Genomic DNA, 102,882 nt, shown 5'->3' on the forward strand with positions numbered 1-102,882 from the left:
GGCTATGCCGCCTGGCGCGGCGTATTGCCTGAGCAGGCCCTCAGTGAGCGCAGCGATGCCCTGCTGAAGAACGTGTTCGCGTTCCAGGATGGTCCCCATCACCAGTTTCTGAGCTATCGCATCCCAGGAGAAGACGGCAGCGTCCGCGTAGGAGAAAGGCGGCAAAACTGGGTGTGGTATCGCAAGATCGCGAAGGGCAAGGCGCTCGATGCCCTGCTGCGAGATCGCAACGACCATGTGCATAGCCACTCCTTGCCGCCAGGGAGCATGCGTGACGCAGAGATCCAGTCACTGACAGCCGCTGCCCGGGAGCACTTGGCACCGACACTCGCGGATCTCGTGACTGCGACGCCGGATCCCTTTGTGCAGCTGATCCAGGACTTCGAGGCCCCCAACATGGTCTTTGGCCGCGTGGTGCTTACCGGGGACGCCGCCTTCGTGGCACGACCTCACACAGGCGCCGGCGCGGGAAAAGCTGCTGCCGACGCACTCAATTTGGCGCAGGCGCTGCAAGCCAGTCCTACCGATCTGCACCGTGGGCTCGCGCTTTGGGAGAACGCGCGGTTGCCGGAAAACCAACAGCTCGTGCGATACGGCGTGGCGTTGGGCCGACAGATCATGGGGAGCTAGACGTCTGCCGCAGCGGTTCACGGCCCTCCCCCGGCAGGGACGTGTAACCGCCGCGCATGGCGCCTCGGATTCGATTCGCGTCTTGCGCAGCGCAACGCTGTGTTGCGCGCCGATGGGATTCCAGCGGCGGATGTCCACGCCTACCCTCTCATTCATCGACCTTCACCCAGGAAGCTCCGCAATGCCAACGATTCTCTTTTCGCCCATCGCTGTCGGTCAGCTCGTGCTGCCCCATCGTGACTGTCCCATCTCAAAGTTAATGGGAAGCCCGACCTAGATAAATCAAGGAGTTGTTGAGCGCCGTCGCAAACTACCTGGGTCGAAATCTCACAGTTAGTGGGTAAAAGGGGCGGCCCGTCTCACAGTATGTGGGTACAAAGGGACGGCTAGCGGACGGCAGGCCGGAAGTCAGTTCCAGCCGTAGAAGTGGTCGGGGCTTATCGTCGAAGCCAAACGCCAGGTTCCGATTGGGCACGCTCCGAGGCGGGGCGGCGTGGTGAATAGAGGGGCTCTTCCCGGCCGAGGCTGTGTAAAAACAGCAAGTACGGTAAGAATGAAGATTGGCGTGATGCAGCAGGTGGAAAGTGTTGCCGCGTTAATTAAGCGAGGAATCGGACGGTGATTGCGCGCGGAGGCTTATTTGACCTGGTACATCAGCTCAGGCGCCGCACAGCTTCATGGCACGCATCATCTTTGCGAATCCCAGTATTTTGATGACTCGCTTCAGATTGTAGGCGAGCACCTGCAAGCTCATTTCGGTTGATACGTTATCCAGCCTGCGCGTCAGAAAGTGCGTCGAGCCCATCCAGTGCTTGAGCGTGCCGAATACATGTTCAACCGTTCGGCGCCTCAGTGTCATAGCATCCGGCATGCGATCCAGTCGACGCTGCATCGCTTCGAGTACCACTTCGTGTTCCCACCGGCGTATGCGTCGGTAATCCGCCGGCGTACATTGGTCCTTGATAGGACAGTGCGGGCAGGCGCTGCTCCAGTAGGTTCGCAGCGTCAACCCGCCGCGCTCAATCGAGCTGTATCGGTAGATTGCGCGCTGGCCGGCAGGACACTGGTACTCGTCATCTCTCGCAATATAGATGAAGTCGGCCCGATCAAAGCGGCCATCTGCCTTTGCGCTTGAAGTAGTCGATTTTGGAACGAACGCAGCGATGCCAGTGTCCTCGCATAACTTGATCTCGGGGGCATTAAAGTAACCGCGGTCCGCCATTGCCTTGATCTTCATTTTTCCCATGGCGTCGCGGGTAGCCTGGGCCATCTTGCTCAACTGAGTCCGGTCACTGCCGACGTTCGTTACCTCATGGGCGACGATCAGGTGATGTTTGGCGTCGACGGCAACCTGGACGTTGTATCCCACTACGCCCGTGCCCTTGGCCTGCGAGATCATCGAGCGTGCATCGGGGTCGGTCAGCGAGACTTGCTTGTCCGGCACGTGGTGTAGGGCTTCTGCAGTGCAATCCAGATTTCGCATCTGCTCACGCAATTTTTCAATCTTCTCTCGCAACCTCTCTGTCTTTGCTTCGACCTCGACAGGTTGCGTGCGGTCCGCCGTCTCCAGGGCATCCAGGTAGCGCTGGATGCTTTGCTCGATCTGCTGCTGGCGCTTCTCGATCTTGTTCGGCGTGAAGTTACGATCGCGGCTGTTGACCGCTTTGAACTTGCTGCTATCGATGGCCACAACCGCTTGGGTGAATAGTTTCAGCTCGCGGCACAGCGTCACGAAGCGTCGACATACGTTGCGAATGCCCGCACCGTTGACGTGCCTGAAATCTGCAATGGTCTTGAAGTCCGGGCCGAGCCGACCGGTCAACCACATCAACTCGACATTTCGCTGGCATTCGCGCTCCAGGCACCGACTCGACTGCACTCGATTGAGATAACCGTAGATGTAGATCTTCAGCAGTACAGCCGGATGGTAAGACGGCCTTCCGGTAGTTGCTGGAGTCGCACCATCGAAACCGAGGACGGCCAGATCGAGTTCCTCTACAAATGCATCGATCACGCGCACCGGGTTATCCTCAACGACAAAGTCATCGAGGCATTCCGGCAGCAATGTCACTTGCTTACGATCCTCGCCTTCGATATAGCGCTTCATCATTGCCCCCATCGCCAAACGATGCTCTAGTCTAGGCAATCAAAGCGTTTTCACACAGCCTCGGCCAGGATCGGTCGGTCAACCTCGCCGTCCAATTCGAATAGCCGAGGTCTCGTCCGCCCTCGCTCAACGACCGGTTTCAGGCGAGCAAATTTCCTGTGGCTCTGCCTCAACCCGGCCATCTACAGACTCTCATCCGAGGCTACACACGGAAATTCCAGCGTCAGCTCCTACCTAGATAGCGGCCCCTCGTGAACCGATCATTTCGAGCGTGTTGTCGGCCGCATCTGTATCGGGCTGCGTACCGCGCTTTCGTGTTGGTTCCCACATCAAGACAGGGGAAACGGTGGCCGCCAGTTTGCGCGGCCTTCGGGACGTCGCTCGCGTCGGTTCGCGAAGAATGGAACGAATGGGAGTTCCTGGATTGCGAAGCGGAGCGCGCCAATCAATGCCGCCAATGCACTATTTCTCCGTTGTCGCGGCGCGCGGCAACGCAAATCCGGGAGGTGCCTTAGCCCACGGGTAGCCCTTCAATGCCATCTTATAAGCGGCGTCGTAGAGTGCACGCATATATTCGGTATCGAACTCTTCTTTGTGGGCGTTAAAGCTTGCCGGGATGAAGGCAAGATTGAAGTCAACGGCGTCGCGATTGGCAGTCGCATAGATGCGGTAAAGATCGCCGATGCCTTGGCTTTGGATCATCGATGCGACCGCGCGAGAGGCTATGCTCATCGTAGAGCGTTCCACCTGCACCCAGTCCGCGTCGAGTCGAGCGTTGCGAATAATGTAAAGCTTGCGCTCGCGGCGGACGCCGACCGAAGCTGCCTCCTCTTGTACACGGAGTGTCGCCGGGTAGGCGAATACCTGTGCCACGACGCCACCATCAACGTGCATTTCCTGGTAGGAGGTACCATTGACTTCCACGTTAATCATCATCGGGGGAAAGGCGCCTGGAATCGAAGTGGAAGCGACCAGGACCTTTATAAACAGGTCCAGTGCTTTGGGACCGCCGTAGGTCGCGATCTTTCCCATGTCCCAAATGATTCCGCGGCGTGCATCAAGATCGGTCGTGGCAACTAATAGCATGCGCCCTTTGGCGTACTCGGCTGCGATCTCCTTGAGCAGGTCCTCAGTCACGAATTTTCGGGTCAGCGTCAGCAGCGGTCGGTTATCAGCCATCGCGTCACTTAGCACGCCGCCGAGAAAACTACGCTGTTCTAGGACGTCCTTCGGGGAAATAGTCGTATATACCTGCTTCAGCGTCGCGTCGTACTTCGCTCCGAGAAAAGCGAAAGGCGCGATAAGCGCACCAGTGCTTATGCCGGTGACCAGCTTGAACTCCGGCCTTGTTCCTGTCTTCGTCCATGCATTCAGCAAGCCCGCAGCAAATGCCCCGTTGTCACCCCCACCCGAAATCGCAAGATATACCGCCTGTGGCATCGGGCCAGTCTGCCCCTGCCTGGCGAGATAATCCCTTTCCCTCTTCAGCGCGTCAAAAGCCGCTTCAGTCAGGCCGGGGGCATCCGCACCTGCGGCGTAGCGTACTCCGGGCATGCCAGGAATTTCAGCAATACCCGTTACTTCGTGTGGGACTGCTGGCAACCGTCCAGGCGTAGTTGAGCACCCTTGCAGTGCAAGTATGAGAGCGATGGATAGGCCGAGAAAAAAGGAGTCGATGTTCAGCTTATTAGCGACAAAAACCTTGAACGACACTACGAAGCGTTTGCTCATGATCTTGCCCTCCTCGAGACGAATTCCGCTTTCGCTTGCTTGCCGGCCAGTTTAAATCGCTCTATGGAACGGCCTCGGATCCGAGCCCGGCCCGCGACCTTGGCGCCCTCACAAGCTAGTGAAACAATTCTGTGTAGGACAATATCCCGCGTCCAATTCCACCTGCGACGAGGACCCTGCCGTCTGCCAGCAACGTTGCCGTATGTTGCTCGCGCAATTGCTCAAGACTGCCGACTTGGGACCAGCTTCCAGTCACAGGGTCGTACAACTCGCTCACGAACAAGTCGCTGCCGTCGGTACCGCCAGCCACAAGAACCCGCCCACTGGCCAGGGGCGTGGCGGTATGGAAGTCACGTGCCTGTCGCAAGCTACCGGTGGTTGACCACGCACCTGTCGCCGGATCGTAAAGCTCGGCCGAGGCAAGTGCGTTCGTACCATCCGTTCCTCCCACAGCGAGTACCCTCCCATCGGCGAGTTGCGCGACGGCGTAGGCATTGCGGGCCTGGCCCATGCTGCCGGTTGAGGACCAAGTGCCCGTCGCAGGATCGTACAGTTCAGCCGAAGCCAGCGCAGCGCCACCGGGTGCCTCGCCGCCGGCTATTAGAACCCTGCCGTCAGGCAGCAGCGTCGCCGTGTGTTGCTCACGCGCCTGGGCGAGACTGCCGGTCTGCGTCCAAGTGCCTGTGGCCGGGTCATACAGTTCGGCGGAAACCAGCCCTCCCTGGCTGCTGCCCTGGCTTTCCCCGCCTGCTACCAGCACACGGCCGTCTGGGAGCAGTGTGGAGGTGTGGCTGTCACGCGCCTGGTTCAAGTTGCCTGTCGGCGACCAACTACCGGTGGCCGGCTCAAACAGTTCCGCCGAAGACAGCGCGTTACCGCCACCTGTGCTGAATCCCCCTGCCACCAGGACCCGTCCGTCTGGCAGAAGCGTGGCAGAGTGCGCTTGCCGGATCCGCCCAAGGCTGCCGGTTCGTGTCCAACCGTTCGTCGACGGGTCGAACAGTTCGGCGGAGGATGTCGCCTGCTTCCTGTTCCCCGCTGCGACCAGGACTCGCCCGTCGGGCAATAGCGTGGCCGTGTGGCGGAAGCGTCCTTGATTCATGGCATCCGCGGGCAGCCACTCACCGACTTGGGTTGCGGCCACCGTCATGGTGAACTGCGCAGTGACGCTGCCGGCACTGTTACTGGCGGTGACGAAGAACGTTGTCTGGGCCAGTTCAGCAGTGGGCGTGCCGCTGATGACCCCACTCTGCGTGTTGAGGCTCAAACCTGCCGGCAACGCAGGGGAGACCGAAAACTGGGTGGCTTCGCCGCCGGAGTAAGCGGGCTCGTTGTACGGGATCGGCACGCCGACAGTGTATTCGGGTAACCGATCCACATAGACGAGGCCGACCGGCGGCTTGGCCACCGTGGCCACTTCGATGGTCAGCGCGGCCTGGACGCTGTCCACGCTGTTGGCGCCAATCACCGTATAGACCACCGATGCCGTCACCGCCGTGGGGGTGCCAGTGATGGTGCCGGTCCGCGGGTCAATGGCAAGGCCGGACGGTAGTGCCGGTGACACGCTGTATTGTGTGATCTCTCCTCCTGTGCTGATCGGTGTGTTGGGCGTGATCGGCGCATTGATCGGGTAAATGACCGACCGATCCAAGTAGTCCAGGCCGTCTGGCGCAATGGGAGCGTCCTTGATCTCGATTTCGACGCGGGTGGTGGCGCTGCCCGCGGCGTTGCTCGCGGTGACCGTGTAGACCGTGGCATGGCGGGTGCCGGTAGGCGTGCCGCTGATCGTACAACTCTGCGGATCGAGGCTCAGACCTGGCGGGAGCGGCGGAGACACCGTGCATTGCGAGATGGCCCCCCCACTGTTGCTCACTGTGTCCGAGACGACTGGAGCGCCTACAGCATAGATCGGTGTCGCCCGGAAAGCGGTCATTCAACTCAAATGCTGACAAACGACCGAGAGGGGTCAACTACCGCCTGCCGCCGTCAACTCGGCGGGTCGCCAAGGCGATCGGGTGCTATCGGCCATGAGCGGCCATCGGTTGTTCACTACCGTTACGGCAGCTATAGCGCCGATCACCGTCGTCGCCGCAGCCCTTAGTCGCCGTGCCGGACCTATGGCTCGCGCCGCTGCCCACCCGCCTCCTGTCGCAACTCGGTCACTTCCTGCGAGTCGGACTGACATTTCAACTTAGCGGGCACTCCGACATCTCAGAACGCCAAGACTAGCTGCGGGGTTGTAGCAGCGCCAGCACGATTGTCGATGCAGCAAGGACAGCGGTAAGAGTTAAGGGCCCCATAGCGCCGTAGGTATCCACAACATAGCCGCCGACAACCGCGCCGATAGTGATGGCGACCTGGAATGACGTGATCATCAGACTGCCTGCTGCTTCCAGGGCGTCAGGCGCCGCACGGGACAGGTTGATTGGAAGTACCACTGGCGCCATGCCAAAGGCAAGGCCCCACAACGTAGTGAAGCCGAAGGCGACATCGACGCGCACGCCCCAAAGTACCAAAGCGAGTGCCGCAAACGCCATTAGCACGGCGGTGGTCGTGACGGCTGTGTGGATATTGACGTCCGCCATGCGGCCGCCTGCAACATTTCCGATTACAGCAGCAATACCAAAACTGAGCAGCGCCAGGGCAATCGGCCCGGTTGCAAGGTGCGTAACCTGTTCGAGGAAGGGGCGCAAATAGACCGATCCAGCAAAATGCCCCGTCATCAGCAAAAGGATAGCTAGCATTCCGAGTTGAATGCCGCGCCGATGGGTCAGTCGAAGGACATCGGCAAGACTGTTGCTTGTAGTTGCAGGCAACGCCGGCAGTGCGAGGCACTGCAGCAGCATCGCAAGCACGGCCAGCCCCGCTGTCATTGCCATGGCGCTGCGCCAGCCCAGCCAGTCGCTGACTAGTGCCCCCATCGAGGGGGCAGCAATGGTGGCGAGCGAGACGCCGAGGGTGACGATAGCCATTCCTCGACCTGTTGCCTTGGTACCAACCAGCCTTGCTACGACGGCAAATGAAAGCGCCCAGAAACCACTGAGGGCGATGCCCAGCCCGGCCCGACCTACCAAAATTAGCCAGAATTCGGTCGCCACCGCCGCAAGAATGTTGGAGCCGAACGCCAAGGCGCTGAGACCCATCAGCACCGTCTTGCGGTTCAATCTGCCGATCAGAACATTGCTCAATAGAGCCATTACGGCGCCGACAGAAGCCGTGGCAGTGACGACCTGTCCCGCCGTTCCCTCGCTGATGCCGAGATCGCTTGCCATTGGCGTCAACAGGCCCGCCGGCAAGAATTCGGCTGAGACTAGTGCAAAGCTGGTCGCCGCCATCGAAAGGACCGCGAACCAGGTAGCCGGGCTCCACCCCGCTGGCGCCGCGGCATTTAAGTCTATCGCTTCACCGTCTAGCTGCAATGTTTTTTCTGTCATTGAAGTATTTCCGAGTTTTCACGCCGTCGTGTTGCTCATTGACAATTGACACGTATGCTTCCGTCAATTGTCAGTCGTGGAGAAAGGAGTGATGCGTTATGGGGCAAACGTTGACCGACACCGCACTGGAGTTGTACAGAAGAGTCGATGAAGTTCTGTTCTACGTCTGGGATCCTATTGAAGTCGCGTACAGTCCCGCGGCACGCGACGAATACCAAGCGTATTTGCCTAAGGTGCTTGTCCTGCTACAGGAGGGGGCAGGCGCACCGTCCCTCTCGGCATACTTGGACGACGTTCGGACTGCCACGATGGGGCTAGAAGCAAGTCCGGAGCACTCCAAGCGAGTCGCCGAATTGCTGCTCGACTGGAAAGCGAAGATTTATCGGACTCGGTACCTGCACACTGACCGCACCTAAAAGCAGGCTCGCTGTCGCATCCAGGTGGTCGGTGGAGCCGGTAATTCGACGTGCAATGATTCCGTTTTGCATAGCGCCGTACAGAACCTTCGCGAAAGCCAACGTCGGTACGGGATATGCCTGCCCCCGCTCCGACTCTGCACGTCGCAGCAATCCGTTTATCCATTGCTCGTGCATGTCGAAATGCGTGTGAAGCTGCGACCGGACTGCGTCTGATAAGTCCAGGATATCGGCCGACAGCATGCCTGCCAGGCATACTTCATTTAGCGTGATGTTGTACTGCAACGAGTGGAAATACTGATTCGCTTGCTCCACCAACGGCAGTTCAATATCTATCGCCTGGAGTTGCAAACTGGACGTCTCGCTGTATTGCCGCATCACTTCGAACACCAGATCACCTTTTGCCGGAAAGTGATAGTGAATGCTCGAGGTCTTCACCCCAACCAGGTTCGCAAGATCGCGATAGCTAAACCCGTTGTATCCACGTCGGCGGATGAGGGCGGAGGCATGTTGAACAAGCCGTTCACGAACAGAATTGCCTTTCATGACAACCACTCCTGGCTGCTTGAGCCCAAGCCTGCTAATGCAGCAACACCGAAGATAGCGACGGTCAGAGTCTTCTTAGCGTTCATCACGCACTCCTTACTTTGACTGTCGAGATCTCAGTCCTGGAGAAGCTCTACCTGGATCTGCCGCGGATTACGTGCCTCTTTAGTCATCATCTATCTTCTCCTAGATAGAGGATTGTCCTAAAAAAGGAACACCAACCTGTACTGCTTGGTGTTCCGGCAGGCTTACTTGTGTAGTCCTTGCCCTAGTCCAGGGGTGCATCCGCCGTTTGCCCACTGCGGAGCGGCTTTTTTGCCGAAGGCCGCTTTTTTCCCGGCGTTGTCGTGGGAAGCCCGGTCAGTCGCATCTTCGCCTCCGCGAGGATTTGATCTGAGAGCTGAGGGTCATCGATGATCCGCGACATCGTGACGGCGCCAATCATGGCCGACAACGCGAAGATGGCATCGCCTTTCGCTTCCTCCGAGTCAAAGTACTCAGAAATCACATCGATAAGTCCGCGGAACCCGTCCGACGCAGCACGTCTTGTGTCGTCGTCTGCCCGAGCGAGCTCACTTCCAAGAGCAACCAACGGGCATCCGCCCAATCGCTCGGCGAGAGAGCCCCGGATGTGATTCAAGAAAGCCTCTGTTCCACCTTCGGCCGCAGCTTCCGTCGTCTGCACCAGCGACTCCATGCTCGCCGCGCAGGCCTCAGCGACCAGTTGGTCCTTCGACGCAAAGTGGCGATAGAAGCCGCCATGCGTGAGACCGGCCGCCGCCATGATCTCCGAGACGCCGGTCGCATGAATGCCGTTGCGTCGAAACTCCTGCACCGCGATTTCAACGATCCGCCGTCGAGTCTCGGCGGTTTCCGCCTTCGACTTCTTCATTTACCAGCTCCTTAAGGCCGCGCGCGGGGCGATCCCCCCCTTTGCGCCGGCGACGACTGAACTATCGTTCACAAAATTTATAGTGTCAAGTGAACATCTAATTCTTGACTTTTTAGATGATGAATTTTATCTTAAATTTAGATAGCGTCAATTGATCATCTAAAACTGGCTGAGGGCCAGACCAGCCGGAGAGGTGTAGGGAGATGTCGGCGCTTCGGAACAAACCGCTGCCGGCTTGTGGTTCAGCGGCACAACCCTCTCCAAGATCCAATGAGGAACGAAGATGAATGACGACATCGCCCGGCTGGACGCCGGAATCCACGCGAGCCAGGCTTCCGGTAAAAATCGAAAAGCTGTATGGGTGGGCTCAATCGCCGTGGCTGCAGTGGCTGTGGCAGGCAGCGGCTTGACGCTTTACGTGGGAGGTTCAAACAAGGTCCAGGCCGCTCCGACCAAGGCACCCATTGTGTCCGTCAGTGCCCCACTCCAGCGTGACATCGAGACACGCATCGCCTTTCTTGGCCAATTCTCGCCGGTCAAAAGCGTGGAGCTACGCGCACAAGTTGGCGGGACCTTGAAGCAAATCCACTTCAAGGACGGCGATATCGTCCGCGAGGGCGACCTTCTATTCGTCATCGATCCGGAGCCGTACGACATCGCACTTGGCAAAGCACAAGCCCAACTCGACAGTGCGACTGCTCGACTTGAACTAGCCGGCCGGGAACTGACGCGCGCTGAAACGCTGAAGAACACCGATGCGGGTACGCAACAAAACGTTGAGCAGCGTCTGGCCGAAAAACGTGCCGCCCAGGCGGCAGTGAACGACGCGAAGGCACAGATCCGGGACGCACGATTCGACCTCGAGCGCACGCGCGTCAAGGCACCGTTCACTGGCCGGATCGGTACACATCAGGTCTCGACAGGCAACATCATCGCCGGCAATCGCGCGGCCAATGGTCCGACTACCCTGCTCGCCACAATCGTGTCGATGGATCCGATCTACCTGAATTTCGACATGAGCGAGGCCGACTACATGAAGTTCCAGCAGCAGCGCACCAAGGAGAAGGGACCACTCGCCAACAAGATTGAGATCTCACTCAACGGCGAGTCGACGTACGACCGCCACGGCACACTGGATTTCATCGACAACACCCTCGATCGCTCCAGCGGCACGATCCACGCGCGTGCCACGATCCGCAATCCTGATCTGAATCTGACCCCGGGCGGCTTCGCACGTATTCGGATGGCTGTATCCGTCCCTGAACCGGCTCTTCTGGTGCCGGATGCTTCCGTCCTCGCGGATCAATCGGAACACATCGTCCTCACGGTGGGCAAGGACAACATCGTGACGCCGAAGAAGGTTGAGATAGGGGACATTCGCGGCGGGCTGCGCGTGGTGCGCTCAGGCCTGGCTGCCACCGACCAGGTCGTCCTCGACGGTGTACCGCTTGCGACGCCGGGTTCGAAGATCGCGCCCCAGCCGGGCTCTATCAAGCTCGCCGAACAGGACTGATGCCGTGAAGCTCGCTCACTTCTTTATTGACCACCCACGATTCGCCGCGGTGCTCAATATCTTCATTGTTCTGTTCGGGCTGGCAGCAATGACCACGCTGCCCGTGGCCCAGTATCCGGACATTGTTCCTCCGACCATTCAGATTACGACTGCCTATCCAGGCGCGTCTGGCGAGACCATCGCTCGCACAGTGGCCACGCCGCTCGAGCAGGCCATCAACGGCGTGGAAAACATGTCGTACATCAGTAGCCAGTCGACAGGGAACGGCTTACTCACCATTACTGTCATTTTCAAGCTCGGCACGGATCCGAATACCGCGCTGATGCTCACCCGCAACCGAGTGCAGGACACGTTGTCCCGGCTGCCACAAGAAGTTCAGCTTCAGGGCGTCCAGGTAAAGAAGACCATTCAAGCCCTGCTGCTTGGTGTGCTCGTCTATTCACCGGACGGCTCGCGCAGTGCAGAGTATCTTTCCAACTACATGCTCCGCGTGAGGGACGAAATCGCACGCGTCCCTGGTGTCGCTGACTTCTGGATACTCGGCGAGCGGCGCTATGCCATGCGTATCTGGATCGATCCGGATAAGGCAGCCGCATACAACATCAGCGCAAGCGAAATCATGGCAGCGCTTCGCGCCCAGAATGCTCAGGTGTCGGCCGGCGCGCTGAATGCACCGCCCGTCGCGAACAGCGCGGCATATCAAGTGAACGTCGAAGCGTTGGGACGTCTGACCAAACCCGAAGAGTTCGGAGACGTCATCATCAAGGCCGACAACAAGGGGCGTGTCACCCGCATCCGCGATGTCGGCCGCGTGGAACTGGGCTCGGTGGACTATGGCTCCAAGGCCTACACCGACCGCCATGTGTCGGCGCCCTGGTGGGTCATCGCCACGCCGGATGCAAACGTGGTTGAAGTGCAGCGTGCGGTCTGGGAAAAGATGACGGAGCTCAAGAAGGATTTCCCGCCGGGCGTCGATTACATGAGGACTTACGATCCCACCAACTTCGTAACGTACTCGATTGAGGAAGTCATTCTGACCATCTTCATCGCCATCGTTCTGGTGGTGGGCGTGGTCTACGTGTTCCTCCAGAGCTGGAGAGCCACGATTATCCCGGTGATTGCCATCCCGATTTCGCTGCTCGGCACCTTTACGGTCCTGGCTGCCTTCGGAATGTCGGTGAATAACCTGTCACTATTCGGCTTCGTCCTGGCAGTGGGGATCGTGGTGGACGATGCCATCGTGGTGGTCGAGAACGTCGAGCGCAACATGAGTCTTGGCATGACGCCACGCGAGGCTGCTCGCCGGACGATGACAGAAGTCTCGACGGCTTTGATTGCCATCGCGCTGACACTGTGCGCCGTGTTCGTCCCGACGGCCTTCATCTCGGGGATATCTGGGCTCTTCTTCAAGCAGTTCGCCATCACGATCGCTGCTTCGACGGCTATTTCCTGTTTGGTCTCGCTGACGCTGAGCCCGGCTCTGTGCGCAGTCATGCTTAAGCCGCACGAACACACGCACGCGAAGGCTCATGGCATTGGTGCTTTCATCCGTCAGTGCTTCCGCAAGTTCAACGCCGGTTTCGAATGGCTGTCGGATCGCTACGGCAGGATGACTGCTCGTCTGGCTCGTGCCGGCACGATTGTCGCGTTGGCGTACGTCAGTCTGATCGGCCTTACCGGCCTGCAGATGTCCCGCATGAGCACTGGCTTCATTCCTGACCAGGACATTGGCTATCTCGCAGTGATTGTCAATTTGCCACCAGGGTCAAGCCTCGAGCGTACCCACAAGGTCGTGCGCGAAGTCAATGAAATTGCCCTCAAGACGCCTGGTGTCTCGCACACGTCGGCAACGGCAGGCTTCGATGTCACCACGTCGACCGTGGCGCCAAATGTGGGGACGGTTTTCACTTCCCTGCCTTCGCTCTACGGTGAGCACATAAAGGGTGTCACGGCTGCGTCGATGGTTCAAAGACTGCAGGAGCAGCTGTCTGTCATCAAGGACGCCTATGTCATCGTCGTGCAACCGCCAGCAGTTCAAGGTCTCGGTGCCGCCGGCGGCTTCAAGTTGATGCTGCAGGACCGTGATGGGCTCGGGCCGCAGGCCCTGGCCAAGGCAGCAAATACGCTGGTCGCCGCAGCGAACAAGGACAAGACGTTTGGTGGTGTCTTTACGCTGTACAACGCCGGATCGCCGTCGATCTATGCCGATATCGACCGTCTGAAGGCCGAGAAGATTGGTCTGACGACTACCGATATCTCCTCGACTCTGCAGTTGTATCTTGGCTCGCAATACGTCAATGACTTCAACTATCTCGGCCGCACCTATCAAGTGCTTGCCCAGGGCGACGAAGCGTTCCGCAAGACGCCTGGGGATATTGCGCGGCTGAAGGTGCGCAATGCAGACGGGGAGATGGTCCCTATCGGTTCCGTGGCCATGTTCAGGGATATGACTTCGCCGTATCGCGTGCCGCGACACAACCTGTTCCCGGCAGCTGAAGTGATGGGAGTCGCAGCGCCGGGGGTGGCTTCCGGTACAGCGATAAAGCGCATGGAGGAGCTTGCCAGGGAAGTGTTGCCGCCAGGCATCGGCTTCGAATGGACCGATCTTGCATATCAGCAACAGCAGCACGGTATCCCGACGATTGCCATCTTCGTCGCAGCGGCCTTGTTCGTATTCCTCGTGCTCGCAGCGCAATACGAAAGCTGGAAAACGCCGTTAGCCATCGTTCTGATTGTTCCGATGTGCTTGCTTGCGTCGTCCTCCGGCCTGCACTTGCGCAATATGCCGATCGACATCCTCGCCGAAATTGGATTCGTGGTGCTCCTTGGGTTAGCCGCGAAGAACGCGATTCTCATCGTCGAATTCGCCAAGCAACGGCAGGATGAGGATGGTGCAAACGCAGAAGATGCGGCAGTGCAATCGGCTCGGACTCGCTTGCGCCCGATTCTGATGACATCGTTCGCCTTCATCGCCGGTGTGGCACCGCTGGTCGTAGCCACCGGCGCCGGTTCGGAGATGCGGCAATCTCTCGGTACCGCAGTGTTCTTCGGAATGCTCGGTGTGACGATCTTCGGTCTGCTGTTCACGCCTGCCTTCTACAGCATGATCCACCGCGTGCGTAAAAACGCTGCTGTGTCGGGCGTCATGAGCCGACTCGGTATTGGGAGGTCAGCATGACCCGCATTCCGTCGAAGCTGTCCAAGACAGCCGTAGGTACCCTGTTGTTGAACGCACTGCTGGCAGGCTGCGCCGTCGGCCCCGACTACACATCGCCGCCAACAAACGATATGACGCCGTTCCACAGCACGGCCGCCGCAGCGAATAGAGCAGCGCCGGCGCCATCGCTGGAGAACTGGTGGCACGGGTTTAACGACCCGATGCTTGTCAATATCGTCCAGCGTGCACTTGACCAGAATCTGGATCTGGCGGCATCGATAGCTCGTGTGCAGCAGGCTCGTGCAGTAGCGAGTAGCGCCGGCACGCAGTTTCTTCCGACTGTGGATTTCGATGCCGCTGCAGGCTATACCCATCAGAGCCTGCGTGGCCCCCTCGGCTCTGTCGCGTCGGGAAGCCCTGCTTTCAAGCGGAACACCCCTTTCTACACGGTTGGTCCGGCTGCAAGCTGGGAAATCGATCTGTTCGGTGGGCTGCGGCGCGGTGCCGCGGCGGCCGAATATGCGGCCATCGCAGCAGAAGCCGATCATGCCGGCACGCGTGTAATGGTCGCGGCCGACGCAGCTGACGCGTACTTCCAGATCCGTGGCTACCAGGCGCGACTGGCCATCGCCGGAAAGCAGATTCAGACAGATGAGCGTCTGCTACGGCTGGTACGTGACCGCTACGATGCTGGCGCAGCACAGGGACGGGAGGTTGCGCAGGCTGATGCCCTGCTGAAGCATGCGTTGGCCTCCGTGCCCCCGTTGCGTATCGGTTTGGAGCAGCAACTCAATCGACTCGATGTCCTGATGGGCGTTCAGCCTGGTACGTATGCGCAGGAGCTTGGCGCGGTAAGCGATATTCCGGCGGTCCCCGACGTGCCTGCCGATGCTGAACCCCAGGAAGTGTTGCGTCGTCGCCCCGACATCATTGCTGCGGAGCGTCGTCTGGCCGCATCGAGCGAGCGCATTGGCGTCGCAATCTCCGACTACTACCCCAAGATTTCGCTGTCTGGCGCTCTGGGATTCGACAGTCTGAACGCAGGGAAGCTCTTCACTTCCCCCGCCTTCACTGCGACCGGTGGTGGCGCATTGCGTTGGAGACTGTTCGATTTCGGCAAGGTGGATGCAGAGGTAGCTCAGGCGCGCGGCGCCAATGCCGAGGCGCTCGCACTCTATCGCAAGGCCGTACTTCGCGCTGCCGAGGACGTGGAAAACGCATTCACCACCCTGACTCAGACAGAGATTCACGTGGTCCAGCTTCGAGATGAAGTACAAGCGCTTGTAAAGTCCCGCGATCTGTCGGAGCAAGCCTATCGCGCCGGGTCCATCACGCTGACTGATGTTCTGGACGCCGACCGCCAAATACTGACCGCACGCGACGAGCTCGATGCAAATCGCGCCAATGCTGCGAGAGCTGCCGTCGGCGTGTTTCGTGCACTCGGGGGTGGATGGGAGCCCGCGCCGGCGAATGGAAACAAGTCTAGCTGATCACGGCGAAGAGAACAGGAGGCGGCATCCGCCTCCGCTTCTGCCTCGCAGTATTTGGTTTGGCGTCCGGGACGCCTTCAAACCGGAGTCGAATATGTCGAAGACTGTTGATACATTTCGAAAGCTTCACCGCAACCCGCTGCCTCTTATCCTTGCCAATGCATGGGACGCGGGGACAGCCAAGGTCATCGAGAACCTAGGTGCGGGCGCGGTCGGAACGACGAGCGCAGGGGTAGCATGGGCTCTCGGCTACAGCGACGGACGTGAACTGCCCATCGAAGAGGCTGTAGGCGCCGCTCGGCGCATGCTTCGCGTGCTAACAGTGCCGCTAACCTTCGACTTGGAGAACGGCTACTCTGACAAGCCGAAGATCGTTGCCGACAACGTGATGCGTCTGGTGGACCTGGGCATCGCAGGCATCAATATCGAAGACGGTACTGATGACCCATCACTCCTCGCTTCCAAAATTGATGCCATCTCGAGCGCCGTAGCCAACGCAAGCGCAGACTTGTTCGTCAATGTGCGATCCGACGTTTTCCTCGCCAGCCTTGCTCCAAAAGCAAAGCTCGTCGAAGAGGCGATCCGCCGTGGAACGATATATGAAGGAGCCGGTGCAGACGGCTTTTTCTTGCCAGGCATCCTGCAGGCCGGCCAGATCGGCGAGGTCGTTTATGGAGTTTCCTTGCCCCTGAACGTCATGGCGTGGCCCGGCCTACCTGATGCGGCGGGTCTCGCGAAGCTGGGAGTGCGTCGCCTTAGCGCCGGCTCTGGCATCTCCCAAGTCAGCTTCGGCGCCACTGAGGCAGTGAGTCGCGAATTCCTCGAGAGTGGTTGCTCTGATGCCCTATCGCCGAATTCGATGGCTTACGGGAAGCTGCAGAAGTTCCTCGGATATCCCATGTCCTCCTCAACTTGAACGGAGCTAGCGCCATGACCCACGCCATCAAGCTCTACCGCTATCCGCTGTCAGTGCATGCTCACCGCGTAGAGCTGTTGCTCGCGTTGCTTAAGTTGCCCACCGAGCTGATCTTTGTAGACCTAGCCAAGCGGGCCCACAAGCACCCCGAATTCCTGGCCCTCAATAGCTTCGGTCAGGTCCCGGTGATCGACGACGGAGGCACTATCGTCAGCGACTCGAACGCCATCCTCGTCTACTTGGCCAAAAGATATGGCAATGGTCAGTGGTTGCCGACAGATCCGCTAGGCGAGGCCCGCGTACAGCGTTGGCTGTCGGTGGCCGCCGGCCAAGTCGCCTTTGGCCCTGGGGCCGCGCGGCTCATCACCGTATTCGGCGCTCGCTTCAATGCCGATGACGTCATCGCGCGTGCCCATGCCTTGTTCCAGGTAATGGATGGTGAACTGACCAGAACGCCCTTCCTCACAGGTGAGTCCCCCAGCATTGCTGACGTCGCCAACTACACCTCTATCGCGCTCGCGCCGGAGGGCAATGTGTCGTTAGCGCACTACCCCGGCATTCGCGCTTGGCTGACCCGCATCGAGGCCCTGCCTGGCTTCGTGCCCATGCAGCGCTCCGTTGCCGGCCTGCAGGCCGGCTGAACCCACCACCCGCTGTCGGTAAGCCCGGCAGCTTCTCCAGCGAGGTCTTAGTGATGAACCTTTCAACCACTTCCCGCCGTTCTCCCTGGCATGCCGGCGAAAGGGCGATGCAAGAACGTGCCGGCGTTTCGGGGGACATGGAGTCCTACGGTCAGCGAGTGATCCGCAACTACATGCCGGACCAGCATCGTGACTTCTATCACCAATTGCCCTTTATGATCGTCGGCGCAGTGGATGTCCAAGGCCGGCCTTGGGCGACGCTACTCGAAGGGCCAGAAGGCTTCGTCACCTCACCCGATCCCCGGCGCCTGGTGCTAGCCACCGAGCTCGACCATCAAGACCCCGCTGTGAGCGGGTTTAACGCTGGCAGTGCTGTCGGCCTATTGGGTATTGAGCTGCACACGCGGCGGCGCAACCGCGTTAACGGCACTCTCCAACAAGCCGGCGCGGGCCGATTGGAAGTTGCTGTCGAGCACTCTTTCGGTAACTGTCCGCAGTACATCCAGCAGCGCTCCTACAAACGTGACATACATCGCAAGAGCCAGGGAAAACGTCAGGATTACACCTCACTGGCCGCCTCTACGATAGAGAGGATTTGCAACGCTGATACCTTCTTCGTTGCAAGCTATATCGAACACGACGACGGCCAACGCTCGGTGGATGTGTCTCATCGTGGCGGCCGCCCTGGCTTCATTAAGATTACTGGGAATCGCTTGATCATCCCGGATTACGCCGGAAATTTGCACTTCAACACCTTAGGCAACCTGCACCTAAACCCCATTGCCGGATTGCTTTTTGTCGATTTCCTCAATGGTGATGTGTTGCAACTGTGTGGAACGACGGAACTGATCTCCAACAGCCCAATGATCGGTGCGTTCAAGGGTGCCGAACGCCTCTGGGCTGTCGACGTAGTGCAAGCGGTACTTCGGCCACGCGCTTTATCAATGCAATGGGATTTCCAAGAATACGCTGTTACCAGCTTGATGACTGGAACCTGGGCCGAGATAGCTACGTCGTCCGCCTGATCCTGCTAGTGGCGGCACCCTGCACGGCCATGGTCTTTGTCTGGTCGCAACACTGCAAGGGCGATCCTACTTCACGCTGCCGCAGGTCGTGCTCAACGGCGCCGTCATGGGTTCCGTGGGATAGCTCATCACGTAGGTCGCGCTCTACATAGTCGCGCTGCTGCTGGGCCTGTCGTCGTCCGGCCGTAATGCAGGTGTGTGGCGGTTCGCAGTCGTTCAACGACGTAACACGCCGCACGTGCTGGGCCGCTGGATGCGCATGGTGACGATCCCGACCCAGTCATCGGTGGCCAAGGCGTACCACGAGTTCGACGCCAACGGCCGCATGAAGCCGTCGCCCTATTACGGCCGCGTGGTCGACGTCATGAAGGAGCTCTACAAGCTCACGCTCCTGGTGCGCGACCGCAGCGACTAGCTGACCGACCGCTACAGCGAGCGTAAAGAAGCGGCGCCTGCCAACGCGACAACGCTGGCTGCGGCCGCCATGAGCCACGAGAGCGACGCCCAGATCGGCGACACCGATAGCAGTAAAGTGGAATGATCGAAGCCGACGAATGTGGAACAGTCACGCCCATGCGAGCCTGCAATTGCCGGGCGTGCCACCCGGCTACTTCATGGCACTGACCTTGCGTAGGCCAGCGCCTGAAGGCATCGTTCAGTACAGCGATGCCTTCAACGCTGTCGACTGACCTGCTATCACCTTCTACCGTCTGGAAGGCAACCGATAACAGCCAGTCATGCGAGGCCTTTGGGCTGGCTGTTAGGGGTCGGGCTGCATCAGACCGCTCTTCAAACTCAGCGCTGGAAGACGGCCAGTGGGATTCAGGTGCCCGGAAGCGGCCAGACGGCAGTGCGTACTCCCGACCCAGTGGACATTTTCGATTACTGAGCGGCGTGTCAGCTACAGGCCGGTTTGCCGCCATTCCCCAATCGATATCGGGAGAAAAAGGGGGGAGCAATATCAGCCGCTGCCCACTCAAAGAGTAGAAAGGATAGAACCGCGGAGCTGTCCAACAAGCGGAGAAACGTGTATCCGACACCAGCGAGCCCCGTATACAGTCCCACGTTGAGGTGGTCCGTGCCACATCGCCAACCGAAACCGCCGGTTGAGCGACTACGGCGGACGACGACGTAAACCAATTTGAGGCTATGTTGATCAGCTCTCCGCGGAATTCGTGGAGTCCAACGCTATGCAAAAATTCGATTCGGCCCATGTTGCCACAACATGCGCTGTCGACGGGTACGAAATGCGCAGCATCGACAATCACGATGCTCGCCGCCATGACAATGATAGGGTTGAAGTTGCGTGCCCATGAGGGCGTACACTAGATTGCCCTGGTAGTCGGAGAGAAAGACGTCCACAGGCGCGAAGTCGGCACACAGCGGCGTTTCAAGCAGGTACACGACGCCTCCCACCTCCGCTTCGTCTTTCCTCGACCAGCGTGCCGATGCCAGTTGGGATGAGAATGCCACCAAGGCCGCAGCGCGAATACGCTCGATCAGCGTGCCCTGCGGCACCAGTTCAACCTCGATCTCTCCGGCAATCATCTTGCGCTGAGTCTCGGAGTTTAGTCCGATGTGGCTCACGATCCCGTGGCGAAGCGCGCCTGCGGTGACCAGCTTGATTCCCCTGCCTGGGATTGCGGTGTCTCGTTGGCAATCACCGTCAAATCCTACTTTGACTGCCGCACCAGTTCGTCCATCAGACGTTCCGGTGTGCCAATGCCCATGAATCCTCCGACCACCACCATAGCGCCATCCGGAATCATATCAACCGCATCTTCGATGGAAACGGTCTTCATGGCTGCCTCACCTCGATCGCCGCTCTGGTATGCCTGGCAATCATCAGATATAAATTCGTTGGAATCATTCACACCACAACTCGGCCCAGAGTGGTCGCTGTGCGGGGCGCCGGCAGCGCCCCGATGCTCTGCGGCAACTATCTGAAGTCCATCACGATGCGGCCTTCGATCTGACCGGCCTTCATGCGGTCGAAGATGCCGTTAATGTTGTCCAGTTTCTCGGTGGACACTGTCGCCTTCACTGCGCCGTTGGCGGCAAACTCGATTGCCTCCTGCAGGTCGCTGCGCGTGCCGACGATCGAGCCACGAATTGTGATGGCCTTCAGCACCACGTCGAAGATCGGCGTGGGGAAGTCGCCCGGCGGCAAGCCATTGAGCGAGATAGTGCCGCCCCGGCGTACCATGCCGATGGCCTGCGAGAAGGCCTGCGGCGAGACCGCCGTCACCAGCACGCCGTGCGCGCCGCCGATTTCCTTCTGCAGGAACGCGGCCGGGTCGGCGGATCTGGCGTTGATAGTCACCTCCGCGCCAAGCCTGCGGGCGAGCGCGAGTTTCTCGTCATCGATGTCGACGGCCGCCACACGCAAACCCATCGCACGAGCGTACTGCACAGCCACGTGCCCGAGGCCGCCGATGCCGGAGATCACCATCCATTGGCCGGGGCGCGTGTCGGTGACCTTGAGGCCCTTGTAGACCGTCACGCCCGCGCACAGGATGGGCGCGATCTCGACGAAGCCAACGCTGTTCGGCAGTAGTCCGACATAGTTCGGATCGGCCACCACGTATTCGCCGTAGCCGCCGTTGACGGAGTAGCCGGTATTCTTCTGTCGCTCGCAAAGGGTTTCCCAGCCTTGCAAGCAGTGCTCGCAGTACCCGCAGGCGCTGTAGAGCCATGGCACGCCCACGCGATCACCTTCCTTCACGCGCGTCACACCCGCGCCAACACCGGACACGAAACCCACGCCTTCATGGCCGGGGATGAACGGCAATGAGGGCTTGACCGGCCAATCGCCCTGGGCTGCGTGCAGATCGGTATGGCAAACTCCTGATGCTTCAATCTTGATCTGAATCTGGCCCGGGCCTGGCTGCGGCACCGGCACTTCGTCAATGGACAATGGTGCGCCGAACGCTCGCACCACTGCGGCTTTCATCATGACTGACATAGGGCCTCCTTACGACGACGGCTGCACGTCACAAATTGTGCGCGGCATCATGCAATCTTGGCGCCGCTGAATGCACGCAAGTGATGATAGAAACTTGGCCACCACGAGTCCAGAAAGTATCTGGATCGGACCCTGCCGTGCGTACGGCGATAGTCTGCTACCTCTCCAGCAGGCTAATGAATTTGGCCCCCGAGTAAACGGGGATTTGACGCCAGACGTTATGGATATCGTGTTTATAGACTCTGGCGGCGGATGCGATGCGTGGAATGGATGAGATGCAAGAGGCGTTGTTCACGATGGCTAAATTGGAAGACTTCGTCCCCGCCGATCATCCATTGCGGGCAATCCGGCGGCTGGTCAATGACGCGCTGAAGGACCTCAACGGGCTGTTTAGCACCATCTATGCCGATAGCGAACGCGCCTCGATTGCGCCGGAGAAATTGCTTCGTGCACTGCTGTTGCAAGTCTTCTACTCGGTGCGCAGCGAGCGCATGTTGATGGAGCAAATGCGCTACAACATGCTGGTTCGTTGGTTCGTTGGTTCGTTGGCCTGGCAATGGAAGACGACGTGTGGAGCCACTCGGTCTTTTCGAAGAACCGTGATCCGTTGCTTGAACACAAGATAATCGAGAGCTTTTTCACGAAGGTAGTGCGCGTGGCGGACCGCATAACCTTCTGTCCAAGGACCATTTCTCGGTCGACGGCACGCTGATTCAGGCATGGGCCAGCCACAAGAGCTGCCCCAAGGACGACACGGATGACAGCTTCCCGCCCCTGGGCGGTGGGCGCAATGCCGAGGCTGACTGGAACGGCAAGCGGCGCGGCAATGCAACCCACGAATCGAGCACCGACCCGGATGCGCGCCTGTAGCGTCGATAGCCGGCCGATCAGCCAACGTACTCCATGATGATATGCAGTCCCGCGCCAATGCTGCACGGGACCAACCGCCTTACTGACGCCTTACCAGCGATAACGGAAGCCGAACTTGGCGCCGATCGCATTGCTATCGCCAAAATTCTGCACACTGGTGCGCGCCAGCAGTTCGCCATAGACCGTGTAGCGGTCATCGTCCCAGTTCAGCGATGCACCGACACCCAGGCCGGCCCACAGCGCCTGCTCCTTGCTGACCACGCTGATGTCGGCCACGCGTGCCGACGTGCCGTGCAGGAAGTCGTAGTACAGGTTGGTGATGCCATAGACGTGCGAGCGCTGTGCCTTGCCATTGGCGGCGGTCCATTTGGTCTCGTGGTCCAGCGACACGCCCAGACGCGAGACCAGGCTGTTGCCGTTGTCACGCGACACATTGGCGCCGTACTGGTCGGTGAACGCGTCGAAACGCACCTGCGACCACGCGAGCTGCGCCTGCGGCGTGACAGACCAGTTGCCGCCCAGCGCGAGCTGGTGGCCGGCTTCCACGCTGGTGGCCACACCGCTGCCGCGATTGCCATTGGCGAGCTTGGTTGCCAGCGTCGACGAGCGGATGTCGGTGTCGTACCACGTCACCGTGGCGCGGGCATCGACATACGAACCATTGTTGCCGTACCACGTTGCCGTACCGCCGAAGCCATAACCGGTGGCATCGATCGCGCCGTTGCCGAACATCGACGACACGTTGGAGTTGGCGATGCCGTAGTGGAACGTCGGACCTACCACCAGCGTGCCGGACTGGTTCTCGATGACCGGTGCATCCACGCCGCCTTCGAACTTCCACATGCGCACGTTGTAGCTGGCGCCGGTCGTGCTGGTCGACGGATCGATATGGGTGTTCGAACCTTCCACGCGCGCCCAGGCACCGCGGCCGATGATCGGCTTGCCGGCATCCTGCTCGGCCTGCACTGAAGCGTTAGGCGACCACGAGCGATTGCCGACGCGCTGTTGCAGCGTGCCGAGTTCGTTGAAGCGCTGCAGGACGCTGGAATAGGCCTCGTATAGCGGCACGGTCGGGGCCAGCAGCGGCCCTGCGGCAGTGGCAGCCGCCGTACCGACCGAAGCCGGGTCCAGCAACGTCGAACGCAGGTACCAGCCGCCATCGGTCGGAGTGGACACGCCGTTCTTGTAGAGACGGTACGCATACGCGCCACCCATGACAGCTTGCTGGCCCTGGAACGTATAGTCGCCGGCCAGCGTGAAGGTGCCGTTCGACGCGCCTTGGACATCGATGACCTTGATGCCTTCCGAGGTGAGGGCGCCGGTGCCGCCAACGTTGACCACCCGGACCCGGCTGATGCCCGATGTGTCACCCATTGCCATGAGGCGTCCCGTGGCGGAGGTATCGCCGCCAAGCGCTGTGTTCACACGCACCGTACCGCCATTGCCAATGTAATTGCCGGCAATCGTCAGCACGCCCGAGCCGCCGCCCGGCGCGATCGTACCGGTGTTGGTGACATTGCCGAAGATCGTGCCGGTACCGGATAGCGTACCCGCAGCGTTCACTGTTACCGGGCTCGTGATTGAGCCGTTGATGGCCAGCGTCCCGAGGTTGACTGTGGTGGGGCCAGTGTAGGTCTGGGCGGTATTCAATACCGTGGTACCGGTACCGTTCTGCGCAACGCCGCCGGCACCCGAGATGAGGTTGCCGAAGGTGTAGGTATCGGAGCGATTAAACGCCAGTGTAGTGCCGCTGTTGACTACGACGTTGCTCGCCAGGCTACCACTGGTGCCGCCATTGCCGATCTGCAGCGTGCCTTGATCGACCGTCCACGGCGTGGTAACCGTGCCAGTGCCGATCAGCGACCAGGTGCTGGTGCCGGTTTTCGTGAAAATGTCGAAGAAGCGATACTGAGCCGCGTCGCCAATGGTCGATACATCAAACGTCGCGTTAGCCGTACCACCTAACTTGAGGACGTCCAGCGTACTGTTGGGATTTGCCAGCACATTCCCGACAATCTGCGAGCCCGCCTGCAGTTCGAGCGTATTGACGGCCGCCGCACCGTTGCCGAATTCGATGGCGTTGGCGTAGCCCGAGCCCGCCTTGATAACGCCAGAGTTGACGAGGGTTGTGTTTGCCGCCGCTCCCGTCAGCATGCCGATTGCGGCCGCGCCGTGACCACCTTCGAGCGTACCTGCGTTCGAAATGGATAGTGTAGTGCCGCCGCGCAGCCAGAGAGCCTGTCCTCCAGCAGCGTTACCAGTCAAATCTGAGCCGCCTCGGATGGTCCCGTTATTGACGATGCTGAACGTCGCCGCGATGCCTTGGAAAATGCCGGCACCGGCGCTACCCCCCATACTGTCGCCTCCCGCGATCGTGCCGTTGTTGACTATCTGATTACCAGTGCTGACTGTGGATATGCCTGCCGATTGCGCTGTAGCAGCCGTGCCTGCCACATTGATTGAGTGCCCCCCACGGATCGTACCGTTGTTGACCACAGTCATGTTGTTGATAGTGACGCCGACTCCGCCAGCTCCAGTCGCTAGCTGATCTCCACCGGTAATCGTGCCGTTGTTGATGATAGTCAGGCCGGCACCGTTGGCGGAAACACCTACGCCGCCGTTCACGCCGGTATTCGTTGAGGCCCCACCTGTGACCGAGCCATTGATAGTCGCCTGTGAGCCGGGGCCCAGCAACGTCAGACCAATGCCGCCCTGGCCGCCTGTCCCGCCCATGTAAGTCCCATTGAATGTCCTGGGCGACGTTGCTGAGAACGTAAACCCGGCGGAGGCGGCAATTCTAGTCAACGTAAAGCCCTGCGTATCAAGAGTGACCGGCTTGGTGGGCGACACAAAGGTTGAAGTGCTAGGAGGCTGGACAGTAATGTCGGCAGTGAGGCGGATTGTGGCCGTTGGGTCGCCGTCGGTACTGGCGGCCGCCAGTGCCGCACGCAGCTCGGCCTCGCTGCCTACCAGGTATTCGGCAGCCGATACGGCAACCGGAAACAGTAGTGCGACGGCGAGAGTGATGGAGGACGCTTGCGGAGCGCGAGCGACAGCCTGCCGCATTCCACGACAAAAGTTTGACTGCATTGAACTACCCCATTCCGTTTGTTTTAGTTTTGATACAAAGTGATGCGGGGCAGATGGTAGATCACTATGTGACGCGTTGCCTCATCAACAGATAACGTCATGTCGCAAGTCCGCGACGTCGTGGCGCGACAAATCGCTAACGTATTGTCAACGTCGTGAGCGCATATTAGACGCGACACTCTAAGCGTGAAAACTGCCGGGCAGAATGGGGCGTCTGACGCCCCCTGGCATGCCGGTTTGGACGGGCGGTTGAAGGATCGTTCGGCGTACGGAGGGTGACGCAGCGACGGACAGCATCGGCGCCAGCGACATCGTCAATGCAGGGGATAAGCTTGAGGTTCAAGGCGGTGACGGTGAGTTGTACCCTACTCCGCCTCAAAGTACCAGAGCCACTGACGTGGCTTCGGCGCCGTCGCGCAGCCCTTTGCATGACTGCAACCTGGGCACCGCCAGCGCGGGACTCACGACAAGACCCACGGCCCAGGCGCTAGCGGCTCACCTGTCGCCCGATCTCCCATGAGACGCCTAATTCGTCCACCCTTGCGGCGATTGCGCGTCCGAGGTGCGGCTCAATCACTCGCTTCCACGGCACTAGGCAGAATTCCCCGCCGTCGACCAGCATCGCGTAGCGCCCGCTTGATAACGTAACATCGTGCGCGTATACGCCAGAGACGCGCTGACCCATTTCAACGGTCCGATGCGCCAAGCCAGTTTGTGCCGCCGTCTCCTGCCCGACTTTCGCGAGCTCACGCTCGCACAGGGTACCCAACAGATTGCGGGCGAGCACGATACGATTCCCGTGTCGTGTCGCCAGACCCCGATCGACCAGAACATCGGCGCGCTTGCGCAGGGCGGATTGGGCCTCAGCCCCGAAACCGAAGTCGGCCAATCCCCGCCCTCCACCAATCAGTTGCTGATCCAGCCATGTTGCACCGATCGCCTCTATTTGCCGTTCAATCGGCAAGTGCGATCGCAGTGCCACGGCTGCAGCACGTTCCAGGCGCCATGTATCACGCTCGCGCCCTCGCTCCGCCAGATCCGCCAGATCCGGCGGCACCCGCCAGACGCCCTCCGCCAGGCGCTCCACAAGACCATCACGTCGCAAGGCTTCGAGCCTGCGGACATGGCCCGCCGCTACGCCTGTCGTTTCACGGTCAGATGGGTCGTGGGCCTGCGCAATGGCAATATGTTGATCCGTGCGGTAGACCCCATTCACGGCCAGCGCGACAATCTGGCAGTCGACTGCGCGCTGGCCGGCCGTGCTTTTGGCCTCCACCACCGCACCCATCGGGTACCGCTCCAGCATGCCGGCTGACGGCAGCGCCACATAGTGTGCCCTGCCGTCGATGCCATCCACAAGCAGATAGCCCTGGTCGTAAAGCTCATTAGCCAGCCCTTTGCCCACAACGCGGCCGACGATCTCATGCCCCTCCCTGCCCGCCGGGAATATCGCGTACTCGCGCGGCTGGCCAGACATGGCGCGCTGCATGGTGCGCACAATATCGCCGCGTTCGCCCATGGCCCGCAACGTCGGTTCAGCCCCGACAAGGAGAGCCCACACGCCGGGACGCTGCTCGGTTGCGAGGCCCATGCGCGTCAGATGCTCCAGACGACCGATCAGCAGTTGCCGCTGGTGCTGCAGCCGCGGGTCCGACAGATTGTTCAACTGCACTAGGCCGCCGGCGGCCAGACCCTGCAAGGTCCGATCCAACTGCGTCCAGCGCTCCTGATCGATTTCGCGTCGCATGGCGCGCTGGATTTCTAGCGCGGTCCGTGGCCCCAGCCATTCGGTGGCCAGCGCCGATGCACGGTGGCGCATTCCTCCGGCGATGTAGTCTCTGGCAATGATGAGGTCCTTGCCCGTATCGTCCTTGCCGCGCAGGACAATGTGTGTGTGCGGGTTATCCGTGTTCCAGTGATCTACCGCCACCCATTCCAGCCTGCTGCCGAGGTCGGCTTCCATTCTGCGCACAAAATGCCGGGCATAGGTACGAAGGTCGTCCAGTTGCTCCGCATCCTCTGGGGCGACGATCATGCGGAACTGGTGCCGATCACCCTCGCTGCGTGTTCGGAACGCGTCAAGATCGACCGCGTCTGTTTCCGGCCCGTAGGCCTGCCCTACGCCGCCCCGGCGATCGACGCCTTCCCGCTCGAGATAGCGCAAGTGCACTGCGGTCGAACGTGCCCCCACACATGTCAGTTTCACCAACCGGATCTTGATGGCGACACGCCGCGCATTGGGCGGCAGGGAACGCCCGGCAAAGCGCGCCGCAACATGTCCGCGCCCGAGCCGGGCACCCGGGCCTCGGTCGGGTTTTCCAGCGACCGTGCCCACCCTGCCGCCAGCTTTTCCGCTCTGGCGCAACACCTTGGTAAGGAATTTGTCGCCTTGCTGCTTTGGTGCGCTTGGCCGGATGCGAAACCGTTCGTCCTGCTCCGTATCATTACGATGTGTCATGGGTAGCCCCAAACCAAGGGTGGCGCATTCAGGAGTATTCAGGCGCGCGCAGCACACAGTTTCACCGCGACCGGTAAGGCATTGGGCCGCTTCGCGGCACGCCGCAGCTGCCAGGGCCGTGCCGCGCCCTCCCCCGTGCAGACTGGCGTGACGCCCCCCGGCGTGCCTCGACCTTTTATCTTGCTCACTGCTTTTTTCCTCTCATTTGCCCTGCGCAGTGAGACCGGACAAGGAGCGGCCTAGCGATACTGCGCGGCCAAACAGTAATCATCATGATGGCGTGTCCAGCCGGACGGGATGCGCGACGCCGAGCAAGTCGGAGACGCGCACCGGGCCGAAATAGCGACTATCAAACGATGCCGGGTCGGTCAGGCTTAACAGGAACAACTCCCCCGCTTCGAGACGGCGGCACAGCCGCCAGGAGGGCAGCGGTCGACCCAACCGGTCTGCAGGCATGACGGCAGCAGCCGGCACGCCATCGATGCGCACGATGCCGCCGACAATACACACCGCATGCGGCGCGACCGCGCCCACCCGCTTGAGCAGCGGCACGTGCATTGGCAAGTAGCCGCGGTGGGCAGCAAGTGCGGCGATCTCCGTCGGTAGCGGAACCAGCACAATGCTGTTCACGACCACGGGACGTGGCGGCCCGTTAATGCCGCGCTGAAGGGGATCGACCCGGTACCAGCCAACCGCCACGCTGGCGGTTGGGTTGTAGATCAAGCGCGGGGCCGGTGGCAGGAAACTGGCCCAGGCCAGTGCAGCGAGTCCGCCAGCCGACAGGGCTGCCAGCGCGATGCGCGTGGGCCAACGCTTGCGAGATTCCTGCCGCGTCCTGGCAGTGGACCTGGGCGTCACGATAGTGGCATGCCTGCCAACCAGGCGGCGTGCCGGGCCGCGGTATAGGCAGGCAGCGGCTGCCGGGCCGCCAACCGGCTACCAAGCGTGCACCAGTACATCGGCGAAACGGTGGCCGGTGCGATGCCTTGCGCCTCGACGACATCGACCTGCGCCAGCACAGCACGCACAGAGGGTTCGCCATGCACATGCAGCAGTAACTCAGCGCCAGGCTGCACGCCAGCGATACGTTGCCCCTCGACCCGCGAGATGCAAGCCTGCATCACCATCAACTCCCAGCGCACCTTGCCAGAGGCATTCGCCTGCCAGCGAATTCGGCAGAACACCGCGCCGGGCACGAACAGCGCAATACGCAGCCAGCGGTCAAGCGGCACGATGCGCGACGGCTCACCGAAGCGTAGATAGAGGCGAATACGCCGGTCGATGTGCGCAAGCGAAACGCGGGTCATCGACGCCATGTCGGTGTCGCCGGGCTGGCTGGCGACGGCCGAGAGGAATGGTCGGGGAGATGACGGAAGAAATGGCGGCGGCATTGCCACAGCCGTGGCGGGTTGCGGAATCATTGAGTGTTCTCCTGCGGCCAGGACAAACCGCGCCGTCTTGCGCTCGTCCACCGAAGCGGCGCGCACCTTTTACTAGTTAGAGTAAGAAAGTTAGTTAAGTTAACGGGCACCAAGACCCGCGCCCTGATTGGCTTTCCGGCCCGTTTGCGCTCCTGATAGCACGAGGCAAGCGCGCCTGATAGCACGAGTCCGAACGCGCCTGATAGCACGAGTCTGTCCACCGCTTTTCCCACACTTATCCCCATGCCGTGAAAGGCAAGGGCCGAAAGCTCAGGCGCTCCACGCGGGTCTCCGGCAGACGCTCGATGTCCAGCACGTAACCGGGCAACGGCTGCCGCGCGGCTACCGCGCGCAGGTCCAGCGCAAAGTCCCGGTACTTCGCGGCACTGCCCGACTTGCGGTGCAGATGTCGGAAGTCGAATTGCCAGCCTTCCCGCTGCCTGCCCGCATGCTTGCGTACCAAGCGATAAAGCCAGCGTTCGATGCCACCGGTAAGCCGGAAGTAGGCCGGATCGATGGTGAGCACCAGCGAGGCATCGAGCACGCCTGCGTAGAACCAGTCGGGCAGGATCATCTCGACGCCCCGTGGTATGCCACGGGCGTCCGCCAGTTCCTTCCACTCGTTGATCCACGAGAATCGATGCAATCGGCGACCTGACATTTCGCGGATGGACGTGGCCACCGTTGTGGACTGCAGTCGATCGAGCGCCGCCTTCAGGCGCTGATAGTCGCGGGAGGACACCCCGCGTCCAAGGAAACGCAGGATCTCGTAGGGCGTGGCGTGCATCAGGCGCGATGCACGCAGGCCAGCGTCGCGCGCTTCGATAATCTGGCTGGCCGCCCAGATCAGGATATCTGCGTCCCAGATCGTGGCGATGCCGTGCTGCTGCGTCCCTTCCACACGGATGGTGACCGCGCCGCCGCGATAGTCGATAGGTGCAGTACGCCTTGACTTCGCCAGCGAGAAAAAGGGGTTCGCCATCAGATCCTGAACGTCGCGCGGCGCCATGTCGCCCGGTAGTGCACGAAAAAGCTCGAGCTGCGTCCGTTCCTGCAATGACTCGGACATGAAGAAGGCTCTCGATGTGCCCCGGATCAGCGCGCACGACTTTCGGCCGCGTGATGCTCGGCATATTCCGGGTCGGAGGTGGCCTCGAAACTGCGCTGGTCTGCCCACGCGTCGAGATCGGCGACCGCGTACATGACCCGCCGGCCAAACTTGCGAAAGCGTGGCCCCCCACCGAGGACTCGCTGCTTCTCGAGCGTACGCGGTGACAACCGTAGGTGTTCAGCAGCCTCGTCGTTGGTCAGATAGCGTTGCGGCTGGGCCTTGTCGGCAGCCTGCAGCATGGGGGGCGCAGCATCGGGCCGCAAGAAATGGGATCGCATTGGGTAAATCTCCATCGGTTGGGAGGGTCCCACCGCAGCGTGCGGCCGGACAGAGACAGTCTCAGGAAAGCGACGCGAGCCGCAGAGGGTCGCCGTGTTGTGGCGAAAACTGGGCCGACCTTATGCCACCAAGCGACGATAGCCGCCACGCATCAGCTTTTTCCCTCGGCGCACGAGGCGACGCAAGCGCGAACGCAGGCCGCTGTCGGCATGCCAGCCGGCGGTGACCACATCGACGCCGAACAGCCCTTCGGCAACTTGGCGCATCGAGGCGCCCGCCAGGGTTGCATCGAGTGCCTGCAAGGTATACAGGTCCAGCAATGCGGTGGGCGTGGGCCGTGGACGGGCTGCCGCGAATGAAGCTGCTGCGCGAGCCACCGTCAATTTCCGGTGTTCGGCGGCGGCCACTCGGTAGCGCATGTCAGATATGGCAGAAGCACGAACGGCATGACAATACGCCATGCCGTCGTTCAGTTCCGGAGCGAGCGCCATCCTCACACAGTGGTAGGGCCAGCGAGCGACCAGCACCAGACGTTTGCCGTCGTGAACCAACTGCTTGTCACCGGGGATGCTCCAGATACTGAGGGTGTGCGCGTCAGGCGGCGGGTCGGTGTCTGCAAATAGCTGCATCACCACATCGGGGTCTGGAAACCAGATAGGGTGCGCATCGCGCGCGTCCAATGCCGGATCCTCCAGCAGGCGCAGGCCCCAGCGCCGCGCCGCTTCGGCACTATCGCGTGAGCGCAACCAGTCCTGCTGATAGTCGGGATGGCGGCGCAGGTACTCCCAGGCCAGTGCAGCGCTGTCCTGGTGCAACAGGTAGAGATATGCCGCAGTGGGATAACGGTGTGTGAAGCTTCGAATCGCCATGACACGTCCTTGTTAGACGAATTCGTTGCCACCTCGCGCCTAAAGGGCTGAACCCTAAAACTGACGCAAATTGCTCCACCCGCCCCTGCGAGTGAAGACTTGGCAACTGCATGGCACTTTGAGGTAACGCCCTAAACCGATCCTGTTGATTTGGGTCACAGTGGCACGGGATCAATGCAAGGATGTTGATCCAGACCGCCGACGTCTAGATTAAGACAAAAAAAGACACAGTGAGCTGCGGCGACCGTGATACAGCATGATGGCGCCGAGAAACCATGCGCCATTAATCGTTAGACCGCGCAATCGTGAGACGCACGCTTCCCAGTGGAATGTGCGAAGGAGTAACAAAGGAGAAAGGCTACCTTAGCGCCCCGGACTCGTTCGCAGGACGGTAAATCGCGCTCACTGCTGCTCATCTCCGGGCAAATACCTCGCCAGTTGGGCGGCGTCTGACTGTTGCTTGCGAAACGCGTCACGAATCGCTTTCTTGTAGCCGTCGGGGAGGGGAATCTCGTCCAGTTGGTGCACTCGGAAGAGCCCCAACTCCTTATGCTCATGGCTGATCTTCGGAGAGACAGCCGCGCTGATGTGGCAATCGTAAGTCAATATCACCACCTCGACAGAGTGAATTGGGTACACCCACGCATCCAGAAGACAGCCGACGCGGACAGGGATATTCAGCTCCTCATCTATTTCACGGGCAAGGCATTCCAGAATATCTTCGCCCGGCTCCAGTTTCCCGCCAGGCAGCTCCCATTCATCCCGCTCATTTTTCAGCAGGATGACCTGCGCTCCGACAAGAATCACACCTTTTACGGAAACCGGGAATCTTTGCGCATTGGCGTCACTTTGCGTGTTCATTGGATTTCAAATTTTACGATAGTGGCGTCGTCCCTGGCCTTCACGCGAGGCCACCGGGTCTCGTTACTATCCAGGGTTTCGGCGTCCCGGGTATGGCTGACTAACCGCTCCAGGCCAGACGCACTGAACGCTTCCACAAAGAACTCCTCCGTACTCATCAGGTGATAGGTATCAACGATTCGGTAGAGCCCATCCGTCACGAGAAGACCCCGCACCTCAGTGCTGAACCGGATCGCCATCTGCTGCAGTTCGGACAATCCGTGCCCTCTGGGCTCGAGGATCCAATAGCCGCCAGGGGTATTCATCCTCGCTCGATTCTCACGAATCAAAGGCACCAGCGCCTCCCTGACGGCGCCCCGGTCCGAGACCTTCTGCCTAAGCGCCAGATAGGTGGACAGCAACGCGGCGTCAAACTGCCGGACAGCAGAGTCCCCAAACGACGTGATCGTCCCCTTATCGGACTGCAGCAGAATCGTGCAGTCCCCTAGGTTCGCCACTTGAAGACACTGCCCCGTCAGTTGGACCGCCGCGAAGCTCGCCGACGGCACATCAAAGTCCTCCTCGAGGAAGCCCCGGATGTCTGTGTCCTGCCTGACCGATCGCAGCGAGCTATCGAGCGCTCGCGCAATGTCCTGCCCATTTCCAATGCCCCGATGGAACTCAGCCGACAGCGTGGCAACAAAGTGGGCGGCATCAGAAATGTGCTGCCCATTGCTAGCCGGCACGGTCCGGCGCGACAGGCTGGTGGCGCCGTCAAGGATCCATGCCGCATTGCTGACGCAGCCGCCGATATCCTCGTTGCAGCTTCCCGCTGCAGATGTGTAAGTTTCGCAAGTAAACAGCAACGCCTATCTCCTTATGGGTGGTTTTGTGCAGGTAGACAGCAAAAGCCTGTATGCCGACCGCGCACCAACGAAATGTGTACGGCCATGCAACCATCTCAAGTTGTCGATGAGGTAGCCCTGACCTGCACGCAGGCGCTTGATCGCGGACAGCTCTCTGATCACGGGCAGCATGACGTCTACAGCCTTGGCTGCATCCGGTGAAAGAAACATCATGTTGTCAAACCTGAACCTGATCCGAAGGCGTTCGCCCTCAGTGGAAAATACGCTTGATTCGAGATAGCCGGTTTCGGATTTGAAAATGGCAGCGTTCGGCCTGCACAGCGCCGCCAACTCATCGGGAAAGCGACAGGACATGACTTCGAATAGTGCAAATCCGTCTACAAATAGGGAAGCGCCAGAGATTGCAGCGGGACGCTCTATCCAGAAGGCAAGCATATTCGGCGGGTCATTCGCGCCACTCCTGTCTGTATGGGGAACCAGGCCGTCTTTCGTAAAGCCGAGTTTTCCAGCGCCTGCTGCGCTTTGCGCGTCATCTTCCGATGTGGCCACGTGCGTCAGGCCGTTCGCGAGCGAGTCCCTGTGGTGATAGACGGTACCCAAGGGGGATAATGTCTGCAGCAACGCCTCAGGCTTTTCAAATCCCTCCAGGAAAACCAGCCCCTTTGCGGAGAACTCGTTTCGCAGGATCTCCACGCTGTCGTTCACACTCCACGATTCGATTTCGGACAGATGTCTCACCGATGCTGTCATGTGTATTGCCTCTTGGGTTGATGGGATCGCAGGCAAGCGTAGCAACGTAGAGATCCATCGCAAGGTCGTACCGATGAACTGGTGATCTGACCCTCTCGATGTGCCGTGAGCGAGCAGATACGGTGGCACGAAGGCAACACAAGGGGTCGTTGATTCAGACCGTCGACGTCTCGATTGAGATCAAAAAACACACAGTGGCCGGCGTGGTCATCCTGTCGTTCAATCGGGAATCGATCCGTCGCGTTGCGCCAATCGTACGTATTCCGACAGGGGTCGCGTGGCGCGAAAGTACAGGTCACGCAGAACAGGGCGCTTCTTCGGTCCGACGATTGAAGCCAGATCGGACAGTTTGATCGTTCCCAGTTCGGGCATGCCGATGCCGAGGTCGATCAGACCCCAGGCCGTATCGCCATCACCCGGATCGAGTGCGGCCAGCAACCAAATCGCGTGTGCGTCTGGGGTGAATAGCCTTACTACGGGCTCCGCATCACCCTCATGACCGACTGCGTATGCCCGGGCGTTCGCGAGTAATTGCGCGCGCTGTTCCATTGTGATGAGTCGTTGAGTCATGGACTTTTCTCCTGAGTAGTTCAGTGCATCCAAAAGAGTGGATGAGGCACTTGATGCGCCTCAAATGCGCGAAATTTCCCGATCAGTCGGTAATGGCGACAACATCGACTGCAATCAGCGACGTGCAACGCGGTGAGAGTCCCGCTGCGGCTTGCGCTTTGCCTCCGCCCTTGCTTGCCAATCCGGAAGGAATATCCGCGAACAAATCATCAATCGTCATCTCCCCGGGAAGCAAAACCACTAGCCGCTGGAAGTACTTTGGCGCGGCATAGCCTCGCTTCACCCATCGCTGAACCTCCTGATAGGCAACGATGTCGTTCAGGGCCCGCGCCACCGCGACTGGCCCACAGTTCGCAGCAACCAACCGTTCAATAGCGCTCATTGCGATAGCTCCAGTTTGAGCTGTAGCGTACAACAAAAACGTGTGCAATACAACAAATTAGTGTGCTGCGACTTACAACATAAAGTTGTATTCTTTCAGCATGGAATCGATCGGGACAAGAATTCGTCGCTCATTGACACGCCTCAATAAATCGCCAAAGTGGTTGGCGGACGAGGCGGGCGTCAGCTATGAAACGGTCAGAAAGTGGCTTGCCGATGAAATCGCGCCGAAGCGCACGCGCGTGGCCTCAGTAGCTCAATTGCTTGAGCTATCCGAAGAAGCCCTGATGTTCGGTTCGGATCCTGCTTCAGCACCGTCAGCCAGAGCCCAGCGAAAGCCTGCATCACCGATAAAAGCCTCGTGGCCGTTCTCCGTTACCCGAGAAGAATTCGATAGACTTGGCCCCACAGACAAGGCCACACTAGACGCCGTTTTCATCAAGTTCGTTGCCGGATGCCTCGCTGAGCAGCCAGCCCCTGCCCGTAAAACCCGGTGATTAATTTCGCCGTTCCGGGGCGCACCGCGGACGGTACGAAGCTCGTGTCTCAAAGAACTCGCCCAAAGAGCTGCCGACCTCCACCGCCGGCTGGTTACCTGCCATAGGGCACCTCGGCATATTGACGAAAGCGCCCCGCCACTGGGACGGGACGCTACGCGGCGTTTAAGCCGCCGGCTTGCTGCGCGACCAGATCAGTTGGTGCTCGCCGTCGTCGCCCTCGACCAGCCGAGCGTAGACCGTCGCCGGGAACGTGGGATCGTCCAGTGTCACGGACAAGTAGGACCGCTCAGACAGACTGATCTTCTTCCATGCCGCGCCGATGTCGTAGCCGCCGGCCGCCTGAAGGCGGAAGTCAGGGGCGTTGTCATTCGCCTTGTCGTTGGGAAGGAACTTGACCTTGACGTTGAGCGTGAGAGTGCGGAGCATGCCGGTGAAGCCGTCGTTTTGAGCGGTGAAGGTGCCGATGTTGGCCATGATGCGTTCTCCTTTCGGGTTACCCAAGGTCGCGCCATTGCGTCCTTGTTGTGATCCGATCGGTGGGGGACGGGCGGGCTGCACCGCGATAGCGGCCGAGCTCCGCGAAGGACCGGGAGGCGAAAACAATTTGCTCCGCGAGGAATCCGCGCAGCGGTGGGGAAATTGTTTACGCCGGACGGTTGTGGCCCCTAAGCCCGAGGCGTCAGCCGCGCCGCCACCAGGATGCACAACTGCCAAAGGACGCATGGACCGGCCTCTCCCGAGAGGAGACATGGCCAATTCGGAATCCTCGCGAAATGACTTCGTCAGCCTGTGCCCTGGCGCGAGCGAGGCCAACTTCCCAACGATGACGGAAGAAGCTCCGGCCGCAGCAGGCGGCCATGCAGGATTGCGCCGCAAGGAAGAGGTCCTTCGCTGGGCCGCACTGCCAAAGGGTGATCCTTCCCTCGTGGCACTCAATTTGCGAGTCGTCGGTACCGAGGACGGCACGCATTCGAACCTGTTCGCAACAAGTCGAGGCGTCGGCTCGTGCGCCCCGTCCTCTGCCGCGGAATGCGATCAGACCTTGCCAGCCAAAGTGGGAACCGACGTCCGTGCCACGCGCAGGGCGCGGCCAAGTCGTCGCCAGGTTTAGGGCGGCGACTTGGCGAATTTTGATTTGGACGTTGAAACCGGGCGCTGCAGACCTGCAGCGCCCGGTTTGGCTTGGGTTACGACATTCATGACGGTCACTCCAAAATAATCGAATCGGGATCAAGACGATGGACCCACACGGAGGTGCGGGTCCGCGAGGTGTTGCTTAGCCTTTCAACTGGCGCATGCCATCGGCCAGCAACCAGAGCGCACGGTTCAGGCGGATGCCGTTGTCAATGCCTAGCACGGGGCGCGTGGTCTGGCGCCGACCGTTCGCGCTGCGGGCGCGCAACCCGCCCTGGATGAGGTTTTCCTGCGTGCGGTTAAACACGCTCCACAGATCGGCACGGTCGTCGTCCGCGCGGCGAGGTAGCAGAAGTTGCCGCGTCGTGATGGGTGCGGGCTTGTCCGCGTCGTACTTGAGGGCGAGTGCCGCGCGGGCAAAGACATCCGCCTCCCCTGCGTCCAGCACGGTGGCGCGCATGGCATCGCGGGCGTCCCGCACCCGATCAAAGCCACGCAGCACCGCATACGCGCCCTCGATGACCTGAGTGGTCACGTCGCCCTTGTGGGGTACCCGTACGTCGGCCACGGTGTCACCACAGACCAGCCCGTTCTGGCACACGAAGCGCAGCATGCCGGCCAGCATCTGGTAGCTGCTCGTGCCATCGTGGGAGTTCAGCAAAATGATCTCATTGGCTTCGCCACCATGGACCTGGCTCGCATGGCGCAGTCGGATCATGTGCTTGGTGAAGTCGCGCCGCTCTGCGTAACGCACGCGGGTCTGGCACACCATGAAGGGCGCGAAGCCGTTGTTTCGCAACGCAGCCAGCACCGTGCTCGTGGGGATGTAGCTGTAGCGCTCGGAGCGGCTTGCATGCGGCGCGGCCGCATAGATGGAGGGGGCTACGGCCCGGATCTGGTCGTCCGAGAGGGGATGGTCCGCGCGCAGCGCCGGGGATTGGGAGGCAAAACGGGATGCGAGTTGCATGATCTGGTTCCTGACAACGGGTTTCCTGAAGGGCTTGCTGTGAACACCACTCACCGGATTCCAAGATTCGGAGCCCGCCTTTCGGCTTTCCGGTGGGGTCGGCGCGACGACCCGGAACGGCCTTTTTGCCACCGTCTTTCCTGAGTTCATCGCCCGCGGCGCCCAGAAGCCCGCGGCCGCACGCCGTCAAGGGGACAAGCGCCGGGTTGGTGCGGCCCGCAGCGCAGCGAGGACACGGCCCGGCGCGCCTTGATGGCGGGCGGCGGTGGGCTACCGTCGCGGACATGGCGATGAGCGAGGGAGGACGGCCTAGACAGGCCATCGGCGGCAATCGGCGCAGATCCCACGCAAGCGCAGCGCGCAGGTCCGGATCTAGGAGCCGGGCCGTAGACTCGGGGATGGAAGTCCGCAGGGGGCGAGCGCGCAAAGCGCGGCACGAAAGCACGCGCGCCAGGCCGGCGTGGCAGCCGGTGCCGCCAGCACTCGTGGTTAGGCAGCCGCTGGTTGTGGGCGCGGAAACGCTCTAGGTGAACATGCCGCCCGTATCTCTAGAAGACAAGCATACGGAGCACCCGCTCGGCCCTTGCGGCGGGCTATCTTTCGGCCAGATCGATGGCTTTGTCGCGGTAGGTATTCCTCTTACCCGGCAGCCCCCGTACAGATCCCGGCGTGCGCAATTCGCGCGCCGGGCTCCTGCCTCAGGTGTTTGGCGGTGAACCGCACAACACCCAAGTGCAAGCTGGCCCAGTCGTTGCCGCATGTCCCGCTTGAACCGTTTGGCGTCATAACGCCTTGCCGAAACCGACAACAATGTCGTCCGCGTATCGCATTTCGGCCTCGTCCAATGCGCGCCACCAAGCAATCTTGCGAAACATTGGGGGTCATACGCGCGGCAAATATGCCCCGTGTTCCGCGCTGCAGAGCGGCTTGCACGCTGAAATCAGGGAATATACGGACGCTTCACGGCGCCATGCGGCCGCTCTATTTCGCGCAGCGGAATACTACGCCCGATCGCTTGACGCTCGATCAAACGCTATGCAAAGTCGCCGAAAAAGAACGACCGTGCGAGAACTCGTCACGGCGTCCGAGACAGCGCGGGTGCCTCACGGCACACCAACGCAAGGAGACAACGCATGGCACTGTTTTTCCAGCAGTTCCTCAATGGCCTGACCCTGGGTGGCGTCTACAGCCTGGTCGCATTGGGGTTGACCCTTGTATACGGCATCCTGCACGTGCCGAACTTCGCGCACGGCGCGTTGTACATGGCCGGCGCCTATGTGTCGTACTACGCCATGACCACGCTCGGCCTCAACTATTGGCTCGCCATGCTCGCCGCTGCCGCGGTGGTGGCCGTGCTGTCGATGCTGGCGGACCGACTGGTCTTTCATCCGCTGCGCAACGCACCCGAAATCCACGACATGATCGCCGCTATCGGCATCCTGCTGTTTCTTGAAGCCGGTGCCCAGGCGCTGTGGGGCGCGGACTTCCACCGCATGCCCACGCCATATGGCCAGATGGTCGACATCTTTGGCCTCACCGCGCCGATGCAGCGTGTGCTGATCATCGTCGCCGCGTTCGCCCTGATGGTGCTGCTGCATCTGTTCCTCACGCGCACCGTCACCGGCTCCACGATCATGGCGATGGCCCAGAACCGCGAAGGCGCGGCGCTCGTCGGCATCGATGCCACGCGCGTCACGCCGCTGGTGTTCGCCATCTCGGGCGCGCTGGCGGCGATTGCCGCCACGCTCTATGCGCCGATCAACCTGGTGTATCCGAGCATGGGCAACCTCGTGATCACCAAGGCCTTCGTGATCATCATTCTCGGCGGCATGGGCAGCATTCCCGGCGCCATTGTCGGTGGCCTGATCATCGGTATGGCCGAGAGCTTTGGTGGCTTCTACATCTCCACCGACTACAAGGACATCATCGCTTTCCTGCTGCTTGTGATCATCCTGTCGGTGCGACCGCAGGGCCTGTTCGCCGGCCGCGCCGCCTGAGGAGAACACCGACATGAAAGCACTGCAAGGCAAGACAGGTTGGGCGTTGCTGCTCGCCGCCGCCATCGCGTTCCCGCTGGTCGTACCCAACAGCTATTTCCTGACCGTGATGACGCTCGCGTTCATCACGGCCATCGCCACGCTCGGCCTGAATCTGCTGACCGGCTACACGGGCCAGCTCAACCTCGCACATGGCGGCTTCATGGCCATCGGCGCCTATACGCTCGGCATCCTGACCGTCGATCACCAGTTGCCGTTCTGGCTGGCCTTTGCGCTGTCCGGCGTGGTCTGCATGGTGCTGGGCTACGGCGTTGGCATCGTGTCGCTGCGGTTGAAGGGGCACTACTTCTCGATCTTCACGCTCTGCGTGGGCTACATCATCTATCTGGTGATCGAAAAGTGGGAGGGCCTCACGCATGGCGCGGTGGGCCTGATTGGCATCCCGGTGCCCGCATCGATCGGACCGATCGCTTTCGATAGCGTGCAGTCGCAGTATTACCTCGTGCTGGCCTTCCTGGCCGTGGGCACGTTCGTGATGCATCGCATTGTCGGCTCGCTGCTTGGCCGCAGCTTCATGGCCGTGCGCAACAGCGATGCGCTCGCCGAGGCATTGGGCATCAACCTGATGCGAACCAAGGTGCTGTCGTTCGTGCTGTCGGTGGCCTATGCCGGATTTGCCGGCGCGCTGTACGCGGGCCAGGTGCGTTTTCTTGGCCCCGACATCGCACGCACGGACTTCACGTTCGACATGGTGATGTCGATGCTGGTAGGCGGCACGGGCACGCTGCTCGGACCGCTGCTGGGCGCGGTGCTGGTGCCCTGGGTCACGCAGACCCTGCAGTTCCTGCAGGACTATCGCATGCTGGTGTTCGGTCCGGTGTTGATCCTGCTGATCATCTTTGTACCGGACGGCATCGTCGGATCGTTCCTCAAGCGCCAGGCGCGCCGCGCTGCGGCGGAGCGCCGTGGCCAACTGGCCGCCGCGCGTAACGCGCAACCGATCGCCACCACCCGCCCGGGAGCCGAGAATGCTTGAGATCCGCAACCTGACGAAGAAATTTGGCGGCCTGACTGCCGTGCACGATGTTTCCGTAACGTTCGAAGCCGGCCACATCAACGCCATCATCGGCCCCAATGGCGCGGGCAAGACCACGTTCTTCAATCTGATTGCCGGCACGCACGCGCCTTCCTCTGGCCAGATCCTGTTCAAGGGCCAGGATGTGGCCGGCCTGCGCGCGGACCAGATTGCGCGGCTGGGCGTGGCCCGTACGTTCCAGGCCACGTCGCTGTTCGACCGCGCGACGGTGCTGGACAACCTGATCGTCGGGCACCGCCTGCGCACGAAATCGGGCCTTGTCGATGTGCTGCTCAACACGCGACGCCTGCGCGAGGAAGAAAAGCTGTGCCGCGAAAAAGCCGAGGCCGCGCTGGACTTCGTCGGCCTGTCGCACCTGGCGCATGAGGTGGCCGCCGATATCACGCAGGAAGCCCGCAAGCGCGTGGCCTTTGCACTGGCGCTGACCACTGACCCCGAGCTGCTGCTGCTCGACGAGCCGGCCGGCGGCGTGAACCCCGAGGAGACCGTCGGCCTGGCCGAACTGATCCGCAAGATGGTGCGCCACGGCAAGACGGTCTGCCTGATCGAACACAAGATGGACATGATCATGCGGCTGGCCGACAAGATCATGGTGCTCAACTACGGCGAGAAAATCGCCGATGGCACGCCCGCGCAGGTCCAGCAGGACCCGCGCGTCATCGAAGCCTATCTGGGAGCCGACCATGTTGCAGCTTGAACGTGTCTCGCTGTCGTACGGCAGCTTCCGCGCCCTCGACAACATCACGCTGCACGCCAAGGCTGGCGAACTCGTGGTGCTGCTCGGCGCCAACGGTGCCGGCAAAAGCTCGATCTTCCTGGCGATGAGCGGCATCCATCGCACCAACGGCGGCAGCATGCGCTTTGATGGCCGCGAGTTGGGCGGCATGAAGCCGTCGCAGATCGTGCAGGCCGGACTGGTGCACTGCCCCGAGGGCCGCAAGCTGTTTCCGGCGATGAGCGTCGAGAAGAACCTGACGCTCGGCGCCTACGTGCATCGCCGCGATCGCGCGGGCATCAGGACGACGCTGGAAGAGGTCTACGAGATGTTCCCGATCCTGCGGCAGAAGAAGGATGATCCCGCCGGCTCGCTGTCCGGCGGACAGCAGCAGATGGTGGCGCTCGGCCGCGCACTGATGGGCCGGCCGCGCGCGCTGCTGCTCGACGAACCATCGCTGGGGCTGGCCCCGCTGGTGGTCAAGCAGATGTTCGAGGTTATCCAGCGGATCAACCGCGCCGGCACCACGGTGCTGCTGGCCGAACAGAACGCCTACGCGGCGCTGGGTATCGCTCATCGTGCGTATGTCATCGAAAGCGGCCGCATCGTGATGGAGGGCGATCGTGACACGTTGCTGAACGACGAGGGCATTCGCAAGGCGTACATCGGCGGGTGAGGTTCCGTCCGCCTTACCCGTGGTTTGTTCCCGTTCCCGCACAAGAGGGAGAGGGAAGAAAGCAATCGATACACACAAAAATCCAAAGGAGACAGCACATGCAGCAAAAGACATTGGGTCGCTTCTTCGCGCTGGCCACCTGCGCCGCGGCAGCCTTCATAGCCTCGTCGCCTGCGCTGGCGCAGGAAGTGGTCAAGATCGGCTATACGGGCCCGCTGTCTGGCGGTGCCGCGCTCTATGGCAAGAACGTGCTTTCCGGCATCCAGATGGCCGTCGACGAGATCAACGCCACTGGCCTGCAGGTAGGCGGCAAGAAGGTGAAACTCGAAGTCGTCGCGCTCGACGACAAGTACGCACCGGCGGAAGCCGCCATCAATGCACGCCGGCTGGTGCAGCAGCACAAGACGCCGGCGGTCTTCGTTCCGCATTCGGGCGGCATCTTCGCGCTGCAGGCATTCAACGAGCAGGAGAAATTCCTGGTCATGGCCTATTCGAGCGTGCCGCGCATCACCGACGCCGGCAACAAGCTCACGATCCGCATCCCGCCCGCCTACACCGGCTATATCGAACCGTTCGTCAAGGCGCAGATGAAGCGCTATGGCAAGAACGTGGCGCTGGTACCTGCCGACCACGACTATGCCAAGGCCTGGGTGCAGGCGTTCGTGCCGGCCTGGGAAGGCGCTGGCGGCAAGGTGGTGGGCAACAACCCGATGTCGTACACCAAGGCAACGGACTTCTATACCGGCGTGTCGCGCGCCATCGCCGACAAACCCGACGTGATGTTCGTGGGCGGCCCGTCCGAACCGACGGCGCTGGTCGTCAAACAGGCCCGCGAACTCGGCTTCAAGGGTGGCTTCATCATCATGGATCAGGCCAAGATGGACGAAATGTCCAAGGTCACCAATGGGCTGGCCATGCTGGAAGGATCGATCGGCGTGATGCCGCTGGTCAACGACGCGCGCCCCGCCGCGCAGGCATACAACGCGCGCTACAAGAAGCTACATGATGGCCGCGACGCCACCACGGAAATGTCGCTGAACTACACGATGACGTGGGCACTGGCCAATGCGATGAAGCTGGCCGGCACGACCACGGACGCCGCCGCGATTCGCGCCAAGATGCCCGACGCGGTGAAGGCGCTGCCCAAGGACGTGAACCCGAATGAAGTCGACGGCATCGACGCCAAGGGCGGCTCGCTGGCCGATACCGTGGTGGGTTGGGTGCAGAAGGGCAAGATCGAGCCGGTGCGCCTGTCGGAGCTTGCGAAGTAAAAACCAGACGGACGGCCGGATAGCCGGCCAGGAAGGGAGAGAGGCGGAGGGGCGTTACCCCGCTGGCGGGCAGCCAGCATCGAAGTGGCAGTTAGAAAAAAACGTAAGTGGAGAGAAACAAAGGGCGTCCGGTTTGACCGGACGCCCTTTGTCTTTGGACGCTGCCACAGCAGGCCAACCACCCGCGATGAGGCTAGCGGCGGTCCTCGTTACGCGCCTGTTGCGCGTGCCGCTCCTGCTGGGCCCGCTGTTGCTGTTGTTGCTGCTGCTGTTGCTGTTGCCGCTGCCGCTCCTGTTGCTGGCGTTGCTGCTCCTGGAACTGGCGTTGCTGCTCCTGAGCCTGCCGCTGCTGCTGTTGCTGCTGCTCCTGCATATGCCGCTGCTGTTCCTGCGCCTGGCGCTGTTGCTCCATCTGCTGGCGCTGCATGGCCTGCTGCCGCTGCTGCTCGAACTGCTGCCGTTGTTGTTCCTGGAACTGGCGCGCCTGCTCCAGTTGCTGGCGTTGTGCCGCCTGCTGACGCTGCTTCTCCATCTGCTGACGTTGCTGATCCTGGAGCTGTCGCTGCTGCTGGTCGCGCATCTGGGCTTGCCGCTGCATATCCGCCTGCTGCCGCTCCTGCGCCTGGCGCTGCTGGTCGAACTGCTGCTGCCGTTCCTGCGCCTGGCGCTGAACGTCCTGCTGCTGGCGCTCCTGTTGCTGGCGTTGCTGGTCGAACTGCTGCTGGCGCTGCTGCGCCTGGCGCTGCTGCGCCTGGCGCTGGATGTCCTGCTGCTGACGCTCCTGTTGCTGGCGTTGCTGATCGAACTGCTGGCGGTTCATCGCGTCACGGCGTTGTTCGTCGAGCTGGCGCTGCTGGTCCTGCGTCATACGCTGCTGGTCGAACTGCTGGCGGCGTTGCATGTCCTGCGACTGCCGTTGCTGATCCTGCAACTGACGTTGCTGATCATCGCGCTGACGTTGCAACGCCTGCTGTTGCTGGCGCTGGAAGTCCGCCCCCTGCCGCTGCTGATCCTGCAGCTGGCGTTGCTGATCGTCGCGCTGGCGCTGCAATGCCTGTTGCTGCTGGCGCTGGAAGTCAGCGCCCTGCCGTTGCTGGTCCTGCAACTGGCGTTGCTGCTCGAACTGCTGGCGCTGGGCGTCCGATATTCCGGCTCGCGGCTGGTCGGGCCGATTCCCCGGTCCGCGCGCCGACTGCGCTGCCTGGCTCATGCGCACATCGGGCTGCCACGGCATGGCTTGGGCCTGCGATCCACGCCGGCCGTCGTCCCTGCCCGGTTGGCCCGGACGGCGATTGTCCGCACCGGGTGCCGGTCCGCGCCACGGCGCCCCCGCGCCGGCCGTTCCGCCTTCGCGTGCAAAGCGGCGCGCCAGATCGTCACTGCCGATGCGCCCCGGCTGATGGGCCGCGATGGCCTGGCGCTCGAAACCCTGCCGCGCCATCGGCGGCAGCCCTTGCGGCCGTGCGCCGCCACCAATCAGGCTGGCCTTGACCGGCGCCATGATCGGTCCGCCACGACCTTCGCCCACTGGCAGTTGGCGCCATTCGTCACGATGGCTGCCACGCGGCACGGGACGCCCCTCCACGAAATTGCGTGAAGGCATGCCCGTGATCGCCCCCGGCACGTTGTGGTTCATCCAGCGATCCCGGTCGCCGCCGCGCATCCACGTGTTGTTGACCGTGATGTTGTTGATGCGTGTGACATACCGGGGGCTGGCCCGGTACACGGGCCGATAGACATCGCGCGGCCCCAGCGGATACCAGGCCACGCCCGGCCCGCTGCCGATGCGGATGCTGGCGCCGCCGATGAAGCCGACCACGGCCGGCGCATAGCACGGCCGCACTGCCACCGGACCCGGCACCCAGCCCCAGCGGCTGCCGAAGTATGCCCAGCGTCCATAGTGCGAAGGCGCAAACCCCCAAGGGGCGTCGTCGATCCAGGTCCAGCCCCACGGCGCCACCCATGCCCAGTGGCCCGCGCTGTAGGGTGCCCAGCCCGCCGCCACGGTGCGCGGAAACCAGACCGCGCCGTAGCCGGGGTCCTGCTGCCAGTCGCCATAGTCGTCCAGCGCCGTATAGCCGGTCATGTCGGGCGGTACATAGCGCGCGGACGGCGAGGCATCCTCGCGCGCATCGCGGGCGGCGGCCCATTGGTCGAAGCTGTCCGGCGGCGGGTAATTGCCCGGTCCGGCATCGGCCAGGTCGGTACCGGCAAAACGCATACGCTGACCGCGGCTCAGCTCGATCGAGCGCGTATCGCCATACAGCACGGCACTGCCATGACGCATCGTCACGAGCGTGGTGGTGCCATCAGGCGAAACGTCGATCCGGTAATCGCCCGGCTCGCGCGGCACGAACGCCAGATTGGGCGTGTCCACTTCCACCTGCTGGTCGGCGGGCAGCGCCCGCACGCGCAGCTGCAGCGTGCCCTGCGTGAGCTTTACCTGGGTAGCGCGGTCGTCGAGGTTCAGGATCGTGGCGGCTGTACCACCGCCCAGCCGCACCGCCGTCGTGCCGGCGTGCAGTTCGGCGCGGCCGCCCGGGTCCACCCAGAGCCGGTCGCCCGTGGTCATCGGCCGGTTCGGTCCCACGGCCGCCCATTCGTCGGAGCCGGCCGGCGCAAAGCTGAGCCCGCCCGCCATGTCGGTCACCGTGGCGATGCGCGACGGCGGGTCGGCCATTGCGGCGGATGGGTCACCAAGGACGTTGGCGCTGGCGTCGTCGGGCGCCTGCTGCATGTAGCCAGGCGGCACGCCGGGGTTGTAGTCCTGTGCACGGGCATGCCCTTGTGCAAGCAGCACAGCCAGCCCGATGGCGGTTGGCACGAGTACGAAGCGATAACGGGGTTGCATGATCTAATACCTGAGTCCAGCGGGCCGTGCCGGTAATTTGGCGGCACGCACCCGCTTGCCACCGTATATCGGATAACGGCGGAAAGACCGACCTGTGCACCGGACTTTGTAAGCACATATTTCCCGCCAGGCCTGCCAAGGCTTGCGGGATAAAGCCGGATACAAGTCTTGCAGATATGGGCCGAAAGCGCGCCGTTGGCGGGTGTTGCGCGATCTATGTCGCGGCGCAGCAATGCCTGCGCCGCGCCGTCCTGGCGCCGGTCAGCGCGGCTGGTTGCGCAGGAAGTCGGTCAGTCGGTCGGCCGGCATCGGCCTGCCGTAGAGGTAGCCCTGTGCCTCGATGCAGCCGTTCGCCAGCAGGAAGTCGCGCTGCTCGGCGGTCTCCACGCCCTCCGCCACCACACCGATCTTCAGGCTCTGGCCAACGTTGATCACGGAGCGGACGATGGCGGCGTCCACGTTGTCCTGGGTGACATTGCGGATAAAGGACTGGTCGATCTTGAGCCGGTCCACCGGAAACGTCTTCAGGAAACTCAGCGACGCATAGCCGGTGCCAAAATCGTCGCAGGTCAGCGTCACGCCATCGCGGCGCAGCGCCTGGAGCTGGTCAGAAACTTCATCGCCCTGCTGCAGGGCGATGGTTTCGGTGATTTCGATCTCAAGCCGGTCCGGCGGCAGTTCCAGGGCGCGCAGCACGTGGCGCACCTCGGTTAGCAGCCGGCTTTCCGCCAACTGGGCGGCAAACAGGTTGATGGCCACGCGCGGAGCCTCGGGAAAGGTCAGCGACCACGCCCGCGCCTGGGCACAAGCCGTATGCAGCAGCCACATGCCAACGTCGGCGGCCACGCTGCTGGCGGCCAGTGCATCGATGAACGCGGCCGGCGTCAGCAAACCAAGCGTGGGATGGCGCCAGCGCATCAGCGCCTCGGCACCCACCACGCGGCCGTCGCGCAGGTCCACCTGCGGCTGGTACAGCAACTCGAACTGGCGCTGGGCATAGGCTTCACGCAAAGCCTGGACGAGCGACAGGCGCGTCGTCACGTCGGCCCGCATCTGGGGCTTGAAGAACCGGATGGTACGGCCGCCGTCGTGCTTGGCCCGGGCCAGTGCCAAGCTGGCGGCCGCCAGCACGTCGGCCGTGCTATCGCCGCCGGCAGGCATCACGCACGCGCCCACGCTGGCCAGCACGTGATGGCGGTTGCCGTTCAATTCGTAGGGAGCCGACAGCATCGACAGGATGGCGGCGCTCACGTGGCGCACCAGAGTGGGGTCGGAAATCGAGGTCAGCAGCACGCCGAACTCGTCCCCGCCTACCCGGCCGACCACGGCATCGCGCGGCGATGCATCGCGCAGGCGACGGGCCACCTGTTGCAGGATCGTGTCGCCTTCCATGTGGCCGTGCATGTCATTGAATGCACGGAAATCGTCGATGCCGACCAATAACAGGGCGAAGCGGGGCGTCGTCTCGCCTAGCAGACGCGTTTCCACCCGTTTCAAGAATGCCTGGCGGACGACCACGCCGGTCAGCGGATCCAGGTCCGCCGGCGGCAAGGCGCCAGTCGCCTGTGCCTCCGACTTGGCCACCATCCCTGTCCTATCAGTTGTGATGAACATGTTTCCCGCTCAAGCTATTTGGCAAGTGTGACGAAAACCTTGAAAAAAGCAAGCGCTTCAATTTGGCGTCGCGCGCCGCGCAACGGCGCGGGCTGGCGGGAATCGGTCCGCCGTTGAAATGGCCCGGACGTTACAGTACCCTACGCCGCAAACGCCTACCACCCATCGGGAAGGGATTTTCCCCCATCCGGGTGGAGGCCCTGGCTGACGGCCAAGGCCGGTCCCGCCGGCCGTGTCCGGCCCAACGAGAGATACCATCGACCGTGAACCACTGGACCATCCGCACACGCATCCTGGCTAGCTTCACCTTCATACTGCTGGTCATGACGCTGATGAGCGTGGCGGCCTATAACCGGTTGTCCGCCATCGAGCACGAGACCACGGTCATGCGCACCGATGCGCTGCCGGGCCTGAACTACAGCGCCGGCATGCGCGGCGTCTGGGGTGAAATCTACGTGCTGGCCTGGCAGACCGTTACCGCATCGGACCCGGCACAGCGCGCCAAGCTGCTGACCCAGACCGAAGACGCCAGCCGCCGGCTGGACAAACTGCAGAAGCTCTATTCCGATTCCATCCAGCGCGAAGCGGATCGCACCCGTTTCCGGGCGTTCCTCGATATTCGCGCCAGATATGAGCAGGCTGCCCAGCCCTACCTCGATCCCACGCGCTGGAAGGACACCGCCGCCGCCGAGGCTGCCCTGCGCGGTAGCGCCCACGAGATCTGGGCCGACGGCCGCAAGGCGCTGCAGGAACTGGTCGACGACAATGCCCAGGTCAACGACCACGCCGCGGCGGGCATCGTCGATTCGGTAAGCTCGGCCAAGACCGGCATCGAGATCGCGCTGGCCTTCGCCGTGCTGGCTGCCCTGGTCTGCGGCTGGCTGCTGCTGCGCGCCATCAACAGCCCGATGCGCTCGATCGTCTCGCTGCTGACCGCGATGCGCGGCGGCGACCTGCGCCAGCGCATGGCACTGAACCGCCGCGACGAATTTCAGGCCGTCGAGCAAGGCTTCAACCAGTTGTCCGGTGAACTGACCACGCTGGTCGGCCAGGCCCAGCGCTCGGCGATCCAGGTCACGACTTCAGTCAACGAGATTGCCGCTACGGCGCGCCAGCAACAGGCCACGGCCACCGAAACCGCCGCCACCACCACGCAGATCGGCGCCACTTCGCGCGAGATCGCGGCCACCTCGCGCGACCTCGTACGTACGATGAACGAGGTCTCTCACGCCGCCGAGCAGACTGCCGGGCTGGCCGGTACGGGCCAGGTCGGCCTGTCGCGCATGGAAGGCACCATGCACCATGTGATGGAGGCGGCCGGGTCGGTCAACTCCCGCCTGGCCACGCTCAACGAGAAGGCCGGCAATATCAATCAGGTGGTGACCACCATTGCCCGCGTGGCCGACCAGACCAACCTGCTGTCGCTCAATGCCGCGATCGAGGCCGAAAAGGCCGGCGAATATGGGCGCGGTTTCTCCGTGGTAGCCACCGAGATCCGCCGCCTGGCCGACCAGACCGCCGTGGCTACCTACGACATCGAGCAGATCGTGCGCGAGATCCAGTCCGCCGTGGCCGCTGGCGTGATGGGCATGGACAAGTTCTCGGAGGAGGTGCGGCGCGGCATGTCCGAGGTGACGCAGGTGGGCGACCAGCTTTCGCAGATCATCGGCCAGGTGCAGTCGCTGGCGCCGCGCGTGCAGATGGTCAACGAAGGCATGCAGGCCCAGGCCGGCGGCGCCGAGCAGATCAACCAGGCGCTGATGCAGCTGTCCGAGGCGGCGCAGCAGACGGTGGAATCGCTGCGCCAGTCGGGGCAGGCCATCGACGAGCTGACGCTGGTTTCCAACGAACTGCGCAGCGGCGTCTCGCGTTTCAAGGTCTGAGCGGACCCGCCGCTCCTCGTCATGGCGCTCTTCCTGTTGTTCCGAATCGGCTCCGACTACTACGCGCTCGATAGTGCCGAGGTGGCCGAAGTCTTGCCGCTGACCGCCACCAAGCAGATTCCCGGCGCACCGTCGTGGGTCACGGGCCTGATGGTGCGCAGGGGACAACCGGTGCCCGTGATCGACATGACTGCGCTGGCCACGGGCACGGCCGCCGCGGCACGTACCAGCACGCGAACCGTGCTGGTGCACTACCGCCGCCCCGGCGAGCGTCCGGAAGGCAACGCGCCCGCGCGCCTGCTGGGGCTGCGGCTCGAATATGCCACCGATACGCTGCGATGCGATCCGGCGTCATTCGTCGATGGCGGCATCGATCCGGGCCAGGCGCGCTATCTTGGCCCGGTTCGGCACGATGCGCGCGGACTCATTCAATGGGTGCGCGTGGCCGACCTGCTGCCCGACGCCGTGCACACGATGCTATTTCCCGAGGCAAGCCCCGCATGACGGACCTGCCCCATCCCCCCACGCAGATCGAGACCCTGCTCAAGGAGCGGATCGGCCTTGACGCGGCGGCCATCGGCCCGACGGTCATCGCGCGCGCCGTCGAGGAGCGGCGGCTTGCCGTGGGCGCGCCCGATCCGGCGGCGTACTGGAACCTGCTGCATGTCGTGCCCGATGAGCTGCAGGCACTGATCGAAGCCGTGGTGGTACCCGAGACGTGGTTCTTCCGGCACCGCGAAGCCTTGCTGGCATTGGGACGCTTTGCCGCCCAGCGCGTGTTTGGCGACGGTGAGCGCCTGCTGCGCGTGCTCAGCGTGCCATGCTCGACCGGCGAGGAGCCGTACTCGATCGCGATGGCGCTGTTTGATGCGGGACTCCCCGCCGACCGTTTTCGCGTGGACGCGGTGGACGTCAGCGCCCGCGCACTGGAACGCGCCCGCACCGGGCTGTACGGCAGCAACGCGTTTCGCGGCGTACCGCTCGACTTCCGCGACCGCTATTTCGCCCCCTCCCCTACGGGCTACCAGTTGTCGGAGAAGGTCCGGGCGCAGGTGCGACTGCTGCAGGACAACCTCGTGGGGCCAGCCCTGTTGGCCGGTGAGGCGCCCTACCATTTCGTGTTTTGCCGCAACCTGCTGATCTATTTCGATCCGGCTACCCAGCAGCGTGCAGTGCAGACATTGCGCCGCCTGACATTGCCGCACGGCCTGATTTTCGTGGGGCCGGCCGAAGCCAGCCTCTTGACCCGCGAAGGCCTGGCCAGCACCGGTGTGCCGCTGGCCTTCGCATTTCATCCCGAGCCGGCCCGCAAGGAGCCTGCGGCATCGGCCGCACCCGCCTGGCAACCGGCCGCCGCCGCGAGTCGCACCGTGCCAGTACATCGCGCCCCCGCCCCGCGCGTCCGCATGCCGATGGCGGCCACAGTGGCGACGCCGATTGCCGCATCCGCGCCACACGATCCACTGGCAGCGATCTCGGGCATGGCCGACCGTGGCGAGCTCGAATCGGCCACGGCCGCGTGCGAGCTATATCTGACCCAGCACGGGTCCTCGGCCGATGGCTGGTGCCTGCTGGGTGTGCTGCACGATGCGACCGGCCATATCGCCGATGCCCATGCCGCCTATCGCAAGGCGGTGTATCTCGACCCCGGCCACGAGGAAGCGCTCTACCACCTGGCTGCATTGCTCGACAGCGAGGGCGATGCCTCCGGCGCCCATCGGCTGCGCGAGCGCGCCCAGCGTCATGCCCGACTGAGTCATGGCTGATTCCATCGTCAACACTTCTCCCGCTACTTTGCCCGGCCTGGTCGCAGGCACCGTGGACGACTGCTGGCGCCGCATCGGCACCGGCGGCGACCGCTCCTGCCCGCAACTGGCCACCTACCTGCGCTGCCGCAACTGCCCGGTCTATGCGCAAGCCGCTGTCACCGTGCTCGACTCGCTTGCCGCCGGCAGCCTGTGGGACACCGCGGCCGACGGCGCCGATGCGCCGGCCGACGGCGAACGCGACGCGGGCCAATCTCTGCTGATCTTTCGCGTGGGCGACGAATGGCTGGCGCTACCGACCGGCGCCCTCGGCGAAGTGACAGCACCCGCGCCCGTGCATTCATTGCCACACCGCCGCCATGCCGCGCTGATCGGCGTGGCCGCGGTACGCGGAACGCTGCTGACCTGTGTGTCGCTGGCGCTGCTGTTCGGCGGCGGCGCCCCGGCTGAAGACCAGCGCGATACCCGATTCCTGATCCTGGGACAGGGACGCAATGCGCTGGCGCTACCGGTGGCCGAAGTGGCAGGCGTCGAGCATGTGCCGCACAGCGCGCTGCTGCCGCTGCCCGCCACGCTGACGCGCGCCTCCGCCCGCTACACGCAGTCGCTGTTCGAGCACGGCGGCCACAGCGTGGGGCTGCTCGATGCCGAGCTGTTGCGCCTGGCGCTATCGCGGAGCCTGGCATGAATCCCGAACAATTGCGCGATGCGTCGATGCTGGACCTGTTCGCACTCGAAGCCGACGCACAGGCCGAGGTGCTGAACGCGGGCCTGCTGGCATTGGAGCGCGATCCCGCCGCGGCCACGCATCTCGAAGCCTGCATGCGCGCCGCGCACTCGCTCAAGGGTGCGGCGCGCATCGTCGGACTGGACGGCGGCGTGCGCGTGGCGCATGTCATGGAAGACTGCCTGGTCGCAGCCCAGCGCGGCGGCATCGTGCTGTCCGCCGCGCATATCGATGCCCTGCTGCAAGGCACGGACCTGCTGCAGCGCATCGGGCACCCGCCGGGCGGCAATATCAACTGGCCCGAGCTCGATGGCCTTGCCGAAATCGATGCGTGGGTCACACAGATGAACCGGCTGCTCGACGGCGATTTTCCCGCGCCGCCAGTGCCCCAGTTGGCGCCTTCGCCTCCGGCAGCGACCGCCGAACCGGATGCCACGCCGGCCCCGGCCTTGGACACAGTCGCGCCCGCCGTGCAGCCGATGGGGCCCGCCGAGCCGCTGGCCGATGTGCATGAACGCATGCTGCGCGTCAACGCCGATCGTCTGGACCGTCTGCTGGCGATGACTGGCGAGGCCTTGGTCGAATCGCACTGGCTGCGGCCGTTCGGCAGTGCCATGCAGCAGTCGCGCCGCCAGCAGATGCGCGCGCTGCAGGCACTCGATGGCGTGCAGGCGCTGCTGGACGCTCCCGATGGCTCGGTGCCGCGCATGCGCGCCGCACTGGCCGGACTGCGCCAGTTGATGGAAGACGGCCAGAGCCAGCTATCGCAGCGCGTTGAGGAATTCGACCAGTACGAACATCGCTCCAGCCGCCTGTCGCGCCGGCTCTACGATACGGCGCTGTCGTGCCGCATGCGTCCGCTGTCGGATGGCATCACCGGGTTCTCGCGCATGGTGCGCGATCTGGGACGCACGCTGGGCAAGCAAGTCCATCTGGTGCTGTCGGGCGAGCAAACACAGGTCGATCGTGACATCCTGGAGCAGCTGGATGCGCCGCTAGCCCACCTGCTACGCAATGCCGTCGATCATGGCATCGAACTGCCCGAAGCGCGCCAAGCAGCCGGCAAGCCCGAGGCCGGCCGTATCACGCTGCTGGCCCGCCACAGCGCCGGCCGCCTTGTGATCGAGATCTTCGACGATGGCGCGGGCGTGGACCTGGAGGCGCTGCGTGCCGCCATCGTGCGCCGTGGCCTGTCACCGGCGGACACGGCGGCACGGCTGTCGCAGGCCGAATTGCTGGAATTCCTGCTGTTGCCGGGTTTCAGCCTGCGCGAGACCGTCTCCGAAGTCTCGGGCCGTGGCGTCGGGCTCGATGCGGTGCAGGACATGGTGCGCGCCGTGCGCGGCAACCTGAAACTTTCGCAGCAGCCCGGCAGCGGCCTGCATTTCCACCTTGAGCTGCCGCTTACGCTGTCAGTCGTGCGCGCACTGCTGGTGGAGGTGTCGGGCGAGGCCTATGCCTTTCCGCTTGGACTGGTGCAGTGCGCCGTCGGCGTGCCACGCGACGCGATCGAACAGACCGAACGGCACCAGCACTTCCGGCACGAGGGACGCCCGGTCGGGCTGGTCAGTGCCGCGCAGATCCTGCAGCGCCCTGAACCGCCCAGCGAAGGCGACACGGTAGCGGTGGTGGTGATCGGCGAGCAGGAGCGCGTCTATGGCATCGCCGTGGACCGCCTGCTTGGCGAACGCATGCTGGTCGTCCAGCCGCTTGCCCAGGCGTTGGGCAAGATCAAGGACATTGCGGCCGGTAGCCTGACCGATGACGGCACACCGGTGCTTATTTTCGATGTGGAAGACATGCAGCGCTCGGTGGAGAAGCTCGTGTCCGAAGGCCGCATCGAACGCGTGCGCCAGGCCGGCGCCGATGCCACGGCTGTGCGTCGCAGGCGCGTGCTGGTGGTCGACGATTCATTGACCGTGCGCGAGCTGGAGCGCAAGCTGCTGGCCGGGCGCGGCTACGACGTGAGTGTGGCCGTCGATGGCATGGACGGCTGGAACGTGCTGCGCGCGGAGCCGTTCGACCTCGTTATCACCGACGTCGACATGCCGCGCATGGACGGCATCGAGTTGGTGACCCGCATCCGTGGCGACGCGCGGCTGGCCCAGTTGCCGGTGATGATCGTGTCGTACAAGGATCGCGAGCAGGACCGCGAGCGCGGCATGCAGGCCGGTGCCGACTACTACCTGGCAAAGGGCAGTTTCCACGATACCGCGCTGCTCGATGCCGTGCGGGACCTGATCGGCGAGGCACGTACATGAAGATCGGCATCGTCAATGACTCCGGACTGGCCGTCGCCGCGCTGCGCCGCGCGCTGGCGCTGGACAGTACGCTGGAAATCATCTGGGTGGCCGGCAACGGCGAACAGGGCGTGCAGATGGCCGCGACGCAAACGCCCGACCTGATCCTGATGGACCTGCTGATGCCCGTCATGGACGGCGTGGAAGCCACGCGCCGCATCATGGCGGCCACACCGTGCGCGATTGTCGTCGTCACGATGGACCTGGGCCGCAATGCAAACCAGGTGTTCGACGCGATGGGACACGGCGCGATCGATGCGGTGGACACACCCACGCTGACCCAATCCGATGCGACGCTGGCGGCCGGCCCGCTGCTGCGCAAGATCCGCAATATCGGGCGCCTGCTGGGCGGCCGCGCGCAAACCCCGCACACGCTGGCTGCCGCATCGTCCGCGCCGGCCGCGCCACGGCTGGTGGCGATTGGCGCATCGGCGGGCGGCCCGGCGGCACTGTCCGCGCTGCTGGGCGCGCTGCCCATCAATTTCGGCGCCGCGGTGGTGGCTGTGCAGCACGTCGATGAAGCGTTCGCGCAAGGCATGGCCGAATGGCTCGACGCGCAATGCCCGCTGCCGGTGCGCATCGCGCGTGCCGGCGAAACGCCACAGGCCGGCGCAGTGCTGCTGGCAGGCACCAACGACCATCTGCGGCTGGTGACTGGCGCACGCATGGCCTACACGCCCGAGCCGGGCGACTACCTGTACCGCCCTTCCATCGACGTGTTTTTCGAAAGCGTGGTGGAACACTGGCGCGGCGAGGCCGTTGGCGTACTGCTGACCGGCATGGGCCGCGACGGCGCCCAGGGCCTGAAGGCCATGCGCGACCGAGGCTTCCTGACCATCGCGCAGGACCAGGCCACCAGCGCCGTCTACGGCATGCCAAAGGCCGCCGCCACGCTTGGCGCGGCCCAGGAGATTCTGCCGCTGTCGCGTATCGCGCCACGGCTGGTCCGGGCCTGCGGCGGCCAGGAGACAACAAGACACAAGGGGTAAGAGGAAATGCCTAGAAATGGGAATGCGGCCGATCCATCGGCCTCCGGAAACGAATACCTGGCGATGGTTCTGCTGGTCGATGACCAGGCCATCATCGGCGAGGCCATCCGGCGCGCACTGGCGGGCGAAGCCGACATCGACTTCCACTATTGCGCGGACCCCGAGCAGGCGGTGGCGGTAGCCGAGCGCACCCAGCCAACCGTGATCCTGCAGGACCTGGTCATGCCCGGCACCGATGGCCTGACGCTGGTGCGCCGCTACCGCGAGAATCCTGGCACACGCGACATTCCGATCATCGTGCTCTCCACCAAGGAAGAACCCACGATGAAGAGCGCCGCTTTTTCGGCGGGCGCCAACGACTACCTCGTCAAGCTGCCCGATACGATCGAGCTGGTGGCCCGCATCCGCTACCACTCGCGCTCGTACCTGAACCTGCTGCAACGTGATGAGGCGTATCGCGCCCTGCGCCAGAGCCAGCAGCAATTGCTTGAGACCAACCTCGAACTGCAGCGCCTGACCAATTCCGATGGCCTGACAGGTCTATCCAACCGGCGCTATTTCGATGAATACCTCGGCGCCGAATGGAAGCGCGCGCAGCGCGAACAGACGCAGCTCGCGTTGCTGATGATCGACGTGGACGCATTCAAGGCCTACAACGACACCTATGGCCACGTGGCCGGCGACGAAGTGCTGCGCCGCGTCTCCACCGTGATCCGCGAGAATTGCGCCAGGCCAGCCGACCTGCCCGCGCGCTTCGGCGGAGAGGAATTCTCGATGATCCTGCCCGCCACCTCGCCCGGCGGCGCGCGCCTGCTGGCCGAGAAAGTGCGGCGCTCGATCGAAACGCTGCGCATCGCGCACAGCGGATCGCCGACGAGTGGATTCGTCACGGTCAGCATTGGCGGCGCGGTCATGGTGCCCGACGGCGACAGCAACTTCAGCAAGCTCGTCGAAGCGGCCGATGCAGGCCTGTATCAGGCCAAGCGCAATGGACGCAACCAGGTGGTGATGGTGTAGTTTTTGCACGGGCGGGCGCGGTTACGTACGCACCTTGCGTACGCATACTCGCTGGCGACACACGCCAACGCCCCTGCCGGCATGGCACGCATTCTGCGAGACAGACGATTCCGCGTCGTCGCCCGCGCGACATCTTCTCCGTGACCTGCCCCTACCGCACGTCACGACGCATCGGCCGTTACGGCTAACCTGCAGTTTTTTTCAAGGCGGGCCGCGTTTGACGTAGCGGCCCGCGTATCGCTGTCACCGCGCGCGACCGATGCTCACGCACGCGAGGCTCGCGCTCGCACGCGCATTGGCCTCATGACACGCCCCTGACGCGCTTTGCAAGAACTACATGTTTGAAACGCACGGACGTGTGTCAGGTCTGCAACCAAATTGTCGGACTCCTCCGACATCGAATTCGGAGCCGTGCGTCTGTCTCCGTTTTTCGTGGATGCCTATCGTTCCATCAAGGCTAGCGCAATCACACAAGGCTGCCAGCTGGAACCGGCAGCAGAGCGCCGGTTTCACTAGCTCCGTCGTAGCCCGCATGTCCCGCTCGCTCCCTGACTTCCAACGGAAAAAGAGGTGAACACATGACGCAATTCAGGAAAAGAATCATTCTGGGACTCGCACTGGCAACGACCGCGGTATTGGCAGCGTGCGGTGGCGGCGACGACGGCATCGATGACCGCATCGGCGTCAGCAAGCCGGCGGTGCGCGTGATCCATGCAGTCACGGCTGGTCCCAATGTCGACGTGCTGCAGAATGGCGCGCTGACCGCCCTGAAGAACATCCCCTACAAAACGGTTTCGGGCTACTTCGACGTATCCACCGGCAACAATCTCTTCGCGGTCAATCTCGCGGGCACTGCCACGCAGATCGGCGCAACCACGGTGGATGCGCATACGGGCCACAAGTACACGGTGATCGCATTGCCGGGCACCACGTCGGCTGACGTCGCGCAGATCGACGATCCGTATGGCAAGGGGATCATTTCCACCTCGGCCCGCGTGCGGACGTTCAATGCCTCGATCAACGCGCAGAACGTTGACGTGTACCTGACCACCCCGGCAGTCGATCTGAACTCGGTGCAGCCGAACATGGCGGCGGTCCAGTACAAGAACGCCGTGCCGGCTTCAGGACAGGACTCGCAGTATGTGGACGGCGGCACCTATCGCCTGCGCATCACTACGGCGGGCACCAAGACCGTCATCTTCGATTCGGGTGCGCTGACCATCGACAAGAACGCCGACTGGCTGATCACGACGATCCCGGCGGACGGCTTTGGCGCCGTGGTCCCGAACAAGATCAAGGTGCTGGTGGCGCAGAGCAATACCAGCGACGCGACGGCCCAGGAACTGGTCACGCAGCAGTAGTCGCGGTAACAACCGGCTCGCCGGCGATCGCCCCGATGCCCTTGCGGCACGGGGCGTTTTTCATGCACGGAAGAACCGCGACATCATTCGACGTCGCTCTTCAACACATCGAGATGCGACAGGTAGGCGTCAAGCTCCGCCCGGCCCTGGTCGGTAATCGTGTACACGCGGCCATTGCCTTCCACCAGCTCCGCGGTAATCGCGCGTGCCATCATCAGGCTGCGTAGCACCGGCCGCAGAGCACGGATGTTTTTGTCGATGCCGCGCTCACGCAGGCGCTCCATCAGGTGGAACACCGTTGACGGGCTGGACTGTACGAGCTTGAGCACGTAGAGCCGGGAAACGATCCGGTCGAGTGAAGGTGTTTTCATAGGCGCAGGTGACGCAGCCAGAGGTGCGGGAATTCTGATCATCGTGCGCAGCCCGTGATCGCTGGTTGCGGCCGGGCCTCTCTTTGTCCTGGAATACTAAAAAAACGGGGTGCACGTATGGCACCCCGAAAGCTTGCTAGATGCGCGCCACCGAAGTGGCGCGGTAGTTCAGGAACGCCACGGAGCGTTATTCTTCCTGGAACGCTTCTTCGCGCTTCGCCTTGATGGACGGCAGCGCAACCACGGCCACCAGCGCGGCTGCCGCGATCAGCAGGCCGAGCGACAGCGGACGGGTGAAGAACACCGTGAACTCGCCACGCGACAGCAGCAGCGTACGGCGGAAGTTCTCTTCCATCATCGGTCCCAGCACGAAGCCCAGCAGCAGCGGAGCCGGCTCGCACTTGAGCTTCAGGAACAGGTAGCCGATCACGCCGAAGGCAGCCGCCATGAAGACGTCGAAAGTCTGGTTGTTGACCGAATAGACGCCGATGCAGCAGAACGTCAGGATGGCCGGGTACAGGAAGCGGTACGGCACGGTCAGCAGTTTCACCCAGATACCGATCATCGGCAGGTTCAGGATGATCAGCATCAGGTTGCCAATCCACATCGAGGCAATCAGGCCCCAGAACAGCGACGGGTTGCTGGTCATCACCTGCGGACCCGGCTGGATGTTGTGGATCGTCATCGCACCCACCATCAGCGCCATCACGGCGTTCGGCGGAATACCGAGCGTCAGCAGCGGAATGAACGAGGTCTGTGCGGCGGCGTTGTTCGCCGATTCCGGACCTGCCACGCCTTCGATAGCGCCCTTACCAAACTCGTGCGCGAACTTCGAGGTCTTCTTTTCCAGCGAGTACGCTGCAAACGAAGCCAGTGCCGCACCGCCGCCCGGCAGGATACCCAGCGCCGAACCCAGTGCCGTGCCACGCAGCACGGCAGGGATCATGCGCTTGAAGTCTTCCTTGGTCGGGAACAGGTTGGTCACCTTGTTCGTGAACGTTTCGCGGGCTTCCTTCTGTTCCAGGTTCGCGATGATTTCCGCGAAACCGAACATACCCATCGCCAGCGCCACGAAGTCGATGCCGTCGGTCAGCTCCGGCACGTCGAACGAGAAGCGCGCGGCGCCCGAGTTCACGTCGGTACCGATCAGGCCCATCAGCAGGCCCAGCACGATCATCGCCACGGCCTTCGGCAGCGAGCCGGAAGCCAGCACCACGGCACCGATCAGGCCCAGCACCATCAGCGAGAAGTACTCGGCGGGGCCGAACTTGAACGCCAGTTCCGACAGCGGCGTTGCAAAGGCGGCCAGGATCAGCGTGGCCACGCAGCCGGCGAAGAACGAGCCCAGACCGGCGGTGGCCAGCGCCACACCAGCCCGGCCACGCCGTGCCATCTGGTAGCCATCGATGGTCGTCACCACGGACGACGATTCACCGGGCAGGTTCACCAGAATGGCGGTGGTGGAACCACCGTACTGGGCACCGTAGTAGATACCCGCCAACATGATCAGTGCGGCCACCGGCGGCAGCGAATACGTCACCGGCAGCAACATTGCGATCGTGGCCAGAGGCCCGAGGCCCGGCAGCACGCCGATCAGCGTACCGAGCACGCAGCCCAGGAACGCGTACGCCAGGTTCTGCAGGGTCAGTGCCGTGGAAAAACCCAAGGCAAGGTGTTCAAACAATTCCATTTGGGGCGACTCCTTAGCCGGTGATGAAGGCAGGCCACACCGGCATCTGCAGGTTGATGCCGTACACGAACGCACCCATGCTGATCAGCACGAGCACGACGCTGTTGAGCAGCGCGCCCTTCCAGCTGAATTCATGGCTGGCCATTGACGACACGATCACCAGCACGAACACCGACAGCACCATGCCCAGCGGCTTGAGCAACAAGCCGAACAACACGACGGAACCGAGAATCCACAACAGGATCTTCAGATCCCAGCGGGCAAGCTGGTCTTCCTCGCCCTTGGACGACAAAGCCCCGATCGTCACGAGCGCGCCCAGCAATGCAAGCACGAGACCGAGCAGGAACGGGAAATATCCGGGACCCATCTTGGCGGCTGTTCCCATTGAATAGCCGCGCGCGACGAAGGAAAAGCCCAGACCGACCAGGACGAACATCAGGCCGGAGGCAAAGTCCTTTTGGCTGCGTATGCGCAAAACGATTCTCCTCAAAGTTGTGAAAGCGGTACCGCGTGGCCTATCGGCTCTGACACGCCACGCCGCGAACGCGCGAATGCAGACACGTTCGACGCGATGGAGCGAACGATAAGAACGCGATCTTTCAGGTGCCTTTCATTTGTCTGGGGTTCAGGGTATTTCCCGATTCCCCATACGTATGCACTCCGGAGCACTTACATCATGTTGTGATATATTTTCCGGGGCGATGAAAGTCAATTGAAAGACGAGGCCGAAAGCATCATGAAAGGAAAGATTGCGCAGTGAGGCGGGGATGCGGCGCAAGAGGGGCGCGGAGCTTTCTGCTGGCTTACAGCCTTGGCATCGGACCCGGCGTAGAGGTCGTATGTGTAGTCATATGAAATGCCGTCGGATGTGTGTATGCGTTGCGCTACGTATGACGGCTGTTTGCGCGCCACTCCCGGATGGAGACAGCGGCGCGCCCTGGGCTAGCGAACCGCCTCCACGTCGGCGTCCTCGCATGGCGTTCCCATGCTCGTGTCCGGAGCCTGCCCCACCGCCGCCGGCAGGATATGGCTGCGCTTCCAGTTGCCATACCGGTAGTACAGGAAGGCCAGCGCGACTGACACCACGGAACCCAGCGGAAAGCTCCACCAGATCGATTCCGCGCCAATCCGCGGGCCAAGCAACCATGCGAACGGCAACCGGATGACCCACATCGATACGAACAGGATCACCAGCGGCGCCATCACGGCGCCCGTGGCGCGAACAGTGCCAAACACCACGATCGTGAAGCCGAACAGGATGAACGACCAGAGCACCACACGATTGATATGCTGGGCGATCTCGATGGCCACGCCGTCGTCGCCCAGAAAGATGCCGAGCGAATGGCGGTTGAACAGGTAGATCAGCGCCACCAGAGCGCCCGTCATCAGGACGTTGAACATCAGACCCACCTGCGTGACACGCGACACACGCGCCCACAGGCCCGCCCCAACGTTCTGCGCGACCATCGACGATACGCTCGCGCCTACGGCCAGCGCGGGCATCTGTACATAGGTCCATAACTGTGATGCCACGCCGTAGGCGGCGGTGGTCTGCGACCCGTGGGTGTTGACCAGTGACATCATCACGATGGCCGACGACGAGATCACGACCATCTGCAGCCCCATCGGCAGGCCCTTGGCCACCAGCGCCCGCAGGATGGCCCCATCGGGCTTCAGCAGCGCGAGTTGAGAGCGGTGCAGCAGCAGGAAATGCTTGCGCCGGTATAGCAGCGCGATCATCGCCGCAAGGCTGGTGAGCTGTGCGATCAGGGTGGCCATCGCGGAACCGGCGATGCCCAATGCGGGAAGCGGCCCCACGCCAAAAATCAGCAGCGGGTTCAGCACAACGTCCAGCACCGCGGACAACAACATGAAATAGAACGGCGTGCGCGAGTCGCCAGCGCCGCGCAGCGTCATCATCACGAAGTTGTAGAAATACATGAACGGCAGCGCGATGAAAATGATGCGCAGATAGATGACCGCAAGTGGCGCGGCATCGGCCGGCGTGTGCATGGCCGCCAGGATCTGCGGCGTGAAGGCGAAGCCCAGCGCCGACGCCAGCACCGATAGCGCAACGAAGAACGTGGTGCTGGTGCCCACCACGCGCCGTGCTTCGTCAATGTCGCGCGCGCCGATCGCCTGCCCGATCATGATCGTGTTCGCCATGCTGATGCCGAAGACGACCCCCAGCAGAAAGAACAGGATGATGTTGGCGTTCGACGTGGCAGTCAGCGCCGACTCGCCAAGAAAGCGGCCCACCCAGATCGAATTGATCGATGCGTTGAGCGATTGCAGGATGTTGCTGCCCAGCACGGGCAGCGAGAACATGAGCAGCGTCCGGCCGATCGGGCCGGTGGTCAGTCTGGCGTCTGGCTTCATCAGGTTGAGATATTCCGCACTGCAGCAATGAATGAACTCCGGGACCCGCCAGTCTAGAACGGCAGCCGTGGCGCTGCCAGCGCGGCGCGCTGACGGGCACGGCCGATTATCGACCGCCGACGCTTCTCCATGCGCACATCTTCCCGAAGCGTTAAGCTTGCGGTTTTCCGATCGATCGTTCGCGGGCCGCCGGCCCGGCGTCCCAACCCGCTAAGGAGACACGCATGGTGTACCAGGATCTCGCCCTCTACATCGATGGAGAATTCGTCAAGGGAGGCGACCGGCGCGAGCAGGACGTCATCAATCCGGCCACCCAGGAACTGCTCGGCAAGCTGCCGCACGCCACCACCGCGGACCTGGACCGCGCACTGGCCGCCGCGCAGCGTGCCTTCGAGACGTGGAAGAAGACCTCGCCGCTGGAGCGCTCGGCCATCCTGCGCCGCGTGGCGGAACTGACCCGCACCCGCGCCAAGGAAATCGGCCGCGATATCACGCTGGACCAGGGCAAGCCGCTGGCCGAGGCCGTGGCTGAAGTGACGATCTGCGCCGAGCATGCCGAATGGCACGCCGAGGAATGCCGCCGCATCTACGGCCGCGTGATTCCGCCGCGCAACCCCGCCGTGCGCCAGATCGTCGTGCGCGAGCCGATTGGCGTCTGCGCCGCGTTCACGCCGTGGAATTTCCCGTTCAACCAGGCCATCCGCAAGATCGTGGCGGCGATTGGCGCCGGCTGCACGTTGATCCTGAAAGGACCCGAGGACTCGCCCAGCGCGGTGGTCGCGCTGGCACGCCTGTTCCACGATGCAGGACTGCCTCCGGGTGTGCTGAACATCGTCTGGGGCGTGCCTGGCGAAATCTCGACGTACCTGATCGAGTCGCCGATCGTCCGCAAGATCTCGTTCACCGGCTCCGTGCCCGTGGGCAAGCAACTGGCCGCGCTGGCCGGCGCGCATATGAAGCGCGTGACGATGGAACTGGGCGGGCATTCGCCGGTGCTGGTATTCGACGACGCCGATATCGAGCCGGCGGCCGAAATGCTGGCCCGCTTCAAGCTGCGCAACGCGGGCCAGGTGTGCGTGTCGCCGACCCGCTTCTACGTCCAGGAGAAAGCCTACGACCGCTTCCTGGCGCGCTTTACCGAGGTAATCGGTTCCATCAAGGTTGGCAACGGCCTCGACGACGGCACGCAAATGGGCCCGCTGGCACATGAGCGCCGCATCGCGTCGATGGAGCAGTTCCTGGATGACGCCAACCATCGCGGCGGCAAGATCGTGGCCGGCGGCTCGCGCATCGGCGACAAGGGCTTCTTCTTTGCCCCGACCGTCGTCACGGACCTGCCCGACGACGCCAAGCTGATGGTGGACGAACCGTTCGGACCGGTGGCGCCGGTGACGCGCTTCAAGGATACGGAAGAGGTGCTGCGCCGCGCCAACGGCCTGCCGTTCGGCCTGGCATCGTACGTCTTCACGAACTCGCTGAAGACGGCACATCAGGTATCGAACGGGCTGGAAGCCGGCATGGTCAACATCAACCATTTCGGCATGGCGCTGTCGGAGACGCCGTTCGGCGGCATCAAGGATTCCGGCATTGGCAGCGAAGGCGGCCAGGAGACCTTCGACGGCTATCTGGTCACGAAGTTTATTACGCAGGTCTGATCGCTGGCGTCCTGCCTTCGATGCGCGCCTCTCTGGAATTCGCGGAGAGGCGCGCGGAAATAGCTCCTTACTTGCCTCCCCTCGCCTTCCGGTAGTCTTCCGCGAACGCCTTCCACTGCGTCAGCGACACATCGCGCCCATGCCGGGCCAGCCGCAGCGCCATCGATTGCCAGCGCCCGCCCGCGGCGTAATCCTGCAGTTTCTCGATCCGGTCCGCCGCCTGATGGCCACAGCCGCGCAAATGCGCCCAGGCCGCCGCACGCGCCATCGTCGTCAGTACATTCAGCAAGGCAACCTTGTTGCGGCAATGCGCCAGGTCCACGCGATCCGTGGTCGGTTGCAGGCTCTTGACCAGAAACGACTCACGCCGGCTCAGCGTCACGTACGACAGCAGCGCCGGCGATGCCGCCTGCATGATCTGCTGCACCGTGGCCACGCGCTGGGCATCGCTGCTCCAGTGCGGCTGGTGACGCTGCATGGTGGACCATGCGCTGGGCGCCGCCCGCTTGACGTCGATGAGCCGCTTCGACGTCAGTTCCCGCATTTCGTGGGCGAGCACGACGTAGCGCTCCAGGCCCAGGCTGCCGACGCCAGCCACGCGGCGCGCGGCATCCTCCGCGACGAATCGATGACCGTGATGTTCCTGCTTCGAGTAGAGCGAGACGATATGCGCGGCGCGATCGCGCTGCTCGCGGTCGGCGCGTAGCGCACGGCGGCCCAGATCGAGCCGTCGACGCCCGCCTCGCATCTCCGTACGCGCCGCCAGCAGCGCCCCGCGCCTGCGGCGCTTGACCTGCCGCAGCAGCGTGGCCACCAGCCCCGTTGCCGTGGCTCGCTCGATCCAGCGCGGCTTGCCGGCGCGCAGCGTATTCGTGTATTCGCCCAGCATGTTGGCGCATGCCACGCGGGCGTCCGCCTCCGACAGGCCGTACTGGTGCGCGGCCACCAGTACGCTCGACAGCATGCGCACCGCATCCACCGTGAACGGCGCCACCAGTGCGTCGTCGAAATCGTTCAGGTCGAAATAGACCAATCCGTTGTCGCCTTTGAACGAACCGAAATTCTCCACATGCAGGTCGCCACAGACGTAGGTCAACGGTGCATCGAGTCCGATCTCGCGCCCGAGCGATGCGGCATAGAGGTGATTGGTACCACGAAAGAAGGCAAACGGTTCCGCCGCGATGGCGGCCAGCTTGAGGGTCAGCCGTTCCGGATCGCGGCCGTGGTTGTATAGCAGGATGCTTTCAGTGGCAGCGTGCATATGCGAGGTCCAGGGTTGAACAACGCGGCGCCCGCCGCCAGTGTCTGGACGCTAGCGGAAGAACACGCCGCGGGTCAGGAAAGTGTAATCCGCTTCGGCCGCCATGAGCCACACCAGCACCAGCAAGCACAGCGGCGGCAGCAGTATCGCGCAGATCAGCGCCATGCGCTCCCATGCCATGTGCATGAACACGGCGATGATCAGCCCTGCCTTGAGCGCCATGAACAGCAGGATCAGGAACCAGCGCAGATAGCCGGTCAGATGATAGTAGTCCACCAGGTACGACAGCGTGGACAACACGAACAGCAGCAGCCAGACCTTCAGGTACAGCTTGATCGAGTGCGACTGGCCGCCGTGCTCCTCGGCCGGTTCGGCGTGCGGTGCCGCATGCGTAGGCGTCGATGCCATGATTCGCCTCACCAGAGATAGAACAGCGCGAAAATGAAGACCCAGACCAGGTCCACAAAGTGCCAGTACAGGCCGGCGATCTCAACGGCCTGATAGTTGCCACTGATATCGTAGTGGCCGCGCAGCACCTTGCTGGCGATGAACAGCAGATAGATCACGCCACAGGTCACGTGAAAGCCGTGGAAGCCCGTAATCATGAAGAACGTGGAGCCGAATTGTGCCGCGCCCAGCGGGTTGCCCCACGGACGGATGCCTTCCACGACAATCAGCTTGGTCCATTCGAAGGCCTGCATGCAGACAAAGACCTCGCCCAGCCACGCCGTCACGAACATCAGCTTGGCGCATGCCATGCGGTCGCGGCGATAGGCGCAGTTGACAGCCATCGCCATCGTGCCGCTGCTGGTAATCAGCGTAAACGTCATGATGGCAATCAGCAGCAACGGCACGGGCTGGCCACCGACGTCGATGGCAAAGACTTCGCTGGCATTCGGCCACGGCACCGTGTTGGACATGCGCACCGTCATGTAGCCGGTCAGGAAGCAACTGAAGACGAAGGTGTCGGACAGCAGGAAGATCCACATCATCGCCTTGCCCCACGACACCTTGAAGGCGCGCTGGTCCGAGGACCAGTCCGCCACCAGGCCGCGCAGGCCACCCGGCGAATGACCGTGCGGCGATGACGCTGGAGAAGAGACTTGTGCACTCATTTCTGGCTCCATCGGCGTACCCGCCGTCATCCCCTGCCGCAGATGTAGTTGACGATCTCCGGCGTCAGCCAGCCCAGCGCCGCCAGCAGCACCACCCATACCGCCAGCAGAAAATGCCAGTACCGCGCGCAAAGGCCGATGCGCACCAGCGTGCGCGTGCCACTGCCGCGATCGAACGCCACGAAAACGAATCCAACCAGGCCGCCAATCATGTGCAGGCCGTGCATCGCCGTCAGCAGATAGAAGAAACTGCCAGCGGGATTGCTGGCCGGCACCACATGCGCGGCGTACAGGGCCGACCACGCCCAGAGCTGCGAAGCAACGAAAGCCACTGCACCGAGCCCGCCCAGACGCAACGCACCGCGTGCGCGTGCCATGCGGCCGGCCCTGGCGGCCCGCGATGCCACCGACATCGCCACACTGGCCAGCGCCAGCAATACCGTGGACAGCCATACCTGCCACGGCAGCGCAATGCGGTGCCAGTCCGGGCTATCCATGCGCATGACGTATGCGGCCAGGAATAGCGTGAACAGCGCCGTCACCACGCCCATGAACACCCACAGACCGATGCTGCCGGGCGCGTGCTGTCCGTGGCCGTGCTTGGCGTCGCCGCCCGCGCCGCCTCCGGAGGATTCAGGCGAGACGCGAAATACCCCGGCGCCCGCATCGGCTGCAATCGTGTCGGCGCTCATACCACGGCTCCCCGGCTTGGATGCGGTTCAGGTTCCGCACCGCCAGCCTCGGGCGGTGCGTTCTGCGCGATGAAGTCTTCCTTCGCGCCCGGCACGCTGTACGCATAGGCCCAGCGGTAGACCACGGGCAAATGCGGCCCCCAGTTGCCATGCACGGGTGGTGTCTGCGGCGTCTGCCATTCCAGCGATGCGGCGCGCCACGGGTTCGGCCCGGCCGCCTGCCCGCGCCGCAGGCTCCAGAACAGGTTGAAGACGAATAGCAACTGGGCCGTTGCCACGACGAACGCCGCGATCGAGATATACATGTTCATCACGTGCGCCGACTCTGGAATGAAGCTGTAGTTGTCCCACGCGTAATAGCGGCGGGGCATGCCGAGAATGCCCAGGTAGTGCATCGGGAAGAAGATCGCGTAGGTGCCCACGAAGGTGACCCAGAAATGGATGCGACCCATCGTGTCGTTGAGCAGGCGGCCCGTCACCTTGGGATACCAGTGATAGATGCCACCGAACACTACGAGGATCGGTGAAACGCCCATCACCATGTGGAAGTGCGCCACCACGAAATACGTGTTGGACAGCGGTATGTCCACGCTCACATTGCCCAGGAACAGCCCGGTCAACCCGCCGATCACGAACGTGCTGATGAACGCGATGGCAAACAGCATCGGCACCGAGAAATGGATGTCGCCACGCCACAGCGTGATGACCCAGTTGTAGACCTTGATTGCCGTGGGCACCGCGATGATCAGCGTGGTGGTGGCAAAGAAGAAGCCGAAGTATGGATTCATCCCGCTCACGAACATGTGGTGCGCCCACACCACCACCGACAGCAGGCCGATCGCCAGGATGGCCCAGACCATCGTCCGATAGCCAAAGATACTCTTGCGCGAATGCACGCTGACCAGGTCGGATACGATGCCGAACGCCGGCAGCGCCACGATATACACCTCGGGATGCCCGAAGAACCAGAACAGGTGCTGGAACAGCAGCGGGCTGCCACCCTTGTAGTTGAGCTGTTGCCCCATCGACACCATCGCGGGCATGAAAAAGCTCGTGCCCAGCGTCTTGTCGAGCAGCATCATCACACCCGAGACGAACAGCGCCGGGAACGCCAGCAGTGCGAGGATGGTCGCCATGAAGATGCCCCACACGGCCAGCGGCATGCGCAGCATCGTCATGCCTTCGGTGCGGGCCTGCAGTACCGTCGTCACATAGTTCAGGCCGCCCATCGTGGCAGCGACGATGAAGATCACCAGGGACACCAGCATCAGGATGATGCCCCAGTCGTGCCCAGGCGTGCCGGGCAAGATCGCTTGCGGCGGGTAGAGCGTCCAGCCGGCGCCGGTTGGTCCGCCCGGCACAAAGAAGCTGGTCAGCAGCACGATGACCGACAGGAAGTAGACCCAGAAACTGAGCATGTTCAGGAACGGGAACACCATGTCGCGCGCGCCTACCATCAGCGGGATCAGGTAGTTGCCGAAGCCACCCAGAAACAGCGCCGTCAGCAGGTAGATCACCATGATCATCCCGTGCATCGTGACGAACTGGTAATAGCGGTTGGCGTCGATGAAATCGAACTTGCCGGGGAATCCAAGCTGCATGCGCATCAGGTTGGACAGCGCGACGCCCACCAGCCCCACGAAGATCGCCACCAGCGTGTACTGCACGGCAATCACTTTGTGGTCCTGGCTCCAGACGTAGCGGGTCCAGAAACTCTGCGGGCCGTGATGGGCGGCATCATCGGCATAGGCCATCGTGTCCTCCTTGCCTATTTCCCGGCCTGGGGCGCCGCACCGGCGCCGGAGCCAAGTGAATGGATGTAGGCGGACAGCGCCGCCACTTCCGCCTCGGTTACCGGCACCTTTGGCATCACCGGACCGAAGCCCTTCACCACGCGCGCCTGCGGATCCTCGATCTCCTTCTTCAGGAACGCGTCGTCCACGCTTGCGCTGCTGCCATCTGCAAACGTCTGGGTACTGCCGAACAGACCTTTCCACGACGGCCCCACGCCCGGCGTGCCGTCGACGCTATGGCAGGCGACGCACCCCTTGCTCTGCGCCAGCGCGCGGCCCTGCTCCGCAAGGTTGCCGCCCGCGACCGTGCCAGGCGCGGCGGCCGGCTGCGCGGCCTTGGCCTGCATCATGGCAAACGTCTGCTGTTTTGCCAGCCACGCTTCGAATTCCGCCGGTTCCTCAACCACCACATGACCGCGCATGTTGTAGTGGCCCACGCCGCAGAGCTGCGCGCAAAGGATGTCGAATTTGCCGGTCTTGGTCGGCGTGAACCAGAACGACGTGATCATGCCGGGCACCATGTTCATGCGCGCACGAAACGGCGGGACGTAGAAGTCATGCAGCACGTCTTTCGATCGCAGCAGCACTTTGACCGGCCGGTTGAGCGGCAGATGGACTTCCGGCCCCACCACGATCACATCGTCCAGCCCGTTTGGATCATCCGGATTCACGCCCAGCGGATTGGTCCCGCTGACGAAACGCGCATCGGTCGTGCCGAGTTGGCCACCCCTGCCCGGAAAGCGAAACGCCCATTGCCACTGCTGGCCCACGACTTCCATGCTCATGGCCTCATGCGGCGGCCTGACGTAGTCCGCATAAACGATCAGGCCCGGCGCCAGCAACGCCATGATGCCGATCGCGCTAAGGCCGATCAGCCATCGTTCCAGTTTTGGATTCTCGGGTTCATAGGCGGCGCGATGCCCGTCCCGATGACGGAAGCGCCAGGCGATATAGCCGACCAGCAGGTTGATGACGACGAAGAAGAGGCCGGTGATGGCGAGGGTAATGAGCAGTGTGTCGTCCATCTGTTTCCAGTTGGACGCCAGCGGTGTCAGCCACCAGGGGCTCAGAAAATGAAAGAGCACCGAAGCGGCAACCATGATGACGAGCACGATCGCGATCGCCATGTCCCCCTCCTCGCGTACGCAAGGGAAACGGGCCGGCAGGTGCGCCCGTTCACGCACGTGGAATAAGCCTAGTGCATCGACTCAGGTCACTGCAAGGCGACATGAACGCCGCCGGGTACGCTTGCGCGCACGCGTGGCCTGCGTGCGGTGCAACAGGAAAATGGCGGAGGAGAAGCGCTCTTCCCAACCGCCACGCACGGCGCACGCGGGCCGGTCGTACCGGCCAGGCTATGCGCGCAACAACTTATCTCATATCTCGATGTATCTAGTGCACGACATCGCGCGATTCGAGCTTCCAGTAACACAGCGCGATGCACATGCCGAAAATCAGGTGGCCAACCATCGTGTGCCATCCGCGTGCATCGACAAACCACGGGAACGCGGCCGTCATCACGTAGAAGTTGAACAGGTAGACCGCCAGACCGAACACGGCGCCCACGAGCATCGACATGCCGATGCTGGAGTCGAGCTTGAACGGTGCAATGATGGCGCACAGCACGCAGCCAAGTATCGCCCCAATCACGAAGTGGATGATCAATGCCACAGCCACGGTGCCGACGCTGAACATCGACGTCTGCAGCACCTCGCGCCCCATCACGATGGCGGCGATCAGGCGCGTGGTGCCCCACGGGTGTACGCCAGCGACCATGCTCGACCAGAACATCTCCACGACAATCAGCAACGCGCCCGCGGCAATGCCCGATACCGCGGCGGCAGACCAGTCGGGCAAACGACGCACGTAGTGGTGCGAATGCATGTGAAGTTCCATAGTGTCCTCCTGGTCTTCGGTGGCCCATGATGGCCATCATGCGTCCAGCATAGGACACCTGCCGCGCAAGCAAAGGGCGCTCCCATCTGCCGCTTTGCGTACCAGCTAACAGAAGTCTCGGATGCGAGACACGCGCACCGGGTGCAACCCTGCAAGCGTTTCAAACATTGCGGGACAACCCTGACACTTGCCGCCTTGTATTCGCCACACACGGCCTATACTGGAAACACAAAGAAGCAAGACAGGAGACCGCCATGATTCACATCCAGGCGCATGATCTTGTGTTTCTGATCCCAATGGCACTCGTCGGCCTTCTGGCGATGGGTGCGATCCCGATCGCCGCCAAAGCGCTGCGAATCAGTTGCCGCTGCGCGGGCGCCATTATCGGGGTGCTGCTTGGGGTACTCGTCCTGGAGGCGCTACCGCTGCTGATATAGCGATCCGCTCCTGGATATGACGCCTGGCGAGAGGGAGGCGTGATGTCGCTGACGTTGCTCGCCGCTGTCATGGCGGCGCTGCTCATATTGACTGTCGCTTCAGCGCTTTGGCGCTGCAGCCATCCATACCGGATGCGCTACACGCGCTGCGCATGCCGGCGCGAGCGCGCCGGACTTTGCAGGGAGTTGCGGCGAAGGCACTCCCACGTACCCTGATTTCTCCGACCTCAGATCTCGATCATCGAGAAATCGGCCTTGTAGACATCGCACTCCGGGCAACGCCAGTCTTCGGGGATGTCTTCCCAGCGCGTGCCGGGCGCAATGCCGTCCTCGGGCCAACCCTGTTCTTCGTCGTACACCCAGCCGCAAATCAGGCAAACCCACGTCTTGTAGGCAATCGCTTCCTGCTCCAACACTCGCTCCTGTGAGATTTCAATATGGCGGTCCGGGGCGAATGATACGCGGATTCAGCAAGGTACCCGGGGCGCGGCATTCGAATGCTTCCGTTCAAACGCCGCGCCAGGTGCGATTGCGGCAACGCGCAATCGGTAGTGCTGAGTTGCTATTGCCGGATCGAGAAATCGACGCGGTTTGGCGATCCCTTGTCCTTGATGCCTTCGGCGGTCAGCTTTGGCGCCGTCAGAAAGAGCTTCGCCTCCGGTACCTTGCCATCGCGTTCGAGCGATTGCTTGACCGCCAGCGCGCGCTGGTCGGCCAGCGCACGTAGCTCGGCTTCGGTGACCGGCGCGTTTTCCAGCAGCAGCTTTTCCATCTCGGCCGGTGGCAGCGATTTGTTCAGGCCAATGAAGTTCTTGGGCTTCTTGAACGACTCGCGTTTGTACACGGCCTCCAGATACTTTGGATACTCCTGCTTCGACACCGTGATGCGCGCACCCTGGTCGCCGCCCTCGCCTTCCTCGGCCTGCTCGCCCGCCTGTGCCGAACGGCGCAGTTCGCGCTGCTTGGCGTTGGCCACGCGCTCGTCAAGCCAGACGCGGCGCGCGCCGTCGGCGTCAGTCGCCGGATCGATACGGCCGCTGATTTCGAGCCGCAGCGACGGACGATCGTTCAGTGCCTTCCCGATCGTTTCGATCTTCTTGCGTGAGTCGTCGGTCAGCGTCGACGAGCCGGGCGCGAACTCGATGTAGCCGAGTTCCTCGCCGCCGCCGCCAAACGCCGAGGCAATCAGCGAGAACGGTGACGTGATCGCCTTGGTCAGCAGGTTCACGATCACGCGCACGATCACACCGCCGATACTGAACTCGGGGTCCGATAGCGACCCCGACACCGGCAGGTTGATATCGATAACGCCGTTACGGTCCTTGAGCAGCGAAACGGCCAGCAGCACGGGCAGCTTGACCGCGTCCGGGCTGTCCACCTTGTCGCCAAACGTGAGCTGATCCAGGTACAGGTGGTTGCGGGCATCGAGCTTGCCGTTCTCAATCTTGTACGCCACGTCCACCGTGAGCTTGCCCTTGGTGATCGGGTACCCCGCGTACTTGGCTGCGTACGGCGTCAGGCGCGTCAGCTCCACGCCGGCTGCCTTGGCCACGATATCGAGATAAAGCTGTTCACCCAGCGGATTGAGCTTGCCGCTGATGCTGACCGGCGCGTCGTCATCGAGCCGCCCATCGAGCACGAGATCGGCTGGCGTGGGATCGGCCGATGACACCTTCGACACGGAACCCTTCATGTCAGTCAAATTGGCCGAGTAGTTGGGCTTGACGAAGAAGTCCGAGAAATTGACGTTGCCCTTGTTGATCGTCACGCCGCCGAGGCGAATCTGCGGCTTCGGGCCGGCTGGCTCCTTGGCCTGCGCCTGCTGTGGCGCTGGCTTCGCCTCGGGCGCGGAAGCCGGGCTTGCCTGGGTCAGGCTGGTCGATGGCGCAGCCTCGCCTTTCTCGGCACCACCGGCCATCACATCCTGCAGATTCAGCCGGCCATTGGCATTAAGAATCACGCGCGCATAGAAGTCGTTCAGCGCGACGTTGGCGACGCCCACCTGCATCGGGCCCTTGGCATCGTTCATGTTGAAGTCGATGCCGTTGACCGCGAGTGCGCGCCAACGCAGGAAGTCATCGCCGGTGATCCGGTCCACGGTGCGCACGTTGCCCGCAAAAGCGTTGCCATTGAAGCGCACCGCGATTGGCTTGCCCGGTGGCGCATCGTAGGCGAGCTTGCCCTTCAGCGTCATCGTTCCGCTGCGCAGCGCGGCGTTGAAGCGGTCAGCCAGATAGGGCTGCAGCGGGGCGATGTCCAGTTCGCGCAGATCGAGTTGCAGTTGCGCGGCCGGGCCCGTCGGCACGACCTGGCCGTCGATATTCATGACGCCCTTGCGGCCGCTTTCCGCATGGAACTTCATCGGCAGCACGCCGGGCGACAGCGGCCACGTAATGGCGCCAGTGGTCAGCCCGATATTGCGGAACTGGTGAATCACGGGGCGTCCACGGTTGGCATCGGCCGGCGCATAGTCGGCCATCCGCGCCTCGCCGCCATCGACGGCGATCTTGCCAACGCGGACCTTCCATCCCGGCGCGGCAGCGCCGTTGGCCTTCGGCGCGGGCCTGGCGGCGGCTTTCTGTTCCGCCGCCTTCTGTTCGGCCGACTCGGAAGCCCAGATCTGCGCCGACTCCAGCAGTTGGCCGCGGTGGTCGCGCGTGGCCGAGATGGCCGGCTTCACCAGTGCCACCTGGCTGGCCTCGAAAGTCTGTTTGGCCAGGTCGAGCTGAATGTCATCCAGCACAAGCTTGTCTGCCTTGATCAGCGGCAGATTGGCGCCTTCGGTATCCGCCACCCGGTTGGTCCGCACGGCACGGCCCGCACGGGCACCCTTGCGTGCCGCCGTGGCCGTCGGCTTCGCATCGGCATCGCGGTCGTTCGCGGCAGCCGCCGGCGCGGCGGGCATCTTGACCGGCTCAAGCGTGGACACATACACGGGCGACAGCTCCACGCGCGATTTCTGCAGCGTGAACTGGAACACGGGCTGCGACCACGCCATCGTGTAGTGCAGTTCGGCATTGACGGCGGTCTCGCCAAACTGGCTGCGCAATTCGTGCGGCCACCAGGCGGAGAACCCTTGCGGACGCAGGCCAGCGGTTTCCAGCGTACCGGTCAGCGTGCCCTGCTTCAGACCAAGTTCGCCGCTGTGCTTGACGGTCTGGCCATTGGCGATCGTGATGTTGGCGTCGAGCTTCGCGGGCTTGTCTCCTGCGCTGGCCAGGCTGGCGATATCGACGTTGATCGGCCCGATATCGAGCTTGCCAGGCCCGGAAGGTGCCAGTTCATCGACGAGTCCGAGCTTTGCTTCCTTGACCGTGACCCGATCCACGGCATAGGACCACGGCTCGTCGCCGGCCTTCGGCGGCGGCTGTACGCCAGCAGCGGACGGCGCGGATGCGGATGCGGCCGGCGCCGATGCTGGCGCGGTTGCGCTGGCGGACGCCGGCGCGGCAGCCTTCGGGGTGGGAGCCGCTTCCGGCAGGAATGCCGTGGCAAGGTTCAGCGTGCCGTCCTTGCGCCGGAGTGCCTGCAGGTCGAAGCCCTCCAGGTCGATGCTCTTCACATGCGCCTTGTGAGCCAGCGGCTCGACACGGCCCAGGTCCACGGCTAGACGGCCGGCCTTGATCAACGGAGCGCCCGCGAGCGTCTCGACGTCGGCTTCGCGCAGGGTGACCGTGCCGGACACGTACAGATCCTGCGTGTCCTTTTCCTGGCGGAATCCGACGTTCAGGCGTGTATCGACCAGCCCGCCCTTGACCCGCGCGTCCTTTAGCTTGGGCGCGAAGGCCATGTATTTGGCCACCTCGAGTCCATCGAGGTTCACATTGAGGTCGGTCTGGTGGGTATCCGAAAAAGGCTGCGACGTGCCGGCCATCGCCAACGGCGAGCCATTGATCTTGGCAAACAGCGACGGACGCGTATTGATCGTCACGTCGTGCGGCAGGTTCGACAGGAACGGCAGCGTCAGCGTGAAGTTCTCCACGCGCTGCACGGTATCGAGCGCCTTGTCCTCATAGACAAAGCTGCTGTTGGTCACCGCGATATTGCTGACCGAGAACTTCGCCGGCTTGCTGTCCGCCGGCTTGGGCGGCTGCGCGGCAAAGCGATCCTGGATATCGGCAAAACTCATGCGGCCTTCGGCATTGCGCATGACATGCACATTGAGCCGGTCCACATGCAGAAAATCGACCACCGGCGCCAAATGCCAGATCGACGCAGCCGACGTATTGGCTTCGACTTCACCCAGCGTCAGCATGGGCGTCTTGCCATCGGGTTCGAAAATGGTCAGGTCATTCAGCGTCGCGGCCAATTCGAATGGCCGCACGTGCGCACCGCCGAGCGTGACCTTGCGGCCCAGCGCTTCGGTCGCGTTCTTTTCAACCAAGTATTTGATCAGCGGCGGTCCGCCGAAATAGCCGGCCAGCCCGAAAACCGCCAGCGCGGCCACTACCCCGCCCGCAATACGCACCGCCGCGCGCCGGCGCGGCGTTGCAAGGGCCGCCCCTGTCGCGGCCTGGATCGAATCCTTGAAAGCCATGTCACCTCAGAAAATATGACCCCGCGCAATCTGCGCTTTGTGCCCCGGATTTCACTTGCCTTTGTATTATGGAGACGGATTATGGCAGCCCAAAGCTCGAATTAGTATTGAATCTGATGAAGATCGAGGTTGAAACGTATCGATCTGGTATCTTTACGCCTTTGCGAAGCGTCCCGTCGTGCCCGCCTGGTTATCCACCGGCCCCGGTTCGCCAAGTTCGTGTCGTCATCCCTTCGGCCGTCTCCCTCCACGTCATCCGTGTTGCGCGCTTCGCATGTGAATGTATCCATGCGAGTCTTTTCATGTCCACCTCCAGCAGTACGGCCGGGGCACTGGGCGCGCAAGGCGGCCACGCCGCCCGCCCGCTGACCGGCCAGGATTACAAGACGCTTGCCCTCGCTGCACTGGGCGGCGCGCTTGAGTTCTACGATTTCATTATTTTTGTTTTCTTTGCCAAGGTCATTGGCCAGCTGTTCTTCCCGGCTTCGGTGCCGGACTGGCTGCGCCTGCTGCAAACTTTCGGCATCTTCGCCGCTGGTTATCTGGCGCGTCCGCTGGGCGGCATCATCATGGCCCACTTCGGCGACCTGCTGGGCCGCAAGAAGATGTTCACGCTGTCCATCCTGCTGATGTCCGTGCCGACGCTGCTGATGGGCCTGCTGCCCACCTATGCCTCGATCGGCCTGCTGGCTCCGATGCTGCTGTTGGTGCTGCGTATCCTGCAAGGCGCGGCCGTGGGCGGCGAAGTGCCGGGCGCATGGGTCTTTGTCTCCGAACACGTGCCCAAGCGCCATATCGGCTACGCCTGCGGCACGCTGACGGCTGGCCTGACGGCGGGCATCCTGCTCGGCTCGCTGGTGGCAACAGGCATCAACGCGATCTTCGACCCTCAGGAACTGCTCTCCCACGGCTGGCGCGTGCCGTTCGTGCTGGGTGGCATCTTTGGCGTGGGCTCGATGTATTTGCGCCGCTGGCTGCACGAAACGCCGGTGTTCGCCGAACTGCAGCAAAAGAAGGCCCTGGCCGCGGAAATGCCGCTCAAGACCGTGGTGCGCGACCACCGTGGCGCCGTGCTGATTTCGGTGCTGCTGACCTGGATGCTCTCCGCCGGCATTGTGGTGGTGATCCTGCTGACGCCTACGTACCTGCAAACCCTGTACGGCTTCGACGCCCGGACCGCGCTCGTGGCCAATAGCGCCGCCACGCTGTTCCTGTCGATCGGCTGCGTGGTGGCCGGTGTGCTGGCCGACCGCATCGGCGCACGCCTGACGCTGGGCATCGGCGGCCTGCTGCTGGCCGCCACGGCGTACGCGCTGTACACGACGATCGGCACACGCCCCGATTTGCTGCTGCCGCTGTACGCACTGGCCGGCTTCTTCGTTGGCACGATCGGCGCGGTACCTTACGTGCTGGTCCATGCATTCCCGGCACAGGTGCGATTCTCGGGGCTGTCCTTCTCGTATAACGTCTCGTACGCGATCTTCGGCGGCCTGACGCCGGTGATCGTCTCGCTGATGCTGAAGAGCGACAAACTGGCGCCGGCCCATTACGTGGTGGCGGTTTGCATCATGGGCGTGATTACCGCACTGTTCGTTCGCAAGCGCGAAGCCTGATCCACTGGCTCGCGGAACAAAAAAAGGGGGGAAGGCCATCAGCCTTCCCCCCTTTTTCATGACGGCGCGAGCGTCATGCCGCCCGGCTGTGCTGCCGGAAAAACTGCCACATCATCCAGCTGGCATCGGGACCAATGTCACTGTGGTATTCCACGCTGGCATCGCCGCCGCTCCAGGCATGGTCCAGACCAGCCACCTCCACCAGCCGCACGAGATCGCGGTTCCAGCGGCCAAAGCGCGCCTCGCGATAATCGCCATCGGACAATGGCGGCGCGTCGTTGGCACAGTCCAGCCGCTCGCCGATGCGGTCGCCCAGCCCGTTGTAGGCCAGAAACTGGCGCGCCAGCAGACGGCCGTTGACAGGATTCACCGCGTCGTCGGTCAGGCCATGCACGACGATGGCCGGCATTTCCGGGCCACCCGGCGTCACGCCGGCAGCATCGAGCAACTGGTCAGGCTGCGTTTCCGTGCCATGACGCATCGCCCTGAGACCCGCGCGCGGATTGTCGGCGGCGCCAATCACGACGCCCGAGTGCAAACCCACTGCCGCCACCTTTTCGGGATAGCGCAGCGCCACTACCGCGGCCATCGCCGCACCTGCGGAAAGTCCCGCCAGATAGATCTCACCCGTACGGACGTCGGGCCGGTTGCCCAACTCATCGATCAGCATGGCCACGGCCTGCGCTTCGCGCCCGCCCACGGTGGCGCCGAGGTCGAACCACTGCCAGCAGCGATGCACGGAGCGGCGCAATGGCTGCTGCGGATAGGCCACGATAAAGCCCTCCCGCTCGGCCAGCGCGTTCATGCGCGTGCCGGCGGCGAGATCTTCGGGTGTCTGCTGGCAGCCGTGCAGCATCACCACCACGGGCAATGCGCCCTTGGCGCCAGCTGGGACGTAAAGTCGATAGGACAACTGTGGCACCAGTTCGCCCGGCAAGGGCGCCAGTGCCAGCTTGTGAGATTGCCAGGACCCAGGCAACTCAGTTGGGGCGGGTTCGCCCGCTGCGGGGTACCGCAGTCGCCGTGCGGCCGGCTGCGCCGGATCAAGGCGCCCCAGCCAGGAACGGAATTGCTTCGCGGCCCGGTATTGCGTGCGACCCAATTGTCGCAACTGCGCATCCCAGGCCGGAGACAGGCTTTTGGCCATATGAAGACTCCTGCTCATCTAGGAACGAGTCTCCTCCTATATTGTGCGACGCAGCATAACACAGTCGACGTGACGAATTAGCGGCATTGTCTGCAAGATGCAACATGAAAAAACGAAACAAACTTTCCCTTGCGGACCGGCATCACCCAAACGCGTGATGGCCGTCGAAAAAAGTAAGCGCATAACGACGAAAGAATGCAGAACGCGCGCAGATCTCCGATGTTCCAGGCCATTTATACTGACCGGCACAAGATCCCAATGAATGGATTCGCGCGGCGATGTCTGTTGACCGACCCGGCGCAAGCGCCCCCTTCTGCACCCTGTGTCCGTTCCGCCTGGCATGTCGCAATGCCGGCGGCGATGCCGCGTCGCTCTCGCCGGAGCGGGTGTATCTACGCGCCGGTGAAGCGCTGTACACGCAGGGCCGGCCCGCGCTGGCCGTCTACCCGATCCGCAGTGGGGGTCTCAAGAATGTGTATGAATCCGAGCTTGGCTGGCGCCAGGTGAGCGGTTTCGGCCAGCCTGGCGATGTATGCGGGCTGGAGGCCAACGAGGCCACCACTTACGGCACAAGTGCCATTGCCCTGCAGGACACCGAGTGCTGCGCCATTCCGGTGGAGTCCATGCGCCGGATGGTGACCGAACCCGCCACGCGCGCCGCCGTTTTGGCAATCCTGCGCCGTCAGGCCCAGCGTCAAGCCGAACTGCTTGTGGCAATCGGTTCGATGAAAGCGGCCCAGCGGCTGGCCATGCTGCTGCTGGATCTGGCAGCGGAGCAGACCCGGCGCAGCATCACGGACGGCGTATTGACACTGGCGATGACGCGCAACGACATCGCCAGCTACCTTGGACTGACACTGGAAACGGTCTCGCGGCTGCTGTCGCGCTTTGGGTCCGTGGGACTGATCACGGTGCGGCAGCGCAAGCTTCGCATCGTCGATCACAGCGGGCTGGCGGCCGTGCATGCCGACCCGGACCGCATCGCACTGCGCGGCCCGGCCGACAACTGACAAGAAACCCGCTACTGCTTTGCCACTTGCTCCCAGCCCTCGGGCGCAAAGGTGCGCACGGCACCGGCACGTGATGCCGTGCCCTTGCCCAGATCGCGCTCGTAGAACTTGCGGTCACTATCAAGCATGAACGAATGCACGCCCGACTCTCCATAGCGGGCAGGCCATGCAATGAACGCGAACTTCGCATCGCTGCCCTTCGGCAGCGCGATCACGCGGTAGCGGTAGCCAAAGAACGCCTCGTCGGGCGGCGTCTGCGGACCCATCGCCAAGGCATCGGGTCCTAGCGGGCTATCGTTCTCCGTCGAAGCGGACGGCCAGTACAGTCCGTCGGTCTTGCCCGGCGTGCTGACGAGCTGGCGTGCGTAGCCACCCTTGCCGACCTGCTCCGCATAGCGCTGCTGGGCATCGGCCAGTTGCAGCAGCGTGTCCATCGCCACGATTTCGTTACGGCCGATGCGCCGGACGCGTACTTCGCGTTCACCCGCAGGCAGATCGAATTGCCAGCCTGACTTGCGTTTCACGATGGGCACGGGAAACGTCCATCCGCTGCCGCCCACTTCCACGCTAGCCACGCCGTCACGCTCCTGGCGGATGGCATGGTGATTGGCCCAGGCGCCTAGGAAATCGTAGATATCCTGCTCATCGAGCTGCGGCGGCACCAGCCTGTGATACTGGGCGCCGAGCACGCGCTTGAGGGCGTCGGTGTCGCTCCGCGCGACGCCATCGCCCAGCGCTTCCATAGCCGCTTCGGGCGACGAAAAGACCTGCTGCGCCATTGCTGCCGGTGCGGTCAGCAGCGCCGCCACCGCGAGCACGCGCAACGACTGCCATACGCGGCCGTTGCCGCGGGTTCCCTGGTTGCGCTTCATCGTTATCTCCGACCGTGACCGAAATGACCGCCGCCTCCGCCGCCGCCCCCACCCCCGCCAAGATGCGCGCCGCCTCCACCACCACCGCCACCCTGGAAGCCGCCGGATCTTTCAGACATCCCACTTTGCTGTTGCCGTCCGGCATTGGTGTGCTGCAGGCTGCCGCCGCCGCGATCGGCCTGCTGGCGCATGCGGTCGCCATTGCCTGCATCGCGGAATGCGTTGTCACGATTGCTGTCGCGTGCGCGGTTGCGCGCTTCGTTCTGGTCCGCACGCTGCCGGTCAGCACCGGCCGGCCGTGCATTCTGCCCACCGCCCTGGCGATTCACGCCGGACGCGTTATGACCGGCAATTGGCTGGCCCGTGCTCCCCTGGAACGACTGGGCGGCACGGTCACGCGCGGCATCGCGGCTTTGCTGGTTCTGCACGCCACCGCCGCCCTGCCCCAGTCGCTGCTGGTTCTGGATACCGCCGCCGCCTTGCCCGGGCCGCTGCTGGTTCTGCACGCCGCCGCCTTGCCCCAACCGCTGCTGGTTCTGGACACCGCCGCCGCCTTGCCCGAGCTGCTGCCGGTTGGCCAGTCCCTGCTGCCGCTGCGCATCGAAACGGTTGGCGACGTTCGGATTGTTGTAGGGCACGTTGCCCCGATTGGCGGGGTTGTGCTGCCAGTTCACGTTGGCCCGGTTCACGTCGAGCCGCTGGTTCACGTTGACGTTGTTGTAGCGGTTGACGTTGATATTCACGTCATGCGAGCCCCAGTTGAATCCGCCCCATAGCGAATTCACCGCAGCCACGCCAAGCCCGAATCCGATACCGGACACCAGCGCCGTTGCGAATACCGATCCCGGTGGCGGCGGATAGTAGGCTGGCGGATAGGCGGGATAAGGCCAGGCGCCGTAGACCACGGTGGGGTTGTACGTCGGCACATACACCACCTGCGGATTGGCTGGCTCGATCTGGACGACCGTGGTGCCGCCGCTCTGCTGCGTCACCACCTTCTGCTGCTCCGTGGTCTTCAGCGTGCCGGCCTTCTGCGCCTGCACGCGCAGGCGTTGCACGGAATCCATTACGTCATCGGGCTGCGCCAGGAACGCATCGCCCACGGACTGCACCCATTGCGGCTGCCGTCCCATCATGTCCATCACCGATGGAAAGGCCACCAGCGACTGCACGCTGGGATCCCACGGCTCGCTGGTCACCGCCTTGGTGGCGGCATCGCCCGACAGGCTCGGATTCGACTTCGACCACTGCGCGGCCGCGGCCACATCGGCCGGATACGTCGAAGCCATCAGCACCTGCGATAGCAGCGCATCCGGATACAGCGCCACCGGCGCCAGTAGCTGATCGAGATGCGGTTTGTCGAGTTTGGACTGGGCCAACGCACCGCCGGCGGCAGCCAGCAGCGTCAGCCCGAGCATCCAGGCCAGGAATCGTTGCATACGCAACATGATCGCTCCCTCCATGATGAAAAAAAGGACCGCCAACCGTGTCTTCGATGCTGGCCGAGCCACGCTTCCTGGTGCCGACAGCCTACTTGCGGGCCTGCGCGCACTCCTGCCGGTAGGCTTCTTCCAGGCGCTTGCGTTCCGGTGCGCGCTCCAGTGTGGAGTAGTTGCGGCCATCAGCCGTGGTCACCGATGATTTTCCTTGCGACCACTGCGGCCCGGCAGGCAATGCGTTGATCTTGTCGAGCAACTCCTTGCAATGCGCTCGCTGCGACGTGCCAGCGGCGGCGCCCGGATCGTCCACGGTGGACGTGGCGGGATCGAGCATGCGGGGGGGCGGCGGCGCGATCATCGGCGTGGCCGGATCCGTCGACGGTGCCTGCCCGAAGGCAACGAGCGGAACAAAGCATCCTGCTGCAGCGATGGCTGCGAAAAGCTTTCTCACCAGAAAAACTCCAGAATTCAACGGCAACGTGAACATTGCCTTGCGATGGCATCCGGCCCGCACGTGGCGGCGCACGGCGTCACGAATCCGCCTTGCCGTTGCCACGCCTGCCGGTACGGTTGCGCAGCAGCTCGAGTTGCAGCAGCGCATCCGCAAGCATACCCTTCAGACGCGCGTTCTCTTCTTCCAGCTGGCGCATGCGGCGCGCGTCGGCGGCATCGCCCTGCCGGTGCTGCCCGTACCTGTTGCGCCATCCATAGAACGATGCGTCGCTGAAGCCATACCGCGCGCATAGCTCCCGCACGGGGACCCCGCTCGCGGCCTCGGCCAGGTACATGCGGATCTGTTCCTCCGAATAGCGTCTGTTCACCATACCTCCGCTCGTCGGCTTCTCGTGCGGCGGGCACGACGGCCTGCCGATCATGCGGGTAAGGTAATCCACCGCATGCACAAAAGGAATTCAGTGTCTTCGCGGCACGAGTTAAGCAAATTTAACGGACGCATCGGCACTGCCAGCCACGCTGCCGGCAGCGCCAGGCCGTGGCGGTAACCCCCATATGGGGCACGCAAAAAGCATCGAACCAAATTTTGCTTTTCCAACTTGGAATATTCCTATTTTGAATCGTGCTCCATCATGCGATTCAAACCATTTCCTTCAGCAAAACGTGACGATCGTGTTCCGCCCAGCGGGACAGCCCGCATCGCCGTATCGCCCGTCCCACGCGGCTTTCAGCCTTGTATGGATGTGCGAACAAAGCGCCTTTACCAACGCCATGACAAAGGTGGCATCAAACGCGGTTCTAGTAGTTTGGTAAATGTTGTATTAAGATTTCTTCGCATCAACTAACTTTCAAAACGCCTGCAAGGCACGCCTCCCCGGCGTAGCAGACAGGCGTCCGGCAACACGCAACAGCAACGTTTCTTGCTGTGCGACTGCCGGGTCCGGGCCTGAGGAAGAGGAGCCACTGCCATGCCGCAACCGTCTTCGACGCATAGTCGAAGACGCGCGGTAATTGTGGATGTGTCCATGTGCAACACATGGATAGCATCGCCCGGGCGTATCGAATTTGTTCCCGCCCTTTTGTAGTTTCATGCTGTATTGGTCGCAGGCATTGCGAAGTGTCAGAACCTGCAACGGCAGGTCTTCCAGTCACGAAGTTGCAATGCTTCACCACAACAAAAAAAAACCAGCAGTCTCGGATCGGGAGAAGTCAGTATGCGGCACGTCAGCACCAAGCTATTGCATGTGTTCGTCCTGCTCATGGAGTACCGCGACCTCAGCGCGGTAGCCGCTTGCACTCAGGGACGCATTCCAACCGTGGCTTACAGCCTGGCCCGCCTGCGCGAGATCACTGGCGACGCGCTGTTCGTCAAGCGCAACGGAATGTTGGAACCGACGCCGCATGCGCTGCGGCTCGAACAAACCGCCAGACAGATCCTCGCTCGCTGGAACCATCTGGTGCAGCCACAGGACCACAATGGACCGGCGGCCAGCAATAGCCGACGTATTTCGATCGGATTCTCGCCGTCAATCGGCGATCCCGTAATTACAGAGATTCTTACGGCACTCTGCGAGCGATTCCCCCACGACAGTTTCATCACGCGCCCCGTGATCGCGGACGCAGCGCTGGGCGACTGCCTCGACACCGGAGACCTCGACTGTGCGTTCGTGGTCGACGGCGCCAGCGTGCCCGATAGCGTGATTCCGCATAGCATTCTGGCCACGCCGCGCCGCCTGGTGAGCGCCACACGCGGCGGCGGCAGCAACGACGAGGCCAAGACCGACTGGATCCTGCTACAGGAAGATTGCGAGAGCGGCAGCCCGCTGCATGCCTTCCTGACCCGCCGCGCCAGCACGCCGGGACACCGCGAAACCGTGGTGCCGTCCTGGCATACGCAGATCACGCTGCTGCATGCGGCGGGCGGCATTTGCCCGATACTCGATTTCAACGTGCCACTGGTCACGCGCGACCGCAAGACGCGGCTGCTGGCGCCACCGGCTGCGTTCCCCGCCTGGGCCGCGCTGCATTTCTGGATGCCGCAACGCGCGCCCGACCGCGCGGCACTGCGCGAGATCATGGATGTTGGCACGTCCGTGCTACGTGATCCGCTCAAGGCCATCGACAGCCGCCGCCACGCACAGAATCAGGCCCGGCCCCTGGCCGTAGCCTGAGTTCCGCACCACACGCACGCCTTGGCTTGGCCCCGCGATGACCATCGCGGGGCCACTTTGCGCTTTTCGCACGCAAACACACGACTCGTACGTGCATTTTGCGAATCCTCTTACTCCCATACTGCTCCACCCGCATTAACCTCGCCGGGCATCGCAGGTGTCGAGGGCCATCGCCCGTTTGGTCCACTTCACCGCATGCGCGCAGTTGCTGCGTGTTCGCGCCGTACGCACTCCCGCGTGCGGCGCTTTTTTGACGCCAGCGAGAAGCCGAACGCTGAGCCATTTGTACAGGACAGGAGTCGATGGATGACGTTGAGGATTTTGCTGGCCGACGACCACCCCGTCATTACGGCGGCAATCCGAGCCAGGTTGCAAACGCAGACCGGCTGGGAAGTTTGCGGAGAAGTTGCCAGTGCCACCGAACTGCTGCAGCAGGCCGATCTTCTGCGGCCCGATGTTGTGGTCACCGACTTTCATATGCCAGGCCCCGCCGAACTGGACGGCGTACGCCTGCTCACGGCGCTGCGGCGCCGGTATCCGGGCATGTCGGTCCTGGTGCTGACGATGATCACCAATCCGCTGGTACTGCGGACCATTCTCGATGTGCGCGTGCAGGGGCTGCTGCTCAAGGACAGCCAGCTTGCCGAAATCGTCACGGCCATCGCGCGCGCGCAGCGGGGCTTCACCTATATCGGAAAATCGGCGTTGCGGGCCTTGGCCCCGACCGAGTTGAGCATGATGGTGCCAGTCGGCCGCGACGGCATGCTGCGGCTGTCCGCGCGCGAAATGGAAGTGCTGCGCCTGTACCTGACAGGACGCACGGTGACCGAGATCGCCGCGACGTTGTGCCGCAGCGTGAAGACCATCAGCCGGCAGAAAAACTGCGCGATGCACAAGCTGGGCGTCAGCAACGACCGCGAACTGTTCGAATGCGCGGCGCTGCAGGGCATGGTGCTGCCTCGGTGCTGAAGATCATGGATACCGCTCGCTATAATCGGCCACGCCAGTTGGCCATGCTCAATTCCTCACCGCGATCTGGTTTGCCCACCGATCCCGTTTCGCAAATGTTGCCGCACTCTCCCGCTCCGATTCCAACCAACACCCGCGCCGTACCGGCATTGATGATCGCTGCTCCGGCGTCTGGCCAGGGCAAGACCACCGTGACTGCCGCCCTGGCCCGTCTGCATGCACGCCAGGGCCGCCGGGTCCGCGTGTTCAAGACCGGCCCCGACTTTCTGGACCCGACGCTGCTGGCGGCGGCCAGCGGCGCGCCGGTGCAGGCGATCGATCTCTGGATGACCGGAGAGGCCGATGCCAGGGCCCGGCTGGCCGAAGCGGCGGAGCAGGCGGACCTGCTGCTGGTGGAAGGGGTGATGGGACTGCACGACGGCACGCCCAGCAGCGCCGATGTGGCACGCCTGTTCGGCCTGCCGGTGCTTGCCGTGATCCAGGCCGGCGCGATGGCTCAGACATTCGGTGCGGTGGCTTACGGGCTTGCCCACTATGGCAAGCCATTCCGCGCCATGCACGTGCTGGCCAACGGCGTTGGCAGTGAGCGTCATGCAGGCATGCTGCGCGAGAGCCTGCCGCCTGACATCGCCTGGGCAGGCGCCCTGGCGCACGATGCCTCGGCGAGCTTGCCCGAGCGGCACCTCGGCCTGTTCAGCGCGGACGAATTGCCCGACCTCATGCAACGGCTCGACAGCCTGGCGGATGCGCTGGCCGCACTGCCGCTGGCGCACCTGCCCCAACCGGTGGCTTTTGCTCCGGCCGCCATCGAGGCACCGCCACGGTTGTTGGCTGGCAAGCGCATCGCCATTGCACGCGACGATGCCTTCCGGTTCATTTATCCGGCGAACATCGAGACACTTGGCGCGCTGGGCGCGCATATCGCCTGGTTCTCGCCGTTACGCGACCATGCCCTGCCACCGTGCGATGCCGTATGGCTGCCTGGCGGCTACCCTGAACTGCATGCGGCAGCACTGGCGGCCAATACGTCGATGCAGGAAGCGTTGCGCGATGCGTGCGCACGCGGCGTGCCGATGCTGGCGGAGTGCGGGGGCATGATGGCGCTGTTCGAGCGCCTGGTCGACAAGGCGGGAGTCAGCCATGCAATGGCCGGCCTGTTGCCGGGTACGGTCACGATGCAGCGCAGGCTCGCCGCGATCGGTCATCAGGCCGTGGCGATGCCGGCCACCGGTGAAGTGCTGCGTGGACATACGTTCCACTATTCGAGCGCGGCTTCCCCGCTGGTGCCGGCTACCAGGGCAGTATCCCCGCGCGATGGCAGCACGGGGGAGGCGGTGTATCAGCTGGGCAGCCTTACCGCTTCATACGTTCACTTTTATTTCCCGTCGAACCCTGCCGCGATTGCGGCGATCTTTGGGGCCGCCTAGCGGACGGCGCCCCTGAGAACGTCAGGCGGCATCGCGCTCGGTGCGCTCCACGGCGTCGGCGATGCCGGCCTCTAGCTGGGCCAGGCCCTTCGAGAGGTTGTGCATCGTGGTTTCCGACACGTTGGCAAGCACGTCCTGCAGGAATTCCGCGCGCCGCGGCATTGCCTGGTCGACAATCTCGCGGCCCAGGTCAGTCAGCGTGACGTTGGTCATGCGGTTGTCGCGCTCGCTTGTCGAGCGTTCGATCCAGCCAAGTTCCTGCAATGCCTTGAGCTGCCGTGTCAGCGCACCGGGGTCCATGCCGACGCGATCGGCCAATGGTTTTTGCGCAATCGGGCCCTCGTGCCCATGCAGGGCAAACAGAATGCGCCAGCGCGGCAAGGGATGCCCGATACGCTGTTCGAACGCGGCGGCGTACGCCCGGTAAGTGCGTCCGAACTGCTGCAGCACGGCCAGGCTTTGTCGCTCCAGTTCCAAAATCCAGTCTCCAGTTTGCGGATATCAGTCCGCGGCCATCACAGGTTCATGCACCCGTGCCAGCCTGATCGGCGGCACACGGCGAACACGCCAGATACCGACCAGGGCCGCGACGGCTGCCAGTAGCACGCCAAGATGGATGGCACTCACCAGCGACACCCGGGCCTGCTCCAGCAGCAGGGCTCCATTGTGCCCTGCCTGTTGCAGATTGGTCAGCAATTCCGTTTGCGCGGCTTTGTCGATCAGGATCTGCGGATCGGTCATCCTGGCCGCCCAGTCGGAAGCATGGGCGGATGCAAGAGCCGTTGTCACACCTGCGGTATAGCTGCGCGTCACCAACGTGCCCACCAGCGCAGTGCCTACCATCCCGCCCACCATGCGCAGTGACTGCAACATGGCCGTGGCAATTCCGAGATGGGAGCGTCCCGCCGTCTGTTGCGCGAACACCGTCAGGTTAGGCAACACAAACCCAAGTCCCAGCCCCGCGCACAGCATGATGGCCAGCAGCAAATTGTGATGCATGCCGCGCGTGGCCTGCGACAGGCCCAGCAGCGCCAGCGCCAGCAGCGTAAAGCCGGCGTACAACATGCTGTTGGGCTGCGGAATGCGCGTAATGATCCGTCCGTTGACGATGCTGCCAATGGTGATGCATACCACCAGCGGCGTGACCAGCAACCCCGCTTCCTTCGGCGAATAGCCAAATCCGCCCTGAAACAGCAACGGCGCATAGAGCAAGAGCGCAAACATCGCAAACCCGCCCAGCACACCGAGCACGAACAGCGGCGCCAGTGCCGGATTGCGGAACATGTCGAGCGGCAGGATCGGGTTCTCGCAGCGGCGCGACCATTGCCACAAGGCTACGAACGACGCGCACGACAGCACCATGAGTCCGATGGTCACCAGGTCGAAGCCGCGCTCGGGCAGCCATTCCACGGATAGTTGCAGGCTGCCCAACCCGGCCGCAATCAGGAACGCCCCTAGCCAGTCGATCCGAACCGGCCCCTGGTTTTTCTGCTGACGTAGATGCGGCAGGTAGCGCCAGGCGAATACCAGCCCCAGCAGCCCCACTGGGACATTGATATAGAACACCGCGCGCCAGCCATACCACTCGGTCAGCAGACCACCCAGCGAAGGACCCACCGCATTGGCCAGCCCGAATGCCGTGCTCATCATGACCTGCCAGCGCAGACGCACGTGCGGATCTGGAAACAGGTCCGGGATGCAGGCAAACGCAGTGCCGACGAGCATCCCGCCGCCAATCCCCTGGAGCGCGCGGGCTGCCACCAGGAACGGCATGTTCGTGGCCATCCCGCACAGCACCGATGCCGCCAGAAACACGACGATCGACGCCAGCACAAACGGCTTGCGCCCATAGTAGTCGCCCAGCCTGCCAAAGACCGGCACGGTGACGACCGATGTCAGCAGATAGGCCGTGGCTACCCACGCGTAGTATTCAAAACCCTGCAACTCGGCCACTACCGTCGGCAATGCAGTGGAAACGACGGTCTGGTCCAGCGCAACGAGCATCACCACGAAAGCAATGCCGAACATCGCGAGCAGCGATTCACGAAACGGCAGCACCTGTCCGCTGCTGCCCGACTGTGACCCATCCTGTCCATGACCCGAATCCGATGCCATTTTATTGCCCGATCAATAATTGTGCGATCAATGATCAACGAATTATAGGGCGGCAACTCCTGTCCTGCAGAAGATTTTTGGCGCTCCTACGATGCAACCTGAGATCGGTGCGATCATTATTTGCAAGCCACCGGTTCGACGGCACCCAACAATGGGTGCGTCATAGAAGACACGCGATGGAGATTGCATGAAGCCAGTGACATTGATCGGCGCACCGACCGATGTGGGCGCCAGCATTCGCGGCGCATCGATGGGGCCCGACGCCCTGCGCGTGGCCGATATCGCCAGCGTCCTAGCCAACAACGGGCTGCAGGTGCACGACCTGGGCAACCTTAGCGGGCCTGGCAATCCGTGGCAGCCGCCGATCGATGGCATGCGACACCTGCAGGAAGTGCTCGCATGGAACGAGCAGATCTTCGAGACCACCTATGCCACGCTGGCGGCCGGCCATATGCCGTTGCTGATGGGAGGCGATCATTGCCTGGCGATAGGTTCGGTCAGCGCGGCCGCCCGCTACTGCCGGGAACAGGGCAAGAACCTGCTCGTGCTGTGGCTCGACGCCCACGCCGATGCCAACACCGGCAGCACCAGCCCCACCGGCAACATCCACGGCATGCCCGTGGCCTGTCTGTGCGGCGATGGGCCGGCGCCGCTGACCGCGCTCAGCGGCGTCACGCCAGCCATGTCGGCCAGACAAATCCGCCAGGTGGGCATCCGTAGCGTCGATGCCCAGGAAAAGCTGCGCCTGCGCGAACTCGGGCTGACGGTCTACGACATGCGTTACATCGACGAAAACGGTATGCGCCAGACGATGGAGCAGGCCTTGGCTGGTATCGATGCCAATACGCACCTGCACGTCAGCTTCGACGTGGACTTCCTCGACAGCCAGATCGCACCGGGCGTGGGCACGCCCGTGCGCGGCGGCCCCACCTATCGTGAGGCGCACCTTGCCCTGGAGATGATCGAGGATACCGGCGCGCTCGGCTCGCTCGACGTGCTCGAACTGAATCCCGCGCGTGACGTGCACAATCAGACCGCCGAGCTGGTTGTGGAACTGCTGGAAAGCCTGTTCGGCAAGTCAACGCTGTAGTCACGATCCGATTGCGGGCAGGTGCGGGGTTAGATCGCAGCTGGTATCGCGGTCATGGACGCGTTCGCGGCAACAGCCGTGCAATAAAAAACGGAGGCAGCCAGAAAGCTGCCTCCGTTTTTCTTTTTGCACGTGTACCCGGCGGGCTAGGAAGCTGACTTGCCGCCGCCTGAAATACTGCCCGTGGTGGTGCCGGCATCGCCCGCGGGCGCGCCAGTGGCTTCGTTCAGTCCACCGCCCAGTGCCTTGTACAGGTTGACCTCGCTGGTCAGTTGGTTCAGGCGTGCCTCGATCAGTGCCTGCCGTGCCGTGAACAGCTGGCGCTGTGCATCGAGCACGGTCAGGTAGCTGTCGACGCCGGTGCGGTAGCGCCCTTCAGCAAGCCGGTAGTAGTCCGAGCTTGCCTCGACCAGTCGCATCTGTGCCGCGACCTGATCGGTGAACGTACCGCGCGCTGCCAGTCCATCGGACACCTCGCGGAACGCCGACTGCACGGTGCGTTCGTACGTGGCCACGTTGATGTCCTTCTGGATCTTCGCGTAGTCCAGGCTCGCGCGCAGGCTGCCGGCCGTGAAGATTGGCAGCGAGATCTGTGGCGAGAACAGCCAGGTGCCAGATCCCGCTTCAAACAGGCCGGACAACTGGCGGCTTGCCGTGCCACCCGAGGCAGTCAGCGTAATGCGCGGGAAGAACGCCGCACGCGCCGCGCCGATATCGGCATTGGCCGATTTCAGGCGGTGCTCGGCCGACAGGATGTCGGGGCGATTCTGCAGCAGGTCCGACGGCATGCCGGCCGGCACTTCGGCTAACAGCTTCTGGTCCAGCGGGAGCCCTTGGGGCAGATCGGACGGGATGCCAGCGCCAAGCAACAGTGTCAGCGCGTTGACGTCCTGGGCGACAAGGCGCGTATAGCGCGACAGCTGCGCGCGCGCATTCTCGACCTGCGTCTGCGACTGGCGCAGGTCCAGACGCGACGCGATACCTTCCTCGAAGCTGCGCCGAGTGAGGTTGTACGTGCGCTCGAACGCGCCAAGCGTGTCGCGCGTGACCTGAAGGTTGGCTTCGTCCGCGAGTTGCGTCAGATAGGCATTGGCCACGCTGGCCACCAGCGAGATCTGCGTGCTGCGGCGCGCTTCCTCACTGGCGAAGTATTGCTCAAGTGCAGCCTCGCTAAGGCTGCGCAGACGTCCGAACAGATCCAGCTCCCAGGCCGTGGTGCCCAGCGATATCCCGTACTGGCTGCTGATCATGCGCTGCCCCGTCGACGAGAGATCGGCCGGCACACGCTGGCGCGTGCCCTGGGCCGCTACTCCCACCTCGGGGAACAGGTCCGCGCGCTGGATGCGGTATTGCGCGCGATAGGCGTCCACATTGAGCGCGGCCACGCGCAGGTCGCGGTTGTTTTCCAGCGCAACCTCGATCAGCCGATGCAAGCGGGGATCGGCGAAATATTCGCGCCAACCCAGCTCCGCCGCGGGCGGCACCCGTGCATCGCCAGCGCCGGTCTGGTAGGCGTCGCCCAGCGGATAGGCGGCGTCCACCGGCGCGGCGGGCCGGTCATAGTTCGGGATCAGGCTGCAGCCAGCGAGGGCCGCCACGGCGGCCAGGCAAAGTAGCGTCTTTCTCATGCTTGGGCTCCCGTTTCCAGGGAGGATGATCCGGACTTGCGACGGCGTTCCTTGATCGACGTGACGACGACAAAGAACAACGGCACCCAGAAGATGGCCAGCACGGTGGCGGTGATCATGCCGCCGATCACGCCGGTACCGATGGCATGCTGGCTGCCAGCGCCCGCGCCTTGCGACACGGCCAGCGGGAACACGCCGAGCATGAACGCCAGCGACGTCATGATGATCGGACGCAAGCGCATACGGCATGCCTCGACCGCCGCCTCGACCACGCCCTTGCCCTGATCGTGCAGGTCCTTGGCAAATTCGACGATCAGGATCGCGTTCTTCGCCGACAAGCCCACCGTGGTGAGCAGGCCCACCTGGAAGAACACGTCGTTCGACAGGCCGCGTGCGATAGTCGCCATCAGGGCGCCAATCACGCCAAGCGGCACCACCAGCATCACCGAGAACGGAATCGCCCAGCTTTCATACAGCGCCGCCAGACACAGGAACACAACCAGCAGCGACAGCGCGTACAGCGCCGGAGCCTGGGCACCCGAGAGTCGTTCTTCGTACGACAGGCCGGTCCAGGAGTAAGCGATACCAGTAGGCATCTGCTTCATGATTTCCTCGACGGCCGCCATCGCCTCGCCCGAACTCTTGCCCGCGGCCGGTTCGCCGAGGATTTCCACCGCCGGCACGCCGTTGTAGCGCTGGAGCTTGGGTGAACCGTAGCCCCACTTGCCGGTGGCGAACGCCGAGAACGGCACCATGTCGCCCTTGTCGTTGCGCACAAACCACTTGTTCAGGTCATCCGGGTTCATCCGCGCGTTGGGTCGTCCCTGCAGGTAGACACGCTTCACGCGGCCGCGATCGATGAAGTCGTTCACGTAGCTGGAACCCCACGCAATCGACACCGTGCTGTTAATGTCGCTCAGCGAGATACCCAGCGCGCGTGCGCGTTCGTCATCGATCTCAAGCACGTACTGCGGCTCGTCGTTCAGGCCGTTCGGGCGCACACGCTGAAGCGCGGGATTCTTGGCGGCAAGCGACAGGAACTTGTTGCGTGCTTCCATCAGCGCGTCGTGACCCAGGCCGGCCTGATCCTGCATATAGAAGTCGAAGCCGGTGGCGTTGCCGAGTTCCTGCACCGCGGGCGGCGCGAAGGCAAATGCCAGCGAATCACGGAACGTGCTGAACTTGGCCTGCGCGCGCTTGGTCAGGTCGAACACGCTGGTGGCATCGCCCTCGCGCTCCTTGAACGGCTTGAGCAGAATGAACGCAAGACCCGAGCTCTGGCCGCGGCCGGCAAAGTTGAAGCCGTTGACCGTGAACAGCGATTCCACGATCTTGCCTTCATCGTTGAGCAGGTAGTTGCGCATCTGGTCCAGCACGGTCTGCGTACGCTCGGCCGACGAACCCGGCGGCGTCTGCACCTGGGCATACAGCACGCCCTGGTCTTCTTCCGGCAGGAACGACGTCGGGATCCGCGTGAACAGGAAGCCCATCGCCAGCACGATCACCACGTAGATGATCAGGAACGGGGCACGCCGCTTGAGGATGCTGACCACGCCGCCTTCATACTTCTGCGTGGACCTGATGAAGCTCCGGTTGAACCAGCCGAAGAAGCCGGCCTTGTGTTCGCCGTGGTCGCCCTTTTCGATCGGCTTGAGCATCGTCGCGCACAGTGCCGGGGTCAGGATCAGCGCCACCAGCACGGAGAGCACCATCGCGGAGACAATCGTGATCGAGAACTGGCGGTAGATCACGCCCGTGGAGCCACCGAAGAATGCCATCGGCAGGAACACTGCGGACAGCACCAGTGCGATGCCGACCAATGCGCCCTGAATCTGGCCCATCGATCTCCGGGCGGCCTCCTTCGGCCCCAGCCCCTCCTCGGACATCACCCGCTCGACGTTTTCCACCACCACGATGGCATCGTCCACCAGCAGGCCGATTGCGAGCACCATCCCGAACATCGTCAGCGTGTTGATCGAGTAGCCAAACGCAGCCAGCACGCCGAAGGTGCCCAGCAGAACCACCGGCACCGCGATCGTCGGGATCAGCGTGGCGCGGAAGTTCTGCAGGAACAGGTACATCACCAAGAACACCAGCACGATTGCCTCGAGCAGTGTCTTGACCACCTCCTGAATCGAGTCGGCAATCACTGGCGTGGTGTCATACGGGAATACCGCCTTGATGCCCGGCGGGAACGACGGCTCCAGTTGCTTCAGTGTGTTGTGGATGTTCTTGACCGTTTCCAGCGCGTTCGCGCCCGAGGCCAGGCGGATGGCGATACCCGATGCCGGCCGCCCGTTGTACTGGGCGTTGATCGAATAGTCCTGGCCACCGAGGCCCACCTCGGCCACATCGCGCAGGCGCACCTGCGAGCCATCGGCGTTCACCTTCAGCAGGATGCTGCCGAACTGCTCGGCCGTCTGCAGACGGGTCTTGCCGATCACCGTTGCGTTGAGCTGCTGGCCGCGCACCGCAGGCAGGCCGCCCAGCTGGCCCGAGGCCACCTGCACGTTCTGCGCCTTGATGGCATTGCTGACATCGAGCGGCGCCAACTGGAAGCTGTTGAGCTTGGCCGGGTCCAGCCAGATACGCATTGCGTACTGCGAGCCGAAGACCTGGAAGTCACCGACACCCGACGTGCGCGAGATGGGATCCTGCAGGTTCGACACGATGTAGTTCGACAGATCTTCCCGCGTGGTGGCCGGATCGGTCGAGATCAGGCCCACGATAATCAGGAAGTTACGCACCGACTTGGTCACACGGATGCCCTGCTGCTGCACTTCCTGCGGCAGTAGTGGCTGGGCCAGGGCCAGCTTGTTCTGGACCTGAACCTGCGCGATATCGGGGTTGGTGCCCTGCTCGAACGTGGCCGTGATGGTCATGCTGCCGTCGGAGTTCGATTCCGACGAGATGTAGCGCAACCGGTCGAGACCGTTCAGCTGCTGCTCGATAACCTGCACCACCGTGTCCTGCACGGTCTGTGCCGATGCACCCGGATAGGTCACCGAAATGGCGATGGTGGGCGGCGCGATCGCGGGATATTGCGTGACCGGCAGCGAGCGTATCGACAGCACGCCGGCCAGCATGATCACGAGCGCGATCACCCACGCAAAGATCGGCCGCTCGATAAAGAAATTAGACATGGCAAATCCTTATGCGTCGGTCCCGATCAGGACTTGGCGGCGGGGGCCGAGGCTGCGGCCGGCACCGAGGCCGGTGCCAGGCCGGCTTGCGCGGCATTGGCCTCGGCTGCCTTCACCTTCGCACCGGGGCGGACGAATTGCAGGCCTTCGACGATCACGCGATCACCGGCCTTGAGGCCGTCCGTCACCAGCCAGCTGTTGCCGATCGTGCGATCGGTCTTGAGCACACGCAGTTCCACTTCGTTGTTGGCATTGACCACCAGCGAAGTGGGCTGGCCCTTCAGGTCACGTGTGACGCCCCGCTGTGGTGCCAGGATGGCCGACTGCCGAACGCCTTCGGCAAGGCGGGCGTGCACGAACATGCCAGGCAACAGCTCGTTACGCGGATTCGGAAACACGGCGCGCAGCGTGACCGATCCCGTGCTCTGGTCGACGGCCACTTCCGAAAACTCGAGGCGGCCTGCTTCCGGATAGGTGCTGCCATCCTCGAGCTGCAGCATGACCTTGGCGGCATTGGAGCCGGCGCCTTGCAACTGGCCGTTTGCCAGCTCCTTGCGCAGGCGCAGGATTGACGCGGAGGGCTGCGTGACGTCGACGTAGATCGGATCCAGCTGCTGGATCGTTGCCAGGGCATTCGCCTGTCCATTCGTCACCAGCGCGCCTTCCGTCACAATCGAGCGGCTGATACGGCCGGAGATCGGTGCCAGAACCTTGGTGTAGCGCAGGTTGATATGGGCTTGATCCACCGCTGCCTTGGACTGCAGGTATGACGCCTGTGCTTCGGCGTACTGCTGCTTGCTGACGGCTTCGTCGCCGACGAGGCGGCCATAGCGCTCCGCCAGCAGCTTCGACGAGGCGAGCGTGGCTTCGGCACTCTTCGCGGTAGCTTCGTATGTGGACGGATCGATCTGGTAGAGCTGCTGGCCCTGCTTGACGTCGCTACCTTCCACGAACAAACGCTTCTGGATGATGCCATTGACCTGCGGGCGGACTTCGGCAATCCGGTACGGCAACGTGCGTCCCGGCAGGGACGTGTCGAGCGTAACGGTTTCGTCCTTCAGCGTGACAACTTTCACTTCAGGCGTCTGGGCCGCGGGGGCTTCGTTCTTCTTGCCGCAGGCGGTCAGCACCGTCACGGCAAGAGCCAGCATGCCTGGAATCAAAGCACGCCTGGCGCGCATTGCTTGCATAGCGATTTCCTCGAGGATGAAACGGAATTGGTTCTTATTGGTCCTGGCCAAAGCCAGGCGGGCGTCACGGCGCGCGTGAACGCAATTGGCGTGCCTGCGACAGGCACGTGTCGGCTATCGGGTTCAGCGGATTGTCGCCATTGGCCCCTGCTTTCGCCAGCTTTGCCGGCCTGGAGGAAAACTGAACACCGGCCACGCCGCGCGCGCGTCCGGCACAGGACCACCCTGTGTGGGCAATCCTGCTCCCCGTACTCTCAAATATCCTGCTTGACCTTCGATTATCGGCACTACTGTTGCATGCGTAAGGCGTGCACCGATCTTGGGTGGGCATCGTCTTAGCGGTCGACAACAATAATCGGTTTTACCGAAATCTGCAGACGCTCACCTGTCTTGTGGCGTCATTCACACAACCTATGCCTGAGTTGCTTCAGACTTCGACGGCCTCCTCCTCCAAGGTGAGCCGCCAACTACAGCTGGCAATGCAGCATTTGAGCAGTCTGCCTGGCAAACAGTTCAATAAGCATGCTGCCAATCGTTCGCTATACTACCAGCTCGTAGATAAGTCAGGATGACAGAAAATTGGCTGTAATGAAGTGAAATACTCCATTTGGTTATGGGAATCCGAAACGAGTGCACCAATTCCAAAGGGAAATCGGCCGGTCACGCCCGTGAACGAGACAGTGTTTTGCGTGGATGAGACAGTCGCGGCGAGATTGTCCCCAGCCATAAAAAAGGAAAGCCCCGCAACGGTGCGGGGCAATACAGGTCGACGGGCCATCAGATGTTGCTAATGTTGCTTACGCGCCGTCCAGATACAGGCTACGCGGGCCAAGGCGTGAACCGAGCATCGGCCCACTCCAGCGCATGTCGCCGCGATAGGCTGGGGCACCAACACGATCCGGTTCGACTGTTGACACCGGGCCAGGCTGGTACGACGGAGTGGTTTGATAGGTTTGTGCCGGCGGTTGCGGCGTCAGGTTCTGCCGCGTTGTGCTGTCCGCGCCCTGTGTGTACGGGTCGAACTTGTCACCGGTACGTGCGCCACTGGTGCTCGGGGCATAGGTGCCGCCTGCGGTCGAGCCACCCTGCGTGTAGGGGTCGCGCGGACCTGGCGTCATTTGCGCCAGGGCGGAAACCGACATGAGGAGAAGCGCTCCGGCCGTCAAAACACTGCTGGTTCGAATCATTCGCATGGTTACCTCCATGTGCAGCGGGACAACGGGAATGCTGTCCCAGGTAACGAGCAAATGAGCGAAACGCGTGCCGGCCCATTTGGGCCGAACTACGCACGATTCTGGAGTATTCAGGGCAGCCAGCCCTGAGCTTTTACAAGCCTCAGGTAAGGACTGCAACGCAGCGTTCGAGCGGCGCCGTCTGGCGCAACCGCTTGCGTGGAATGCGCGCGCATTCCGCTTCACAAAAGCAAAACCCCCAAGCTTTTGGGCTTGGGGGTTCTGGGTATAAGAGCCTGGCGATGACCTACTTTCACACGGGTAGTCCGCACTATCATCGGCGCAAAGTCGTTTCACGGTCCTGTTCGGGATGGGAAGGGGTGGTTCCAACTCGCTATGGTCACCAGGCATGAGGGGTTGCCGGGCTGACTAGTGTCAGCGCGGCGAATCTGGGTGTAGTAAAGATTGGGTTGTGTTGTACACCTGGGCACTAGGCGCACTCACCAGGTAAAACACACTGGTTATAGGATCAAGCCTTACGGGCAATTAGTACTGGTTAGCTTAACGCATTACTGCGCTTCCACACCCAGCCTATCAACGTCCTGGTCTCGAACGACCCTTCAAGGAGGTCAAGCCTCCAGGGAATCCTCATCTTCAGGCGAGTTTCCCGCTTAGATGCTTTCAGCGGTTATCTCTTCCGTACATAGCTACCCTGCGATGCCTCTGGCGAGACAACAGGTACACCAGCGGTACGTCCACTCCGGTCCTCTCGTACTAGGAGCAGCCCCCGTCAAGATTCCAACGCCCACGGCAGATAGGGACCAAACTGTCTCACGACGTTTTAAACCCAGCTCACGTACCTCTTTAAATGGCGAACAGCCATACCCTTGGGACCGGCTACAGCCCCAGGATGAGATGAGCCGACATCGAGGTGCCAAACACCGCCGTCGATATGAACTCTTGGGCGGTATCAGCCTGTTATCCCCAGAGTACCTTTTATCCGTTGAGCGATGGCCCTTCCATTCAGAACCACCGGATCACTATGTCCTGCTTTCGCACCTGCTCGACTTGTCGGTCTCGCAGTTAAGCACGCTTTTGCCATTGCACTTTAGGTACGATGTCCGACCGTACCAAGCGTACCTTCGAACTCCTCCGTTACACTTTGGGAGGAGACCGCCCCAGTCAAACTGCCTACCATGCACTGTCCCCGACCCGGATTCACGGGCCAAGGTTAGAACCTCAAACAAACCAGGGTGGTATTTCAAGGACGGCTCCACGTGAACTAGCGTCCACGCTTCAAAGCCTCCCACCTATCCTACACAGATCGGTTCAAAGTCCAATGCAAAGCTACAGTAAAGGTTCATGGGGTCTTTCCGTCTAGCCGCGGGGAGATTGCATCATCACAAACACTTCAACTTCGCTGAGTCTCGGGAGGAGACAGTGTGGCCATCGTTACGCCATTCGTGCAGGTCGGAACTTACCCGACAAGGAATTTCGCTACCTTAGGACCGTTATAGTTACGGCCGCCGTTTACCGGGACTTCAATCAAGAGCTTGCACCCCATCATTTAATCTTCCGGCACCGGGCAGGCGTCACACCCTATACGTCCACTTTCGTGTTTGCAGAGTGCTGTGTTTTTATTAAACAGTCGCAGCCACCATTTTATTGCAACCCCTTCACCCTCCTGGCGCAGGCCAGTCAAGCTACAAGGGCGTACCTTATCCCGAAGTTACGGTACCAATTTGCCGAGTTCCTTCTCCCGAGTTCTCTCAAGCGCCTTAGAATACTCATCTCGCCCACCTGTGTCGGTTTGCGGTACGGTCTCGTATGACTGAAGCTTAGAGGCTTTTCTTGGAACCACTTCCAATTGCTTCGCAGCACTAGGCCGCTCGCCCCACATCCTTGAATTCCGCGCCCGGATTTGCCTAAGCGCCTTCTCCAATGCAGGGACCGGGACTTCCAACACCCGGACAACCTTCCGCGATCCGTCCCCCCATCGCATCATACGACGGTGCAGGAATATTAACCTGCTTCCCATCAGCTACGCATCTCTGCCTCGCCTTAGGGGCCGACTCACCCTACGCCGATGAACGTTGCGTAGGAAACCTTGGGCTTACGGCGAGGGGGCCTTTCACCCCCTTTATCGCTACTCATGTCAGCATTCGCACTTCTGATACCTCCAGCATCCTTTACAAGACACCTTCACAGGCTTACAGAACGCTCTCCTACCACGCACTTGCGTGCGTCCGCAGCTTCGGTGACTGGCTTAGCCCCGTTACATCTTCCGCGCAGGACGACTCGATCAGTGAGCTATTACGCTTTCTTTAAAGGGTGGCTGCTTCTAAGCCAACCTCCTGACTGTTTTAGCCTTCCCACTTCGTTTCCCACTTAGCCAATCTTTGGGACCTTAGCTGGCGGTCTGGGTTGTTTCCCTCTTGACACCGGACGTTAGCACCCGATGTCTGTCTCCCGTGATTGCACTCTTCGGTATTCGGAGTTTGCTATGGCGGGGTAATCAGCAATAGACCCCCCAACCATGACAGTGCTCTACCCCCGAAGGTGAGACACGAGGCACTACCTAAATAGTTTTCGGAGAGAACCAGCTATTTCCAGATTTGTTTAGCCTTTCACCCCTATCCACAGCTCATCCCCTAACTTTTCAACGTTAGTGGGTTCGGTCCTCCAGTACGTGTTACCGCACCTTCAACCTGGCCATGGATAGATCATCTGGTTTCGGGTCTACACCCAGCGACTCAACGCCCTATTCGGACTCGCTTTCGCTACGCCTTCCCTAATCGGTTAAGCTTGCCACTGAATGTAAGTCGCTGACCCATTATACAAAAGGTACGCCGTCACCCGTTTCCAGGCTCCGACTGTTTGTATGCATGCGGTTTCAGGATCTATTTCACTCCCCTCCCGGGGTTCTTTTCGCCTTTCCCTCACGGTACTGGTTCACTATCGGTCGATTACGAGTATTTAGCCTTGGAGGATGGTCCCCCCATCTTCAGACAGGATTTCACGTGTCCCGCCCTACTTGTCGTACACCTAGTTCCACAACGCTGTTTTCGCATACAGGGCTATCACCTGCTATGGCCGGGCTTTCCATCCCGTTCTGCTAACAATGCTGCTAAAGAGTACAAGGCTCTTCCCATTTCGTTCGCCACTACTTTGGGAATCTCGGTTGATTTCTGTTCCTGCAGCTACTTAGATGTTTCAGTTCGCCGCGTTCGCTTCCCTTGCCTATGTATTCAGCAAGGGATGACCCATTAGGGCCGGGTTTCCCCATTCGGACATCTCCGGATCAAAGCTTGTTTGCCAGCTCCCCGAAGCTTTTCGCAGGCTACCGCGTCCTTCATCGCCTGTAATCGCCAAGGCATCCACCACATGCACTTGTTCGCTTGACCCTATAACGAGTGTGTCTCAAGGACACGACCGTCATAGGTCTGAGTTCTCGCGTTTGTGCCGTATTCCAAGTCATCTTTCGATCACTTAAATACATTTTGGTTGATACAATCACAACCCGGTATCGTGTTGGGTACTTCAGCCTCTCATCAAGGCTTCACGACACCTTTACTACATCCCATATTGTTAAAGAACAGCCGAGCTAAATGCTCGTTGGCAACAGCCAAAGACAATCACTCAGAATAAACTCCTGAATACTTGTCTTTGACGACTACCCCAAGGTAAGTGGTGGAGGATGACGGGATCGAACCGACGACCCCCTGCTTGCAAAGCAGGTGCTCTCCCAGCTGAGCTAATCCCCCGTGAGATAACTTGGTGGGTCTGGTAGGACTTGAACCTACGACCCCCGCCTTATCAAGACGGTGCTCTAACCACCTGAGCTACAGACCCTTGGCTGTAACAGCAAACAAACCGATAAGTGTGAACGCTTGACTTGTGAACACAAGCCTCTAGAAAGGAGGTGATCCAGCCGCACCTTCCGATACGGCTACCTTGTTACGACTTCACCCCAGTCATGAACCCTGCCGTGGTAATCGCCCTCCTTGCGGTTAGGCTAACTACTTCTGGCAAAACCCACTCCCATGGTGTGACGGGCGGTGTGTACAAGACCCGGGAACGTATTCACCGCGGCATGCTGATCCGCGATTACTAGCGATTCCAGCTTCACGTAGTCGAGTTGCAGACTACGATCCGGACTACGATGCATTTTCTGGGATTAGCTCCCCCTCGCGGGTTGGCAACCCTCTGTATGCACCATTGTATGACGTGTGAAGCCCTACCCATAAGGGCCATGAGGACTTGACGTCATCCCCACCTTCCTCCGGTTTGTCACCGGCAGTCTCTCTAGAGTGCCCTTTCGTAGCAACTAGAGACAAGGGTTGCGCTCGTTGCGGGACTTAACCCAACATCTCACGACACGAGCTGACGACAGCCATGCAGCACCTGTGTCCACTTTCTCTTTCGAGCACCTAATGCATCTCTGCTTCGTTAGTGGCATGTCAAGGGTAGGTAAGGTTTTTCGCGTTGCATCGAATTAATCCACATCATCCACCGCTTGTGCGGGTCCCCGTCAATTCCTTTGAGTTTTAATCTTGCGACCGTACTCCCCAGGCGGTCAACTTCACGCGTTAGCTACGTTACTGAGAAAATGAATCCCCAACAACTAGTTGACATCGTTTAGGGCGTGGACTACCAGGGTATCTAATCCTGTTTGCTCCCCACGCTTTCGTGCATGAGCGTCAGTGACGTCCCAGGGGGCTGCCTTCGCCATCGGTATTCCTCCACATCTCTACGCATTTCACTGCTACACGTGGAATTCTACCCCCCTCTGACATACTCTAGCCTTGCAGTCACAAGCGCAATTCCCAAGTTAAGCTCGGGGATTTCACGCCTGTCTTACAAAACCGCCTGCGCACGCTTTACGCCCAGTAATTCCGATTAACGCTCGCACCCTACGTATTACCGCGGCTGCTGGCACGTAGTTAGCCGGTGCTTATTCTTCCGGTACCGTCATCCGCCCCAGGTATTAACCAGTGCGTTTTCTTTCCGGACAAAAGTGCTTTACAACCCGAAGGCCTTCTTCACACACGCGGCATTGCTGGATCAGGGTTGCCCCCATTGTCCAAAATTCCCCACTGCTGCCTCCCGTAGGAGTCTGGGCCGTGTCTCAGTCCCAGTGTGGCTGATCGTCCTCTCAGACCAGCTACTGATCGTCGCCTTGGTGGGCCTTTACCCCACCAACTAGCTAATCAGACATCGGCCGCTCCTGCTGCGTGAGGCCTTGCGGTCCCCCACTTTCACCCTCAGGTCGTATGCGGTATTAGCTAATCTTTCGACTAGTTATCCCCCACAACAGGGTACGTTCCGATGTATTACTCACCCGTTCGCCACTCGCCGCCAGACCGAAGTCCGCGCTGCCGTTCGACTTGCATGTGTAAGGCATGCCGCCAGCGTTCAATCTGAGCCAGGATCAAACTCTTCAGTTCAATCTCTGTGTGGTGCCGAAGCACCTCGCTCTTTCGAGCGGTCGCTCACTCTCAGAAAACTGACTGGCTCACATCTCGCGACGTGAACCAACATGTTTTACTGTGCGAGCACTGATAACTTTTGAAGCATCACAAGGCCGAAACCTCGTGGCGTTCGCCATCAAGCGCCCACACTTATCGGTTGTTTGTTTGTTAAAGAACCTCAGCGGCCGGCTTTGCCGTTCGCTGTCGCTGCGTCGTTTTCGTTGCAGCGGAGAAACGAGATTATGCAGAGCATTCAGCGTTTCGTCAACAGTTTTTGCAGAACTTTTTTTCTGCCGGTCAGCGCTGAAAACTCC

81 protein-coding genes, 2 tRNA genes, 3 rRNA genes and 3 pseudogenes are annotated in these 102,882 nt (G+C 62.3%); 34 read left to right on the forward strand and 55 right to left on the reverse strand.

Going from position 1 to position 102,882, the window contains the following annotated elements:
• The coding region (locus AC3FLX_RS28040) for an FAD binding domain-containing protein (protein WP_488700584.1) at positions 1–630 on the forward strand (630 nt) is incomplete at its 5' end.
• A 658-nt stretch (positions 631–1,288) separates the two neighbouring features.
• Here the strand turns inward: AC3FLX_RS28040 and AC3FLX_RS28045 are convergent.
• The 6 genes from AC3FLX_RS28045 to AC3FLX_RS28070 form a co-directional block, all read right to left on the reverse strand.
• A complete protein-coding gene (locus AC3FLX_RS28045) occupies positions 1,289–2,737 on the reverse strand; it encodes an IS1182 family transposase (protein ID WP_488700675.1) in 1,449 nt (482 codons plus the stop codon).
• Between the two features lie 462 nt (positions 2,738–3,199).
• Positions 3,200–4,468 carry a patatin-like phospholipase family protein gene (locus AC3FLX_RS28050; RefSeq protein ID WP_488700585.1) on the reverse strand — a complete coding sequence of 423 codons (1,269 nt, stop codon included), beginning with the start codon at positions 4,466–4,468 and terminating at the stop codon, positions 3,200–3,202.
• A gap of 115 nt (positions 4,469–4,583) precedes the next feature.
• On the reverse strand, positions 4,584–6,401 hold the full coding sequence (locus AC3FLX_RS28055; protein WP_488700586.1) for a putative Ig domain-containing protein: 1,818 nt from the start codon (positions 6,399–6,401) through the stop codon (positions 4,584–4,586).
• Between the two features lie 292 nt (positions 6,402–6,693).
• Entirely contained in the window at positions 6,694–7,902 is a 1,209-nt protein-coding gene (locus AC3FLX_RS28060) for an MFS transporter (RefSeq protein WP_488700587.1), read from the reverse strand.
• A gap of 314 nt (positions 7,903–8,216) precedes the next feature.
• The gene (locus tag AC3FLX_RS28065; RefSeq protein ID WP_488700588.1) at positions 8,217–8,864 is read right to left on the reverse strand and encodes a TetR/AcrR family transcriptional regulator; all 648 of its coding nucleotides are present in this window, start codon (positions 8,862–8,864) and stop codon (positions 8,217–8,219) included.
• A gap of 268 nt (positions 8,865–9,132) precedes the next feature.
• Positions 9,133–9,756, reverse strand: coding sequence for a TetR/AcrR family transcriptional regulator (locus AC3FLX_RS28070; protein ID WP_488700589.1), 624 nt, complete (start codon positions 9,754–9,756; stop codon positions 9,133–9,135).
• Between the two features lie 283 nt (positions 9,757–10,039).
• On the opposite strand from AC3FLX_RS28070, the gene AC3FLX_RS28075 reads away from it, so the two are divergent.
• The 9 genes and pseudogenes from AC3FLX_RS28075 to AC3FLX_RS28115 all read left to right on the forward strand — a co-directional run bounded on the left by AC3FLX_RS28075 (position 10,040) and on the right by AC3FLX_RS28115 (position 19,187).
• Positions 10,040–11,269 carry an efflux RND transporter periplasmic adaptor subunit gene (locus AC3FLX_RS28075; protein ID WP_488700590.1) on the forward strand — a complete coding sequence of 410 codons (1,230 nt, stop codon included), beginning with the start codon at positions 10,040–10,042 and terminating at the stop codon, positions 11,267–11,269.
• Between the two features lie 4 nt (positions 11,270–11,273).
• The gene (locus tag AC3FLX_RS28080; RefSeq protein WP_488700591.1) at positions 11,274–14,447 is read left to right on the forward strand and encodes an efflux RND transporter permease subunit; all 3,174 of its coding nucleotides are present in this window, start codon (positions 11,274–11,276) and stop codon (positions 14,445–14,447) included.
• On the forward strand, positions 14,444–15,916 hold the full coding sequence (locus tag AC3FLX_RS28085; protein ID WP_488700592.1) for an efflux transporter outer membrane subunit: 1,473 nt from the start codon (positions 14,444–14,446) through the stop codon (positions 15,914–15,916). The genes AC3FLX_RS28080 and AC3FLX_RS28085 overlap by 4 nt, the downstream gene beginning before the upstream one ends.
• Positions 15,917–16,010: 94 nt before the next feature.
• Complete coding sequence (locus AC3FLX_RS28090) at positions 16,011–16,832, forward strand: isocitrate lyase/PEP mutase family protein (RefSeq protein WP_488700593.1); 822 nt, start codon at positions 16,011–16,013, stop codon at positions 16,830–16,832.
• A gap of 14 nt (positions 16,833–16,846) precedes the next feature.
• Complete coding sequence (locus tag AC3FLX_RS28095; protein WP_488700594.1) at positions 16,847–17,473, forward strand: glutathione S-transferase family protein; 627 nt, start codon at positions 16,847–16,849, stop codon at positions 17,471–17,473.
• Positions 17,474–17,580: 107 nt separating this feature from the next.
• The gene (locus tag AC3FLX_RS28100) at positions 17,581–18,498 is read left to right on the forward strand and encodes a pyridoxamine 5'-phosphate oxidase family protein (RefSeq protein ID WP_488700596.1); all 918 of its coding nucleotides are present in this window, start codon (positions 17,581–17,583) and stop codon (positions 18,496–18,498) included.
• Positions 18,477–18,607, forward strand: a pseudogene (locus tag AC3FLX_RS28105) (arsenical-resistance protein); the annotation flags it as partial. The gene AC3FLX_RS28100 and the pseudogene AC3FLX_RS28105, both read left to right, overlap by 22 nt.
• 64 nt (positions 18,608–18,671) lie before the next feature.
• Positions 18,672–19,039 (forward strand): annotated as a pseudogene (locus tag AC3FLX_RS28110) (NADPH-dependent FMN reductase family protein); the annotation flags it as partial.
• Between the two features lie 13 nt (positions 19,040–19,052).
• A complete protein-coding gene (locus tag AC3FLX_RS28115) occupies positions 19,053–19,187 on the forward strand; it encodes a hypothetical protein (RefSeq protein ID WP_488700598.1) in 135 nt (44 codons plus the stop codon).
• A gap of 499 nt (positions 19,188–19,686) precedes the next feature.
• On the opposite strand, the gene AC3FLX_RS28120 is transcribed toward AC3FLX_RS28115, so the two are convergent.
• From AC3FLX_RS28120 to adhP, 3 genes are all read right to left on the reverse strand, one after another.
• Positions 19,687–20,085, reverse strand: a complete 399-nt coding sequence (locus AC3FLX_RS28120; protein ID WP_488700599.1) for a CoA-transferase — start codon at positions 20,083–20,085, stop codon at positions 19,687–19,689.
• 86 nt (positions 20,086–20,171) lie between these two features.
• Positions 20,172–20,300, reverse strand: a complete 129-nt coding sequence (locus tag AC3FLX_RS28125; RefSeq protein ID WP_488700600.1) for a CoA-transferase — start codon at positions 20,298–20,300, stop codon at positions 20,172–20,174.
• A 137-nt stretch (positions 20,301–20,437) separates the two neighbouring features.
• A complete protein-coding gene (adhP, locus tag AC3FLX_RS28130) occupies positions 20,438–21,463 on the reverse strand; it encodes an alcohol dehydrogenase AdhP (RefSeq protein ID WP_488700601.1) in 1,026 nt (341 codons plus the stop codon).
• A 266-nt stretch (positions 21,464–21,729) separates the two neighbouring features.
• On the opposite strand from adhP, the pseudogene AC3FLX_RS28135 reads away from it, so the two are divergent.
• A pseudogene (locus tag AC3FLX_RS28135) lies at positions 21,730–22,330 on the forward strand (transposase); the annotation flags it as partial.
• A 93-nt stretch (positions 22,331–22,423) separates the two neighbouring features.
• Here the strand turns inward: AC3FLX_RS28135 and AC3FLX_RS28140 are convergent.
• From AC3FLX_RS28140 to AC3FLX_RS28195, 12 genes are all read right to left on the reverse strand, one after another.
• Positions 22,424–24,598, reverse strand: coding sequence for an autotransporter family protein (locus AC3FLX_RS28140; protein ID WP_488700602.1), 2,175 nt, complete (start codon positions 24,596–24,598; stop codon positions 22,424–22,426).
• 1,312 nt (positions 24,599–25,910) lie between these two features.
• Positions 25,911–27,881 (reverse strand): DUF3363 domain-containing protein, encoded by a 1,971-nt coding sequence (locus AC3FLX_RS28145; RefSeq protein ID WP_488700603.1) that lies wholly within the window; start codon positions 27,879–27,881, stop codon positions 25,911–25,913.
• Positions 27,882–28,151: 270 nt separating this feature from the next.
• The gene (locus tag AC3FLX_RS28150; RefSeq protein ID WP_488700604.1) at positions 28,152–28,739 is read right to left on the reverse strand and encodes a S26 family signal peptidase; all 588 of its coding nucleotides are present in this window, start codon (positions 28,737–28,739) and stop codon (positions 28,152–28,154) included.
• Entirely contained in the window at positions 28,736–29,272 is a 537-nt protein-coding gene (locus AC3FLX_RS28155) for a DUF2840 domain-containing protein (protein WP_488700676.1), read from the reverse strand. The genes AC3FLX_RS28150 and AC3FLX_RS28155 overlap by 4 nt, the downstream gene beginning before the upstream one ends.
• Positions 29,273–29,537: 265 nt before the next feature.
• Positions 29,538–30,371 (reverse strand): replication initiator protein A, encoded by an 834-nt coding sequence (locus AC3FLX_RS28160; protein ID WP_488700606.1) that lies wholly within the window; start codon positions 30,369–30,371, stop codon positions 29,538–29,540.
• Between the two features lie 26 nt (positions 30,372–30,397).
• Positions 30,398–30,691, reverse strand: coding sequence for a helix-turn-helix transcriptional regulator (locus AC3FLX_RS28165; RefSeq protein ID WP_488700607.1), 294 nt, complete (start codon positions 30,689–30,691; stop codon positions 30,398–30,400).
• 120 nt (positions 30,692–30,811) lie between these two features.
• Positions 30,812–31,561, reverse strand: a complete 750-nt coding sequence (locus AC3FLX_RS28170) for a DNA -binding domain-containing protein (RefSeq protein WP_488700608.1) — start codon at positions 31,559–31,561, stop codon at positions 30,812–30,814.
• Between the two features lie 402 nt (positions 31,562–31,963).
• Complete coding sequence (locus AC3FLX_RS28175; protein ID WP_488700610.1) at positions 31,964–32,422, reverse strand: NUDIX hydrolase; 459 nt, start codon at positions 32,420–32,422, stop codon at positions 31,964–31,966.
• The gene (locus tag AC3FLX_RS28180; RefSeq protein ID WP_488700612.1) at positions 32,419–33,267 is read right to left on the reverse strand and encodes a hypothetical protein; all 849 of its coding nucleotides are present in this window, start codon (positions 33,265–33,267) and stop codon (positions 32,419–32,421) included. The genes AC3FLX_RS28175 and AC3FLX_RS28180 overlap by 4 nt, the downstream gene beginning before the upstream one ends.
• Before the next feature lie 3 nt (positions 33,268–33,270).
• Positions 33,271–34,017 carry a TauD/TfdA family dioxygenase gene (locus tag AC3FLX_RS28185; protein WP_488700613.1) on the reverse strand — a complete coding sequence of 249 codons (747 nt, stop codon included), beginning with the start codon at positions 34,015–34,017 and terminating at the stop codon, positions 33,271–33,273.
• 219 nt (positions 34,018–34,236) lie between these two features.
• Positions 34,237–34,587, reverse strand: a complete 351-nt coding sequence (locus AC3FLX_RS28190) for a DUF2958 domain-containing protein (RefSeq protein WP_488700615.1) — start codon at positions 34,585–34,587, stop codon at positions 34,237–34,239.
• 82 nt (positions 34,588–34,669) lie between these two features.
• Positions 34,670–34,969, reverse strand: a complete 300-nt coding sequence (locus AC3FLX_RS28195) for a hypothetical protein (protein WP_488700616.1) — start codon at positions 34,967–34,969, stop codon at positions 34,670–34,672.
• A 100-nt stretch (positions 34,970–35,069) separates the two neighbouring features.
• Here AC3FLX_RS28195 and AC3FLX_RS28200 point away from each other — a divergent pair, with 100 nt between their 5' ends.
• Positions 35,070–35,465, forward strand: a complete 396-nt coding sequence (locus AC3FLX_RS28200) for a helix-turn-helix domain-containing protein (RefSeq protein ID WP_488700617.1) — start codon at positions 35,070–35,072, stop codon at positions 35,463–35,465.
• A 165-nt stretch (positions 35,466–35,630) separates the two neighbouring features.
• On the opposite strand, the gene AC3FLX_RS28205 is transcribed toward AC3FLX_RS28200, so the two are convergent.
• On the reverse strand, positions 35,631–35,942 hold the full coding sequence (locus AC3FLX_RS28205) for a DUF736 domain-containing protein (protein WP_488700618.1): 312 nt from the start codon (positions 35,940–35,942) through the stop codon (positions 35,631–35,633).
• Between the two features lie 274 nt (positions 35,943–36,216).
• Here AC3FLX_RS28205 and AC3FLX_RS28210 point away from each other — a divergent pair, with 274 nt between their 5' ends.
• Positions 36,217–36,579 carry a hypothetical protein gene (locus AC3FLX_RS28210; protein WP_488700619.1) on the forward strand — a complete coding sequence of 121 codons (363 nt, stop codon included), beginning with the start codon at positions 36,217–36,219 and terminating at the stop codon, positions 36,577–36,579.
• A 165-nt stretch (positions 36,580–36,744) separates the two neighbouring features.
• Here AC3FLX_RS28210 and AC3FLX_RS28215 read toward each other — a convergent pair whose 3' ends face one another.
• Positions 36,745–37,569, reverse strand: a complete 825-nt coding sequence (locus AC3FLX_RS28215) for a DUF932 domain-containing protein (protein ID WP_488700620.1) — start codon at positions 37,567–37,569, stop codon at positions 36,745–36,747.
• Between the two features lie 1,133 nt (positions 37,570–38,702).
• On the opposite strand from AC3FLX_RS28215, the gene AC3FLX_RS28220 reads away from it, so the two are divergent.
• The 5 genes from AC3FLX_RS28220 to AC3FLX_RS28240 all read left to right on the forward strand — a co-directional run bounded on the left by AC3FLX_RS28220 (position 38,703) and on the right by AC3FLX_RS28240 (position 43,324).
• A complete protein-coding gene (locus tag AC3FLX_RS28220) occupies positions 38,703–39,566 on the forward strand; it encodes a branched-chain amino acid ABC transporter permease (protein WP_488700621.1) in 864 nt (287 codons plus the stop codon).
• Between the two features lie 13 nt (positions 39,567–39,579).
• Complete coding sequence (locus tag AC3FLX_RS28225) at positions 39,580–40,602, forward strand: branched-chain amino acid ABC transporter permease (RefSeq protein WP_488700622.1); 1,023 nt, start codon at positions 39,580–39,582, stop codon at positions 40,600–40,602.
• Entirely contained in the window at positions 40,595–41,359 is a 765-nt protein-coding gene (locus AC3FLX_RS28230) for an ABC transporter ATP-binding protein (protein ID WP_488700623.1), read from the forward strand. Before AC3FLX_RS28225 ends, AC3FLX_RS28230 begins: the two co-directional genes overlap by 8 nt.
• Complete coding sequence (locus tag AC3FLX_RS28235) at positions 41,346–42,053, forward strand: ABC transporter ATP-binding protein (protein WP_488700624.1); 708 nt, start codon at positions 41,346–41,348, stop codon at positions 42,051–42,053. Before AC3FLX_RS28230 ends, AC3FLX_RS28235 begins: the two co-directional genes overlap by 14 nt.
• 98 nt (positions 42,054–42,151) lie before the next feature.
• On the forward strand, positions 42,152–43,324 hold the full coding sequence (locus AC3FLX_RS28240; RefSeq protein ID WP_488700625.1) for an ABC transporter substrate-binding protein: 1,173 nt from the start codon (positions 42,152–42,154) through the stop codon (positions 43,322–43,324).
• 193 nt (positions 43,325–43,517) lie between these two features.
• Here AC3FLX_RS28240 and AC3FLX_RS28245 read toward each other — a convergent pair whose 3' ends face one another.
• Positions 43,518–46,175 carry a DUF6600 domain-containing protein gene (locus AC3FLX_RS28245; RefSeq protein WP_488700627.1) on the reverse strand — a complete coding sequence of 886 codons (2,658 nt, stop codon included), beginning with the start codon at positions 46,173–46,175 and terminating at the stop codon, positions 43,518–43,520.
• Positions 46,176–46,436: 261 nt separating this feature from the next.
• Positions 46,437–47,762, reverse strand: coding sequence for a putative bifunctional diguanylate cyclase/phosphodiesterase (locus AC3FLX_RS28250; RefSeq protein WP_488700677.1), 1,326 nt, complete (start codon positions 47,760–47,762; stop codon positions 46,437–46,439).
• A 290-nt stretch (positions 47,763–48,052) separates the two neighbouring features.
• Here AC3FLX_RS28250 and AC3FLX_RS28255 point away from each other — a divergent pair, with 290 nt between their 5' ends.
• The 8 genes from AC3FLX_RS28255 to AC3FLX_RS28290 all read left to right on the forward strand — a co-directional run bounded on the left by AC3FLX_RS28255 (position 48,053) and on the right by AC3FLX_RS28290 (position 57,832).
• Complete coding sequence (locus tag AC3FLX_RS28255; RefSeq protein WP_488700628.1) at positions 48,053–49,672, forward strand: methyl-accepting chemotaxis protein; 1,620 nt, start codon at positions 48,053–48,055, stop codon at positions 49,670–49,672.
• A gap of 21 nt (positions 49,673–49,693) precedes the next feature.
• Positions 49,694–50,176: a chemotaxis protein CheW gene (locus tag AC3FLX_RS28260; RefSeq protein ID WP_488700629.1), complete on the forward strand. Its 483-nt coding sequence runs from the start codon at positions 49,694–49,696 to the stop codon at positions 50,174–50,176.
• Complete coding sequence (locus AC3FLX_RS28265; RefSeq protein ID WP_488700630.1) at positions 50,173–51,438, forward strand: CheR family methyltransferase; 1,266 nt, start codon at positions 50,173–50,175, stop codon at positions 51,436–51,438. Before AC3FLX_RS28260 ends, AC3FLX_RS28265 begins: the two co-directional genes overlap by 4 nt.
• Positions 51,431–52,126 (forward strand): chemotaxis protein CheW, encoded by a 696-nt coding sequence (locus AC3FLX_RS28270; RefSeq protein ID WP_488700631.1) that lies wholly within the window; start codon positions 51,431–51,433, stop codon positions 52,124–52,126. Before AC3FLX_RS28265 ends, AC3FLX_RS28270 begins: the two co-directional genes overlap by 8 nt.
• Positions 52,123–54,426 (forward strand): hybrid sensor histidine kinase/response regulator, encoded by a 2,304-nt coding sequence (locus AC3FLX_RS28275; protein ID WP_488700632.1) that lies wholly within the window; start codon positions 52,123–52,125, stop codon positions 54,424–54,426. Before AC3FLX_RS28270 ends, AC3FLX_RS28275 begins: the two co-directional genes overlap by 4 nt.
• Positions 54,423–55,454: a chemotaxis response regulator protein-glutamate methylesterase gene (locus tag AC3FLX_RS28280; RefSeq protein ID WP_488700633.1), complete on the forward strand. Its 1,032-nt coding sequence runs from the start codon at positions 54,423–54,425 to the stop codon at positions 55,452–55,454. Before AC3FLX_RS28275 ends, AC3FLX_RS28280 begins: the two co-directional genes overlap by 4 nt.
• Positions 55,455–55,460: 6 nt before the next feature.
• The gene (locus tag AC3FLX_RS28285) at positions 55,461–56,471 is read left to right on the forward strand and encodes a diguanylate cyclase (protein ID WP_488700634.1); all 1,011 of its coding nucleotides are present in this window, start codon (positions 55,461–55,463) and stop codon (positions 56,469–56,471) included.
• A 578-nt stretch (positions 56,472–57,049) separates the two neighbouring features.
• Positions 57,050–57,832: a DUF4397 domain-containing protein gene (locus AC3FLX_RS28290; RefSeq protein ID WP_488700635.1), complete on the forward strand. Its 783-nt coding sequence runs from the start codon at positions 57,050–57,052 to the stop codon at positions 57,830–57,832.
• An 83-nt stretch (positions 57,833–57,915) separates the two neighbouring features.
• Here the strand turns inward: AC3FLX_RS28290 and AC3FLX_RS28295 are convergent, their stop codons facing one another.
• From AC3FLX_RS28295 to AC3FLX_RS28310, 4 genes are all read right to left on the reverse strand, one after another.
• Positions 57,916–58,203: a helix-turn-helix transcriptional regulator gene (locus AC3FLX_RS28295; protein ID WP_488700637.1), complete on the reverse strand. Its 288-nt coding sequence runs from the start codon at positions 58,201–58,203 to the stop codon at positions 57,916–57,918.
• 187 nt (positions 58,204–58,390) lie between these two features.
• Complete coding sequence (locus AC3FLX_RS28300; RefSeq protein WP_488700638.1) at positions 58,391–59,893, reverse strand: tripartite tricarboxylate transporter permease; 1,503 nt, start codon at positions 59,891–59,893, stop codon at positions 58,391–58,393.
• 13 nt (positions 59,894–59,906) lie between these two features.
• The gene (locus AC3FLX_RS28305) at positions 59,907–60,368 is read right to left on the reverse strand and encodes a tripartite tricarboxylate transporter TctB family protein (protein WP_488700639.1); all 462 of its coding nucleotides are present in this window, start codon (positions 60,366–60,368) and stop codon (positions 59,907–59,909) included.
• 467 nt (positions 60,369–60,835) lie between these two features.
• Positions 60,836–62,272, reverse strand: coding sequence for an MATE family efflux transporter (locus AC3FLX_RS28310; RefSeq protein WP_488700640.1), 1,437 nt, complete (start codon positions 62,270–62,272; stop codon positions 60,836–60,838).
• A 227-nt stretch (positions 62,273–62,499) separates the two neighbouring features.
• Here AC3FLX_RS28310 and AC3FLX_RS28315 point away from each other — a divergent pair, with 227 nt between their 5' ends.
• On the forward strand, positions 62,500–63,927 hold the full coding sequence (locus tag AC3FLX_RS28315) for an NAD-dependent succinate-semialdehyde dehydrogenase (RefSeq protein ID WP_488700678.1): 1,428 nt from the start codon (positions 62,500–62,502) through the stop codon (positions 63,925–63,927).
• Between the two features lie 67 nt (positions 63,928–63,994).
• On the opposite strand, the gene AC3FLX_RS28320 is transcribed toward AC3FLX_RS28315, so the two are convergent.
• The 7 genes from AC3FLX_RS28320 to AC3FLX_RS28350 all read right to left on the reverse strand — a co-directional run bounded on the left by AC3FLX_RS28320 (position 63,995) and on the right by AC3FLX_RS28350 (position 70,684).
• Complete coding sequence (locus AC3FLX_RS28320) at positions 63,995–65,188, reverse strand: DUF2252 family protein (RefSeq protein WP_488700642.1); 1,194 nt, start codon at positions 65,186–65,188, stop codon at positions 63,995–63,997.
• Between the two features lie 51 nt (positions 65,189–65,239).
• Positions 65,240–65,596: a cytochrome C oxidase subunit IV family protein gene (locus AC3FLX_RS28325; protein ID WP_488700643.1), complete on the reverse strand. Its 357-nt coding sequence runs from the start codon at positions 65,594–65,596 to the stop codon at positions 65,240–65,242.
• An 8-nt stretch (positions 65,597–65,604) separates the two neighbouring features.
• Positions 65,605–66,303: a heme-copper oxidase subunit III family protein gene (locus AC3FLX_RS28330; RefSeq protein ID WP_488700645.1), complete on the reverse strand. Its 699-nt coding sequence runs from the start codon at positions 66,301–66,303 to the stop codon at positions 65,605–65,607.
• Positions 66,304–66,329: 26 nt separating this feature from the next.
• On the reverse strand, positions 66,330–66,995 hold the full coding sequence (locus AC3FLX_RS28335) for a bb3-type cytochrome oxidase subunit III (RefSeq protein ID WP_488700646.1): 666 nt from the start codon (positions 66,993–66,995) through the stop codon (positions 66,330–66,332).
• Positions 66,992–68,749, reverse strand: a complete 1,758-nt coding sequence (ctaD, locus tag AC3FLX_RS28340) for a cytochrome c oxidase subunit I (protein WP_488700647.1) — start codon at positions 68,747–68,749, stop codon at positions 66,992–66,994. Before ctaD ends, AC3FLX_RS28335 begins: the two co-directional genes overlap by 4 nt.
• A 14-nt stretch (positions 68,750–68,763) precedes the next feature.
• Complete coding sequence (locus tag AC3FLX_RS28345) at positions 68,764–69,915, reverse strand: cytochrome c oxidase subunit II (protein ID WP_488700648.1); 1,152 nt, start codon at positions 69,913–69,915, stop codon at positions 68,764–68,766.
• Between the two features lie 265 nt (positions 69,916–70,180).
• A complete protein-coding gene (locus tag AC3FLX_RS28350; protein WP_488700649.1) occupies positions 70,181–70,684 on the reverse strand; it encodes a hypothetical protein in 504 nt (167 codons plus the stop codon).
• A 254-nt stretch (positions 70,685–70,938) separates the two neighbouring features.
• Between AC3FLX_RS28350 and AC3FLX_RS28355 the strand changes: the two genes are divergently transcribed.
• On the forward strand, positions 70,939–71,121 hold the full coding sequence (locus AC3FLX_RS28355; protein ID WP_488700650.1) for a hypothetical protein: 183 nt from the start codon (positions 70,939–70,941) through the stop codon (positions 71,119–71,121).
• A 227-nt stretch (positions 71,122–71,348) separates the two neighbouring features.
• On the opposite strand, the gene AC3FLX_RS28360 is transcribed toward AC3FLX_RS28355, so the two are convergent.
• The gene (locus AC3FLX_RS28360) at positions 71,349–71,534 is read right to left on the reverse strand and encodes a rubredoxin (protein ID WP_488700651.1); all 186 of its coding nucleotides are present in this window, start codon (positions 71,532–71,534) and stop codon (positions 71,349–71,351) included.
• Between the two features lie 149 nt (positions 71,535–71,683).
• A complete protein-coding gene (locus tag AC3FLX_RS28365) occupies positions 71,684–75,658 on the reverse strand; it encodes a DUF748 domain-containing protein (RefSeq protein ID WP_488700652.1) in 3,975 nt (1,324 codons plus the stop codon).
• A 302-nt stretch (positions 75,659–75,960) separates the two neighbouring features.
• Here AC3FLX_RS28365 and AC3FLX_RS28370 point away from each other — a divergent pair, with 302 nt between their 5' ends.
• Positions 75,961–77,271 carry an MFS transporter gene (locus tag AC3FLX_RS28370; RefSeq protein WP_488700653.1) on the forward strand — a complete coding sequence of 437 codons (1,311 nt, stop codon included), beginning with the start codon at positions 75,961–75,963 and terminating at the stop codon, positions 77,269–77,271.
• A gap of 73 nt (positions 77,272–77,344) precedes the next feature.
• On the opposite strand, the gene AC3FLX_RS28375 is transcribed toward AC3FLX_RS28370, so the two are convergent.
• The gene (locus AC3FLX_RS28375; RefSeq protein ID WP_488700655.1) at positions 77,345–78,418 is read right to left on the reverse strand and encodes an extracellular catalytic domain type 1 short-chain-length polyhydroxyalkanoate depolymerase; all 1,074 of its coding nucleotides are present in this window, start codon (positions 78,416–78,418) and stop codon (positions 77,345–77,347) included.
• A gap of 278 nt (positions 78,419–78,696) precedes the next feature.
• Here AC3FLX_RS28375 and AC3FLX_RS28380 point away from each other — a divergent pair, with 278 nt between their 5' ends.
• On the forward strand, positions 78,697–79,428 hold the full coding sequence (locus tag AC3FLX_RS28380; RefSeq protein ID WP_488700656.1) for a Crp/Fnr family transcriptional regulator: 732 nt from the start codon (positions 78,697–78,699) through the stop codon (positions 79,426–79,428).
• An 11-nt stretch (positions 79,429–79,439) separates the two neighbouring features.
• Here AC3FLX_RS28380 and AC3FLX_RS28385 read toward each other — a convergent pair whose 3' ends face one another.
• The 4 genes from AC3FLX_RS28385 to AC3FLX_RS28400 all read right to left on the reverse strand — a co-directional run bounded on the left by AC3FLX_RS28385 (position 79,440) and on the right by AC3FLX_RS28400 (position 82,563).
• Positions 79,440–80,300: a DUF2950 family protein gene (locus tag AC3FLX_RS28385; protein ID WP_488700657.1), complete on the reverse strand. Its 861-nt coding sequence runs from the start codon at positions 80,298–80,300 to the stop codon at positions 79,440–79,442.
• A 2-nt stretch (positions 80,301–80,302) separates the two neighbouring features.
• The gene (locus AC3FLX_RS28390; RefSeq protein WP_488700658.1) at positions 80,303–81,748 is read right to left on the reverse strand and encodes a DUF3300 domain-containing protein; all 1,446 of its coding nucleotides are present in this window, start codon (positions 81,746–81,748) and stop codon (positions 80,303–80,305) included.
• A gap of 82 nt (positions 81,749–81,830) precedes the next feature.
• Complete coding sequence (locus AC3FLX_RS28395; protein ID WP_488700660.1) at positions 81,831–82,190, reverse strand: hypothetical protein; 360 nt, start codon at positions 82,188–82,190, stop codon at positions 81,831–81,833.
• Positions 82,191–82,269: 79 nt separating this feature from the next.
• The gene (locus AC3FLX_RS28400; RefSeq protein ID WP_488700661.1) at positions 82,270–82,563 is read right to left on the reverse strand and encodes a transposase; all 294 of its coding nucleotides are present in this window, start codon (positions 82,561–82,563) and stop codon (positions 82,270–82,272) included.
• Positions 82,564–83,406: 843 nt separating this feature from the next.
• Between AC3FLX_RS28400 and AC3FLX_RS28405 the strand changes: the two genes are divergently transcribed.
• The 3 genes from AC3FLX_RS28405 (at position 83,407) to AC3FLX_RS28415 (ending at position 86,759) form a co-directional block, all read left to right on the forward strand.
• Positions 83,407–84,363, forward strand: a complete 957-nt coding sequence (locus AC3FLX_RS28405) for a LysR substrate-binding domain-containing protein (RefSeq protein ID WP_488700663.1) — start codon at positions 83,407–83,409, stop codon at positions 84,361–84,363.
• A 306-nt stretch (positions 84,364–84,669) separates the two neighbouring features.
• Positions 84,670–85,332: a response regulator gene (locus AC3FLX_RS28410; protein ID WP_488700664.1), complete on the forward strand. Its 663-nt coding sequence runs from the start codon at positions 84,670–84,672 to the stop codon at positions 85,330–85,332.
• A 152-nt stretch (positions 85,333–85,484) separates the two neighbouring features.
• Positions 85,485–86,759, forward strand: coding sequence for a cobyrinic acid a,c-diamide synthase CobB (locus tag AC3FLX_RS28415; RefSeq protein ID WP_488700665.1), 1,275 nt, complete (start codon positions 85,485–85,487; stop codon positions 86,757–86,759).
• A 21-nt stretch (positions 86,760–86,780) separates the two neighbouring features.
• Here AC3FLX_RS28415 and AC3FLX_RS28420 read toward each other — a convergent pair whose 3' ends face one another.
• Together AC3FLX_RS28420 and AC3FLX_RS28425 are read right to left on the reverse strand one after the other, a co-directional pair.
• Positions 86,781–87,236, reverse strand: a complete 456-nt coding sequence (locus AC3FLX_RS28420) for a MarR family winged helix-turn-helix transcriptional regulator (protein WP_488700667.1) — start codon at positions 87,234–87,236, stop codon at positions 86,781–86,783.
• 24 nt (positions 87,237–87,260) lie between these two features.
• Complete coding sequence (locus AC3FLX_RS28425; protein ID WP_488700668.1) at positions 87,261–88,874, reverse strand: MFS transporter; 1,614 nt, start codon at positions 88,872–88,874, stop codon at positions 87,261–87,263.
• 187 nt (positions 88,875–89,061) lie between these two features.
• On the opposite strand from AC3FLX_RS28425, the gene rocF reads away from it, so the two are divergent.
• Positions 89,062–89,964 carry an arginase gene (gene rocF / locus AC3FLX_RS28430; protein ID WP_488700669.1) on the forward strand — a complete coding sequence of 301 codons (903 nt, stop codon included), beginning with the start codon at positions 89,062–89,064 and terminating at the stop codon, positions 89,962–89,964.
• Positions 89,965–90,110: 146 nt separating this feature from the next.
• Here rocF and AC3FLX_RS28435 read toward each other — a convergent pair whose 3' ends face one another.
• The 10 genes from AC3FLX_RS28435 to AC3FLX_RS28480 form a co-directional block, all read right to left on the reverse strand.
• On the reverse strand, positions 90,111–91,592 hold the full coding sequence (locus tag AC3FLX_RS28435) for an AdeC/AdeK/OprM family multidrug efflux complex outer membrane factor (RefSeq protein ID WP_488700670.1): 1,482 nt from the start codon (positions 91,590–91,592) through the stop codon (positions 90,111–90,113).
• On the reverse strand, positions 91,589–94,735 hold the full coding sequence (locus AC3FLX_RS28440) for an efflux RND transporter permease subunit (protein WP_488700672.1): 3,147 nt from the start codon (positions 94,733–94,735) through the stop codon (positions 91,589–91,591). The genes AC3FLX_RS28435 and AC3FLX_RS28440 overlap by 4 nt, the downstream gene beginning before the upstream one ends.
• A gap of 26 nt (positions 94,736–94,761) precedes the next feature.
• On the reverse strand, positions 94,762–95,925 hold the full coding sequence (locus tag AC3FLX_RS28445; protein WP_488700673.1) for an efflux RND transporter periplasmic adaptor subunit: 1,164 nt from the start codon (positions 95,923–95,925) through the stop codon (positions 94,762–94,764).
• Between the two features lie 797 nt (positions 95,926–96,722).
• The gene (locus tag AC3FLX_RS28450) at positions 96,723–97,067 is read right to left on the reverse strand and encodes an endonuclease (protein WP_488700674.1); all 345 of its coding nucleotides are present in this window, start codon (positions 97,065–97,067) and stop codon (positions 96,723–96,725) included.
• A gap of 324 nt (positions 97,068–97,391) precedes the next feature.
• A 5S ribosomal RNA gene (gene rrf / locus AC3FLX_RS28455) occupies positions 97,392–97,505 on the reverse strand.
• A gap of 117 nt (positions 97,506–97,622) precedes the next feature.
• Positions 97,623–100,501 (reverse strand): 23S ribosomal RNA (locus AC3FLX_RS28460).
• 284 nt (positions 100,502–100,785) lie between these two features.
• A tRNA-Ala gene (locus AC3FLX_RS28465) sits at positions 100,786–100,861 on the reverse strand.
• Positions 100,862–100,872: 11 nt separating this feature from the next.
• A tRNA-Ile gene (locus tag AC3FLX_RS28470) sits at positions 100,873–100,949 on the reverse strand.
• A gap of 63 nt (positions 100,950–101,012) precedes the next feature.
• A 16S ribosomal RNA gene (locus tag AC3FLX_RS28475) occupies positions 101,013–102,544 on the reverse strand.
• Together the 16S, 23S and 5S rRNA genes with 2 tRNA genes alongside form the textbook arrangement of a ribosomal RNA operon.
• A 68-nt stretch (positions 102,545–102,612) precedes the next feature.
• The coding region (locus tag AC3FLX_RS28480) for a hypothetical protein (RefSeq protein WP_488697331.1) at positions 102,613–102,882 on the reverse strand (270 nt) is incomplete at its 5' end.

It is taken from the genome of Cupriavidus sp. 291-E7, assembly GCF_057798835.1.

What these genes read in the sequence shown, in the direction of transcription:
- AC3FLX_RS28440 (WP_488700672.1), bottom strand. Translation starts at nt 94,735, where the DNA reads ATGTCTAATTTCTTTATCGAGCGGCCGATCTTTGCGTGGGTGATCGCG.
- AC3FLX_RS28095 (WP_488700594.1), top strand. Translation starts at nt 16,847, where the DNA reads ATGACCCACGCCATCAAGCTCTACCGCTATCCGCTGTCAGTGCATGCT.
- AC3FLX_RS28250 (WP_488700677.1), bottom strand. Translation starts at nt 47,762, where the DNA reads ATGGTGGCCAAGTCGGAGGCACAGGCGACTGGCGCCTTGCCGCCGGCG.
- AC3FLX_RS28065 (WP_488700588.1), bottom strand. Translation starts at nt 8,864, where the DNA reads ATGAAAGGCAATTCTGTTCGTGAACGGCTTGTTCAACATGCCTCCGCC.
- AC3FLX_RS28290 (WP_488700635.1), top strand. Translation starts at nt 57,050, where the DNA reads ATGACGCAATTCAGGAAAAGAATCATTCTGGGACTCGCACTGGCAACG.
- AC3FLX_RS28295 (WP_488700637.1), bottom strand. Translation starts at nt 58,203, where the DNA reads ATGAAAACACCTTCACTCGACCGGATCGTTTCCCGGCTCTACGTGCTC.
- AC3FLX_RS28335 (WP_488700646.1), bottom strand. Translation starts at nt 66,995, where the DNA reads ATGAGCGCCGACACGATTGCAGCCGATGCGGGCGCCGGGGTATTTCGC.
- AC3FLX_RS28330 (WP_488700645.1), bottom strand. Translation starts at nt 66,303, where the DNA reads ATGAGTGCACAAGTCTCTTCTCCAGCGTCATCGCCGCACGGTCATTCG.
- AC3FLX_RS28215 (WP_488700620.1), bottom strand. Translation starts at nt 37,569, where the DNA reads ATGCAACTCGCATCCCGTTTTGCCTCCCAATCCCCGGCGCTGCGCGCG.
- AC3FLX_RS28155 (WP_488700676.1), bottom strand. Translation starts at nt 29,272, where the DNA reads ATGCCGCCGCCATTTCTTCCGTCATCTCCCCGACCATTCCTCTCGGCC.
- AC3FLX_RS28225 (WP_488700622.1), top strand. Translation starts at nt 39,580, where the DNA reads ATGAAAGCACTGCAAGGCAAGACAGGTTGGGCGTTGCTGCTCGCCGCC.
- AC3FLX_RS28415 (WP_488700665.1), top strand. Translation starts at nt 85,485, where the DNA reads ATGATCGCTGCTCCGGCGTCTGGCCAGGGCAAGACCACCGTGACTGCC.
- AC3FLX_RS28195 (WP_488700616.1), bottom strand. Translation starts at nt 34,969, where the DNA reads ATGAGCGCTATTGAACGGTTGGTTGCTGCGAACTGTGGGCCAGTCGCG.
- AC3FLX_RS28210 (WP_488700619.1), top strand. Translation starts at nt 36,217, where the DNA reads ATGGCCAATTCGGAATCCTCGCGAAATGACTTCGTCAGCCTGTGCCCT.
- AC3FLX_RS28160 (WP_488700606.1), bottom strand. Translation starts at nt 30,371, where the DNA reads ATGTCCGAGTCATTGCAGGAACGGACGCAGCTCGAGCTTTTTCGTGCA.
- AC3FLX_RS28345 (WP_488700648.1), bottom strand. Translation starts at nt 69,915, where the DNA reads ATGGCGATCGCGATCGTGCTCGTCATCATGGTTGCCGCTTCGGTGCTC.
- AC3FLX_RS28170 (WP_488700608.1), bottom strand. Translation starts at nt 31,561, where the DNA reads ATGGCGATTCGAAGCTTCACACACCGTTATCCCACTGCGGCATATCTC.
- AC3FLX_RS28385 (WP_488700657.1), bottom strand. Translation starts at nt 80,300, where the DNA reads ATGAAGCGCAACCAGGGAACCCGCGGCAACGGCCGCGTATGGCAGTCG.
- AC3FLX_RS28070 (WP_488700589.1), bottom strand. Translation starts at nt 9,756, where the DNA reads ATGAAGAAGTCGAAGGCGGAAACCGCCGAGACTCGACGGCGGATCGTT.
- AC3FLX_RS28410 (WP_488700664.1), top strand. Translation starts at nt 84,670, where the DNA reads ATGACGTTGAGGATTTTGCTGGCCGACGACCACCCCGTCATTACGGCG.
- AC3FLX_RS28320 (WP_488700642.1), bottom strand. Translation starts at nt 65,188, where the DNA reads ATGCACGCTGCCACTGAAAGCATCCTGCTATACAACCACGGCCGCGAT.
- AC3FLX_RS28450 (WP_488700674.1), bottom strand. Translation starts at nt 97,067, where the DNA reads ATGTCGGTTTCCGCCCTGGCGCAAATGACGCCAGGTCCGCGCGACCCC.
- AC3FLX_RS28265 (WP_488700630.1), top strand. Translation starts at nt 50,173, where the DNA reads ATGACGGACCTGCCCCATCCCCCCACGCAGATCGAGACCCTGCTCAAG.
- AC3FLX_RS28400 (WP_488700661.1), bottom strand. Translation starts at nt 82,563, where the DNA reads ATGGTGAACAGACGCTATTCGGAGGAACAGATCCGCATGTACCTGGCC.
- rocF (WP_488700669.1), top strand. Translation starts at nt 89,062, where the DNA reads ATGAAGCCAGTGACATTGATCGGCGCACCGACCGATGTGGGCGCCAGC.
- AC3FLX_RS28355 (WP_488700650.1), top strand. Translation starts at nt 70,939, where the DNA reads ATGATTCACATCCAGGCGCATGATCTTGTGTTTCTGATCCCAATGGCA.
- AC3FLX_RS28275 (WP_488700632.1), top strand. Translation starts at nt 52,123, where the DNA reads ATGAATCCCGAACAATTGCGCGATGCGTCGATGCTGGACCTGTTCGCA.
- AC3FLX_RS28190 (WP_488700615.1), bottom strand. Translation starts at nt 34,587, where the DNA reads ATGACTCAACGACTCATCACAATGGAACAGCGCGCGCAATTACTCGCG.
- AC3FLX_RS28200 (WP_488700617.1), top strand. Translation starts at nt 35,070, where the DNA reads ATGGAATCGATCGGGACAAGAATTCGTCGCTCATTGACACGCCTCAAT.
- ctaD (WP_488700647.1), bottom strand. Translation starts at nt 68,749, where the DNA reads ATGGCCTATGCCGATGATGCCGCCCATCACGGCCCGCAGAGTTTCTGG.
- AC3FLX_RS28350 (WP_488700649.1), bottom strand. Translation starts at nt 70,684, where the DNA reads ATGGAACTTCACATGCATTCGCACCACTACGTGCGTCGTTTGCCCGAC.
- AC3FLX_RS28260 (WP_488700629.1), top strand. Translation starts at nt 49,694, where the DNA reads ATGGCGCTCTTCCTGTTGTTCCGAATCGGCTCCGACTACTACGCGCTC.
- AC3FLX_RS28145 (WP_488700603.1), bottom strand. Translation starts at nt 27,881, where the DNA reads ATGACACATCGTAATGATACGGAGCAGGACGAACGGTTTCGCATCCGG.
- AC3FLX_RS28445 (WP_488700673.1), bottom strand. Translation starts at nt 95,925, where the DNA reads ATGCAAGCAATGCGCGCCAGGCGTGCTTTGATTCCAGGCATGCTGGCT.
- AC3FLX_RS28270 (WP_488700631.1), top strand. Translation starts at nt 51,431, where the DNA reads ATGGCTGATTCCATCGTCAACACTTCTCCCGCTACTTTGCCCGGCCTG.
- AC3FLX_RS28380 (WP_488700656.1), top strand. Translation starts at nt 78,697, where the DNA reads ATGTCTGTTGACCGACCCGGCGCAAGCGCCCCCTTCTGCACCCTGTGT.
- AC3FLX_RS28365 (WP_488700652.1), bottom strand. Translation starts at nt 75,658, where the DNA reads ATGGCTTTCAAGGATTCGATCCAGGCCGCGACAGGGGCGGCCCTTGCA.
- AC3FLX_RS28240 (WP_488700625.1), top strand. Translation starts at nt 42,152, where the DNA reads ATGCAGCAAAAGACATTGGGTCGCTTCTTCGCGCTGGCCACCTGCGCC.
- AC3FLX_RS28435 (WP_488700670.1), bottom strand. Translation starts at nt 91,592, where the DNA reads ATGAGAAAGACGCTACTTTGCCTGGCCGCCGTGGCGGCCCTCGCTGGC.
- AC3FLX_RS28050 (WP_488700585.1), bottom strand. Translation starts at nt 4,468, where the DNA reads ATGAGCAAACGCTTCGTAGTGTCGTTCAAGGTTTTTGTCGCTAATAAG.
- AC3FLX_RS28425 (WP_488700668.1), bottom strand. Translation starts at nt 88,874, where the DNA reads ATGGCATCGGATTCGGGTCATGGACAGGATGGGTCACAGTCGGGCAGC.
- AC3FLX_RS28245 (WP_488700627.1), bottom strand. Translation starts at nt 46,175, where the DNA reads ATGCAACCCCGTTATCGCTTCGTACTCGTGCCAACCGCCATCGGGCTG.
- AC3FLX_RS28300 (WP_488700638.1), bottom strand. Translation starts at nt 59,893, where the DNA reads ATGGAATTGTTTGAACACCTTGCCTTGGGTTTTTCCACGGCACTGACC.
- AC3FLX_RS28375 (WP_488700655.1), bottom strand. Translation starts at nt 78,418, where the DNA reads ATGGCCAAAAGCCTGTCTCCGGCCTGGGATGCGCAGTTGCGACAATTG.
- AC3FLX_RS28280 (WP_488700633.1), top strand. Translation starts at nt 54,423, where the DNA reads ATGAAGATCGGCATCGTCAATGACTCCGGACTGGCCGTCGCCGCGCTG.
- AC3FLX_RS28100 (WP_488700596.1), top strand. Translation starts at nt 17,581, where the DNA reads ATGCAAGAACGTGCCGGCGTTTCGGGGGACATGGAGTCCTACGGTCAG.
- AC3FLX_RS28075 (WP_488700590.1), top strand. Translation starts at nt 10,040, where the DNA reads ATGAATGACGACATCGCCCGGCTGGACGCCGGAATCCACGCGAGCCAG.
- AC3FLX_RS28205 (WP_488700618.1), bottom strand. Translation starts at nt 35,942, where the DNA reads ATGGCCAACATCGGCACCTTCACCGCTCAAAACGACGGCTTCACCGGC.
- AC3FLX_RS28125 (WP_488700600.1), bottom strand. Translation starts at nt 20,300, where the DNA reads ATGAAGACCGTTTCCATCGAAGATGCGGTTGATATGATTCCGGATGGC.
- AC3FLX_RS28045 (WP_488700675.1), bottom strand. Translation starts at nt 2,737, where the DNA reads ATGAAGCGCTATATCGAAGGCGAGGATCGTAAGCAAGTGACATTGCTG.
- AC3FLX_RS28175 (WP_488700610.1), bottom strand. Translation starts at nt 32,422, where the DNA reads ATGAACACGCAAAGTGACGCCAATGCGCAAAGATTCCCGGTTTCCGTA.
- AC3FLX_RS28310 (WP_488700640.1), bottom strand. Translation starts at nt 62,272, where the DNA reads ATGAAGCCAGACGCCAGACTGACCACCGGCCCGATCGGCCGGACGCTG.
- AC3FLX_RS28325 (WP_488700643.1), bottom strand. Translation starts at nt 65,596, where the DNA reads ATGGCATCGACGCCTACGCATGCGGCACCGCACGCCGAACCGGCCGAG.
- AC3FLX_RS28285 (WP_488700634.1), top strand. Translation starts at nt 55,461, where the DNA reads ATGCCTAGAAATGGGAATGCGGCCGATCCATCGGCCTCCGGAAACGAA.
- AC3FLX_RS28115 (WP_488700598.1), top strand. Translation starts at nt 19,053, where the DNA reads ATGTGGAACAGTCACGCCCATGCGAGCCTGCAATTGCCGGGCGTGCCA.
- AC3FLX_RS28370 (WP_488700653.1), top strand. Translation starts at nt 75,961, where the DNA reads ATGTCCACCTCCAGCAGTACGGCCGGGGCACTGGGCGCGCAAGGCGGC.
- AC3FLX_RS28090 (WP_488700593.1), top strand. Translation starts at nt 16,011, where the DNA reads ATGTCGAAGACTGTTGATACATTTCGAAAGCTTCACCGCAACCCGCTG.
- AC3FLX_RS28165 (WP_488700607.1), bottom strand. Translation starts at nt 30,691, where the DNA reads ATGCGATCCCATTTCTTGCGGCCCGATGCTGCGCCCCCCATGCTGCAG.
- AC3FLX_RS28220 (WP_488700621.1), top strand. Translation starts at nt 38,703, where the DNA reads ATGGCACTGTTTTTCCAGCAGTTCCTCAATGGCCTGACCCTGGGTGGC.
- adhP (WP_488700601.1), bottom strand. Translation starts at nt 21,463, where the DNA reads ATGTCAGTCATGATGAAAGCCGCAGTGGTGCGAGCGTTCGGCGCACCA.
- AC3FLX_RS28405 (WP_488700663.1), top strand. Translation starts at nt 83,407, where the DNA reads ATGCGGCACGTCAGCACCAAGCTATTGCATGTGTTCGTCCTGCTCATG.
- AC3FLX_RS28085 (WP_488700592.1), top strand. Translation starts at nt 14,444, where the DNA reads ATGACCCGCATTCCGTCGAAGCTGTCCAAGACAGCCGTAGGTACCCTG.
- AC3FLX_RS28185 (WP_488700613.1), bottom strand. Translation starts at nt 34,017, where the DNA reads ATGACAGCATCGGTGAGACATCTGTCCGAAATCGAATCGTGGAGTGTG.
- AC3FLX_RS28230 (WP_488700623.1), top strand. Translation starts at nt 40,595, where the DNA reads ATGCTTGAGATCCGCAACCTGACGAAGAAATTTGGCGGCCTGACTGCC.
- AC3FLX_RS28390 (WP_488700658.1), bottom strand. Translation starts at nt 81,748, where the DNA reads ATGTTGCGTATGCAACGATTCCTGGCCTGGATGCTCGGGCTGACGCTG.
- AC3FLX_RS28060 (WP_488700587.1), bottom strand. Translation starts at nt 7,902, where the DNA reads ATGACAGAAAAAACATTGCAGCTAGACGGTGAAGCGATAGACTTAAAT.
- AC3FLX_RS28235 (WP_488700624.1), top strand. Translation starts at nt 41,346, where the DNA reads ATGTTGCAGCTTGAACGTGTCTCGCTGTCGTACGGCAGCTTCCGCGCC.
- AC3FLX_RS28055 (WP_488700586.1), bottom strand. Translation starts at nt 6,401, where the DNA reads ATGACCGCTTTCCGGGCGACACCGATCTATGCTGTAGGCGCTCCAGTC.